This is a genomic window from Gilliamella sp. CG13 (assembly GCF_046635805.1).
In the GTDB taxonomy this organism is placed as follows: domain Bacteria; phylum Pseudomonadota; class Gammaproteobacteria; order Enterobacterales; family Orbaceae; genus Gilliamella; species Gilliamella apicola_I.
In genome coordinates this window covers 1-115,343 of record NZ_JBIDFM010000003.1, presented here as the reverse complement: position 1 = coordinate 115,343, position 115,343 = coordinate 1, and the positions used below count along the sequence as shown (strand labels likewise).

At 35.8% G+C, this 115,343-nt stretch carries 96 protein-coding genes, 6 tRNA genes and 1 other RNA gene (1 of these 103 running past the window's edge); 35 read left to right on the top strand and 68 right to left on the bottom strand.

The features are described 5' to 3' along the window. Positions 1 to 271, bottom strand: partial view of a tRNA pseudouridine(38-40) synthase TruA gene (truA, locus tag ACGH6R_RS06055; RefSeq protein WP_267350512.1) — the 5' portion only. 521 nt of this gene lie to the left of the window's left edge; 271 of the gene's 792 nt are visible here — the first part of the coding sequence; the start codon lies at positions 269 to 271; its stop codon lies off the left edge, out of view. Further along, positions 258 to 1,277: an aspartate-semialdehyde dehydrogenase gene (locus ACGH6R_RS06050; RefSeq protein WP_267350513.1), complete on the bottom strand. Its 1,020-nt coding sequence runs from the start codon at positions 1,275 to 1,277 to the stop codon at positions 258 to 260. Before ACGH6R_RS06050 ends, truA begins: the two co-directional genes overlap by 14 nt. 177 nt (positions 1,278 to 1,454) lie before the next feature. On the opposite strand from ACGH6R_RS06050, the gene ACGH6R_RS06045 reads away from it, so the two are divergent. Further along, a complete protein-coding gene (locus ACGH6R_RS06045; RefSeq protein WP_267379276.1) occupies positions 1,455 to 2,504 on the top strand; it encodes a LacI family DNA-binding transcriptional regulator in 1,050 nt (349 codons plus the stop codon). Positions 2,505 to 2,575: 71 nt separating this feature from the next. Here ACGH6R_RS06045 and truB read toward each other — a convergent pair whose 3' ends face one another. The 11 genes from truB to ACGH6R_RS05990 form a co-directional block, all read right to left on the bottom strand. Further along, entirely contained in the window at positions 2,576 to 3,490 is a 915-nt protein-coding gene (truB, locus tag ACGH6R_RS06040) for a tRNA pseudouridine(55) synthase TruB (RefSeq protein ID WP_267379273.1), read from the bottom strand. Positions 3,491 to 3,557: 67 nt separating this feature from the next. After that, entirely contained in the window at positions 3,558 to 3,935 is a 378-nt protein-coding gene (gene rbfA, locus ACGH6R_RS06035; RefSeq protein ID WP_065559531.1) for a 30S ribosome-binding factor RbfA, read from the bottom strand. A gap of 69 nt (positions 3,936 to 4,004) precedes the next feature. Then, complete coding sequence (infB, locus tag ACGH6R_RS06030; RefSeq protein ID WP_267350519.1) at positions 4,005 to 6,671, bottom strand: translation initiation factor IF-2; 2,667 nt, start codon at positions 6,669 to 6,671, stop codon at positions 4,005 to 4,007. Positions 6,672 to 6,688: 17 nt separating this feature from the next. Beyond that, the gene (gene nusA / locus ACGH6R_RS06025; protein ID WP_065559533.1) at positions 6,689 to 8,164 is read right to left on the bottom strand and encodes a transcription termination factor NusA; all 1,476 of its coding nucleotides are present in this window, start codon (positions 8,162 to 8,164) and stop codon (positions 6,689 to 6,691) included. A gap of 16 nt (positions 8,165 to 8,180) precedes the next feature. After that, positions 8,181 to 8,642, bottom strand: coding sequence for a ribosome maturation factor RimP (rimP, locus tag ACGH6R_RS06020; RefSeq protein ID WP_065559534.1), 462 nt, complete (start codon positions 8,640 to 8,642; stop codon positions 8,181 to 8,183). Between the two features lie 189 nt (positions 8,643 to 8,831). Beyond that, a tRNA-Met gene (locus ACGH6R_RS06015) sits at positions 8,832 to 8,908 on the bottom strand. A 236-nt stretch (positions 8,909 to 9,144) separates the two neighbouring features. Then, on the bottom strand, positions 9,145 to 9,951 hold the full coding sequence (gene trpA / locus ACGH6R_RS06010; protein WP_411599158.1) for a tryptophan synthase subunit alpha: 807 nt from the start codon (positions 9,949 to 9,951) through the stop codon (positions 9,145 to 9,147). Continuing rightward, positions 9,948 to 11,141: a tryptophan synthase subunit beta gene (gene trpB, locus ACGH6R_RS06005; RefSeq protein WP_411599157.1), complete on the bottom strand. Its 1,194-nt coding sequence runs from the start codon at positions 11,139 to 11,141 to the stop codon at positions 9,948 to 9,950. Before trpB ends, trpA begins: the two co-directional genes overlap by 4 nt. A gap of 22 nt (positions 11,142 to 11,163) precedes the next feature. Then, positions 11,164 to 12,546: a bifunctional indole-3-glycerol-phosphate synthase TrpC/phosphoribosylanthranilate isomerase TrpF gene (gene trpCF, locus ACGH6R_RS06000; protein WP_411599156.1), complete on the bottom strand. Its 1,383-nt coding sequence runs from the start codon at positions 12,544 to 12,546 to the stop codon at positions 11,164 to 11,166. A 13-nt stretch (positions 12,547 to 12,559) separates the two neighbouring features. After that, entirely contained in the window at positions 12,560 to 14,191 is a 1,632-nt protein-coding gene (gene trpD / locus ACGH6R_RS05995; RefSeq protein ID WP_411599155.1) for a bifunctional anthranilate synthase glutamate amidotransferase component TrpG/anthranilate phosphoribosyltransferase TrpD, read from the bottom strand. Continuing rightward, positions 14,191 to 15,753, bottom strand: a complete 1,563-nt coding sequence (locus ACGH6R_RS05990) for an anthranilate synthase component 1 (protein ID WP_411589994.1) — start codon at positions 15,751 to 15,753, stop codon at positions 14,191 to 14,193. The genes trpD and ACGH6R_RS05990 overlap by 1 nt, the downstream gene beginning before the upstream one ends. A gap of 361 nt (positions 15,754 to 16,114) precedes the next feature. Between ACGH6R_RS05990 and ACGH6R_RS05985 the strand changes: the two genes are divergently transcribed. Further along, positions 16,115 to 17,035: an SPFH domain-containing protein gene (locus tag ACGH6R_RS05985; RefSeq protein WP_411589995.1), complete on the top strand. Its 921-nt coding sequence runs from the start codon at positions 16,115 to 16,117 to the stop codon at positions 17,033 to 17,035. 94 nt (positions 17,036 to 17,129) lie between these two features. Beyond that, positions 17,130 to 17,591 carry an NfeD family protein gene (locus ACGH6R_RS05980; RefSeq protein WP_411589996.1) on the top strand — a complete coding sequence of 154 codons (462 nt, stop codon included), beginning with the start codon at positions 17,130 to 17,132 and terminating at the stop codon, positions 17,589 to 17,591. 507 nt (positions 17,592 to 18,098) lie between these two features. Here ACGH6R_RS05980 and ACGH6R_RS05975 read toward each other — a convergent pair. The 6 genes from ACGH6R_RS05975 to dapD all read right to left on the bottom strand — a co-directional run bounded on the left by ACGH6R_RS05975 (position 18,099) and on the right by dapD (position 26,926). Further along, on the bottom strand, positions 18,099 to 20,249 hold the full coding sequence (locus ACGH6R_RS05975; protein WP_411589998.1) for a carbon starvation CstA family protein: 2,151 nt from the start codon (positions 20,247 to 20,249) through the stop codon (positions 18,099 to 18,101). Between the two features lie 291 nt (positions 20,250 to 20,540). Next, positions 20,541 to 21,260, bottom strand: a complete 720-nt coding sequence (gene btsR / locus ACGH6R_RS05970) for a two-component system response regulator BtsR (protein WP_267350528.1) — start codon at positions 21,258 to 21,260, stop codon at positions 20,541 to 20,543. Continuing rightward, positions 21,260 to 22,954, bottom strand: coding sequence for a sensor histidine kinase (locus ACGH6R_RS05965; RefSeq protein ID WP_267361046.1), 1,695 nt, complete (start codon positions 22,952 to 22,954; stop codon positions 21,260 to 21,262). The genes btsR and ACGH6R_RS05965 overlap by 1 nt, the downstream gene beginning before the upstream one ends. 54 nt (positions 22,955 to 23,008) lie before the next feature. Beyond that, the gene (gene bglX, locus ACGH6R_RS05960) at positions 23,009 to 25,282 is read right to left on the bottom strand and encodes a beta-glucosidase BglX (protein ID WP_411599244.1); all 2,274 of its coding nucleotides are present in this window, start codon (positions 25,280 to 25,282) and stop codon (positions 23,009 to 23,011) included. Between the two features lie 225 nt (positions 25,283 to 25,507). Next, positions 25,508 to 25,999: a YajQ family cyclic di-GMP-binding protein gene (locus tag ACGH6R_RS05955; RefSeq protein ID WP_267350533.1), complete on the bottom strand. Its 492-nt coding sequence runs from the start codon at positions 25,997 to 25,999 to the stop codon at positions 25,508 to 25,510. A 102-nt stretch (positions 26,000 to 26,101) separates the two neighbouring features. Next, positions 26,102 to 26,926, bottom strand: coding sequence for a 2,3,4,5-tetrahydropyridine-2,6-dicarboxylate N-succinyltransferase (dapD, locus tag ACGH6R_RS05950; protein WP_411597185.1), 825 nt, complete (start codon positions 26,924 to 26,926; stop codon positions 26,102 to 26,104). Between the two features lie 219 nt (positions 26,927 to 27,145). On the opposite strand from dapD, the gene ACGH6R_RS05945 reads away from it, so the two are divergent. Genes ACGH6R_RS05945 through ACGH6R_RS05930 form a run of 4 tightly spaced genes read left to right on the top strand, consistent with a single transcriptional unit; the run spans position 27,146 to position 28,910 of the window. Beyond that, the gene (locus ACGH6R_RS05945) at positions 27,146 to 27,625 is read left to right on the top strand and encodes a prepilin-type N-terminal cleavage/methylation domain-containing protein (protein ID WP_411599154.1); all 480 of its coding nucleotides are present in this window, start codon (positions 27,146 to 27,148) and stop codon (positions 27,623 to 27,625) included. After that, positions 27,619 to 28,179, top strand: a complete 561-nt coding sequence (locus ACGH6R_RS05940) for a prepilin peptidase-dependent protein (protein WP_411599153.1) — start codon at positions 27,619 to 27,621, stop codon at positions 28,177 to 28,179. The genes ACGH6R_RS05945 and ACGH6R_RS05940 overlap by 7 nt, the downstream gene beginning before the upstream one ends. After that, positions 28,166 to 28,597 (top strand): DUF2509 family protein, encoded by a 432-nt coding sequence (locus ACGH6R_RS05935; RefSeq protein WP_267350541.1) that lies wholly within the window; start codon positions 28,166 to 28,168, stop codon positions 28,595 to 28,597. The genes ACGH6R_RS05940 and ACGH6R_RS05935 overlap by 14 nt, the downstream gene beginning before the upstream one ends. Beyond that, complete coding sequence (locus tag ACGH6R_RS05930) at positions 28,584 to 28,910, top strand: prepilin-type N-terminal cleavage/methylation domain-containing protein (RefSeq protein ID WP_411597184.1); 327 nt, start codon at positions 28,584 to 28,586, stop codon at positions 28,908 to 28,910. The genes ACGH6R_RS05935 and ACGH6R_RS05930 overlap by 14 nt, the downstream gene beginning before the upstream one ends. A gap of 3 nt (positions 28,911 to 28,913) precedes the next feature. Here the strand turns inward: ACGH6R_RS05930 and ACGH6R_RS05925 are convergent, their stop codons facing one another. After that, positions 28,914 to 29,669: an alpha/beta fold hydrolase gene (locus tag ACGH6R_RS05925; protein WP_411599152.1), complete on the bottom strand. Its 756-nt coding sequence runs from the start codon at positions 29,667 to 29,669 to the stop codon at positions 28,914 to 28,916. Between the two features lie 130 nt (positions 29,670 to 29,799). Here ACGH6R_RS05925 and ACGH6R_RS05920 point away from each other — a divergent pair, with 130 nt between their 5' ends. The 14 genes from ACGH6R_RS05920 to ACGH6R_RS05855 all read left to right on the top strand — a co-directional run bounded on the left by ACGH6R_RS05920 (position 29,800) and on the right by ACGH6R_RS05855 (position 45,359). Beyond that, complete coding sequence (locus tag ACGH6R_RS05920) at positions 29,800 to 31,743, top strand: exoribonuclease II (RefSeq protein ID WP_411599151.1); 1,944 nt, start codon at positions 29,800 to 29,802, stop codon at positions 31,741 to 31,743. 228 nt (positions 31,744 to 31,971) lie between these two features. Next, positions 31,972 to 32,208, top strand: coding sequence for a YecH family metal-binding protein (locus tag ACGH6R_RS05915; protein WP_065559551.1), 237 nt, complete (start codon positions 31,972 to 31,974; stop codon positions 32,206 to 32,208). A gap of 150 nt (positions 32,209 to 32,358) precedes the next feature. Continuing rightward, a complete protein-coding gene (locus tag ACGH6R_RS05910; RefSeq protein WP_267361060.1) occupies positions 32,359 to 33,024 on the top strand; it encodes a hypothetical protein in 666 nt (221 codons plus the stop codon). An 18-nt stretch (positions 33,025 to 33,042) separates the two neighbouring features. Further along, positions 33,043 to 34,605, top strand: a complete 1,563-nt coding sequence (locus ACGH6R_RS05905; RefSeq protein ID WP_267350551.1) for a glucan biosynthesis protein G — start codon at positions 33,043 to 33,045, stop codon at positions 34,603 to 34,605. Between the two features lie 10 nt (positions 34,606 to 34,615). Then, positions 34,616 to 36,973 (top strand): glucans biosynthesis glucosyltransferase MdoH, encoded by a 2,358-nt coding sequence (mdoH, locus tag ACGH6R_RS05900; RefSeq protein ID WP_411599150.1) that lies wholly within the window; start codon positions 34,616 to 34,618, stop codon positions 36,971 to 36,973. Positions 36,974 to 37,034: 61 nt separating this feature from the next. Then, positions 37,035 to 38,009: an elongation factor P--(R)-beta-lysine ligase gene (gene epmA, locus ACGH6R_RS05895; protein WP_267361064.1), complete on the top strand. Its 975-nt coding sequence runs from the start codon at positions 37,035 to 37,037 to the stop codon at positions 38,007 to 38,009. A gap of 2 nt (positions 38,010 to 38,011) precedes the next feature. Next, entirely contained in the window at positions 38,012 to 39,382 is a 1,371-nt protein-coding gene (gene rmuC, locus ACGH6R_RS05890; protein WP_411599149.1) for a DNA recombination protein RmuC, read from the top strand. Positions 39,383 to 39,508: 126 nt separating this feature from the next. After that, positions 39,509 to 39,754 carry an exodeoxyribonuclease VII small subunit gene (gene xseB / locus ACGH6R_RS05885; protein WP_065559557.1) on the top strand — a complete coding sequence of 82 codons (246 nt, stop codon included), beginning with the start codon at positions 39,509 to 39,511 and terminating at the stop codon, positions 39,752 to 39,754. Beyond that, positions 39,744 to 40,616 (top strand): (2E,6E)-farnesyl diphosphate synthase, encoded by an 873-nt coding sequence (gene ispA / locus ACGH6R_RS05880; protein WP_411590012.1) that lies wholly within the window; start codon positions 39,744 to 39,746, stop codon positions 40,614 to 40,616. Before xseB ends, ispA begins: the two co-directional genes overlap by 11 nt. A 15-nt stretch (positions 40,617 to 40,631) precedes the next feature. Continuing rightward, the gene (dxs, locus tag ACGH6R_RS05875; RefSeq protein ID WP_411590082.1) at positions 40,632 to 42,494 is read left to right on the top strand and encodes a 1-deoxy-D-xylulose-5-phosphate synthase; all 1,863 of its coding nucleotides are present in this window, start codon (positions 40,632 to 40,634) and stop codon (positions 42,492 to 42,494) included. A 7-nt stretch (positions 42,495 to 42,501) separates the two neighbouring features. Further along, the gene (zapA, locus tag ACGH6R_RS05870; protein ID WP_065559560.1) at positions 42,502 to 42,795 is read left to right on the top strand and encodes a cell division protein ZapA; all 294 of its coding nucleotides are present in this window, start codon (positions 42,502 to 42,504) and stop codon (positions 42,793 to 42,795) included. Between the two features lie 56 nt (positions 42,796 to 42,851). After that, positions 42,852 to 43,034: non-coding RNA, 6S RNA (gene ssrS / locus ACGH6R_RS05865), on the top strand. Positions 43,035 to 43,058: 24 nt separating this feature from the next. Beyond that, complete coding sequence (locus ACGH6R_RS05860) at positions 43,059 to 43,604, top strand: 5-formyltetrahydrofolate cyclo-ligase (protein WP_411599148.1); 546 nt, start codon at positions 43,059 to 43,061, stop codon at positions 43,602 to 43,604. 294 nt (positions 43,605 to 43,898) lie between these two features. Then, the gene (locus ACGH6R_RS05855; protein WP_267361072.1) at positions 43,899 to 45,359 is read left to right on the top strand and encodes a catalase; all 1,461 of its coding nucleotides are present in this window, start codon (positions 43,899 to 43,901) and stop codon (positions 45,357 to 45,359) included. A 270-nt stretch (positions 45,360 to 45,629) separates the two neighbouring features. Here the strand turns inward: ACGH6R_RS05855 and rlmB are convergent, their stop codons facing one another. From rlmB to ACGH6R_RS05795, 12 genes are all read right to left on the bottom strand, one after another. After that, positions 45,630 to 46,382, bottom strand: coding sequence for a 23S rRNA (guanosine(2251)-2'-O)-methyltransferase RlmB (rlmB, locus tag ACGH6R_RS05850; protein WP_411599147.1), 753 nt, complete (start codon positions 46,380 to 46,382; stop codon positions 45,630 to 45,632). Next, positions 46,383 to 48,812, bottom strand: coding sequence for a ribonuclease R (rnr, locus tag ACGH6R_RS05845; protein ID WP_411599146.1), 2,430 nt, complete (start codon positions 48,810 to 48,812; stop codon positions 46,383 to 46,385). Positions 48,813 to 49,011: 199 nt separating this feature from the next. Then, positions 49,012 to 50,304, bottom strand: a complete 1,293-nt coding sequence (purD, locus tag ACGH6R_RS05840; protein WP_411599145.1) for a phosphoribosylamine--glycine ligase — start codon at positions 50,302 to 50,304, stop codon at positions 49,012 to 49,014. A gap of 45 nt (positions 50,305 to 50,349) precedes the next feature. Continuing rightward, positions 50,350 to 51,942, bottom strand: a complete 1,593-nt coding sequence (gene purH / locus ACGH6R_RS05835) for a bifunctional phosphoribosylaminoimidazolecarboxamide formyltransferase/IMP cyclohydrolase (protein WP_411599144.1) — start codon at positions 51,940 to 51,942, stop codon at positions 50,350 to 50,352. A 387-nt stretch (positions 51,943 to 52,329) separates the two neighbouring features. Continuing rightward, positions 52,330 to 53,235: a GTPase Era gene (gene era, locus ACGH6R_RS05830; protein WP_411597170.1), complete on the bottom strand. Its 906-nt coding sequence runs from the start codon at positions 53,233 to 53,235 to the stop codon at positions 52,330 to 52,332. Next, on the bottom strand, positions 53,232 to 53,912 hold the full coding sequence (rnc, locus tag ACGH6R_RS05825) for a ribonuclease III (protein WP_267361084.1): 681 nt from the start codon (positions 53,910 to 53,912) through the stop codon (positions 53,232 to 53,234). Before rnc ends, era begins: the two co-directional genes overlap by 4 nt. A gap of 5 nt (positions 53,913 to 53,917) precedes the next feature. Then, positions 53,918 to 54,919 (bottom strand): signal peptidase I, encoded by a 1,002-nt coding sequence (lepB, locus tag ACGH6R_RS05820; protein ID WP_411599143.1) that lies wholly within the window; start codon positions 54,917 to 54,919, stop codon positions 53,918 to 53,920. A 20-nt stretch (positions 54,920 to 54,939) separates the two neighbouring features. After that, a complete protein-coding gene (gene lepA / locus ACGH6R_RS05815) occupies positions 54,940 to 56,736 on the bottom strand; it encodes a translation elongation factor 4 (RefSeq protein WP_065559570.1) in 1,797 nt (598 codons plus the stop codon). A 155-nt stretch (positions 56,737 to 56,891) separates the two neighbouring features. Next, complete coding sequence (locus ACGH6R_RS05810) at positions 56,892 to 57,878, bottom strand: MucB/RseB C-terminal domain-containing protein (RefSeq protein WP_267350579.1); 987 nt, start codon at positions 57,876 to 57,878, stop codon at positions 56,892 to 56,894. Between the two features lie 6 nt (positions 57,879 to 57,884). Next, complete coding sequence (locus ACGH6R_RS05805) at positions 57,885 to 58,445, bottom strand: RseA family anti-sigma factor (RefSeq protein ID WP_267350581.1); 561 nt, start codon at positions 58,443 to 58,445, stop codon at positions 57,885 to 57,887. Between the two features lie 43 nt (positions 58,446 to 58,488). Further along, positions 58,489 to 59,061, bottom strand: a complete 573-nt coding sequence (gene rpoE / locus ACGH6R_RS05800; RefSeq protein WP_267350583.1) for an RNA polymerase sigma factor RpoE — start codon at positions 59,059 to 59,061, stop codon at positions 58,489 to 58,491. A gap of 216 nt (positions 59,062 to 59,277) precedes the next feature. Next, entirely contained in the window at positions 59,278 to 61,749 is a 2,472-nt protein-coding gene (locus tag ACGH6R_RS05795) for a class I adenylate cyclase (RefSeq protein ID WP_411599142.1), read from the bottom strand. 111 nt (positions 61,750 to 61,860) lie between these two features. On the opposite strand from ACGH6R_RS05795, the gene ACGH6R_RS05790 reads away from it, so the two are divergent. From ACGH6R_RS05790 to ACGH6R_RS05780, 3 genes are all read left to right on the top strand, one after another. Then, positions 61,861 to 62,472, top strand: a complete 612-nt coding sequence (locus ACGH6R_RS05790; RefSeq protein ID WP_267379198.1) for an NUDIX hydrolase — start codon at positions 61,861 to 61,863, stop codon at positions 62,470 to 62,472. A gap of 337 nt (positions 62,473 to 62,809) precedes the next feature. Further along, positions 62,810 to 63,610, top strand: coding sequence for a YdgH/BhsA/McbA-like domain containing protein (locus tag ACGH6R_RS05785; protein WP_267350588.1), 801 nt, complete (start codon positions 62,810 to 62,812; stop codon positions 63,608 to 63,610). Positions 63,611 to 63,843: 233 nt separating this feature from the next. Further along, positions 63,844 to 65,337, top strand: a complete 1,494-nt coding sequence (locus ACGH6R_RS05780) for a hypothetical protein (RefSeq protein ID WP_411599141.1) — start codon at positions 63,844 to 63,846, stop codon at positions 65,335 to 65,337. Positions 65,338 to 65,549: 212 nt separating this feature from the next. On the opposite strand, the gene ACGH6R_RS05775 is transcribed toward ACGH6R_RS05780, so the two are convergent. The 7 genes from ACGH6R_RS05775 to ACGH6R_RS05745 form a co-directional block, all read right to left on the bottom strand. After that, a tRNA-Gln gene (locus ACGH6R_RS05775) sits at positions 65,550 to 65,624 on the bottom strand. Positions 65,625 to 65,650: 26 nt separating this feature from the next. Beyond that, positions 65,651 to 65,736 (bottom strand) — tRNA-Leu (locus ACGH6R_RS05770). 75 nt (positions 65,737 to 65,811) lie between these two features. Then, positions 65,812 to 65,886, bottom strand: a tRNA-Gln gene (locus ACGH6R_RS05765). 25 nt (positions 65,887 to 65,911) lie between these two features. Further along, positions 65,912 to 65,996: transfer RNA gene (locus ACGH6R_RS05760), tRNA-Leu, on the bottom strand. Positions 65,997 to 66,033: 37 nt separating this feature from the next. Next, positions 66,034 to 66,110 (bottom strand) — tRNA-Met (locus ACGH6R_RS05755). Positions 66,111 to 66,206: 96 nt separating this feature from the next. Continuing rightward, on the bottom strand, positions 66,207 to 67,325 hold the full coding sequence (locus tag ACGH6R_RS05750; protein WP_411599140.1) for a multifunctional CCA tRNA nucleotidyl transferase/2'3'-cyclic phosphodiesterase/2'nucleotidase/phosphatase: 1,119 nt from the start codon (positions 67,323 to 67,325) through the stop codon (positions 66,207 to 66,209). Next, entirely contained in the window at positions 67,326 to 67,940 is a 615-nt protein-coding gene (locus ACGH6R_RS05745) for a TIGR04211 family SH3 domain-containing protein (RefSeq protein ID WP_267350594.1), read from the bottom strand. 235 nt (positions 67,941 to 68,175) lie between these two features. Here ACGH6R_RS05745 and ACGH6R_RS05740 point away from each other — a divergent pair, with 235 nt between their 5' ends. After that, complete coding sequence (locus ACGH6R_RS05740) at positions 68,176 to 70,293, top strand: alpha-galactosidase (RefSeq protein ID WP_411599139.1); 2,118 nt, start codon at positions 68,176 to 68,178, stop codon at positions 70,291 to 70,293. Between the two features lie 428 nt (positions 70,294 to 70,721). Continuing rightward, positions 70,722 to 71,726 (top strand): substrate-binding domain-containing protein, encoded by a 1,005-nt coding sequence (locus tag ACGH6R_RS05735; protein WP_267379188.1) that lies wholly within the window; start codon positions 70,722 to 70,724, stop codon positions 71,724 to 71,726. A 93-nt stretch (positions 71,727 to 71,819) separates the two neighbouring features. On the opposite strand, the gene ACGH6R_RS05730 is transcribed toward ACGH6R_RS05735, so the two are convergent. The 5 genes from ACGH6R_RS05730 to ACGH6R_RS05710 are packed head-to-tail and all read right to left on the bottom strand — an operon-like array spanning position 71,820 to position 76,130. Then, positions 71,820 to 72,542 (bottom strand): hypothetical protein, encoded by a 723-nt coding sequence (locus tag ACGH6R_RS05730; protein WP_411590036.1) that lies wholly within the window; start codon positions 72,540 to 72,542, stop codon positions 71,820 to 71,822. After that, on the bottom strand, positions 72,542 to 73,693 hold the full coding sequence (locus ACGH6R_RS05725) for a beta-ketoacyl synthase N-terminal-like domain-containing protein (RefSeq protein ID WP_411597160.1): 1,152 nt from the start codon (positions 73,691 to 73,693) through the stop codon (positions 72,542 to 72,544). Before ACGH6R_RS05725 ends, ACGH6R_RS05730 begins: the two co-directional genes overlap by 1 nt. 4 nt (positions 73,694 to 73,697) lie before the next feature. Continuing rightward, positions 73,698 to 73,964: an acyl carrier protein gene (locus ACGH6R_RS05720; RefSeq protein WP_267350604.1), complete on the bottom strand. Its 267-nt coding sequence runs from the start codon at positions 73,962 to 73,964 to the stop codon at positions 73,698 to 73,700. Between the two features lie 35 nt (positions 73,965 to 73,999). Beyond that, on the bottom strand, positions 74,000 to 75,211 hold the full coding sequence (locus ACGH6R_RS05715) for an ABC transporter permease (protein WP_411590039.1): 1,212 nt from the start codon (positions 75,209 to 75,211) through the stop codon (positions 74,000 to 74,002). Next, on the bottom strand, positions 75,192 to 76,130 hold the full coding sequence (locus ACGH6R_RS05710) for an ABC transporter ATP-binding protein (protein ID WP_411599138.1): 939 nt from the start codon (positions 76,128 to 76,130) through the stop codon (positions 75,192 to 75,194). Before ACGH6R_RS05710 ends, ACGH6R_RS05715 begins: the two co-directional genes overlap by 20 nt. Before the next feature lie 118 nt (positions 76,131 to 76,248). Here ACGH6R_RS05710 and ACGH6R_RS05705 point away from each other — a divergent pair, with 118 nt between their 5' ends. From ACGH6R_RS05705 to ACGH6R_RS05690, 4 genes are read left to right on the top strand one after another with little or no spacing between them, the layout of a single operon-like run. Further along, positions 76,249 to 77,169 (top strand): dialkylrecorsinol condensing enzyme, encoded by a 921-nt coding sequence (locus ACGH6R_RS05705; protein WP_411597156.1) that lies wholly within the window; start codon positions 76,249 to 76,251, stop codon positions 77,167 to 77,169. Between the two features lie 17 nt (positions 77,170 to 77,186). Continuing rightward, positions 77,187 to 78,362 carry a beta-ketoacyl-ACP synthase III gene (locus ACGH6R_RS05700; RefSeq protein ID WP_411599137.1) on the top strand — a complete coding sequence of 392 codons (1,176 nt, stop codon included), beginning with the start codon at positions 77,187 to 77,189 and terminating at the stop codon, positions 78,360 to 78,362. A gap of 5 nt (positions 78,363 to 78,367) precedes the next feature. Continuing rightward, positions 78,368 to 78,799: a hypothetical protein gene (locus ACGH6R_RS05695; RefSeq protein ID WP_411597154.1), complete on the top strand. Its 432-nt coding sequence runs from the start codon at positions 78,368 to 78,370 to the stop codon at positions 78,797 to 78,799. A 41-nt stretch (positions 78,800 to 78,840) separates the two neighbouring features. After that, positions 78,841 to 79,866, top strand: a complete 1,026-nt coding sequence (locus ACGH6R_RS05690; RefSeq protein ID WP_411599136.1) for a BtrH N-terminal domain-containing protein — start codon at positions 78,841 to 78,843, stop codon at positions 79,864 to 79,866. A gap of 125 nt (positions 79,867 to 79,991) precedes the next feature. On the opposite strand, the gene ACGH6R_RS05685 is transcribed toward ACGH6R_RS05690, so the two are convergent. Beyond that, the gene (locus ACGH6R_RS05685; RefSeq protein WP_411599135.1) at positions 79,992 to 81,704 is read right to left on the bottom strand and encodes a carbohydrate porin; all 1,713 of its coding nucleotides are present in this window, start codon (positions 81,702 to 81,704) and stop codon (positions 79,992 to 79,994) included. A 428-nt stretch (positions 81,705 to 82,132) separates the two neighbouring features. Here ACGH6R_RS05685 and ACGH6R_RS05680 point away from each other — a divergent pair, with 428 nt between their 5' ends. Beyond that, positions 82,133 to 85,222: a beta-galactosidase gene (locus ACGH6R_RS05680; protein WP_411599134.1), complete on the top strand. Its 3,090-nt coding sequence runs from the start codon at positions 82,133 to 82,135 to the stop codon at positions 85,220 to 85,222. A gap of 136 nt (positions 85,223 to 85,358) precedes the next feature. Here ACGH6R_RS05680 and recB read toward each other — a convergent pair whose 3' ends face one another. The 11 genes from recB to prmB form a co-directional block, all read right to left on the bottom strand. After that, positions 85,359 to 88,820 (bottom strand): exodeoxyribonuclease V subunit beta, encoded by a 3,462-nt coding sequence (recB, locus tag ACGH6R_RS05675; RefSeq protein WP_411599133.1) that lies wholly within the window; start codon positions 88,818 to 88,820, stop codon positions 85,359 to 85,361. Continuing rightward, positions 88,799 to 89,254: a phosphohistidine phosphatase SixA gene (sixA, locus tag ACGH6R_RS05670; RefSeq protein WP_411599132.1), complete on the bottom strand. Its 456-nt coding sequence runs from the start codon at positions 89,252 to 89,254 to the stop codon at positions 88,799 to 88,801. Before sixA ends, recB begins: the two co-directional genes overlap by 22 nt. Before the next feature lie 10 nt (positions 89,255 to 89,264). Beyond that, on the bottom strand, positions 89,265 to 89,561 hold the full coding sequence (locus tag ACGH6R_RS05665; protein WP_267350625.1) for a YfcZ/YiiS family protein: 297 nt from the start codon (positions 89,559 to 89,561) through the stop codon (positions 89,265 to 89,267). 451 nt (positions 89,562 to 90,012) lie between these two features. Next, a complete protein-coding gene (locus ACGH6R_RS05660) occupies positions 90,013 to 91,779 on the bottom strand; it encodes a DEAD/DEAH family ATP-dependent RNA helicase (protein WP_411599131.1) in 1,767 nt (588 codons plus the stop codon). A 376-nt stretch (positions 91,780 to 92,155) separates the two neighbouring features. Continuing rightward, positions 92,156 to 93,007, bottom strand: coding sequence for a lipoprotein NlpI (gene nlpI / locus ACGH6R_RS05655; protein WP_267350629.1), 852 nt, complete (start codon positions 93,005 to 93,007; stop codon positions 92,156 to 92,158). 25 nt (positions 93,008 to 93,032) lie between these two features. Further along, a complete protein-coding gene (gene pnp, locus ACGH6R_RS05650; protein ID WP_411599130.1) occupies positions 93,033 to 95,147 on the bottom strand; it encodes a polyribonucleotide nucleotidyltransferase in 2,115 nt (704 codons plus the stop codon). A 307-nt stretch (positions 95,148 to 95,454) separates the two neighbouring features. Then, positions 95,455 to 95,724: a 30S ribosomal protein S15 gene (rpsO, locus tag ACGH6R_RS05645; RefSeq protein WP_065559597.1), complete on the bottom strand. Its 270-nt coding sequence runs from the start codon at positions 95,722 to 95,724 to the stop codon at positions 95,455 to 95,457. A 140-nt stretch (positions 95,725 to 95,864) separates the two neighbouring features. After that, a complete protein-coding gene (locus ACGH6R_RS05640; protein WP_065559598.1) occupies positions 95,865 to 96,788 on the bottom strand; it encodes a LysR family transcriptional regulator in 924 nt (307 codons plus the stop codon). A gap of 424 nt (positions 96,789 to 97,212) precedes the next feature. Next, positions 97,213 to 97,968 carry a TSUP family transporter gene (locus ACGH6R_RS05635; RefSeq protein WP_411599129.1) on the bottom strand — a complete coding sequence of 252 codons (756 nt, stop codon included), beginning with the start codon at positions 97,966 to 97,968 and terminating at the stop codon, positions 97,213 to 97,215. Positions 97,969 to 97,981: 13 nt separating this feature from the next. Next, the gene (gene aroC / locus ACGH6R_RS05630; RefSeq protein WP_411599128.1) at positions 97,982 to 99,052 is read right to left on the bottom strand and encodes a chorismate synthase; all 1,071 of its coding nucleotides are present in this window, start codon (positions 99,050 to 99,052) and stop codon (positions 97,982 to 97,984) included. A 29-nt stretch (positions 99,053 to 99,081) separates the two neighbouring features. Then, entirely contained in the window at positions 99,082 to 99,975 is an 894-nt protein-coding gene (gene prmB, locus ACGH6R_RS05625; RefSeq protein WP_411599127.1) for a 50S ribosomal protein L3 N(5)-glutamine methyltransferase, read from the bottom strand. A 386-nt stretch (positions 99,976 to 100,361) separates the two neighbouring features. Here prmB and ACGH6R_RS05620 point away from each other — a divergent pair, with 386 nt between their 5' ends. From ACGH6R_RS05620 to ACGH6R_RS05610, 3 genes are read left to right on the top strand one after another with little or no spacing between them, the layout of a single operon-like run. Beyond that, positions 100,362 to 101,246: a tyrosine-type recombinase/integrase gene (locus tag ACGH6R_RS05620; RefSeq protein ID WP_411599126.1), complete on the top strand. Its 885-nt coding sequence runs from the start codon at positions 100,362 to 100,364 to the stop codon at positions 101,244 to 101,246. 10 nt (positions 101,247 to 101,256) lie between these two features. Next, positions 101,257 to 101,622 carry a hypothetical protein gene (locus ACGH6R_RS05615; protein WP_411599125.1) on the top strand — a complete coding sequence of 122 codons (366 nt, stop codon included), beginning with the start codon at positions 101,257 to 101,259 and terminating at the stop codon, positions 101,620 to 101,622. A gap of 1 nt (position 101,623) precedes the next feature. After that, complete coding sequence (locus tag ACGH6R_RS05610; RefSeq protein ID WP_411590064.1) at positions 101,624 to 101,953, top strand: tail fiber assembly protein; 330 nt, start codon at positions 101,624 to 101,626, stop codon at positions 101,951 to 101,953. On the opposite strand, the gene ACGH6R_RS05605 is transcribed toward ACGH6R_RS05610, so the two are convergent. Further along, the gene (locus tag ACGH6R_RS05605) at positions 101,950 to 102,480 is read right to left on the bottom strand and encodes a tail fiber assembly protein (protein ID WP_411599124.1); all 531 of its coding nucleotides are present in this window, start codon (positions 102,478 to 102,480) and stop codon (positions 101,950 to 101,952) included. The two genes, ACGH6R_RS05610 and ACGH6R_RS05605, sit on opposite strands and share 4 nt — an antisense overlap. A gap of 93 nt (positions 102,481 to 102,573) precedes the next feature. Between ACGH6R_RS05605 and ACGH6R_RS05600 the strand changes: the two genes are divergently transcribed. Further along, the gene (locus ACGH6R_RS05600) at positions 102,574 to 102,780 is read left to right on the top strand and encodes a hypothetical protein (protein WP_411599123.1); all 207 of its coding nucleotides are present in this window, start codon (positions 102,574 to 102,576) and stop codon (positions 102,778 to 102,780) included. Here ACGH6R_RS05600 and ACGH6R_RS05595 read toward each other — a convergent pair. The 11 genes from ACGH6R_RS05595 to ACGH6R_RS05545 all read right to left on the bottom strand — a co-directional run bounded on the left by ACGH6R_RS05595 (position 102,777) and on the right by ACGH6R_RS05545 (position 115,110). Further along, on the bottom strand, positions 102,777 to 104,210 hold the full coding sequence (locus ACGH6R_RS05595; protein WP_411599122.1) for a hypothetical protein: 1,434 nt from the start codon (positions 104,208 to 104,210) through the stop codon (positions 102,777 to 102,779). The genes ACGH6R_RS05600 and ACGH6R_RS05595 overlap by 4 nt on opposite strands. A gap of 44 nt (positions 104,211 to 104,254) precedes the next feature. Continuing rightward, positions 104,255 to 107,986, bottom strand: a complete 3,732-nt coding sequence (locus ACGH6R_RS05590) for a phage tail tip protein (RefSeq protein ID WP_411599121.1) — start codon at positions 107,984 to 107,986, stop codon at positions 104,255 to 104,257. Between the two features lie 7 nt (positions 107,987 to 107,993). Next, entirely contained in the window at positions 107,994 to 108,596 is a 603-nt protein-coding gene (locus tag ACGH6R_RS05585) for a tail assembly protein (RefSeq protein ID WP_267350655.1), read from the bottom strand. After that, complete coding sequence (locus tag ACGH6R_RS05580) at positions 108,586 to 109,308, bottom strand: C40 family peptidase (RefSeq protein WP_411599120.1); 723 nt, start codon at positions 109,306 to 109,308, stop codon at positions 108,586 to 108,588. The genes ACGH6R_RS05585 and ACGH6R_RS05580 overlap by 11 nt, the downstream gene beginning before the upstream one ends. Before the next feature lies 1 nt (position 109,309). Beyond that, positions 109,310 to 110,044: a phage minor tail protein L gene (locus ACGH6R_RS05575; RefSeq protein ID WP_267361137.1), complete on the bottom strand. Its 735-nt coding sequence runs from the start codon at positions 110,042 to 110,044 to the stop codon at positions 109,310 to 109,312. A gap of 62 nt (positions 110,045 to 110,106) precedes the next feature. Then, the gene (locus ACGH6R_RS05570) at positions 110,107 to 110,448 is read right to left on the bottom strand and encodes a phage tail protein (RefSeq protein WP_411590070.1); all 342 of its coding nucleotides are present in this window, start codon (positions 110,446 to 110,448) and stop codon (positions 110,107 to 110,109) included. Positions 110,449 to 110,752: 304 nt separating this feature from the next. Next, positions 110,753 to 113,353, bottom strand: a complete 2,601-nt coding sequence (locus ACGH6R_RS05565) for a phage tail tape measure protein (RefSeq protein ID WP_411599119.1) — start codon at positions 113,351 to 113,353, stop codon at positions 110,753 to 110,755. A gap of 35 nt (positions 113,354 to 113,388) precedes the next feature. After that, the gene (locus tag ACGH6R_RS05560; RefSeq protein WP_081299198.1) at positions 113,389 to 113,694 is read right to left on the bottom strand and encodes a DUF1799 domain-containing protein; all 306 of its coding nucleotides are present in this window, start codon (positions 113,692 to 113,694) and stop codon (positions 113,389 to 113,391) included. Beyond that, positions 113,691 to 114,005 carry a phage tail assembly chaperone gene (locus ACGH6R_RS05555; protein ID WP_411599118.1) on the bottom strand — a complete coding sequence of 105 codons (315 nt, stop codon included), beginning with the start codon at positions 114,003 to 114,005 and terminating at the stop codon, positions 113,691 to 113,693. The genes ACGH6R_RS05560 and ACGH6R_RS05555 overlap by 4 nt, the downstream gene beginning before the upstream one ends. Before the next feature lie 16 nt (positions 114,006 to 114,021). After that, positions 114,022 to 114,678, bottom strand: coding sequence for a phage tail protein (locus ACGH6R_RS05550; protein ID WP_267361141.1), 657 nt, complete (start codon positions 114,676 to 114,678; stop codon positions 114,022 to 114,024). A gap of 24 nt (positions 114,679 to 114,702) precedes the next feature. Next, complete coding sequence (locus ACGH6R_RS05545; protein ID WP_411599117.1) at positions 114,703 to 115,110, bottom strand: phage tail terminator-like protein; 408 nt, start codon at positions 115,108 to 115,110, stop codon at positions 114,703 to 114,705. Between the last annotated feature and the right edge of the window lie 233 nt (positions 115,111 to 115,343).

Here is a 115,343-nt window from a genome sequence, read left to right as displayed (position 1 = left end):
CCGCAATATTTGATGGTAAGTGGGAATTGACCCCCATTGTCCAAGCACTGTGAGATCGTTGTGCTTTTGTTTCAAAATGAATAACCTGTCCTGTTGCATGGACCCCCGCATCCGTTCGACCTGCACAAAAAACCGTAATAGGCTCATCGGCGATAACCGATAAAGCAGACTCTAATCTTTCTTGGACTGAATCAACGGATTGTTGGCGTTGCCAACCAAAATATCCACTGCCATCATATTCAATACCCAGTGCAATTTTAGAGGTAGTCATTAATCAGCATCTCAAGCGTCTGGATGAGCATTATTCCACCTAAATAGCGAATATTATCAGCAACCGACCAAAATTGGATTTGTTCATAATGACCAAAACTATGCCTTAAATTGGATAATTTAATCGTCAAATTAGATTCTGATTCGGCATTAACTTCAGTAACAGGAGTTGAAAGCGTATCCCCTTGTAATTCAACACCATATTCGCTAAAACGTGCCATATCTAATTCAATCGGTAAACTGCTAGAAACATTTACCGCTTGAGCAAGTCCATAAAATACCGGAACAATAACAGATTCAATCGATATTGGTAGCTGATAATTATTGATAACTTTACGAATCTGATTTATCAGTGATTTTTCACCGTATGATGAATTATCAGATTCATGTGAAATAGGCAACAGATTGAAAGCAAGCTGTTTGTCGAATAAGTCATTATCAACAGGCATGCCATTTAATAATCGAGCACTTTGACCAGCCAGTTCTTCAACGCCTGGTTTGCCATACATTGAAGAGGGAATGAAACTTGTTACATGCAAATTAGTGAGTAACTCGATATCCGTTAAAGGTGCAACACAGCGAAGTAATTGAGAAACGGGGGCACTGGCTACCGCAATAATGTTTTCGTTACGGTATTCAGCTAAAACATGATTGTTCACTTGTGGCACAATCAGTGGAATATGATCTTGATCAGCAAAGTAGCCACTTGCATCAATCACAATGCATCCTGCTTGTGCTGCTTGTTGAGCATATTTTTCACTGGTTTTCGCACCTGCGACAAAAAAAGCAAAATGGCATTGACTAAAGTCCATTTGAGCACTATCAATAACCGTTAAATTTTTACCTGCAAATCGAATAATCTCGCCAGCACTGTTATCACTGCCGACTAGGTAGAGATTATCAATTTCAATACTATGATTTTTTTGAGTATACTCTTGCAGTAACTCAATGAGCGCAGAACCTACTTGTCCTGTCGCACCAACAATGGCAATATTCCATGCTGACATATATAAACCCAATCAATAAAATTTATCGAAGATTATAACATTATATTTGTGAGGATAGCTGAAAAAAAAGAGCTATTAATTTTGGAAGCGAGATCGACAAATTCATTTTTTATCCGTTACACATTATAAAATTATGATTAAAGTGATGCACCTTGTTACACGTTAAAATCTTATTTTATGAATAAAGTTACTTTAGCTGTGATTGCCCAAAAGGCAAATTTATCAATTGCGTCCGTGTCAAGAGTATTAAACACGCCCAATTTAACTTCTGCATTAACACAATCACGTGTTTATAAAGCAATTGAGGAGTTGGGGATTGATACACCCTTTAATACTAAACCCTATCATGTAGAGTGTGAAACGCAAAAAATTTTAATTATTGATAATCAATTATTCTCGCAAAGCTTAATCAATATTGGTTTAGAAAGTGGTTTAAAAGAAGCGGGATACCAATTTTTTTATTTACGCTTCGCCTATTCCAGCCCAAATGATATTCATCATTTAATTCGATATGCAACCCAAAACATTTTTGATGGTATCGTGATCATTAATGATGCTCCCTATTTAGATATCCTCAAAAACTACAAATCCACCTTACCACCTATTATTTTAGTTAACCATTTTTCGCTTGATTTTAATTGCGTTTATTTCGATCACTTGACCATAGCCTATAATATTACTCAATATTTAGTGCATCAAATACATAAAAAAATCGCAGTTATCATCAATGACAGTCATAAAAAGAGTTCAACTCTTTTTTTACAAGGTTATCAGCAAGCCCTTCTGAGGTCTAACATTAAGTTTGATCCTAATTACCTAATTCATCATTGCTTTAGTTATGAGCAAGGGCGATCGGCTATCAAAAAATTAATAGAAAGTAACAAACCACCCACTGCGATTATTTGCTCGGATAATATTCATTTAAATTATTTGGATGAACAATATTATGATCGAAAAAATTCTCACCCCCCTTTTGCTGCGGTACTGGGAATATTGCATCAAGTGAATCAAAGCAAGGATCAGCTAACGACCCCTATCGCTATTACTTATATTAATCATTCAAAAGATCGTCAATATAATGAATTAGACCAGCTTAGCCGAATTTATAAACCTTTAGCTAAAATGGGAAGAAAATCAGCCCGTTTACTTTGTGACATACTCAAACAAAAAACTGCATCAACATTGCAATACCACCTTGTTGAAACAGAATCCCTATTTATTAACTAGTCTATAATTAAACATCGTCGCTATTATTAATAGTGGCAGAACGTTTATTTCTGTTGGATTCTGTTTTATGACTATGATGATATCAATCGTTTTGGTGAGAGTTTATTTTTTATCTGAATGCCCGCCCCGATAAATGTTTGATCTTGATAAATCCTGACTAACGTTTCTTGAGGTGAAGTTATCTCATCGTTAATGACCGTATCTATTTCTATCGTTCGACCTAATAAAATATGCTTACCTTGTTGTTCAGTGAGTGTGACCTTTGGGTACGCATTCATTGGGCTATCTACTGGCATTAATAAAGCATCTTTATCAGCTAAATTGTGTAGTGCATCTAAAGTTACCATTTGTTGAATAGGATAATTAGAAACTTGCAGACGTCTTAAATAAATGACATGTGCACCACAACCCAGTAATTCTCCTAAATCATCAATAATCGTTCGAATATACGTTCCCTTAGAGCAATGTATTTCTAAAGTTAATTCATGAGTATTGGCATCAAATTGGATAAATTGATTTTCGTAAACAGTAATGGGTCTTGCTTCTCGTTCAATGACAATGCCTTGCCGAGCATATTCATAAAGTGGTTTACCTTGGTGCTTTAATGCCGAAAACATGGTTGGCACTTGTAAAATATCCCCACGAAAATGCGTTAACGCTTCATCAATTTGTGATTGAGTAATATTGACAGGTTTAGAACAGATGATTTGACCGTCTGCATCTGACGTATCTGTTCGTTCACCTAGTTTAGCAATAACTTGATATCGTTTATCAGAATCTAACAAATATTGAGAAAATTTGGTCGCTTCACCAAAACAGATGGGTAACATGCCTGTCGCTAAAGGATCGAGCGCACCTGTATGCCCTGCTTTTTTAGCGTTAAAGAGTCTTTTGACTTTTTGCAAAGCATCATTCGAGGTCATGCCTTGCGGCTTGTCTAATAACAAAACGCCGTGAAGTTCACGGCGAATTTTTTTAATATTCATTGTTAATTTCTTTATCTTAAAAAATAAAACCAACTAGATTTAGTTCAAAATCATGGCCTTTTTTATGTTAATCTTTATGACGTTCGTTATCCTGTTTGATAACATCAGAGACTAAACTAGACATTTGCATACCTTTAACCAATGATTCATCATAAAAGAATTTGATTTCAGGAATAATGCGTAAACGCATTGCTTTGCCTATTAAAGTTCGAATATATCCTTTCGCATCATTGAGTACGGTTAGACCTTGTTCAATAACTTGCGGATCATCATCATTTAAAAAAGTTACAAATACTTTCGCGTAGGAAAGGTCGCGTGAGATATCAACACCCGAAACAGTAACCATGCCTAGACGTGGATCTTTGATTTCGCGTTGTAGTATGATTGCAATCTCTTTTTGCAATTCATGTCCAACACGAGAAGAGCGATTAAATGCTTTTGCCATATCTATTTTCCTTAAAATATGAATAAGCAAGGCATAAACCTTGCTTATAACATGGTAATGTCATCGTTATTAAATTGTACGCTTGATTTCGATAGTTTCAAAGACTTCGATTGAATCCCCAACACGAACATCATTATAGTTACGTACACCAATACCACATTCCATTCCGTTACGAACTTCATTAACGTCATCTTTAAAGCGACGAAGTGATTCAAGTTCGCCTTCATAAATAACCACGTTATCACGTAAAACACGGATTGGATTATGACGTTTAACCACACCTTCAGTAACCATACAACCAGCGATTGCACCAAATTTAGGTGATTTAAACACATCACGGACTTCGGCAAGACCAATAATTTCTTGTTTGTACTCAGGAGCTAGCATACCACTCATGGCTTGTTTCACTTCATCAATCAGATCATAAATAACTGAATAGTAGCGAAGGTCTAAATTTTCTGTTTCAATCACTTTACGAGCTGAAGCATCGGCACGTACGTTAAAGCCTAAAATTATGGCATTCGATGCTGCTGCAAGCGATGCGTCCGTTTCGGTAATTCCACCAACACCCGAACCAATAATTTTAACTTTAACTTCATCGGTTGAGAGTTTAAGTAGTGAGTCAGAAATCGCTTCAACCGAACCTTGAACGTCGGCTTTTAGCACGATATTAAGTTCAGATACATCACCTTCAGTCATGTTAGTAAACATGTTTTCGAGTTTCGCTTTTTGTTGTCGAGCAAGTTTAACGTCACGGAATTTTCCTTGACGATATAATGCCACTTCACGTGCTTTCTTTTCATCACGTACAACTGTTGCTTCATCACCAGCAGAAGGTACGCCCGATAGACCTAAAATCTCAACAGGAATTGATGGACCTGCTTCGGTCACTTCTTTACCTAATTCGTTGCGCATTGCACGAATACGACCATATTCAAACCCACATAGAACGATATCGCCTTTACGTAATGTTCCTGATTGAACAAGTACTGTAGCAACAGAACCACGACCTTTATCAAGGAATGATTCAATAACCACACCACTAGCCATACCGGTTTCGTAAGCTGTGAGTTCAAGTACTTCCGCTTGTAACAAAATGGCTTCAAGCAGTTGATCTATACCTGTTCCTGCTTTAGCTGATACATGAACAAATTGTGTGTCTCCACCCCAATCTTCTGACATGACACCATATTGTGCAAGTTCACCTTTTACACGTTCTGGATCGGCTTCGGGTTTATCGATTTTGTTTACGGCAACAACCATAGGTACATTTGCAGCTTTAGCATGTTGGATTGCTTCGATAGTTTGAGGCATGACGCCATCATCAGCTGCCACGACAAGAACAACAATATCAGTTGCTCTTGCACCACGAGCACGCATTGAAGTAAATGCCGCATGTCCCGGTGTATCTAAGAAAGTGATCTCACCATTTGCTGTTTTAACATGATAAGCACCGATATGCTGAGTAATACCACCTGCTTCGCCTGAGGCAACTTTTGCTTTACGAATATAGTCAAGCAATGAAGTTTTACCATGATCTACATGTCCCATAATGGTCACAACTGGAGCCCGTGACACTTTTTCCGCACCCGTATCACGATCACTCATTAAAGATTCTTCAAGTTCGTTTTCACGACGAAGAACGACTTTGTGTCCCATTTCTTCAGCAACTAGCTGAGCTGTTTCCTGATCGATAACCTGATTAATGGTTGCCATTGCCCCCATTTTCATCATCGTTTTGATAACTTCTGAACCTTTTACTGCCATTTTGTTAGCGAGTTCAGCAACGGTAATCGTTTCACCGATAACTACATCTCGGTTAACCGCTTGTACAGGTTTATTAAAACTTTGTTGTAAGGTACTTTTACCTTTCTTTTTATTATTACCACGAGTAACAGCACGGGCTTCTTCACGTTCTGCTTTACCTTCAGATAATTTGCTGCCTTTTTTCTGTTTGGTCTGTTTTGCATTACGACCTCGACCACGTGCGCTTTCAACTTCACGGTCGGTATCGTCTTCTGCTGCGCGTGCAAATTTAGACGTAGTAACATGATAATCTTCTTCATCACCATTGTTGTCATTGTCATTATCATCAGCATCACTATATTGTTCTGCTAATTTTCGCGCTTCTTCAGCCATGCGTTTAGCTTCGGCTTCTAGTTTGCGACGATTTTCTTCTTCAGCTTTACGTTTAATTTCGTTAGCTTCGGCTTCAAGACGCGCTTTTTCTTCTTGTGCTTTTTTTACCTTAGGTGTCACTGATTGTTCTGCTGCTTTTTCAGCTTCTTTCGCTTTTGCTTCTTGTGCACGTTTTTCAGCTTCGGCCTCTTCACGTTTTTTGGCTTCTTGAGCAGCTAATTGTGCTTGCGCTTCAGCTTCTTTACGTGCTTTTAATTCAGCTTCCTGTTTGGCTTTGCGTTCAGCTTCAAGTCGTGCTTTTTCAAGTTCAGCAGGATCTTGCTTAACAATTGTACGTTTTTTGCGTACTTCTATTTTAATTTCTTTGCTTTTGCCACCGCCACTCGATACATTCAAGGTAGAATGTGTTTTACGTTGTAACGTTAATTTTGTTGGGCCTTGCTGAGGATTTAGATGCGCAAGCAAAGCTTCTTTTTCCTTTTGTGTAACAGTATCTGTTGCAGTTTTTTTAATACCTGCATCAGCAAACTGTTGCAAAAGTGTTTGCACTGGAGTATTTATCTCTTGAGCCAGTGTTTCGATTGATACTTTGGTCATGTATTACTATCCCTCAATTATTCATTTGCAAACCAACAAATATTACGAGCAGCCATAATAAAGTCGCCAGCTTGATTACTTGTTAAACCTTCAATCCCGACTAGATCATCTGTACCTTGTTCAGCTAAGTCTTCCAAGGTGATTACATCATGTTGGGCTAATTGATAGGCTAATTCTTGTGTCATACCTGGCAAATCTAATAAATCTTGCGCAGGTCGTTTATCACCACTATTAGCTAATGCTATTGTAGTTAATGCATCTTTGGCTCTATTTCTTAATGCTTCAACGAGTTCTTCATCAAGTTCTTCAATTTCAAGCAATTCATCAACAGGAACGTAAGCAAGTTCTTCCAGTGAAGTAAATCCTTCTTCTACTAAAAGTTTTGCTAACTCTTCATCAATGTCCAGATGTTTAATCAGATTATTAATTGCTGCAAATGATTCTGCATGATGCTTTTCTTGCAAATCTTCGGTACTCATGACATTTAATGTCCAGCCGGTCAGCTGCGAAGCTAAACGAATATTTTGACCGTTACGACCAATTGCCTGTGGTAAAGTGTCGGCATTGACAGCAACATCCATTGTATGTTTATCTTCATCAACAACAATAGAAACTACATCGGCAGGCGCCATAGCATTAATTACAAATTGTGCCGGATTGTCATCCCATAAAACGATATCAATACGCTCACCACCAAATTCATTGGATACAGCCTGAACACGCGCACCACGCATCCCAACACAAGCACCAACAGGATCGATACGACGATCATTACTGCTTACTGCGATTTTAGCGCGTGAGCCTGGATCACGAGCAACACCTTTAATATCAATCATTTCTTCACCAATTTCTGGTACTTCAATGCGGAATAACTCTTCCATCATTTGTGGATTTGAACGACTGATACAAAGTTGTGCCGGTTTATTATCTTGTTCAACTAAATATAAGATCCCGCGAACCCTATCGCCTATACGAAAGTTTTCACGTGGTAACATATCATGGCGGGACATCATCGCATCAGCATTATTTCCTAAGTCAAGGATAACGCTATCACGATTAGTCTTTTTAACAATACCTGTTACGATATCTCCAATTCGATTTCTAAACATGTCGATAACCATCGCACGTTCAGCTTCACGAACTTTTTGCACAATCACTTGTTTGGCTGTTTGCGTAGTAATACGGTCGAAGGCAACCGATTCTATCTGCTCTTGAACGTAATCACCAATTTTTACTGAAGGATCTTCGTATTGCGCAGCTTCTAAAGTCATTTCTTTCGTCGGTTGAGTAACTTCGTTCACAACAAGCCAACGACGGAATGTGTCATAATCACCCGTTTTGTGATCAATCTTAACGACAACATCAATATCAACTGTATGTTTCTTTTTGGTTGCCGTCGCTAATGCGGTTTCTAACGCCTCAAAAATTTTATCTCGCGTAAGTGCTTTTTCATTTGATACCGCTTCAACAACAGCTAAAATTTCTTTATTCATCCTTTACACCCGTACTCTATTTAAGGTTAAAATTAGGTACAATGTTTGCTTTTTGTATATTACTAAAAGCAAATACCTCATCATTATTATCAACTGTTAATGTAATCATCTCATTATCAATGGATTTAATATGTCCTTTCCATTTACGACGATTAGCAACAGGGATACGTAAACTCATCGTAATTTCTTCACCAATAAAACGTTTATAATGCTCAAGCGTGAATAATGGTCTGTCCATACCTGGCGATGAGACTTCAAGATTGTAGGCATCTTTGATAGGATCTTCGACATCAAGTACCGCACTAATTTGTCGGCTAACATCAGCACAATCATCAACAGAAATACCCTCTTCACTATCAATATAAACTCGTAACACTGGGTAACGGCCACGGATATATTCAATACCGACTAATTCAAAACCAAGCGCATTAACAGGCTCTTGAATGATATCGGTCAATTGTTGCTCTATATTAGCCAAACAAACCTCCACTGCAGAAAATAAAAAAGGGCATGAAGCCCAACATTCCTTAAAAACTTACGCTTAAATCGAAACGTAAAAAAACCTCGACATGCGAGGCTTACATTTAAAACTAACTATAATGAAGCCACTTGTTTCGAACTTTCATGCAATAATAACAGGATAAATGGTTATGGATGAAAAGTTAAGTGGTTGCGGGGGCTGGATTTGAACCAACGACCTTCGGGTTATGAGCCCGACGAGCTACCAAGCTGCTCCACCCCGCGATAGATGGTTGATGAGTATACTATATTTTGAAAAAAATGCAACTGAAAATCACGCTTTTTTAACAGTTTTACTTGAAGTTATTGAAATATTTCAGATAGTCATTTTGTCTTATTTTTTTAATTACTCACATTAAATTACATTATAATATTTTCTAATGAAATCATAAGGATTTCCGCTGATTTTTCAGCGGAAAAACGTGTTTTTGTGATTAATATTAAATAACGATTTTTGGAGGCTATTTTATAGTTGCATTTTTCATTTTATTGACAAAAATGGCTAATTCATGCAACATTTTTTGAGGGGTATCCAAATGTTGCTCAATAATTTTGACTGTCGCAGAACCAGCAATTGCTCCCGCTGCTCCCGATTTAATTGCTTCACTCACTTGGTTAGGATCAGATATACCAAATCCTTGAATAGCAGGAGGTGCATTAAATTCAATGAGTTTTTTCAATAAATGGGTAAGGGGTTTATTGGCACGATTTTCAGTTCCTGTAACACCAGCGCGAGACACCAAATAAGTATACCCTTTACCATATTTAGCAATATTTTTAATCACTTCATCATCGGCATTAGGTGGACAAATAAATATAGGGGCAATACCATTTTTTTCAGCTGAGCCTATAAACTCTTGCGCATACTCAACAGGTAAATCTGCAATCAATACTGAATCTATCCCTGCTTTAGCGCACTTGGCATAGAAGTTATCAATACCATTTTTGAACACTAAGTTAGCATAGATGAGTAATCCAATAGGAATATGAGTATTATCATGTCGAATTTTGGTTAAAATTTCAAAGCATTTATCAACGGTGATACCGCCTTGAAATGCTCGTATATTGGCGTTTTGAATGGTGGGACCATCCGCCATAGGATCTGAAAATGGAATACCAAGTTCCAACGCATCAGCACCCGCATCAATTAATGTTTGAATTATTTGTAATGAGAGCTCTGGATTGGGATCACCAACGGGAACAAAAGGAACAAATGCACCTCGTTTTTCTTGCTTTAACTTATCAAACAGTTTTTGATAACGGCTCATTCGACTTCTCCTTTTGCTTTTAAAATATCATAAACAGTAAAGATATCTTTATCCCCACGACCTGATAAATTGACGATTAATAACTGTTCTTCGTTTGGATTTTCTTTGATCATCTTAATAGCGTACGCTAAGGCATGCGATGACTCTAATGCGGGGATTATGCCTTCACTACGTGATAGAGCTTTAAAGGCCGCTAATGCTTCGTCATCAGTAATCGATACATAATCAGCCCGTCCAATACTGTCTAAATATGCATGTTGAGGTCCTACCGACGGAAAATCCAAACCCGCAGATATCGAATAAGATTCTTCAATTTGTCCTTCATCGGTTTGCATCATTGGCGATTTCATCCCAAAATAAATGCCTAGTTTACCATGTTTTAATGATGCGCCATGCTCGCCACTTTCAATACCATGACCACCCGGTTCAACACCAATTAATCTGACCGATTTATCTTCAATAAAATTGGCAAACATTCCAATAGCGTTTGACCCCCCTCCAACACAAGCAATGACAGCATCAGGCAAGCGACCTTCTTTTTCTAAAATTTGCTGTTTTGCCTCACGGCTGATCATTTGTTGAAACTCTCGGACAATGGTCGGAAACGGATGCGGTCCGGCAGCTGTGCCTAACATATAATGTGCTTTTTCATAACTACCTGACCAGTCTCGTAATGCTTCGTTACAAGCATCTTTCAATGTTGCAGAACCCGTTTCAACAGGAATGACTGTTGCGCCCATTAAACGCATTCTAAAGACATTGGGTGCTTGGCGCTTAACATCTTTTGCCCCCATATAAATGCGGCATTTTAGACCTAATAGTGCGCATGCTAAAGCCGATGCAACGCCATGTTGCCCTGCACCAGTTTCGGCGATTATTTCCGTTTTTCCCATTCTTTTGGCTAGTAAAGCTTGCCCTAATACTTGATTGGTTTTGTGTGCCCCACCATGCACAAGATCTTCTCGTTTTAAATAGAGTTTGGTTTTCGTACCCGCCGTTAAATTTTTACATAATGTGAGTGCTGTAGGTCGACCTGCATAGTTAACTAACAAATCGTTAAACTCTTTTTGGAAGCTGGGATCGTTGATCGCAGAGATAAAAGCATCCTCAAGTTGTTCAAGTACAGGCATCAATATTTGAGGGACATATTGCCCGCCAAATTCTCCAAAATAAGGATTTAATTTAGACATAACCATTCCTTTTTAAAATTAATTAAATTTGTTCAAATACGGCTTTAATTTTCTGTTTATCTTTAATACCAGCAGACATTTCCACACCAGAATTAATATCAACGCCAATAACCTTAGTGGCTAATGCAGATTTGACATTTTGTGGATTTATACCACCCGCTAAAATCACATTATTTAAATCCAGTCCATTTAGTAATGACCAATCAAAATGTTGTCCTGTTCCCCCAGCTCCATGATCAAAGATATAGCGACTGATTAGCGGATGGTGATGTTCTGGGATGACATCGCTAATACTTAGCGCCTTCCAGATTTGACAGGATTGAGGCAGCTGTTGACGTAAGGTTTGTAGATACTCTTCGTTTTCATCGCCATGCAATTGAACGGCATAAAGTGATATTTGTTTTGCAATTTGACTTACTTTTTCGATGTCTTCATTTTTAAAAACACCGACCCAATTAAGTGGAGCCACTGACATAAGCGAACGCGCTTTAATGGGTGAAATATAGCGTGGTGATTGGGGGACAAAAATTAATCCACCATAAACAGCGCCAGCTTGATAAGCCGCAATAGCATCTTCTGTTCGCGTCAAACCACATACTTTATTTTCACCTAGCATAACTTTTCGAATCGCTATCGCTAAGTTAGATTCTGACATTAATGCACTTCCAATTAAAAAACCATTAGCAAATTGACTGAGTTCTTTCACCTGATTATGGGTGTATATACCTGATTCACTGATAATGATGCGATCCGTCGGAATTGTTTTAGACAAATTCTTGACCCGATTTAAATCGACACTTAAATCACGTAAATTACGATTATTTATACCGATGACTTTAGCACCAAGTTCAATGGCTCGTTCGACTTCTTTTTCAGTACTCGCTTCAGTTAGTACACCCATATTAAGTTGATGAGCAATCTGACTTAAATGACGATATTCATCATCGGTAACAACAGATAGCATTAATAAAATAGCATCTGCTTGATAATAACGCGCTAAATAGATTTGGTATTCGTCAATAATAAAATCTTTACATAGAACGGGTTGTGTCACTTCGTTGCGAACAATTGGCAAAAATTCAAAACGACCTTGAAAGTATTTTTCATCAGTCAGTACAGAAATAGCCGAAGCATAATCTTTATAGACTTTAGCAATACTCGCTGGATCAAAATCGTTACGAATTAAGCCTTTTGAAGGCGACGCTTTTTTACACTCTAAAATAAACACCGTTTTAGGCTGATTTAAGGCTTGATAAAAATCACGATCACTTGGTTTAATTTCTGATTGAAATGTGTCTAGTGGTTTTTGTTTTTTTTGTTCGATTAGCCATTGCTTTTTATCATCAATGATCTGTTTTAAAACAGTCGCCATTTCAACATTTTCGGTTAATGTATTTACAACCATGTTACTCTCCATTTTACCTTGCTGCTAATTGTTGTAACAGCGTATAGGCTTTGCCACTATGCATCATATCAATTGCTTGCTGCGCATTTTGTTTTAAATCTGACTGACCAAACAGGCTCATTAACATGGCGACATTAGCAGCAATGGCTGCTTCATGCGCCGGTTTACCATGCCCTTGTAAAATGGCAATTAACATATCACGATTCATTTCTGGTGTACCGCCTTCAATGTCTTTTAAGGTATACTGTTTTAGCCCAAAATCTTGTGGTGTCAAAGTAAAATAGCGAATTTCGCCATTTCGAACTTCAGCCACTTGGGTTTCACCATGAATAGCAACTTCATCCATTCCAGAGCCATGAACGACATAAGCATGAGTATAACCGAGCATTTTTAGCGTTTCAGCAATTGGTTTAATTAAATCGGGATGATAAACTCCTAATAAAATACGTTTAGGTCTGGACGGGTTTATCAACGGCCCAAGCACATTGAAAATTGTCCTTGTTTTTAATTGCTGACGTACGGGCGCAGCATGACGAAAGCCTGAATGATATTGTTGAGCAAATAAAAAACAGACCCCCAATTCATCTAATGCTTTACGAGATGCTTCCGCAGGCATATTTAACTTTATCCCTAAAGCGGATAATACATCGGACGATCCCGATTTGCTTGATACACCACGATTACCATGCTTAGCCACTTTATAGCCTAATGCTGCTGCAACAAAAGCGCTTGCTGTGGAGATATTAATACTATTGGTGCCATCGCCACCGGTTCCCACAATATCGGTAAAGTCATAATCGGGAATATCAAAACTATCCGCATTTTCCAGCAAGGCTTGAGCAGCTCCAGCAATTTCATCAGGTTTTTCACCCCTTACTTTCATGCTAATCACCGCAGTTGCTAAAACGGTTGGTTCAATTTTGCCTTGAATAATAAGATTAAATAGAATTTTACTCTCATTTTGGGTTAATGTTTGTCCTAAATACAATTTATTAATAATAGGTTGAATGTTGTATTCTTGTTTATTAATAATGGCCTCAGGTTTCGATTGTGACTCTGGTTGTGGTGGATTGAGTGCCCACTCAATCGTTTGTTCTAACAACTTTACACCTTGAATCGTTAAAATTGATTCGGGGTGAAATTGAAAGCCATAAACCCGATCATGATCATTGCGCACCGCCATTACAATATTATTACAAAGTGCATTAATGGTGAGTGTATTTGGAATATTTTCGCCTTTTAATGAATGGTATCGAGCAACAGGTAGTGGGTTGGGTAACCCTTTAAACATAGCTTGTTCATCGTGTTCAATAAGTGATGCTTTACCATGTAAGATATCACCTGCTGGTACAATACTTCCTCCATAGGACTCGACAATTGCTTGATGACCAAGACAGATACCAATTATTGGCAATTTTCCTTTCAGACGCTTAAGTAGTTCTGGCATGCATCCTGCTTCGCTTGGCGTACCGGGACCTGGTGATAGCATTAAAATAGGATTTTGCATTTGAGATAATTTTTCAATAATGACGTCGGCTGGAATCGTATTACGATAAACAGTGACACAATGTTTGCTATTACGCAGTTGATCGACTAAGTTATAAGTAAAGGAATCAACATTATCAATAAATAAAATATTAGCCATTAAAATACACCTTCTACATGATGTGCTGCCATAATCGCACGAACAACGGCACGAGCTTTATTACGTGACTCATCAGACTCAAATTGTGGTTCTGAATCTAACACTACCCCCCCACCTGCTTGAACGGTTGCAATTCCTGCTTCCACGTAGGCACTACGAATGACTATGCAAGTATCCAAATCGCCATTGGCGGTAAAATATCCAACCGCTCCACCGTAACTACCTCGTTTAATTTTTTCCGATTCAGCAATTAATTGCATGGCTCGAACTTTCGGCGCTCCCGTTAACGTTCCCATATTCATTGTTGCTTGATAAGCATGTAAGGCATCCAAATCATGTCTTAATTGTCCCACCACTCTTGATACCAAATGCATAACAAAAGAGTAACGATCAACCTTTAATAATTCTTTAGTATAGCGAGTACCGGGGTGACATATACGTGCTAAATCATTACGGGCTAAGTCAACTAACATTAAATGTTCTGCTAACTCTTTCTTATCGGTACGCATCTCAAGCTCTAATCGACTGTCTAAATCATAATCAATTTCACCATTCGCCGTTAATCCTCGAGGGCGAGTACCAGCAATCGGGTAGATTTCAACTTGATTTGTTGCTTTAGTATATTTAAGCGCGCTTTCAGGTGATGCCCCAAACAAGACAAAATTACGATCTTGCATATAAAACATATATGGACTTGGATTATTATTTTTTAGCACTTGATAAGCCGATAATGGGGCTGGACAAGGTAACGTAAAACGTCTGGAAGGCACTGCCTGAAAAATTTCGCCTTGTTGGATAGCATCTTGCATTTTTTTAACAACCGTGTTGAAATCGTCATCACTTTTATTACACGTAACATCAATGCTTGCCAGTGATTGGGTTTGAATTGGTTTCATCGGCTTGCTTAATGTCGCATCTAATTCAGCTAAACGATGAGTTAAGCGAGATATTTCAATCTGATCTGACGTAAAAGCGGTAGCCTTCAAAATTGATACATGATCTTGATGATTAATTTCTAATAGGGTTTCCGCTAAATAGAAACAAAAATCTTGGCAACGTTGTTCTGTTGGTAAAATAGGTAAGTTTTCAAATCCTGCCACCAAATCATAACAAAATAACCCACCAACAAATATGACATCCGAGCTACTATGTTCAGGGATATTTACTATTTTAAGTAAAGTTCTTAACGCATCGAAAATCGATAGCGACTTTAAACGAGAATCCTCATCTTGCATGCTATTAATCGTTGGAAAACTCAAGGTTAATTTTTGGGAATGATCGAATGTTTTAATGACCTTTTCGTCAAAAGCATGGTGCAATAAAGGTAACAACTTTTCACCATTAGTGGTCAAGGCTTCAAAAGTCACTTGCGTGTTTATTGCCGAGATACGTAATGCACTATCAACAATCATGACACTTTTAATACCTTGCTTATTATCAATTTCAGCCGATTCGAGCAATAACGTTGCAGGACGATTTTCACATAATTGGTTAAATACTAACGTCGGATCTTGATGATAACAAATAGTTTTAGTTAGCTGGGTTAAAGTTGGCTTATTCATTGTCGACTCACTATTATCAAATTTTTATTTAATTTTTTTATCATTAATTCAAAACTAAAAAACCCGCTTTAAGCGGGTTTATGAAAAAAACAGATAATCACATCACCCGAAATAGCTAATGTGCCACCGACCAAAGCCTATGAATGAATAAATAACTAGGTATAAGTACTGTAATGTCATCATCATTATCTGTTTAATATATTTTGTACTATTAAACTAGTTCATTAGTGTGTTGTCAACAATTAAATTTAAGTAAAGTATCGATAATCGTTTTAATATAAATAAGTTAATAATAACTAGTCAAATTAGAAATTTATCATTAAAATAGCCCCGAATTCTAATTACTAAGGAAATGTTGTCTATGCCTACTTTTTACATCGTTATTGGCGTTATCGTTATACTTGCTTTAATTACTGTATTAAAAGCCATTACTATTGTTCCGCAAGGTTTTCAATATACTATAGAGCGCTTTGGTAAATATACCCATACTCTTGAACCCGGATTAAATATCATTATTCCATTTATGGATGGTGTGGGACGAAAAATTAATATGATGGAACAAGTGCTTGATATTCCATCACAAGAAGTAATTTCAAAAGATAATGCGAATGTGCAAATTGATGCGGTTTGTTTTATCCAAGTACAAGATGCAGCAAGAGCCGCTTATCAAGTTAATCAATTAGAGCGTGCTGTGATTAACTTAATGATGACCAATATACGTACTGTACTGGGTAGTATGGAACTTGATGAAATGTTATCACAACGTGATCATATTAACTCAAAATTATTGGGTATTGTCGATGATGCAACTAGCCCTTGGGGTATTAAAATTACCCGTATTGAAATTCGTGACGTTCGTCCACCTGCTGAATTAATTGCAGCTATGAATGCTCAAATGAAAGCAGAACGTAATAAGCGTGCTGAAATTCTTGAAGCAGAAGGTATTCGCCAAGCAGCAATTTTACGTTCAGAAGGTGAAAAACAATCTGAAATTTTGAAAGCTGAGGGTGAAAAACAAGCCGCATTCTTACAAGCTGAAGCGCGTGAACGTGCTGCTGAAGCCGAAGCAAAAGCAACTCAAATGGTTTCTGAAGCTATTGCCGCCGGTAATATCAATGCAATTAATTATTTTGTTGCGCAAAAATATACCGAAGCACTTCAAGAAATTGGTTCTGCTAAAAATAGCAAAGTGATAATGATGCCGTTGGATGCTTCAAATCTAATGGGTAGTATTGGCGGTATTGCTGAATTAATCAAAGAATCAAAAACTAATTCAAAATAATTTGTTTAATATTAATGCCTCTAATTTAGCGAATTTACACTATGCTAAAATAGAGGCATTGCTTTAATCTTTATAAAATGAAAGGTAAAAAATAATGGCTGATTTTTTTACAGTTATTTATAACTCTCCTCATTGGATTTTCATTGCCTTAGGCGTTATTTCTCTGATTGCCGAATTATTAGGTATAGGTGGATATGCACTTTGGTGTGGAATTTCTGCCATTTGTGTGGGAATAATAGCTTGGGTAATTCCATTATCTTGGCCAACTTTATGGTTCTTATTTTCAATTTTTACGATCGTTTCTGTTTATCTCTGGTATGTTTGGCTTAAAAGCAAAGGAAAACATCGTTCAAGTAAAAACCAAATTAATCAACCTCAACATGACTTAATTGGTATTAAAACAGTCGTCACTGATGCAATTGTCAATGGTTCTGGTCGAGTTAAAATTAAAGATGGCACATGGTCAGCTAGATGTAATCAAGATTTACCAGTAGGTCAATCCGTTATTGTTACTTCTGTCGATGGAATAATTTTAAGTGTTGAACCTATCATTTAAAATGTTTTCATATCATATTTGAAAAACAAATATCAGAAAAATAACATTGAGAAGATGATTGAAATTTGTAAAGAAAATAAGATTTATATATGGAAAGATGATACCCAAAATGCACCAAAATTTATGCATTCTTTATTGTGTAACAAAGCAGTATCATTGATTCGATACTATTAATCTTAACATTCATTTATCCTATTAGCCAATAATCATTATTGGCTAATTTTTTTAGTTAATAAACCGCAAATATTTGTCATAACAGTGACGATAAATTGTTCACCTTCCTTTGACTTATCGATGCGATATGCTATCACACTGGTAATGACATATAGAGAGTTATGCCGACAACGCTAAATTTTTTAATTTAATGAGTTTTATTTAGAATAGTGTAAGCATTTTTTATAGTCAAAATAGAAAAGCCCAACAATGTCTCATTGTTGGGCTTTAACTAAAATAATTGGAGTTTACTATCGAGAGGCAATATCACTATGACATCTCGCTCCAGACCACTTAATGTGACATAGAAGTTTTAACACCACCTTCTGGTATAGGAACATAAGCGGTTTCTTTATCTGTTCTTTGTTTATTGTTGCGAACTTTAAGCGCGGTTTTAATACCAAAGAAGATAATCGTGTATACCACAAGTAAGAATAAAATACTTAATCCTGCATTAGTATAATTATTGATAATAATATGATGCATATTATCAATTTGTTGAGCAGTTAACTCTTTACTACCTTCAGCAATTTGACGTTTATATTCATTAGCTAAATAGAAGAAGCCTTCTAATTGCGGATTATCACTGAATAATTTTAGACCTAATGCCCATGTTGTACAGATTAACAACCAAATTGCCGGAATGATTGTGACCCAAATGTATTGCGCACGTTTCATTTTAATCAATACGACTGTTGCTAAAATCAGCGCGACAGCAGCTAACATTTGATTAGATATACCGAATAGTGGCCATAAACTCTTCACACCACCTAATGGGTCAACAACGCCTTGATAGAGGAGATATCCCCATAATCCTACACACCCCAGCGTACCAATAAAGCCGGCGATAAGTGAGTCTGTTTTTTTCAAGAACGGTACAAAATTACCTAATAAATCTTGTAACATAAATCGACCTGAACGTGTTCCTGCATCAAGCGCCGTTAAAATAAATAGGGCTTCAAACAAAATACCGAAATGATACCAAAAGCCCATATTCGCTCCTGGTAATATTTGGTTGAATACATAAGCAATCCCTACCGCTAGCGTTGGTGCACCACCTGCACGATTCAAGACGGACGGTTCACCTATGTCTTTGGCGGTTTGTAGGATTTGTTCAGGAGAGATCACAAAGCCCCATGAACTCACTGTCGCAGCTGCATGAACGGTGACATCTTTTAATTGCGCCATTATCATTGGTGCATCATCAGTCCCCAATTTATGCAAATCAGGCATTGTAATCCCTAATCCTGCTGGTGGAGTATTCATCGCAAAATAGAGACCAGGCTCAATAATTGAAGCTGCTACTAACGCCATTATGGCGACAAATGACTCCATTAACATTGCACCATATCCGATAAAGCGTGCGTCTTTTTCGTTAGCTAATAATTTAGGCGTGGTACCAGAAGAAATAAGCGCATGGAATCCAGAAACCGCACCACAAGCTATCGTAATAAATAAGAATGGAAATAATGATCCCTTCCAAACAGGACCAGTCCCATCAACATATTGTGTTACATCTGGCATTTTTAAATCAGGATTTAATATGACTATTCCTATTGCTAAACCAACAATGACGCCAATTTTCAGAAACGTCGCTAAATAATCACGTGGTGCCAATATTAACCATACAGGTAACATCGCAGAGATAAAGGCATAACCGACTAGCACATAAGTGATCGTTGTGTCTTTAAATGTTAACGCTGGTCCCCAGTAAGGATCGTGAGCAATAACGCCCCCAAACCAAATGGATAATATAAGTAAAACAATACCAATGACTGAGATTTCAAGAACTCGACCGGGTCTTAAAAATCGCATATAGATACCCATAAACAGCGCAATGGGTACGGTTGAACACACCGTGAAAACACCCCAAGGACTTTCTGCTAATGCTTTCACAACAATTAACGCTAAAACCGCTAAAATGATAAGCATAATCAAAAAGCAACCAAATAAGGCAATAGCACCAGGAATTGGCCCCATCTCGCTTTTAATCATTTCACCCAGTGAAGAACCATTACGGCGAGATGAAAGGAAAAGCACCATAAAATCTTGTACGGCGCCAGCAAAAACAACACCAGCAAGTAGCCAAAGTGTACCAGGCAAATAACCAACTTGTGCAGCAAGAACGGGACCAACTAGTGGACCTGCACCAGCTATAGCAGCAAAATGGTGACCAAATAAAACATATTTATTGGTTGGAACATAATTTAGTCCGTCGTTATTAATGACAGCAGGCGTTGCTCGAGTAGGATCTAATCGCATAACCTTATTAGCGATATAAAGGCTATAATATCGATAAGCAACTAAATATACAGATACAGCAGCAGCAACAATCCATAATGCACTGATGTGTTCACCTCGCCGTAATGCAACAACTGCTAGACAGCATGCACCAACAAAAGCAAGAATGACCCAAGGAATATGCTTTAATATTTTATTATTCATAATGATTCTCTTTTTGGGTTTTAAGATTATAAAAACGATACTTAACACCATTAAAATGCTATTTGGCTTGGTGTTTGGATAAATAAAAAACAATTTTTTATTATCTTCCACTATTCCTTACCTATTTTATGGTTTTGAGTATACCTTTGTGACTTATATATCAAGCTTATAGTAAATTTTTGTTGATAAGAATGGTATCGCTATTTAAGCCATAGGTTGAATGGCAACAATGAGTGGTTAAAATCAGTCAATGAGCGGTTTAATAAAATTTACATAAATCGATAATTGAAATCATAATCCTAACATTTCTTTGAGTGATTTTAGATATCGACGACTAACAGGGACTGAAATATCGTTATTTAAAATAATACTTACGCCCGTTGATTCATTAAAGCGAATCTCTTTGAGTTTTTTTAAATTAACTAAGTATTGTCTGTGACATCGAATAAGAGGGGTTTTATCTTCTAATGTCTTTAAAGTTAACTCAGTAAAATATTCATCATTATTTTGATTAAATACATAGATACCACTTATTTTTGAAGCGATATAAAATACATCATCTAAATTTAATAAATAGATACGGTTATGACCAACACAAGGGATATAATCTAAATTTTGATTAACTATATCTAAATGCTTTAGATTATTAGGTAATTGATGTTGATGTAAACGGCATAGTGTTTTATTGAGACGGTCTTGTTCTACCGGTTTAAGTAAATAATCAAAGGCTTGTTCTTCAAAAGCTTTAACGGCAAATTCACTGTATGCAGTTAAAAAGACAATGCTAGGCATCGTCTGGGGATCAAGCATCGATAACATTTCAAACCCATTTATTTTGGGCATATGTATATCTAAAAATACTACGTCAGGTTGTAGGCGGTGTATTTTACTGATTGCTTCCATTGCATTATGACACTCAGCAATAATAGCAACATCGGGATCTTTTTCGAGCAAACAACGTAAATTTTCACGTGCAGGGAGTTCATCATCCACAATAATAACATTTAACATTAACTAATTACATCCTCTTGCAATGGTAGTGATAATATCACTTTCGTATATTCGTCAGGTTGACAGAAAATCGCTAAACCATATCTTTCACCATAACGAATATGAATTCTTTTATCGACTAAATTTAGTCCTAATCCTTTCATATCTTTTTTATTTTCTCGATAATTACCCGCATTATCGATGACTTCTAAATACAATGTTAAATCTTTTGTATAAGCATTTATACTCACTTTTCCTTCACCAATCAATTGGGAAGTACCATGTTTTATGGCATTTTCAACGATTGGTTGCAATGAAAATGCAGGAAGACGAGCATTTTCTAAATCTGCTGGGATATGAATATCAAGCGTGAGTTGATCCATAAAACGCATTTTTTCAATTTGTAAATAAGCATTAACATGCTCTATTTCATCTTTGAGCGTAACTATTTCGTCCGTTCTTTTTAGATTTTTTCGAAAAAAAGTTGATAGATTTTGCACCAGCTCAGATGCTTGCACTTTATCACGCCGAATAACCGCGACTAGCGTATTTAAGGCATTAAATAAGAAATGTGGATTAACTTGAGCGTGTAATAACTTAATTTCGGTTTTAGACAATAATTGTTTGTAATGCTCATTTTGACCCGCTAATATTTGTGCCGATAATAAACTGGCTATCCCTTCCCCTAATGTTCGATTGATTGAACTAAATAAAGTATTTTTTGCCTCATATAATTTGATCGTACCAACAACAGTATTATTTTCACCTCGCAGTGGAATTACCAGCGTTGATCCAAGACGGCAATTTTTATTAATTGAACATTGATACGGTAAATGTGCGCCATCCAGATATTGTACTTCATTTTTTTCAATAGCTTCTAAAGTACTATTTGACGTGATCAGTGTACCCGGTAAATGGTGATCATCTCCAATTCCAATAAAAGCCAAGATTTTTTCTCTGTCTGTAATGGAAACCGCACCAATATCCAACTCTTGATAAATAATTTCTGCCACTTTTGTACTATTTTCTTGATTGAAACCATCACGTAACAGCCCCTCAGTGCTCACTGCAATTTGTAATGCTTTTGCCGAAAAAGCCGAGGTATAGCGTTCGAAAATAGCTCGTCGATCCAATAAAATTCGCATAAACATCGCTGAACCAATACTATTGGCGATAATCATGGGCGCTGCAATACTTTTTACCGCATGTAAAACAGTATCAAAAGGACGTGAAATTAATAATACTAAAATCATTTCAAGCGATTCGACCAATAAACCCAGCACACCGACTAATAAAGGATTATAGATAAGATCAACCCGACCTTTTTTCATTAACGCGTAATGCAATAATCCACTGATTAGCCCAATTAATATAGTCGATAACATACAACTTTCAGCCGTTATTCCCCCCAATGTATAGCGGTGAATCCCCCCTGTCACACCGACTAAAAAACCAACCATAGGACCACCAAGAAGACCACCTAAGATCGCCCCGATAGCACGGGTATTTGCAATAGTATCTTCAATGTGAAGTCCAAAATAGCTCCCCATAATACAAAACAGTGAGAAGATAAAATAGCAAACTAATTTATGCGGTAAATGCACTGTGACTTGCATGAGCGGAATAACAATTGGGGTTTTACTTAGTAAATAGGCAATAACTAAATAAACACACATCTGTTGTAAAAGTTGTAGAATTAGATCGAATTCAAGCATAATTTAAATCTATTAAGCCTATCCCACTAACGAAGGTTAATGGGATAAAAAAGTTTAGTTATTCAATAAAGTAAAAGTTTGTTTGTTTTGTGTAGTTGAATCCGAGCCAATAAACACATTAAATTTACCTGGCTCTGCCACATATTGCATTTTGTCATTCCAAAATTTTAACATTTCAGGCTTAATAATAAAGTGCACTTCTCCTTTTTCATGTGCTTTCAATGTAATGCTCTCAAAGCCTTTTAGTTCTTTAACGGGTCTACTTACCGAAGCAGTCACATCTTGTAAGTAAAGTTGAACGGTTTGAGTACCTTCCCTGTTTCCTGTATTTTCAACTATTGCTGTCACAATAATTTGACCATTTTGTTGCATTTCTGTCGCTGAAAGAGAAAAAGTGATGTTGAAATCAGTATAACTTAGTCCATAGCCAAATGGGAACAGAGGTTCATTAGGACTGTCCAAATAAGATGTCGTGTATTTCCCCATATTCTCCGTTCCGTGTGGGCGACCTGTGTTTAAATGGCTGTAATAGACAGGTATCTGTCCAACATTACGTGGAAATGACATAGGTAATTTTCCAGACGGATTATAATCGCCAAACAATACATCAGCAATGGCATTACCGCCTTCTGTACCTAAAAACCATGTTTCAAGCATAGCATCGGCTTGTTGAAATTCATCGACTAATGTTAACGGGCGACCATTCATTAAAGCAATAACAAGGGGTTTACCGGTTGCTTTAAGTGCTCGAAGTAATCTTTTTTGACTTTCAGGAAGGGAAATATCTGTTCGACTTGACGACTCATGTGCCATTCCTTGCGCTTCACCAATGAAAGCGACAACAACATCTGCATTTTTCGCTAATTCGACCGCTTCACTAATCATCTTTTCAACAGGTCTGTCATCAAATTTTGCCGTAACTTCGTAAAGATTTAAGAATTTAAATAGTGCGGGATCATCCGAAAGATTAGCACCCAATGCATAACTGACATTTTTGGGGTTGTTTATTGCGTGATTAATGCCTTCCAAGGGAGTCACGGCTAAATTAGCTCGACCTGCACCCGACCAACTCCCTAATATATCGCGTTTGGAGTCTGCTAGTGGACCAATAACCGCAATTTTTTGATCTTTAGATAAAGGTAAAACCTTATTATCATTTTTTAATAACACAATACTGCGTCGTGCCACTTCTCTGGCTTCTTTTCGATGTAATCGATTATCAGCAAACATCGTTTCAATGTCTAAGTTTGGATCTAAATTACGATGAGGGTGACGAAACAATCCCATATCATATTTAAGCGACAACACGTGTCGACATGCATTGTTAATATCATCTTCACTCAATGCCCCTTCTTTGACCAGTTGGGGGATAAATTGAAGGAAATATTCATCATTCATACTAACATCAATACCGGCTTTAATTGCAATGCGAACAGCATCTTTGGCATCACTGGCAACACCATGATTAATTAGTTCCCGAATTGCACCATGATCGCTAATGACTACGCCATTAAAATGCCATTGATGACGTAGCACATCGGTCAAAAGCCAATGATTTGCGGTAGCCGGAACACCATTTACCGTAACCAACGATACCATAATAGCTTGACTTCCTGCATCTATTGCCGCTTTGTAGGGAACCAGATATTCTTGAAACATTTTTCGTTCACTCATATCGGTACTATTGTATTCTCGCCCACCTTCAACCGCACCATAAAGCGCAAAGTGTTTAACGGTTGTCACCAACGAATTTTTTTCCGCCAAAGACGGCTTTTGCATTTGTTCAACAAAAATCCGCCCAGCTTCTGAAGTAAGATAAGGATCTTCACCAAAACCTTCAGAAACTCTACCCCATCGTGGGTCTCGGGTAATATCAACCATGGGAGCCCAAGTAATATTAAGTCCATCAGAAGTAGCTTCATCAGCGGAAACTTGTGCGACAAGAGCCATTGCTTGGCGATCCCAAGTAGAGGCAATACCTAAATTGATTGGAAACACAGTGCGATGACCATGCACAATGTCAAATCCTAATAACAACGGGATCTTGTTAGGTGATTTTAAAGCACGATCTTGCATTCGTGACAAGTCAGGCTCGACAACAGTATTAAATATCCCCCCAATTTCGCCAGCTTCAATTTGATCTAAGACTTTATCGAGTGTGAGTTCTCCGCCCACACTGATTAAACGCAATTGTCCAACCTTCTGTTCAATGGTCATTTTTGATAATAGCGCATCAATAAAGGCTTTTTTATCCTCGCTATTTTCATTTTGCGCAAGAATAGAAGAAGAGAAGAGACACATGAATAACAATAAGATTAATTTTTTCATCATTAGGTTCGCTGTCACTGTCGTTGTGAGGATTAAAATAAGAATAGAATAGCTGAATCGCTAAAAAAAATCTCAATCTTTACTAAATTTGTGAAAATCAACTTTATGATAGTATGGTGAAATTTTTTAGTAATAATAAGAAAAAATAAGGATTATGCTAAAATGAAGACCGGATATTCAATAAGCAAACTTGCCGACAACATTATCGGCAAATTTAAGCGTTGTTTAGTCTCGAAAATTGGTAAATTGAAAAGGTTGTCCTAATTCACCATTCTTGACTAAAGCCATTGTCGCTTGTAAATCATCACGAGACTTACCAGTTACACGAACTTGATCACCTTGAACTTGAGCTTGAACTTTAATTTTACTATCTTTAATTAATTTCACTATTTTTTTAGCTAACTCTTTATCAATACCTTGCTTCAGTTTGACGGTGATACTGTAAAGTTTACCGCTATGCTCCAATTCTTCAGGAATGTCTAAAGCACCGCCATCAATACCACGTTTAGCCAATTTATCTCGTAAGATATCAAGAAGTTGCTGAACTTGAAACTCAGATTGACTGGTGGCTTTAATAGTCTCGTTTTTTTCGTTCAATTCAAACGAAGCTTCAACATTTTTAAAATCCCAGCGCGTGGTCAATTCACGTGACGCGTTCTCGACGCCATTTTTCACTTCTGGCATTTGGATTTCTGATACGATATCGAAAGAAGGCATAAACTCTCCTCTTCAAAAGATTAAAAATATAAATAGAATTCTAAGAAAAATACAAAGATATATGCCACTTAGTTAGTGGCATTTTTAAGTGCGATTAAAAAATTAATCGATAGTGCGAAGTAACTCATTGATACCCACTTTTCCTAAAGTTTTGGCATCCACTTTCTTAACAATAACGGCACAATAAAGGCTATATTTACCATCTTTAGTTGGTAAGTTACCGGAAACAACAACAGAACCTGCAGGCACACGACCATAATGAACTTCACCGGTTGCACGATCATAAATTTTGGTACTTTGCCCAATAAATACGCCCATTGAAATAACCGAACCTTCTTCAACTACCACGCCTTCTACAATCTCACTACGGGCACCGATAAAGCAGTTATCTTCAATAATCGTTGGATTAGCTTGTAATGGCTCTAAGACTCCACCAATACCTACACCACCAGACAAATGAACATTTTTACCAATTTGGGCACATGAACCAACTGTAACCCATGTATCAACCATTGTTCCTTCATCAACATAAGCACCAATATTAACATAAGATGGCATTAATACGGTGTTACGAGCGACATAAGCCCCTTTACGCGCAATGGCAGACGGAACAACACGAAAACCCTCTTGCGCAAATCTAGCTTCATCATAGTCAGCAAATTTTAACGGCACTTTATCGTAATAATTAGTTGGACCAGCATTGATCAACTGATTTTCGTTAATACGAAACGAGAGCAATACAGCTTTTTTCAACCATTGATGGGTGACCCACTCACCATTAATTTTTTCAGCGACACGCATTTTTCCGCTATCTAATAGATGAATACATTGATTAATTGCATCACGTGTAACAGCATCTACATTTGATGGTGTGATTTCCGCACGACGTTCAAATGCGGCGTCAATAATAGTTTGTAATTGTTGCATCTCTTGTTTCCTTTAACTTTTAAGTCCGTTGGCAAATTTAATCAGGATTGACAGTATAATATAATATCCGGCACTTTTTAAGCGGTTTGTCATATCATCTTAATACTGTTTAATAAAAAGGACATTAATTTGTGAAATGTGTTCCAATTTTGACAATAAAAAATCGTTATTTGAATGTCATTATTTACTATCATCATATTGCTAATTTAACCAATATGTATGATGCAAAATTCAGGATTTTCTTTATTAGAGTTGCTCGTTGTTGTGGGCATTTGTGCCATATTTGCTTCCATTGGTGTAACACAATGGAAAACGTTACAATTTAAAGAAGAATTACTTACCACCACTAAACAATTAACGCATTTTTTTAACGAAGTGCAAATTAACGCATACACTTATAATCATACTTATCATTTCTATCTTTTTTCCTCGCCTTGGTGTTTAGTTGCCAGTAAAGGCGATAAACCCAATTCCTGTATGGAGGGTGAATTACGATATATTAAACCCAACAATTCGGTGGAAATAAGCGGTTTGACCAATAAAAAAATCATTTCCTTTTGGGGACGAAGAAACATGGCACAAACAGCTTCTTTAAAACTTCATAATCAGATAGGCGAAACAAAAATTTTTATCTCATTTCGAGGAAGGGTTCGCTTTTGTTATGAGCAAGGTTATCTATCCGGTATGCCTCCATGTTAAAACAATCAGGATTTTCGCTATTTGAAGTATTAATCTGTTTAATGATAGCAAGTTTAATTTTGATTGGCACAAGTCAATGTTATCAACAACTCCAAATGCGGCTAAGTGATGATTATTTAAAATCACATTTACAACAAACAGTTCATCAAGCACTGGCTGGCTTATCTAAAGATATTAAGCGTGCTGGGTTTACGCATCATATTTCTACAGAAATAAAATTTAAACCCATTGAAATTAATGATCGACAAGATTGTATTGTTATTCGTTATGACAGTAGATTAGGTGATAATGGGAGTCGCAAATCTTTATATTCTACTTATTTTGATGTCTTTACTTTTCGCTATCACCAAAATAATCTTGAATACAAACACGCAGCCACAAAATGTGATGGTTTGAATTGGCAACGCCTGTTTGATCCAAATGATGTGAACGTCACTCAATTTAGTATCAAGCAACGCAGTCAGACAATTGAAATAAAGTTAACTGCTGAATTAAAAAAACATGCTCATATTCAGTATCACCTTACCAAGATAATCAAAAATGAAAACAGGTAATCGTTTTGTTAACCAATCGGGGTTTAGCGCTATTGTTATGGTGATTATTTTAATGATAATAGGCTTATCTTTATTGTTCGGATTTCATATTTTAGTTGCATCATGGCAAAAAATTGCCATGACAGAAAGACGATACTATCAACAATTTAATACCGCCAGTTCATCATTAAGTTGGGCAATAACGCAACGTTGGCAGCGCCCTAAACCCCATTGGCAATGCCAACATGAGCTAAATTTACAATTAAAAGTTTGTATTAAACAATCGAACTTGAGTCACGATAATGCCATTTTAGTACGAGGAGAAGCTAATGGGTTTTTTCTTTATACTTTAGCGCATTTAGACAATGGCAAACTCATCGTTCATAAAGGACAGTGGCTTGATTATTGCCCAGAGAAAAGAAGTCATGATTGTGAATAAACATGCTGGCGGTTTTAGTTTGATTGAAGTATTGATCGCCTCACTACTATTTTCAATCATTCTTCTTAGTTTTATGCAGTTGGAAAAAGCCTTATTTCATCAGCGCCATTACATTACCAACAAACTACATGCTGATCAGGTTATCTTCCAATTACTCGATAGCTATCCTGATATTGCCCAACATATTATTCCAACACATTGGACATACCTCGTACAAAATAAAACCTATAATAATCAATGTACACTGGTAATCATAACCGTTACTATACCTAATTATGATAAAAGTGAGCAACAACGATTATTTTGCCAATAACAATTAAATCTTATTTTCGATAAACTCATGCAATGCCATTAACACTTGAGCCGTTTTTTCAGCATGAACATTGTGACCGGCTCCTTCAATAGTTACAATTTTAGCCTGTGGAAATTGCGAAAACAGTGTATCCAAATATTGATCAGCTATGTATGTTGAATTCCCACCACGAATAAATAAAATGGGTTTCATACTGGGCGAGCCTGCTTGCCAATCACTTAAATCAGAATAATTTTTAACAATAATGTTAGCATTAAATAGCCAGTGATCGTTTTTAAATGATTTTAATAAAAAATAGATAGTCGCTGTATTCACACCTTGTTGCTCCATAATATGCATAATCTGTTTTTTATCAGTAATATGCTGTGAACAACACTTTTCTAATGATTGAATAACATCAAAATTAGGTGACTGTAAATATTTTACGGGTGCAATATCCATGACGACAACTTTCTGTATAATTTCAGGCACAATTCGAATTAATTGCATTGCTACTTTTCCACCCATTGAATGGCCGACAATTATAAGATTTTTCAATTGTAATTCATGACAAAGCTCAGCAACATCATTAGCCATAGCGTCATAATTCATTTCATCTGACCACGGCGAAAGTCCGTGATTACGCAGATCGACCTGAATAGTTTGATAATGCGGAGCAAAATCTTTTGCTAACATATTCAAATTATCCAAGCTACCAAACATACCATGCAAAAATAAAATAGGCTGTCCTTCGCCCTGAATTTTATAGTTTAGTTTCATATTTCCACTCTAATATTTATGTTTAAAATTTATTCCAATAGTTGATAATAATTTAGTGATTAATTCTGTAACAATATAAGCTATAAATGTGTTAGAATTCAGCACTTATTTTCATTATATATTAAGTCATATGTTTCAAAATAACCCATTACTCGCACAATTAAAGCAAGAGCTTCATCAACAAACGCCACGCATTGAAGGCACAGTCCGAGCCCATGAGAAAGGATTCGGTTTTTTAGACGTTGATAACAAAACCAGTTATTTTATACCAATGGCTAAAATGAAAACCGTTTGTCATGGCGACAAAGTTTCTGGAATCGTTGTCAAAAGCAATGATAAAGAATCTTTTGAACCTGAAGTATTACTTGAAAGCGCATTAGAATCATTTATTGGAAGAATAGGTTTCCAAGACCGTTCAATGGTTATCTATCCAGAAAACATGCCTAGTAGTTTTTCGATCCCCTGCAAAGTAAATAGTCAACTTCCACAAAAATTGAAAGAAAATGACTGGGTCGTTGCAACACTAATTTCACATCCTTTGAACGCAGACAAAAAAAAATTTGTTGCAACCATTACCGATTTCATCGTTGAAGATGATTCAAAATACAAATTATGGCTTAAAACACTAGCACGTTATAATTTAGAAACAACAGTACCGCAAGCTGATACTTTATCGATTATTGAAAAAGAGCTTGAAAATCGTCAAGATTTAACTGACATCTGTTTTTTTACCATAGATAGTGAAAACACTCAAGATATGGATGATGCGATTTCGGTTAATATGGATGAACAAGGTAATTTTAATCTTCATGTCGCCATTGCCGATCCCACAGCATTTGTCTTGAAAGATAGTGATATTGATAATATTGCAAAAATGAGGAATTTTACGACCTACCTTCCCGATTTCAATATCCCAATGTTACCTAAAGAGTTAGCCGATGATTTATGTTCTTTGCAAGCGAATGTAAAACGCCCGGCAATGGTCTGCAAGCTAAAACTTGATTCATCAGGGAATATCTTATTTGATAGCATCAGTTTTACCTCTGCTTGGATAGAATCGAAAGCCAAACTTGCTTATCACAATGTTTCTGACTTCTTGGAAAACAATGAGCAATTATCTTCAAGTCATTCATCTTTACCCGAACAACTTAATATTTTAGCCAATTTAGCTAAGGTCAGAATAAATTGGCGACAAGAAAATGCACTTGTTTTTAAGGATGTAACCGACTACCGTTTCGTACTTGATGAAAATCGCCAAGTTGAAGCTATTATAAAAGAACCGCGTCGCATAGCTAATCAAATTGTTGAAGAAGTCATGGTGATTGCAAACCAAGCATTAACCACGATGTTAAATGAAAAAATTGGTTTTGGTATTTATAATATTCACACCGGTTTTGATACCAAATATCTGGATCAAATATTAAAAATTCTAGCCGACAACGGGATAACTGAGTTTGATAAAACGTCACTAACTTCGTTTGCAGGTTATATAAAACTTCGTCGCATCATTGATAATGATCCGTTTTTAGCCATGCGATTACGAAAATTCCAAAGTCCGGCTGATTTTTCAATTGAACCTCAACCTCATTTTGGATTGGGATTTGACGCTTATGCAACTTGGACATCACCAATTCGTAAATATGGCGATATGGTTAATCATCGTTTATTGAAAGCTTATATGCGCCAGAAAGCGTTAACACCACCGGATACAAATCAACTCAAAACCATGAATGAACGGCGAAAAATGTTAAGATTGGCAGAACGAGATATGGCCGAAAATCTATTTGCTCAATACTTATCAGATAAAATTGGTCAAACATACACAGCTGAAATTGTGGATATCAATCGTGGCGGTGCCAGAGTTCGTCTTACCGATATTGGTGCTTATGCTTTTTTACCTTTATCCATGCTACATTCTGTAAGGGAAGAAATCGTTTCATTACCCGATGAAGGCGTGATTAAAATAAACGATAACATCGGTTATAAACTCACAGATATTATCCCTGTTTCTATATTTCAAGTAAAAAATGAAAATCAATCAATTATCGTTAAATTAACAAATATTAATGAATAATTAAAAATATGATGCCTTGCAGATTAATGATAATTAATCTTTACCTAATGCTGTAATTATTTAGCATCAAGGCATCATATATTGACAATATCTTAACGATTAAATCCTTTTGTTTCGTGATAAGATCTGATATCTTTCCCAACCTTGTTAAAACATTGCTTTTATAAGATAAATGGGTTATAAAAGTGTCGTTGTTATAGCATTAATCGGTAACATCAAGAGGGATTTATGGTATCAATTCATGGTCATGAAGTTTTACAAATGATGGAAGGGAATAGCTACACAGAATTATCTCTACTGGCAGCTATTGAACAACGATTTGGAAAACATGCTAAATTTCATACTTGCTCTAAAACAGATATGAATGCATCTGAACTGATTGCTTTTTTGAAAGCGAAAGCAAAATTTTCACCTGTAACAAATACACAATTTACAGTTAATATTCAGAAGATCTGTCACCACTAATGATAAAGTTGTAAGTTCTATCACATTTTTTACAAAAAAATACGTTGTTATAAAGTGTTATTATAAAAAAAAGTATATAATTTTTTTAATAATAGCTATATAGCATCCTATTGAATTATAACTCAAGAATAAGTTCATGGAATTTTATATATGAAAATAAGTAATATTTTAACATGTGCCATTGTTGCTATTCTTGTTTCAAGTTGCGCACTTCGATCTGATTTGTCACAGAAAAAAGCTGAAGGGAATACTGAAACAGATCAATTATTGGCTTTACAAAATAAAACTGAATATAACAATCCCTATGTTGTTAATGCAAAAAATCAACTAGCTCAATTAATTGGCAACAAAAATTTTAATAACTATGTTATTAAGCGAGGATTGCTAACGTGTAAAAATGATAATAATTCAGCCTTTTGTGTTTTAAATTTTTATTTGACTGAATATTATAAGCTGAAATCTGATCTGCAACTCAAAAAAATAACTGAAGAAAACGAAGCTGAGCGTCAAATTGAACTGAATAAAATCAAGGCATCTCGCAGCAATATCAAAAATTATTGTGATCTTTCTGCTGATTTTGTCTCGGCAATTTATACAAAAGATACAACCAAGATTGCCAACTACTATCAACCCTTATTTAAAATGTCTGAGCAAGATATGTCAGCACTCTATTCTAAAATCAATAAAGATAATTATGCTCACTTTTTGATTGACCAAAACCCAAGTATTATTTTAGAAATGAAAAACGATTATGTTGAAAAGTGTTTAGGCAATCCAAAAGATAATATTATTAATTATTTCAATATATTTAGATAAACCCAATGTGAGTATTTTATGCACAATTTATTGCCAAACAGCCAATTTTATAAAACAGTCACATGCAAAATATTTTGCGTGTGTGCTGTTTCGTTAATTAGCTTTTCTTCTTGGGCATTTTCGTATGAGGATGTGATAAACAAAGCTAAAGACTTGTCAAAAAAAGCTTATCAGCAACCATCCAAAAATATCCCGAGTGAACTTGCATCATTACAATTTGCAGATTATCAGAAAATTCAATTTAATCATCAAAAAGCTTATTGGAATGATGAAGATACTCGTTTTAAACTTGAGTTTTATCATGAAGGCATGTATTTCGATACCCCCGTTAAGATTAATGAGGTCGTCAATAATCACGCTCAAGAAATAAAATATGATCCTAGTTATTTTGATCTTAGTCAGATTCACTTAGATAAATTAGATACTAAAAATTTAGGCTTTGCGGGATTTAAAGTACATTATCCTATCAATTCGCCAACCAAAACCGATGATGAAGTTTTTACTGCACTCGGTGGTAGTTACTTTCGGGCAATAGGTAAAAACCAAATCTATGGTCTTTCAGCGAGAGGGCTTGCTATCGATACAGGTGAAATATCGGGAGAAGAGTTTCCACGTTTTAAAGAATTTTGGATAGAAAGACCCGAACCGAATCAGAAACATTTAGTGATTTATGCGCTTCTTGATTCATCTAGTGTAACAGGTGCATACAAAATAACGTTAATCCCAAGTGTTGATACCACTGTCACGGTTGAAGCTAAAGTTTTCTTCCGTACATCAGTAAAAAAACTTGGTGTTGCACCCTTAACCAGTATGTTTTTATACGGGCCAAATCAACCTTCGCCAATTTTGAATTATCGCCCTGCTATGCATGATTCCAATGGGTTATCCATTTTAACCAACAATAATGAATGGATTTGGCGTCCGTTAAACAATCCTAAGCGTCTGTCGTTTTCATCTTATAGCTTGGAAAACCCTAAACAATTTGGCTTGATTCAACGTGATAATGGTTTTCAAGATTACCAAGACCTTGACGACCATTATGAGCAAAGACCAAGTGTTTGGACAGAAATTCTTGGCGATTGGCAAAAAGGTCGTGTGGAACTCGTTGAAATACCGACCGCCGATGAAACTAACGATAATATCGTAACGTTCTGGGTTCCGAAAAAACAGTACAATGCTGGTGATGTTCTTGATATTAGCTATCGATTACACTATACGTTAAATGATCAGCAACGTTATCCAAGTAATGTTGCCAGAGCAGTTAGTACGCGTTTATCGCTAGGCGATATCAAACAGGCAAATCTAATTCGTAAACTTGATGGTTCTAATGCTTACGTCATTGATTTTGCAGGACCTCAATTATCCAATAAAATACCTGTTAAGGTGATTTCAAGTATCACCAATGGATCGATTGTTAGCACAGACTCACAATATAATTCAGTCACTAAAGGATGGCGTGTCATTGTAAGGTTTAATGTTGAAGATAACAAAAAAGCCACTGATATTCGTATTCAATTAGCTTCTGAGAAAACTAACGAAATTTTATCCGAAACATGGAGTGGTCAATACCCTGCACAATAGTGATAATCCTATGAAAAATGATTACTTTTCACATCTTTCTGACGCCGATAACTGGTGTCAGAAATCAAATCAACAGGAAATGCCTTCTGATGATGTGGCATTTTTGAAGTATCGCTTGCATCAAATTAGTGATACTCGTGATTTTAATGATGACAGAAAGCAACAACCTACCTATCCAGACATTGAGCGTGTAGCAATCCAACCTCAAATTTGGAATAAACCTTTCAAAGCAAAATCCAAGCCAAATAGAAGTTTTATTGCCACAATTCGGCGTTTGATCATGTTTTTGTTGATTGCCATTCAAACTTATTTAGGCACAAATTATTTATCTTCTTTGCTACCCTATCAAAGTTGGGACAAAATTAATTTTATGGCTAATTGGCAGCTAAATCCTGAACTGGCAATATATAACGTAATTCCCTATATTATTCAAGGAATTATAATAGTCCTGTTTGCTATCTTGTTTTGTTGGATCTCAATTGGTTTTTGGACAAGTATTATGGGATTAATTTTAGCGGTCATAGGTAAAGATCGATTCACCATACCGATTCCAACTGATCCTGTATCCCATATTGACAATACGCATCGCACTGCTTTAGTTATGCCAATTTGTAATGAAGATGTGGCACGTGTGTTTGCCGGATTAGAAGCAACTTACCAATCACTCGTCGAAACCGGTCATGCCGCATGTTGTGATTTTTACATTTTAAGTGATACCAATGATCCCGATCTTTATGTTAATGAACTGAAAGCTTGGGCTGATTTCAACGCTAAAAAAGCCGATAACGGATGTCAAATTTTTTACCGTCACCGCAAACGCCGCGTAAAACGTAAAAGTGGTAACATCGATGATTTTTGTCGTCGTTGGGGTCATTTATATGAATATATGATGATTCTTGATGCAGACAGTATTATGACTGGCGACTGTATTTTAAAAATGATTGCCATGATGGAAATGACACCTAATGCAGGTATTTTGCAATCCCCTCCGAAGTCAGTCAGAATGAAAACACTCTATGGGCGTATTCAACAATTCGCTAATCAAATATATAGTGATATATTTTGTTCAGGTACTCACTTTTGGCAATTGGGTGAAGCACAATATTGGGGACATAATGCGATGATTCGTTTAAAACCTTTTATTGAACACTGTATTTTGTCGCCTTTACAAAAACGTAAAGGGCCTCTTCATATATTGTCACATGATCTTGTGGAAGCGACATTAATGCGACGGGCTGGTTATGGAGTTTGGATTGCTTATAATCTTAATGGTAGCTATGAAGAGCTTCCTGGCAACATGATTGAAGATCTTAAACGAGATAATCGCTGGTGTATGGGAAATCTAATCAATTTAAGATTAATCTTTAAAAGTGGAATTACCTTCACCCACCGCATTATGTTTTTGACCAGTGGTATGGCTTATATATCGTCACTTTTATGGTTGGTCTTTTTAATCTTTTCTACATTATTATTATTGGTATTTAACATTTCAGAACCACAATATTTTTACCAATCCAATCAATTTTATCCTACTTGGCCTAAATGGGATGAACAGTTAGCAATAAGACTATTATCGACAACGTTAATATTATTATTTGCGCCAAAATTTTTTAGCTACGGTATTATCATTGCCAAAACCAGAGCAAAAGACGTAGGTGGAATTTTTAAATTAACCTTATCTATCCTTATTGAAATGATATGGTCGATGATTTTAGCCCCTATCCGCATGATATTTCATAGTAAATTTGTGGTAAAAGCATGGTTGGGTAGTAAAATCCAGTGGAAATCCCCTTCACGAAATGATGACGCGTTAACATGGGGCGAGTCATTCTATTTTTGCTGGCCACTGTCAATATTAGGCATTATTTGGTTAGCGATAATAATTTGGCTCAACCCGCAATTTACCTATTGGTACATTGCAATCCTGATACCGTTAACTATTTCTCCATTGGTTATTCGTGTTTCGGGACTTTCTAGTGTGGGAATCAAAGCTCAAAAAGCAGGTTTATTTTTAACCCCTGAAGAAACGCATCCAACTCGTGCCGTCACATTGACAGACGATTATTTACAACAAACCGAGGCTGTTTTTGTGCAACATGGCTTTATTATGGCACTTGTAGATCCGGTTTATAATGCGCTGGCATGTGCATTATCTACTTCACGTCATTTAGCGAATGAAAAAAATCAATTAGTACGTGACGAATTAGTTCATCACTATTTACACACAGATCTTGAAAAAATTACTAAAGAGCAACAATTAGCAATTTTAGAAGATCCTTTCATCCTTTCTCAATTGCATCGCCATATTTGGCTGCAACAAGAAAAATACGACAATTTGTTCCAATTATGGCAAAATGAGCGTCAATAGTAATTTATAGGGCTTTAGCCCTATTTCTTTTTATGAATTATCAACCCTCATGGATTTTTTTATGACTTGGCAACCTTCTGCATCTATCACTAACCTTCTTAAGCGCGCAAAAATCGTTTCTCAAGTAAGACAATTCTTTGCTGACCGATGTATTTTAGAAGTTGAAACTCCAACTTTAAGCCAATATGCTGTCACGGATGTGCATTTAAGTTCCTTTGATACCACTTTTTATAAACCAGGCGAATTTGAACTATCTCAAGGACAAAAAATGACGCTCATTACCAGTCCTGAATACCATATGAAACGCTTACTGGCTGCGGGCAGTGGTCCTATTTATCAAATCTGTAAATCCTTTCGTAATCATGAAGAAGTGAGTCGAATTCACAATCCCGAGTTTACTATGCTTGAATGGTATCGAATTCAATTTGATATGATGCAAATGATCAACGAAGTCGACGATCTATTACAATACGTCTTAGATTGTGAGCCTGCTGAAAGGATTTCATACCAAAAAGCTTTTCAACGTCATTTAAATATCGACCCGCTCGAAGCAGATCACCAAACATTAATTACTGCCGCAAATCAACTCAACATGGGTATAAAAACTGAAGATTATGATCGAGATTCATTATTACAGTGCTTGTTTACCTTAGGCGTTGAACCGCATATCGGGAAAGATAGACCCATAGCTGTCTTTAATTTTCCTGCTTCTCAAGCAGCATTAGCCACTATCAGTTCCGAAGATCATCGTGTTGCAAGTCGTTTTGAGTTCTATTATAAAGGTGTAGAACTTGCCAATGGATTTAAAGAACTGACAAATGCGCAAGAACAAAAGCTACGATTTGAACAAAATAATCTGGATCGCACCAAATTAAACTTACCACAACAAAATATTGATGTTGAATTATTAGCAGCAATGGAAGCAGGATTGCCTGATTGTGCAGGCGTTGCGGTAGGATTAGATCGCCTAATCATGCTAGCGCTTGAGTCACAAAGCTTAGCGGATGTGGTATCATTTACTTTTGAAAGGGCTTAATTATGCTTGCTGCGTTGGGATTAATTGATTGGATTGCAATTATTTTTTGTTGTGTATCCTTAATTTTATTGATAATCGTTTTTAAGTACCAATTTACCAGCCATAATCTCAAACAATTATTTGATATTCAATTGTCACAGAAAAAAGAGGAATTGCAGACTCTTGTCAAACAAGTCATGCAGTTAGAAAATGAACTTAATGCGTATCGACAACAACACGTTGCTCAAAATATGAAAATTAGCGAACTGAAAACTCGCTTAGAAGAAACGCTTAATTCTGCGCATGAACGTCAAACTATTCTTGAACAAAGCGAGCAACGTCTTACAACCCAATTTGAAAACTTAGCTAACCGCATATTTGAACACAGTGGTAAAAAAATTGAACAACAAAATAAACAAAGTTTAGATTTTTTATTGTCACCACTTAAAGAGCAGTTAGAAGGCTTTAAAAAACAAGTTCAAGATAGTTTTGGTCAAGAAGCGAAAGAGCGTCATACACTGACACACGAAATTCGTAATTTGCAGCAACTCAATGAGCTTATGACTAAAGAAGCGATTAATCTTACCAATGCCTTAAAAGGAAATAATAAAACTCAAGGAAATTGGGGTGAATTTATCCTCAGTCAAATTTTGGATAATTCTGGATTACGTTTAGGTTATGAATATGAAACACAAGTAAATCTAACCAATGACGATAATCGACGATTACAGCCTGATGTTATTGTACATTTACCTCAAGGTGGTGATGTTGTGATTGATTCAAAAGTCACCCTTGTTGCTTATGAGCGCTATTTTAATGGCGAAGATGACGTCATCAAAGCTAAAGCCATGTCAGACCACTTGATAGCAGTCCGTAATCATCTTAAACAACTTAGCCAAAAAGACTATCATAAACTTATCGGCATTAATTCGTTAGATTATATTCTGATGTTTATTCCCGTCGAACCCGCTTTTTTATGTGCCATAGATCAGGATCCCTCATTAATCAATGAGGCACTAAAAAATAATATTATGATAGTCAGTCCAACCACGCTTTTAGTGGCACTGCGAACTATTCATAATCTATGGCGATTTGAATATCAAAATCGTAATGCCGAATTAATTGCCGATAGAGCAAGTAAACTTTATGATAAAGTCCGTGGTTTTGTTGAGGATATGGAAAATTTGGGTAACTGTTTAGATAAAGCACAACAAACATTTCAAAATTCAATGAATAAATTGGCTAAAGGACGAGGTAACGTCATTGGTCAAATTGAAAAATTTCGGGAATTAGGTGTTGAAGTTAAAAAACCGATCGATCCTGATCTTGCTTTAGTGTCACTAGATGAATTGGAGCAGAAGCAAGAGACTATTTCAAATAATCACGGTAACTAGGTATTGTATTGATAACGAAGAACGTCAGGCATTGAAGATCGCTAAATGCGAGAATATACAGATAAAGTGTCATTCACCATTCTTAAAATAACGTGTATACTCACTGAGTAAAAAGAGGATTACCTTATGCCCAAAAAAACGACTAAAGAACCGAGTTTTGAAGAAACACTGAAACAGCTTGAAACTATCGTCACACATTTAGAAAATGGTGACCTCCCCCTAGATGAAGCATTGAATGAATTTGAAAAAGGGGTCAAGCTTGCCAGAGCGGGTCAAAAACAGTTAAAACAAGCAGAGCAACGGATACAAATTTTATTATCTGAAAATAGTGATGCTGAATTGTCAGATTTTTTAGTGGATGATGATGAATAACTTAAAAACGTTGCAAGATCGTATTGATGCTTTTTTAACATCGTATTTATCCGAAAAATCGGCATCGACTTTGCAACAAGCTATGAGTTACAGTTTACTTGCTGGTGGTAAGCGAATACGCCCTATTTTAGTCTATTTAACAGGTCAAATGTTTGGTTGTCCACTTGCTAATTTGGACGAACCGGCAGCCGCAATTGAATCGATCCATACCTATTCGCTTATTCATGATGACCTACCTGCTATGGATAATGATGATTTACGGCGAGGTAAACCTACTTGCCATATTCAATTTAATGAAGCACAGGCTATTTTAGCCGGAGACGCATTACAATCATTAGCATTTACATTATTAGCTGAAAGCCAATTCATCGATGATCAAGCCAAAATTAGAATGATAACCGAGCTGGCACAAGCAAGTGGTTTAGATGGGATGTGTTTAGGACAATCACTTGATTTACAAGCTGAACACCAATCGATATCACTTGAGCATCTACAAAAAATTCACTGCTACAAAACTGGCGCTTTGATAAAAGCAGCGATACGCTTAGGCGCCTATGCGAGCGGTAATCAAGCTATCCCTTATTATGCTAATTTAGATCATTATGCAAAGGCAATTGGACTTGCTTTTCAAATTCAAGATGACATTTTAGATATTATTGGCGAACAAGCCATTATGGGAAAACGACAAGGTTCAGATATTGCACATGAAAAAAGCACTTATCCGGCCTTAATGGGATTAAAAAATGCGCAACAGTTGACACAACAACTTTATCAACAAGCTATCGATAGTGTGAAGCAAATACCTTATAATAGTAAGCCATTACAAGACCTTGCTAGTTATATTATTAATCGTAATAGTTAACACACTCACTCAATAATAAAGATGAATTTAGATAATTATCCGCTATTAAAACAAATTAACTCTCCAACCGATCTTAGGCGCTATCCGCTTTCGCAATTATCTGCGATTTGTCGTGAGCTTAGGCAATTTTTGTTAACTAGTGTAAGTCAATCCAGTGGACATTTAGCTTCCGGTCTTGGCGTAGTTGAATTAACGGTCGCCCTCCATTACGTTTATCATACGCCATTCGATAAAATTATTTGGGATGTTGGACATCAAGCCTATCCACATAAAATTTTAACGGGTCGCCGTGATCAGATGCTGACTATTCGCCAAAAAGACGGCATACATTCTTTTCCACATCGAGAAGAAAGCGAATATGACGTATTAACTACAGGACATTCTTCAACTTCAATCAGTGCAGCATTGGGTATTGCCATTAGTGAACAAAAAAAACAATCAGGTCAAAAAGTTGCAGCCATTATCGGAGACGGTGCATTAACAGCAGGCATGGCATTTGAAGCAATGAATCATGCAGGTCATATCAAACCCGATATGTTAGTGATTATAAATGATAATGATATGTCCATTTCTGAAAATACCGGAGCATTAAATCAACATTTAACGCAAATTCTATCCAGTAAGGCCTATACTTCTTTTCGAGAAAGTGGCAAACGTGTTCTTTCCAATATTCCGCCATTAAAAGAGTTAGTTAAAAAAACAGAAGAACATTTAAAAGGTTTAATCACTCCTGCCATTTTATTTGAAGAACTGGGTTTTAATTACATTGGCCCCATTGACGGACATGATATTGAAAATTTAGTCTCCACATTACAAAGAGTGCGACAATTAAAAGGCCCTCAGTTATTGCATGTCATTACACAAAAAGGGAAAGGCTATGAGCCTGCTGAAAAGAACCCGACACTCTGGCATGGTGTACCAAAGTTTGATCCTATTGATGGAACTTTCCCGTTAGATAAAAAAATTGCACCCACCTATTCGCAAGTTTTTGGTGAATGGCTGTGTGAAATGGCAGAAAAGGACGAGCGATTGATCGCTATTACCCCCGCAATGAGTGAAGGTTCTGGTATGACTGAATTTGCTAAACGTTATCCCAACCAGTTTTATGATGTGGCTATTGCTGAGCAACATGCGGTAACGTTAGCGGCAGGTTTTGCTATTAGTGACTTTAAACCGATTGTGGCAATCTATTCTACTTTTTTACAACGTGCTTATGATCAAGTTATTCATGATATTGCAATACAAAATCTGCCTGTTTTGTTTGCAATAGATCGCGCGGGGATCGTGGGTGCAGATGGAGAAACCCATCAAGGGGCATTTGATTTAAGTTTTTTAAGATGTATACCAAATCTAGTTATCATGACACCAAGTGATGAAAATGAATGTCGTCAAATGCTATATACTGGCTATCTTCATCAAGGGCCTGCAGCGGTACGTTATCCTCGAGGAGAAGGAACAGGAACACCGCTAGCACCTTTAAATGCCATTCCATTAGGTCAATCTAAGGTATGCCGAGAAGGCGAAAAAATAGCTTTACTCAATTTTGGCACATTACTCCCTGAAGTTTTACAAGCTGCCGAGCAAATTAATGCTACAGTTATTGATATGCGCTTTGTAAAACCATTAGATGAGAAAGTACTTTTGCAGATTAGCCAAACCCATAATATACTAGTCACAATAGAAGAAAATAGTATTAAAGGCGGAGCAGGAAGTAGCATCAATGAATTCCTGTTATCGAAAAAAATAAAATGTGATATTTTAAACATTGGATTACCTGACAGGTTTATTCCACAAGGATCACAAAGTGAAATTAGGGCTGAAATGGGATTAAACTCAGAACATATTATCGATAAAATCAATAAATTTATAAATCAATAGGTAAAATATGGAAACTCAAGCTGTCACTATTCAAATTTTTGGACGAACGTTAAAATTTAATTGTCCAGTTGATGAAGTGGACGCCCTCAATAATGCTGCGAGAGATCTCGATCTACGCTTGACAAATTTACGTGAAAAATCACCACAAGTTGGAAGTGATCAACTAATTATGACGGCTGCACTGAATATCTCTTACGAACTGACTAAAGAAAAAGAAAAGAGTGATCAGTTTAGTGGTCGCTTAAAATTATTACAACAGTTACTTGATTCGGCTTTAAACTCTAACAATGAATCACTCTAATTGTAAATTTAATAAAAATACTATTGTATGATTTTTCAAATTTTGTATTATGTTACCCATCTCTGGGATGTTCGCGATTAAGGGTTAGTCCCCTGAGCCGATATTCTTTACTTTAGAATGATGTGACTTTTAATTGGTGTGTATGCCTTAATGTTAAGGAAACCTAAAAATTAAAACACGTTGTTCACCTTGAACCTTGGGTTCAAGGGTTACGACCCTAACGACATCTTGGAGTTTTCCTTTTCTTCATAAGTGATAACTTAATGAACATCCGACAGATTATTCGCCAAAAAAGGCGTCAATTATCGCCTCATGAACGTCAAATTGCCCAGCAACAAGTTTACCAAAAAATTGCTGATTATACTGCCGTTGGACAAGCCAAGAATATCGCAATATTTCTCTCTTTTGATGGCGAAATTGAAACTAAACCTATTATTGAATATTTATGGCAGCAAAATAAAGCTGTCTATTTACCGATAATTCATCCTTTTGTGTCCACTCACTTACTTTTTATTCAATACACGCCTAACAGTCAATTAATCAAAAATAAGTATGGTATTTTAGAACCCGCTTTAAATGTATTAAATGTCATTCCCCATCAAAAATTAGATATTGTTTTCACTCCTTTAGTTGCATTCGATGATCGAGGTTATCGTTTAGGAATGGGCGGCGGATTTTATGATCGTTTGCTAGCTAATTATAAAGCAGACCAAATTTTACCTATAGGTTTAGGTTTTGCCTGCCAAAAAGTTCAGCAACTAAGCAACCAACCTTGGGATATCCAATTACCTCAAATCATTTATGCCTGAATCACCTTTACAATTATATTAAAAAAAGTGATTGAAATTTGTATCATTTAAAATTGAATAGTTGTATACTTATTTACGCTTCATTTCTTAACTTTGTTTTTTTAAACAATGGCTATTCAAAAGTAATAATTTGTAAATTACAATCTTTCTTTTTACAGTATGTTATTCATCCTTTTAGTTCTTTTTTTGTTTTGTATTATTGTTTCATACTCAAGTCTTAGGGAATAAATATTCTAACTCATGGTGGAATTTTATTTCTTAAGACTTTTTTTTATAATAAAAAGGAGTGTAGCAATGTCAGAAAAAAAAGCCTTAACCACCAACAATGGAGCTCCAATAGCCGATAATCAAAATTCCCGTACTGCTGGCCCTCGAGGCCCTGTATTAATTGATGATTATCAGCTTATTGAGAAACTTGCACAATTTAATCGTGAGAACATTCCTGAAAGACGTGTACATGCTAAGGGTTCGGGTGCACATGGTACATTTACCGTGACTAATGATATCACTCAATATACTTATGCCAGTATTTTTGCCAAAGTAGGCAAACAAACTCCTGTGTTTGCCCGATTTTCAACTGTTGGCGGTGAACGAGGTTCATCCGATACAGCCCGTGATCCTAGAGGATTTTCTGTAAAATTTTATACCGATCAGGGAAACTGGGATATTGTAGGTAACAATACACCGGTATTTTTTATACGTGATGCCCTCAAATTCCCAGATTTTATTCACACCCAAAAACGTGATCCTAAAACCAACTTAAAAGATCCGCAAATGATGTGGGATTTTTGGTCTTTGTCACCGGAGTCACTTCATCAAGTTACCATTTTGTTCTCTGACCGTGGTATTCCTGACGGCTTTAGACATATGCATGGTTTTGGTAGTCATACTTACAGTATTATTAATAAAGATAATGTTCGGACTTGGGTTAAATGGCATTTTAGAACGGAACAAGGTATTAAAAATATCCATCCTAAAAAAGCAGCCGAATTAGATGGTAGCAATCCCGACTCAGCACAAGAAGACTTATTTAATGCAATTGAACGCGGCGACTATCCTAAATGGCGCCTTTACATGCAGGTAATGACTGAAGAACAAGCCAATCATCATCCTGAAAACCCTTTTGATGTGACAAAAGTGTGGTCACAAAAACAATATCCATTAATTGAAGTGGGCGTAATGGAACTTAATCGTAATCCAGAAAACTATTTTGCTGAAGTTGAACAAGCCGCATTTGAACCAAGTAATGTCGTGCCTGGAACGGGGTTATCGCCAGATAAGATGTTACAAGGGCGAATTTTTGCTTATGCCGATGCACATCGTTATCGTATAGGCACAAACTACCAACAATTACCGATCAATGCGCCGAAATGTCCGGTACACAATTATCAACGTGATGGAGCTATGCGCTTTTATACACCAGATAATGCGCCTAATTATGAGCCAAATAGTGTTGATAGCGCACCTAAACAACAACCACAATATGCTGAGCCACCGATGCATGTGCCTGCTGGTACAATGGATAGACATGATCATCGTGTTGACGATGATTACTATTCACAGCCACGAGCATTATTCAATTTAATGCGTCCCGATCAAAAACAGCTCCTAATTGATAATATTGTCGGTTCAATGAAAAACGTTGATCGTGATATCCAAATTAGACAGCTTAAACACTTTTATAAAGTCCACCCTGATTATGGTTCTGGTGTTGCCAATGGGTTAGGAATTGAAATCGATCTTATCAAAAGTTAGTTCACCATATAACCACAGTGCCGACTTTGCTTAATCGGCACTGTATGGTTAATAAATTTAGCACTAAGTTAAATAAACAGGCTATTTATTTGTATTTACTCTTATTTTGGCTGGCGAACAGGACTTAACCCTATTGTTGAAAATTTATAGATAAATATAAAACTGTTTTGCTGGTTATTTGGAAGAATTTCTTGAGAAAACAATCAAATATTGTTTTATTTTCAGCTTGGTTAGTGGTTTAACTAAACCAAGCTTATTGTCCTTTTTTAACTACTTATTTTTTTGTCTGACTATCTCAAATAAGCAAACGCCCGTTGCTACCGAGACATTCAGCGATGACACAATTCCCGCCATTGGAATACTGACCAATTCATCACAATGTTCTTTGGTTAAACGTCGCATGCCTTCCCCTTCTGCGCCCATAACCAGAGCCAGTGGAATACTTGTTGATGATTTGTAAAAGTCGGTTTGATAAAGTGTACGTTCTGCTTCTCCAGCCGTGCCCACAATCCACACTTGATACTCATCTTGTAACATTCGCATGGTACGAGCTAAATTGGTTACCCGAACAACAGGGATACTTTCAGCGGCTCCACAAGCCACTTTTTGTGCCGTCGAATTAAGCGGAGCCGAACGATCTTTCGGGACAATAATAAAATTAACCCCTGCGGCGTCTGCTGTTCTGATGCAGGCACCAAGATTATGTGGATCTGTTACGCCATCTAAAATCAGAATAACGGGATTGGGTTGCTGTTCAACTAGTAATGGAATGTCATTTTCTTGATAGGTACGACAGGGTTTTACTATTGCTAAAATACCTTGATGTACACCATTTTTAGATTTGTCATCTAACCACTGGCGATGGGTTATTTTCACGATTAAACCAAGTTGTTCTATTTCATGCACAAGACTATTAAGACGTTTATCTTCCCGCCCTTTGGCGATGTAAACCTCAATAATTCTTTCAGGGGCACGTGTTAAAAGTGCTTCTATAGCATGGATACCGTAAACTGTTTCACTCATCTATTTTTTACTCTTTACTTTCTTACTTTTAGCCGTTTTACTTGTTGATGTCGATGCGATTTGAACCGCATTTTTATCTACCTTTTTGCGCTTTCCTTTATTTTTATTTGTCGCTTTCACCTTTTTTCTAACGCTGCCACTCACTACTTGTTTTTTGCTTTTACGCTTTTTAGCCGGTGCAATATCGTTATTATTTTTATCATTTAGCTGTTTAGCCTTAGTTTTTGCGGTTTTACCATGACGCTTAGGCTTATTATTACTACTGACCAAGGCAAAATCAATTTTTCTTTCTTCAGGATTAACATTTTCTACTTTAACGCTAACTTTATCACCTAAACGGTAACTGTAATGGGTATTTTCACCAATTAAACGATTTCGAGATGCGTCATATATATAATAATCATTTTCAAGCGATGAAACATGTACCAAACCGTCTATAAACAGATCATCTAATCTGACAAAAAACCCGAAGTTCACAACACTTGATATGGTACCATTAAAGACTTCACCCACATGATCTTGCATATAATCGCACTTGAGCCAATCAACCACATCACGCACTGCCTCATCGGCTCGACGTTCAGTCAGTGAACAATGTTCGCCAAAATAGAGCATTTCGTTAATGGAATAACGATGCCCGCCTGTCTTACTGGTTTTATGCTGTTCATTGGCTAATATCCACTTAATAGTTCGATGTAACAGTAAATCAGGGTAACGTCGAATTGGCGAGGTAAAATGACCATACTCTTCAAGTGCAAGCCCAAAATGACCCCGATTTTCTGGATCATAAATCGCTTGTTTCATCGAACGTAAAATAACTGTCTGTAACATATCACTATCAATACGATCTTCAATCGCTAGCATCAATTCGGCAATATCTTTTGATTTTGGATTACCACCGCCACCTAACGATAATCCTAGTTCTTGTAAGATGCTACGTAAGTTATTCATTCGCTCTTCATCAGGACGATCATGAACACGAAACAAAGCAGGTACGTCCGCTTCAATCACCAGTTTTGCTGCTGCAACATTAGCTAAAATCATACACTCTTCAATAATTTTATGTGCATCATTACGTTGTGCTAACTCAATACTTTCGATCCGTTTATCGGCATTGAAAATGAATTTCGGTTCTTCCGATTCAAAACCAATCGCTCCACGAGCAATTCGTGACTTATCTAATATTTTGTATAAGCCATATAGGTTTTCTAAATGTGGCACTAAATCATGGTAATGTTGACGTAGTTCTTTATCACCGTCTAAAATTTTTGCAACTTTCGTGTAAGTCAATCTGGCATGTGAATTCATCACAGCGTCGTAAAATTGATAACCGGTCAAACGGCCTTTGTTTGATACGGTCATTTCACAAACTAAACATAGTCTATCTACCTGTGGATTAAGCGAACAAAGTCCATTTGATAAAGCTTCAGGCAACATCGGCACGACACGAGAAGGAAAATACACCGATGTACCGCGTAAGCAGGCTTCTTTATCAAGTGCTTTATCGGGTCTGACGTAATAACTGACATCGGCTATTGCCACCCATAATCGGTAACCTCCACCACGATTTTTTTGGCAATACACGGCATCATCAAAATCACGTGCATCTTCACCATCAATGGTAACTAAAGGTAGATCCCGTAAATCTTTACGCCCTTTTTTGGCTTTTTCGGGCACTTCATCACCAAATTTACTCACCTCTTTTTCAACGGCTTTAGGAAATTCATATGGGATTTCATGATTACGAAGAGCAATATCTATGGCTAAGTTAGTCCCCATGATTTCACCAAGGACTTCTTTAATGACACCGACCGCTTTTTGACGACGTTCTGGGCGTTGTTGTAACTCAACAACGACGACCGTTCCCATGCGTACTGTGCGTTTCGGTTTACCAGTGATTAAAATATCAAAATTTAAGCGACTATCATCAGGCACCACAAATCCAACGCCTTGTTCAATAAAGTAACGACCAACAATTAAATTACTGCGAGGCTCTAAAATACGCACAACACGTGCTTCTGTTTTTCCACGATATTGATTACTCAGTGGTTGGGCTAAAATTACATCACCTTGTAAGACTTTTTTCATCTGTTCTGGCGATAAAAAGTAATCTTCAGGTTTTCCTTCAACACGTAAAAAGCCAAAACCATCACGATGTGCAATCACCTTCCCCTTAACCATATCTAACTTTTCAGGCAATGCATAACATTTACGGCGTGTAAACACGACTTGACCATCGCGTTCCATTGCACGTAAGCGGCGATGTAGTGCTTCTTTTTGTTCTTCATTTTTAATGGAAACGGCTTGGGCAATTTTTTCTAAATTAGCAGGCTTCGCCTCTTTGGTTAGGTAATCTAATATTAATTCGCGACTGGCTATCGGTGAATCATATTTCTGCGCTTCTCGTTCATAGAATGGATCGTTTATCATAAGGAATATCCAGAGATCATATTTAATCGGTAGCATAACATAGAGTTATGTAACTTAAAATAAACATTCCTTTTTACTACTAATCTTTATCGATATAATTTACATAGCTAAACAAAACTAAATTATTAACATCAAAACCGAATCTAATTCGCCATTTCTAAGCCTATAAATGATATAAATTCAATTATGTTTTATTCATCTATTTAGTGTTTTTTTCACGCTCAATGGCGCGATAACCGATATCATGACGATAAAAACAGCCGTGCCAATGGATTTTATCAACTTGTTGATAAGCACGTTGCTGAGCGTCCAATACCGTATCTCCTAAAGCAGTGACACAAAGTACACGACCACCGTTAGTTAACACATGCCCTTTTTCAAAACTCGTACCTGCATGGAACACTTTACAATCAGCTGTCGATTCAGTAGGTAAACCAATGATTGTATCTTGGGTATTATATTCACCTGGATAACCACCAGCCGCCATAACGACACCTAATGCAGGTCTTCTATCCCACTTGGATTTAACCGTACTTAATTGACCATTTACCGCCGCCAAACATAACTCAATCAAGTCTGATTGCATACGCATCATAATGGGTTGGGTTTCGGGATCGCCAAAGCGACAATTAAATTCAATTACTTTAGGATTACCCTGTTTATCAATCATTAAACCTGCATACAAAAAACCAACATAAACATTGCCTTCTTGAGCCATGCCATTTACGGTTGGATAGATAATTTGTTCCATAACTTTGGTAAACACCTCATCTGTCACAACAGGTGCTGGAGAGTAAGCGCCCATTCCCCCCGTATTTAAACCCGTATCACCGTCACCGACTCGCTTGTGATCTTGACTTGTTGCCATTGGCTCGACATGCTTGCCATCAACCATGACAATAAAACTAGCTTCTTCGCCCGTTAAAAATTCTTCGATAACCACTCGATGACCCGCATCACCAAATGCATTACCCGCTAGCATATCGCGTACAGCATTTTCAGCTTCTTCAAGGGTCATGGCGACAATAACCCCTTTACCGGCCGCTAGCCCGTCGGCTTTAATCACAATGGGGGCGCATTTTTCACGTATATAGGCAATGGCAGGATCAATTTCAGTAAAAGTTTGATATTCAGCAGTGGGGATTTGGTGACGCGCTAAAAAATCTTTAGTAAAAGCTTTAGAACCTTCTAGCTGAGCTGCCGATTTAGTTGGCCCAAAAATATTTAATCCGGCTTTTTGAAAACTATCAACAACACCAAGCACTAATGGGACTTCAGGCCCCACTATGGTTAAATCAATTTGCTGTTGCTGGGCAAAATTAAGTAATCCACTAATATCATTTGCTTTGATATTAATATTTTCTAAATTAGGCTCAAGTGCTGTACCTGCATTACCCGGTGCGACAAAAACTTTTGTAACCAAGGGGGACTGTGCCGCTTTCCATGCTAAAGCATGCTCACGACCACCATTACCAATAACCAATACTTTCATACCCATTCCTTTAATTTGTTCTTAACTGACATTTATATTATACGATCAATGTCTAAAATGACGCATATTAGTAAAAATCATTGCAATATTATGTTCATTAGCAGCTTGAATAACCTCATCATCACGGATAGATCCACCTGGCTGAATCACGCAAGTTACCCCTACTTTAGCCGCAGCATCAATACCGTCTCTGAATGGAAAAAATGCATCAGATGCGACCACACAACCCGCTACTTCTAAATTTTCATCTTGCGCTTTTATACCGGCTATTTTAGCCGAATACACACGACTCATTTGTCCTGCTCCAATTCCAATGGTCATGTTGTCTTTGGCATAAACAATGGCATTGGATTTAACAAACTTAGCCACTTTCCAGCAAAACAGTGCATCAGATAGTTCTTTTTGAGTTGGTTGCCGTTTGGTCACCACTGTCAATTGATTTTCGGTGACCATACCTAAGTCATGTTCTTGAACTAACAGTCCACCATTTACTCGTTTAAAATCTAAACGACTATTCGATGATTGCGACCATTGACCACATGCTAATACACGTACATTTTTTTTTGTCTGCATTATGGCAAGTGCATCTTCATTAATTGACGGTGCTATAATCACTTCTACAAATTGGTTTTCTATAACTCTGGTTGCCGTTTTTGCATCTAAAGAACGATTAAAAGCAATAATCCCACCAAAAGCAGACGTTGGATCGGTTTTAAACGCATTTAAGTAAGCATTCAAAAGGGTGTCACTCACAGCCACTCCGCAAGGATTAGCGTGTTTGACAATCACACACGCTGGCTCATCAAAGGATTTAACGCATTCAAGTGCTGCATCCGCATCCGCAATATTGTTATAAGAAAGTGCCTTACCTTGTAATTGTTTAGCTGTCGCAATCGATGCATCGTTTATATCTTCATCAATATAAAAAGCCGCTTTTTGATGTGCATTTTCACCATAACGCATATCCTGCTTTTTGATAAATTGAAGATTCAATGTTCGTGGAAATTGTCCAGACATTTTATCGATTTCACCATAATAAGGCGGCACTAACTGTCCAAAATAGTTGGCAATCATGCCATCATATTTTGCTGTGTGTTCAAAAGCTTTAATCGCCAAATTGAAACGATATGAGTAGCTCAGGGAATTGTGTTGCTGATCCATCAATTCAATAATGGCCGCATAATCATTGTAATCAACAACAATAGCGACATCTTGATGATTTTTAGCCGCGGCACGTACCATGGTGGGGCCACCAATATCAATATTTTCAACGGCATCTTCTAAACGGCAATCTGATTTAGCGACGGTGTCAGCAAAGGGATACAAGTTAACCACGACCATATCAATCGGTGCAATTTGATGTTGATGCATCACATCATCATCTAAACCTCGCCGCCCTAAAATTCCACCATGAATTTTAGGATGAAGCGTTTTGACTCTTCCCTCCATCATCTCAGGAAATCCGGTATAGTCTGAAACCTCAATGACGGGAATATTGTGTTTCATAAGCAATTTAGCGGTACCGCCCGTAGAAAGAAGTTCAACGTTTCGTTGATGAAGAGCTTGGGCAAATTCGATAATACCGGTTTTGTCAGATACGCTAAGTAAAGCGCGATGAATAGGTCGAAACTGCTGCATGATGGGGCTCCGAAGTTAATACTTTAAATCCAAATCAATTGAATCGGTATTATATAGAAAAGCATCATCGATGTTTAGTGATTAGTTTATATTCTGATAAATTTAATTATATCCTGCAAAGCGAATCTAACATTTTAAGCCTAGCATATGGAGCATTTGAAAATTTCACTTTGAAAAATAGAACAAGCTTTTTTAGTTATAAAAGTGATCTGATTTTTTGTAAAATAAAAAGTATTGTTTGATTGGTAGTAACCGATAAATTGATAGGTAGACGGTTTTAATGTATGACTATCGCAATAAAATTTATTTGGTTAAAAAATGAGTTATTAATGAAGCGGCATAACCTAAACTAAATTGATAACTCATCAAATAACTAAGCAATGAGGTTTAATCGTCACTATAGCCAAGACTGCGTAATGCACGCTCGTCATCAGCCCAACCTGCTTTGACTTTAACCCATAACTCTAAATGAACTTTAGTATCAAAAAAAGATTGCATATCTTTACGAGCTTCAATCCCAATTTTTTTGATCTTTTCACCTTTATTGCCAATGACCATTTTCTTTTGACCATCACGTTCGACTAATATCAACCCATTGATTCGATACATGCCTGTACGTTCATCAACTTTAAATTGTTCGATTTCAACGGTTACCGAATAAGGCAATTCATCCCCTAAAAAACGCATTAATTTTTCACGAATGATTTCAGATGCCATAAACCGTTGCGATCGGTCAGTAATGTAATCTTCTGGAAAATGGTGTTCACCAACCGGTAAATGTTTTTTCACAATATCTTTGATGATATCAATGCCTTCACCCTTTTCAGCGCTAATTGGTACGACATCAAGAAAATTGATTTTTTGGCTGATTTCTTGAATATGAGGTAACAATTGGGTTTTATCGGTAACATTATCAATTTTATTGATCACTAATAAGACTGGAGACTTACAATCTTTCAATTTGTTAGCAACCATTTCGTCATCATCGGTCCAGTGTGTCCCCTCAACGACAAAAATCACCAACTCTACATCACCAATAGAGCTACTTGCCGCTCGATTCATAAGGCGGTTAATCGCTCTTTTTTCTTCAATGTGAAGACCGGGTGTATCAATATAAATTATTTGGTCATTACCTTGAGTATCAATGCCCACTATACGATGACGTGTTGTTTGAGCTTTACGCGAGGTAATAGAAACTTTTTGACCTAATAATTGATTTAATAAAGTTGATTTGCCGACGTTTGGTCGACCTACGATGGCAACGAATCCACAATGTTGTGTTGTTTCTGTCATTTTATACCTAATTGATTGAGTGCTTGTTGAGCAGCAGCTTGTTCGGCTTTACGGCGACTAAGTCCTCGCCCTAAATATTGATGATCATCATTTTCAAGTTTGCATTGAATCAAAAATTCTTGCTCGTGTTTATCACCTGTGACTTCGAGGATCAAATAACAGGGACGTTCTTGATGTATCCCTTGCAAGTATTCTTGAAGTCTTGTTTTCGCATCTTTTTGTTTCACACCCGGTTTAATTTCTGCTAACCGGCTCTGATACCAAGACAATATTAACCGCCTGACATTTTCAATATTACTATCTAAATAGATCGCACCAATAATGGCTTCAACTGCATCAGCGATAATTGATTCCCGACGAAAACCACCGCTTTTTAATTCACCTTGTCCTAAAGTCAGATAATTTCCTAAATTAAATGCTTTGCCTATTTCAGCCAATGTTGTGCCACAAACTAAGCTTGCTCGCATCTGACTTAAATCACCTTCATCTTGCTGTTTAAATCGATGAAAAAGATCGTCTGCAATGGCAAAGCTTAAAATAGAATCGCCTAGAAACTCTAGGCGTTCGTTATGTCGTTTATTCGCACTTCGATGAGTTAAGGCTAATTCAAGTAACGAAAGGTTTTGAAACTGATAGCCAATCGACTGTTGCAATGATTTTAAATTTTTAATACTCATGGCGACTAGTGTATGCCTCCAATACGGCTAAAGCGAATACCCGTAGGCCATTCATCGGGTTGTTTTTCAAAGCTAATCCATATTGCTGTCGCTTTACCAACGAAGTTTGATTCAGGCACAAATCCAAAATAACGGCTGTCGCCACTGTTATCACGATTATCACCCATCATAAAGTAATTGCCTTCTGGTACAACCCAAGTCGCAAGCGGTTGTCCATTTTGATGGAAAAAGTATTGAGGTTTTTCAATTATATTTTCCGTTGTTAAAATATCGTGTGGTTCATCACCTAGTGTTTCTTGCTGTATGTTTATATTTAATGATTCGACAGAGTTTGAATCAGCAATACCTTTTTCTTTATACTGTTCTAAAGTATAAAAATTAGGCCCTGATTTGAATTGCTGATAAACTTGTTTCCAATTACTTAATTTTGGTTCACTGTAATGTAAATCCAGTGGTTGCGTTTTTTGCCCTACACAGTTGATATCACTACTTTGGCAAGCAGGATAAATAAAGAGTTTTTTGTCTTGAACTGAGTAAACAATTTTATCACCAGGCAATCCAACTACACGCTTAATTAAATCAATTTTTGAACCATCTGGGTGTTTAAAAACGGCAACATCTCCGCGTTTAGGGTGCCCTGTCGATATAATGACCGTATTAGTAATGGGATCACGCAATCCATAAGAATATTTCTGAACAGCAATAAAATCACCAATCAAAAGTGTCTGCATCATCGAACCAGACGGAATCTGAAACGGTTCATATAGAAACGAGCGAATGAAAAAGACAACAAAAAGAACGGGGAAAAATGAGGCTAAATTTTCTACCCAGCCTTTTGGTTTACCGACTTGAGCCAGCACTTTTCCATCGATTTCACCATTGCATTGTTTACGGACTTCCTCAACTTTACGCTGTCTTGCAGGCTTCCAGCGGTATTTTTCTAAAAACCAAAAGATACCCGTTATCAATGTTGCTATTGTTAATATGATGGCGAATGTATTAGCCATTTTTTTTCCTCTTTTACTGGTTAATCTTTACCGACATGTAAAATAGCTAAAAACGCTTCTTGTGGTAATTCAACATTACCCACTTGTTTCATGCGTTTTTTACCCTCTTTTTGTTTTTGTAAAAGTTTTTTCTTACGACTAACATCACCACCATAACATTTTGCTAATACATTTTTACGTAATTGCTTAACGGTCGAACGCGCAATGATATGATTTCCGATTGCTGCTTGAATAGCAATATCAAATTGTTGACGTGGAATTAAATCTTTCATTTTTTCAACTAATTCGCGACCACGGTAAGGTGCATTGTCCTTATGAGTGATTAACGCTAACGCATCAACACGTTCTCCGTTAATGAGTACATCTAACCTGACCATATCGGCAACTTGGAAACGTTTGAAACTATAATCCAATGAAGCATAACCACGAGAAGTTGACTTTAATTTATCAAAGAAATCTAAGACCACTTCAGTCATAGGGATTTCATAGGTTAGCGCCACCTGATTTCCATGATAAACCATATGCGTTTGTACTCCACGCTTTTCAACACAAAGTGTAATAACATTGCCAAGATAAGTCTGTGGTACCAAAATGTTACACTCGGCAATAGGCTCACGCAATTCTTGAATATTGTTAACAGCAGGTAGTTTAGCAGGGCTGTCAACATAGATTATCTCGTTTGACGTTGTCAGCACTTCGTAAACTACTGTTGGCGCTGTCGTAATCAAATCTAAGTTGTATTCACGCTCTAACCGCTCTTGAATGATTTCCATGTGTAATAATCCAAGGAAACCACAACGGAAACCAAACCCTAATGCACCTGAGTTTTCTGGTTCATAAAATAGCGATGCATCATTTAGGCTTAATTTTCCAAGTGCATCACGAAAGGCTTCATAATCATCCGAACTAGTCGGGAATAACCCAGCATAAACCTGGGGTTTTACTTTTTTGAACCCCGGTAATGGGTTTTCTGCTGGCGTTTTAGCAGAAGTTAATGTATCACCAACAGGAGCCCCTAAAATATCTTTAATTGCACAGACAACCCAACCTACTTCACCACATTGTAAACAGGTTTTGTCGACTTGTTTTGGGGTAAATATTCCAAGGCGATCAACATTGTAAGTCATTCCTGTGCTCATCACTTTGATTTTATCCCCTTTCTTTAGTTCACCATTTTTAATGCGAATTAAAGACACAACACCAAGATAATTATCAAACCATGAATCAATTATCAATGCCTGCAAAGGTGCATTTGAATCGCCTTCAGGTGGCGGAATATCATTAACCAATTGTTCGAGTACATCAATAACCCCCACACCTGTTTTTGCTGAACAGCGAACAGCATTAGAGGCATCAATACCAACAATATCTTCGATTTCTTCTGCCACACGTTCCGGCTCAGCAGCGGGCAAATCAATTTTATTTAGCACTGGGACAACTTCAAGATTCATATCTAAAGCGGTATAACAGTTTGCCAGAGTTTGTGCTTCAACGCCTTGACCTGCATCAACCACTAACAACGCCCCTTCACAAGCCGCTAACGATCGCGATACTTCGTAAGAGAAGTCAACATGACCGGGGGTGTCAATAAAATTAAGCTGATATGTCTCACCATTTTTTGCATGATAATCGAGCGTAACACTTTGTGCTTTAATTGTTATACCACGTTCACGTTCAAGATCCATTGAATCTAAAACTTGTGCTGCCATTTCACGATCAGAAAGGCCTCCACAAATTTGTATGATGCGGTCTGAAAGTGTAGATTTACCATGGTCAATATGAGCAATAATTGAAAAATTGCGGATATTTTTATTCATATCAATAAATTATATTTTGTATTTTAGTTGTAAACTATTAACTATTTAAATACCGAATAGTGATAAACAGTATCTCATAATAATTATAAAGCTAGAAAGAGTAGCATTTTACACATTTATCACTGCTAAGCATAGCGTTATCGAGAAGTTAGCCACTATTTCTCAATAATATTTTGTGCAATACGTTCTATAGTCGTTCGCGGTAGATTACCAATAATGATAATATTCTTTTTAGCAATATTGGTTGAAAAAATGGTTCGTCCACCTTGTTGGATAAACTGATTAGCCTGATTTGCTTTTTCGGAAGAAACATTGACTGTAAATGAAAAAACGCCATCTGAAAAAAGCTTTGTGGCTATATCTGAATTATAAAAATTGACATTATATGCTGCCACTTCTTTAAATCCTTTGGGTAGCCATGCTAATCGCCATGAATCGAGTACGTTTTCTTGTTTTTCAATAGATAATAAAATAGGGTAGCTTCGAGTTTCGATGTATTCCTTTACTGCTTTTTTATCAAAATTTTCGTCGAGATCGACGACTTTAAGTTGGCTGATAATTTCGCTATGTTGATCTAATAAATCTATACGAATCGGTAGGTAAATTTCATCATCAACCCAAATAACATAGCTATAACGATCTTTATCTTTTGCGACCATTTTAACCAATTGTACGCTACGATTTGCTGTCCGTGTTTTTCCTAATAAAGTAAAGTCATATACATCGGTAAGTTCATTAAAATCGTTATATATAATATCTGGGAAAGCCTCAACAATTCGTGAACTGCTTATCGAAAAAGACTCGCTATCCGGTTGGAAGTAGCTAATGACGTTTTCATGTAAAATAATTTCTCTCGCAGCACCTTCAAGATAAAGTAACAACGCTTTGACATCTTTTTTATTTTCCGCACCTAAATGCGTGTATTCATATGTGGTAACGTATTGATTTTTATCTTGTGATAAGAAGTGAATTTGATAATCTTGAGTTTGCACTGCCTTGCTCATTTTATTCAGCAGAGCGACAGGATCATTATTTTCACTAGCTTGAATTGACAGGGACATTAGCAGAAAAAACAGACTAGCAAATATATAGCTACTCTGTTTTATCATTGTTTGGAAATTTGAATAAAATTTTAATTTCATTTCGGATTACTGAGCATTTAACCTTTTTTGCAGTTCATAATCTTGTACAAGTAATCTGATTTTATCATATTGTCTTTTTTCTAGAAGTTGCTGATCATTCTGTTGCTGTAGTCCTCCAACAGGCGCAACATTGACACCAACAGGGATGGTATTTAAAGTTGGGATATTACTATCACTATCAGATTGACGTTGTTGATATTGTACACCCGCAATAATCGCTAAAGTAACGCAAGCAGCAAGACCAACTTGACTGACTTTTGCCATGACGTCTTTGAGACGAATCCAAATAAGATTTTGTTTATTTGGTCGCGATATTTCATCCTGATTAGGTTGATTGGTTAATTTGTTATAGATATCTTCTTTAGCAATGGCGTTTGCCACTTGTTTAGAAATATCCAAAGTTAATGCGCTACTATGCAAGTCACCACGCATTGCTTCTCTGGCAATATGATAGCGATGCCAACATGATTGAAGGCTTTCATCATTTGATATTTCATCAATGAAATGATCACTTGTAAACTCGCCATCCATAAGCAATGAAAGTTGCTCTTTCTGTTCAATTCGCATAGTAGATACCTTAAATTTATGACTACTCATTATCATTTTGTATTCAACCAATTAATGGTTTTAATTTTTCATCAATCGCATCTCTTGCTCTAAAAATGCGTGATCTCACTGTTCCAACCGGCGTATCCATTATTTCTGCAATCTCCTCATAACTTAAACCATCAATTTCACGTAATGTAATTGCTATTCTTAAATCATCAGGAAGCGCATCAATTGCTTCAAATACGGCTTTTTTAACTTCATCAGAAAGCGCTAAATTCTCAGGATTATCAAGATCCCTGAGCGAATCAGCTCCTTCATAACTTTCCGCCTCGCTTGCATCAATATCCGATGAAGGTGGTCTTCGACCTTGAGACGTTAAATAATTCTTTGCTGTGTTAACCGCTATGCGGTATAACCATGTGTAAAAAACACTTTCCCCTTTAAATAAGCTTAGCGAACGATAAGCTTTGATAAAGGTTTCTTGTACAACATCTGGCACTTCAGAAGCGAGTACATAACGAGAAACCAAGTGAGACAATTTATTTTGATAACGAACCACAAGTAAATTGAACGCATTTTTATCTCCGTTTAATACACGGTCAACTAAAACTTGGTCTGTTACTTGCTCCCCCATTAAAGGCCATTCCTCATTATGTTAATAACTGTTGCTCGGCCAAAACGCTGCACTCACACAGTTAGATTCTTAAATTAAAAAAAAGTTCCATTATTTTAATAGAAATTTTATTTTGGGATCTATTAATAATTAAATTAAAGTTTTTTAGAATTAAAACCAGTTGATTTATTTAACTATTTTTCATAACACTATTGTGTAATGACATTTTAAATAATGCTAATTTAATAAAAAGATCTCACGCTTACCAGCATCATTATAGGTGATTTGGTAGAATTGAGGTAGATTAAAATTGACTGAACTACTCGTTTTAAAGGTAAAACGATCATCGGATAGCACATAAAAATCATTTATATCTTTAACCATACTCTCCTTTGTGCCGTTGCAATTACGGTAAATTTCTATTTGGTTATTTTCATTCAAAATGTAAAGATCGAATCCTGAATCGGTATCTTCAAAAAAGAATTGAATGATTCCCTCATAGGCAACACTGTCAATTTCTTTTGGTAACTCATTTGTTTGATCCAAAATATTTAACGGGCGACCTTGTACTTTATTGTTCGATACTGCCCCATAAAAATCGATTGCATTATCAAACTGATGAAAAGAGACCCCTAACCTTTCAAAAAAGAGATACCATGAAGAACCACCTATCCGTAATGGTTTAACTTGTGTCGAATTATTTTGTGTCGTGGTTAATCGTAATTCTATACATTCATCCATTAATGTTTTCATTTGTTGCTTAATTTCATTACCTAAATATTTACTGTAGCAAAAAATTTCCATAGGATTAGGTAAATCCGCATCTTTGTGCATGCGATTTAATAACGTTTTAATCGCTTCCAGTACGCACAACGCTCCGCTAAAATGTAGTACACGTATTTCATTCCATGAATTGCGATAAAGCAAATCAACCGATCCCACTAAACTTAACTCTTTTTTTCCGTAATTTAACACATTGTTGCTAAACTCAAATTCAAAATCTAGATTAGTACTAGGATCATCTTCAAGATTTAACATGATTGCTAAATGACGAATTTCACAAGGCCCATATAACTGTTCTTCCGTCGCCTTTGGAATTTCTATAGGAAAATATTCTTTTAAGTTCTCAATCAATTTATTGATTTTCGAGTTATCTCTTTTTTCACCGTCATGACAGTAAAATTGAGTTTTATCTGAGATTAAGCCATTAAAATAACACCAACCGACTAGTTTAACCAGATATTTACTATATTCTAAATATTGATGACCTGAAATTGAGTTTAATACCGGTTTTTGATTATACACATACCAACCGGCACGATTAATTCTATCTTCTTTTACGTGGATAAACGTTAATGTTTGTTCTTGCAAATTATTAGCAATATTTAACTTTAACGTCGTTATTTTTCCGGGTAATACTTCAAAAGAAGCGTAAAGCTTACGAGTTAATATTGCCATATCTTGTGGACTAATGAGAGAATCCAAATTATTACGGCGCCCAAAATTAAGTAAATTTCGGTATCCTGTCATCATGGTTTGCAGTAATATTTCATGCATTTCTCGAACTTGCTCTATCTTCCAAGTATGACTCGCATCCAATTTAGCTAAACGCTCTGACGTCCAGCCCCACTCTTTTACCAGATCATTCAAAACGTCCCGACGCCAGGAAACAGCTTTTTTTGTTTGAGAAAGTTTTTCGTTTACTTTTAGATAAAAACAGATTCTGATCAGATCCAGCCTTTCAAAATCTTTAATCTCGATTAAATATTGAGTGATCCTATCTAAAAGCATATAGTAAGAATCTAAATTTATTCCCTTTTGAGTTAGCGATTTTTGGATACATTCTCGCATTTCATAAGCTATGGGTCTATTTTGCGGATATATCCAAGAATAAGCTTCTAGTAGTAACGTTTTGAGCACCGCTTTAAAAGGAGAATCGATACTTTTGTAGAGTTGCCATAAACTGGCTCCAAAATACTCTTCAGCAGAAAGACCTGTTAAAGGTCCAAAATCGATCCACTCTTCCCGCTTAATTAGCTTTGAATCAACCAAAGCATTCACACACTGTTCATAAGTCGAATAGCTAACGTTATTCACGGTGAAGTTATAGGGCACCACAAACCATAACAGATATTTTCCTGCTAATAGTGTGGCTGTTCGATAAAATTCCTCAAGTAATAAAATGTGTTGCGCAGAACCACAATTTTCCCCCATTAAACATTCATGATGTTTATTGATGAAGCGATCGACATCAACGACAAATAAGGTTAATTTTATATTTTGTTCTTTAGCCCAATTTTCGACTAAACGACATTTTTCAATTAAGGCTTGCTTTCTTTTTTCGGATAAATTATTTTCAATACAAAGCCAAATATCTAAATCGGATTCGACTGATTGTCCAATCGAACATGTACTACCCATGGAGTAGAGTGCCGATATTTCGGGATTGTTCACATTTGGAATAGCCTCAAATTCAAAACAGTTCTTGAGTTGCAAACAAATCTCATCGGTTGTCTGGTAATAAGCGATTCCTGATGGAGTATCTTCAGCAAGATAGCCAGGCAATTTAGGGTGATGAAAATGAAAAATGGCGGGTAGCAAAGAAAATACACGTTGAAACTCAATTGACATCCCAGTCAAAGCACGTTCATGTTTTAGATGGACAAGATCTTTAAGTTCTTTTTTTATGTTATTAATATAATATAGCATAACTTTATCTGGATGAAACACGTGTACTACTAACGGACTGCCTCAATCTAACATTTTATGAGTAGAAGGTAAATAGAATAAAAAATATAAAAATTTGTTAAGTGAACTATTATGATAACAATAGAAAAAATTACGAATCAATTTAAAACAAATAGTAACGCGAGCTCGATTGATAACAAAGCTGCAGTACTTTTACCCATTATTAACGATGGCAAACAACCTCAATTGTTATTTCAGGTCAGATCGAACAAACTTAAATGGCAACCAGGCGATATCTGTTTTCCTGGCGGTCGGGTAGAATTGACTGACTTAGATCCAGAATATACCGCAAAAAGAGAAACATTTGAAGAATTAGGTATCCCAATGAGTCAAATGACTATTTTAGGAAAAATGCCTAAATTTATCGCCGCATTGGGGCTAGTCATTTATCCGTTTGTTGCAAAAATAGATTCCCTTGATAATTTACAGCTTAATCGGGATGAGGTCGAACAAATATTTACCGTACCGATTGATTGGTTTATTGAAAATCCCCCGCAACAAGCTGTAATGCTAATCGGGCATAAACCATCAGATAACTTTCCTTTTCATCTATTACCAAATATCCGCTCTGACTGGCAAAAAAGATCGGAGCATAATATCTTGTATTATTCATATAATAATCGTATTATTTGGGGATTAACTGCCCAAATTTTATCTAATTTTATCAATACAATTAGTCGTTAGTTAAAATGGATAACTCGAAACCAATTTAATTATTCATTTATTTAAAGCTTTTTTTGTAGCAATTTGTAGTAATTTTAGCAATTAATGCTAAACAATATGTCCATGTAACAAAAAATCCTTGAGAATCACTCAGTAAATATTTTAAATAGATAGCGTTGTTTAATTTATCTCTCGTTAACAACTTTACGTCTGAACACTTTTGAAAGTTAAAAAAAGACAACATCTGAGAGCTAATTAAGATTTCTACACTCTCTATTAAAGATTTCATCTCTACCCATTGAATAATTGTTAAACATTGATTATTAATTTCAATCATTTAAAAAATAAGGGTATTATCATGAAACGTTTCAATAAATCATCGATCGCATTAGCTGTAGTATTATCGTTACCGTTCGTTAGTGTTTATGCTGCCTTACCTTTAACCGATGAAGAAAGTAGTAATTTAATTCCAATGAAAGAGATTTCGGTAACAGGTAATTATTTGCAAGCGCAAAATGCGGAAGATGATATTTCAAAAGCAGCCGATGAAGCTGGAGCTAAGTATTATCATATTAAAGCACTTGAAGCGGCAGAAACATCAAGCTCAGCTGATTCTGCTATTGTCTATGCTGATATTTATCAATCTAATGCACCGATTGCATTAAATAAAGAAGAAACAACTTATAATGGTATAGTTGCTTATGAACGTAACAAAGCACTTTATTATTTACCATTTGAAGTTGTCAAATTTAAAGGAAGTTTTAACAACACATCTGAAATCACCACTGAAGCAAGTAAAATCGCAGCAGATAAAGATGCTTATGCATTTTATATCAGCTCTATCGAGCCTTCTAATCTAAAAAATCAATCTCAAGATGTTGAAGTGGCTTTATATAAAAAAGATGCGCCAGTAAGAGATTATATCGTTACCAAAGCAATTGAAGGTGAAGATGCTTATGAAATCAGTAGTGATGCATTTAAAACGATGAAACCTTATACCACAATTGTTTTCCATGGCGTCTTTAACAACACTACTGAAATAAGTGCTGCTGCACAGAAACATGCAATTGCAAATGGCGCTCAATTTTATTACGTAAAAGAGGTATCAACCAACCCAGCCAATACAGCACAAACAGTTTATGTTAATTTATATAAATAAAATATCTTAATTGCATTTTCCACGTGTTAGAGAACTCAATCACTTTAACCCGTGGAAAACATAAAATCTTACAATACTTAAATAGTGAATAATGCTGTTTAAATAGCCAACCTTTATCTGTTTAATAATTTATTTGTTAAAAAAATATATCAAAATTCATTACAAAACATAATTTTAAGAAACACCTGATTTTTCTCATTTTCAATCACTGCATTAAAACGGTTGGGAAACGTATGTTATTAAAAAATGTTAGGATTAAACGATATATCAATGTAACGAAAAAAATATTAAAACACAGTTCTTTTGTCCTCATTTTTGTTAGTTCAACAACTGATGCACTCAGTGCTAAAACAGCGCAAGTTATTCAAGGCACTGCGCCTTATTTTACTCAAGCTGACAAAGTAGGGGTTGAAGGTGCTCGTGATTACGATAAAGCAAATTTTATTTATTTTGGTGTTAAATTCAAAGGTGCAACGTATTCGGGAATGAATGATCTAAACATGGCGATAAAACAATCTGGATTTTCCGCCGTCGATCCAAACACAACCACACCCAATCAACTGTTAGCGCTGTTAAAATCCAGTTATGGATTAGAAGGGACTATACTTCCATTTAACCCTTTGTTAGTTGCCGATGATAGGAATAATGTTGCTGATGATGAAGGTGATATTCCAATTAAAATAAATCCTCCTGATGCAGGATTAAAAATCGATTGGTTTTATCGCTCTATCAATCAATCTTTTTTGTTGCTGGAATCAGATAGAAATAGAACTTTTTGTGAATTGGCTCGATTAGGTTGGAATCCCTATATTCGAATATCAGGTCCTGTTGTTTTAGTGACCGAATTTGGAGAACCAAACTTCAGAGTTTATGCATCGCCTAAACGGGACTTTTTTATTTATAATGCAATTAGACCCACCGTATGCGCAGCCAAACCTTCTATTGCTTACTCATTTGTTTTTGAAGGTCGGGATTATACAGGAGACTGGGCTAAACTAACTTGGGGTGAAAATAATGAATACACGTATGACTCTGGTCTGGTTAATAAGGTGCGTTCAAAAGGTTTTCCAACCACAGGGTTTGACCATGCTCAATTCACCATGTCTTTTGCAGGTGTTCCATTTGATTTATCCACCATTTCAACATCGACAAATTCAAATGGTGTAAATCTGACAACTAATCTTCTTAAAAACAATGATATTGATGACTACTTAGTTAATACTTCTCTGCAATTTCATTTATCCGGAAAAGCGATCGACAAGCCTACTTTTTCAATCAAGTCCAATGGGAACGAAATATACACTTTTACAATTAATAAATGGTTTGCTGCGTCTGATTTAAATGCAACCACTTATGACCAAAGTGCACAAGCTTGCCAAGGCAATTATGTTGTTCCAACGATTGAAGACTTTACCAATAGTGATCAAACAATTATCACTTCTGGAGCATGTAAATCAGATAACAACTCTAACAATTGTCTGGCAATTAAGAGTAATCATTATTATCGAAAAGTTGGAAAGAGTCTTTTTGCTGAATGGGGCGATATCACCAATGAACAAAACCAGTATTACCATGCTTATCCGGGTAATAACTTTCCTAAAAATATTTTATATTGGACATCGGAAGAAAGAGATACTAATCATCAATATGCAGTGGGGCCATCTATTGGTGCGATTGAATGGTTAGCGAAAGATGAACCGATCAATTTTGTTTGTGTGCTTAAATGATAACGCGTCTGTTCGAGGATTTTGCTGTAATCATACGCTTATTTGAACTGATGATTTAAAAAATAATAGTGATAAATTGATTTTTTTAAAATATAAAATATTGAAGTTTACTGAAGCGATGCCAATTTGAACAAAATTTATTGAAATTTAAATTTAGATCTTATTGGAAAATAGAAGCGATTGATTCTTTGTAATAAGAAAAGAAGAATAAATGGCTGGGGTACCAGGATTCGAACCTGGGCATGGCGGGATCAAAACCCGCTGCCTTACCGCTTGGCTATACCCCAATATTATTCAGGAAAAAGATATCTAGTGGTACGGGTAGTGAGATTTGAACTCGCACACCTTTTCGGAACTAGAACCTGAATCTAGCGCGTCTACCAATTCCGCCATACCCGTATTGGAATACTCAAGAAAGTAACAAACAGAGATAAAACAGATTAACTAATAGATATCAAAATATGCAGATTGGAATGGCTGGGGTACCAGGATTCGAACCTGGGCGTGGCGGGATCAAAACCCGCTGCCTTACCGCTTGGCTATACCCCAATAAAGGATAACATTAAGATTAAAATGGTGCGGGTGAAGGGACTTGAACCCCCACGCCTCGCGGCGCCAGAACCTAAATCTGGTGCGTCTACCAATTTCGCCACACCCGCATGATATACTTCCGGTAAAAGTATAACTTAATCTTAATGGTGGCTACGACGGGATTCGAACCTGTGACCCCATCATTATGAGTGATGTGCTCTAACCAGCTGAGCTACGTAGCCATTTCATTCGCAACGTCATAACCAACACTGCGAGGCGCATTATGCTTGTGTTGAGGCAAATCGTCAACCCTTTTTTTTAGATATTTTAAAAAAAAGTTATGATTGATTAAGTTGCAAGCGAATCCAGTTTAATATCACTTCAATTCGCCTTTTTTGCAACTCAAGATTAATGGATTGTCCAGTAAACCCTTGAGCAATAATTTCTTGCACATTCACACTATAGGCTAAATTATAAGCATGTTCAAGATATTGAGCTTGCGGATAAGTTGCGCTTTCATTGAAAGCTTCACTGGCAATAATCAATTGCTTTAAATGATGAGGATGACGCCAAACATCAATACCATTTAATAATTCTAAAATTTGTGAAGCGCTTTGCACTGTTATATGACTAACAACCTTTCTGTATTGTTGAACTATTTTGGCAATTTTAGAAAATGAAGTTGGTGCTTTTATCTGTTTACATAAACGTTCAACGGAATCTTTACTGATTAAATCACCACATAAAACGCCAAAACGCACAGTTAACTCATGGGTAAGATTTACTGATTTTTTTAAAGCATAGATTATATTGGTCGTTAACACTAATTCAGGAAATAAAATTTGAAGTGCTCCGCATTGCTCAAGGACTTGGAAATAAATTTGTGGATTTTCGCTGGCTAATGCTTTTTCCGTTTCTTTCCACACTCTTTCAGGAGTGAGATAGCTTATTTCGCCTATGGATATCATCTCTTTCATAAGATCCATTGTTTCTTGAGCGATTGTAAATCCTAAATGATGATACCGAGCAGCAAAACGGGCTACGCGTAAAACACGTAAGGGATCTTCGCGAAAAGCACTTGAAACATGACGCAACAATCTTTGATTAATATCATCTACGCCATGGTAAGGATCGACAATATTTCCCTGCTCATCCATGGCAATAGCATTGATGGTGAGATCCCGACGAATTAAATCTTGTTCTAAGGTAATTTCTTTACTGAAATCACAAATAAAGCCACAATACCCTTTTCCTGATTTACGTTCAGTACGCGCTAAAGCATATTCTTCTTTCGTTTTTGGATGTAAAAATACCGGAAAGTCTCGACCGACTTGCTCAAAACCTAACGAAATAAGTTCTTCGGGGGTTGCGCCAACGACAACCCAATCTCGATCGAAAACTGGCAGACCTAATAATCTATCCCGAACTGCTCCACCAACAAGATAGACTTCACTCATCTAACGCATCCAACGGTCTTTTTTACTTCGGCGAGGCATAATAATAGGTAAAATAAGACCTAAGATAAGTCCACCACCTGCAACAAGACCACCATAAGTAAACCAAGTCACAATTAAGTCACGTCGCTTATCATCTACTTGATTTAACATTGAGTCTAACATTGCTGCTTGTTCTTTTACTTGTTTTTCCAATTCGATATTTTTATTTTTCAAGTTCTGAACTAATTCTTCTGAGGTTCGTAATTGTTGCACATAGTCGGTCACTAATTTCTGTTGATATTTATCCGCATTATCAACTTTATCTTTGTATTCGGCTATTTTAGCTTCCAAATAAGGAATACGCTCTTTAAGGCTTGGTGTATCGCTTAATTTATTGGTTTCGATCCATGCCACATTGCCACTTTTCAGCAGCAGCTTAGTGTATTTACCATCCGCACTTCTTTCAAGCGCATTGACTTTTGAACCACTTTTGATCGTATTTGTGAAAGCATGTTGTTGGCTAGGACCACGACGTAAGTAAACATCAACCTCATCAATAACATATTTATCAACAGCATTTGCACTAAAAGCAACTGCAATAAGAGAAATTAAGGTAAAAATATTTTGTTTCTTCATAAAATTTCAACTAATCATCCATAAATAATTACATAATAACATAAAAATTGGATATTTCGCATAATCATTTTACATTTTATGTTTCTTAATTATCCAATACTTAATTCGCCTCATCAACTGAAAACGATTACATTTTTTATGCGATCTTAATCACAGATTAAAAAATTTCTTATTTAAATAAAAGAGAATAATCGCTAATTTATATTTAGCAAAGCAATTAACAATGGGAGATATTATGAACTGCCGTCTTAACAATAAAAATTTAGATATTCTTATTCGAACAAAACCCTATGCAGAATTATGTTATTTTGGTAAACGATTACATAATGATCACATTGAAAATTATGATTTATTTATTCCGGCAGTGCCAAATTCACGCATTGATGTTCACGTCCCTTTTACTCTCTGTCCAGAAGAAGGATTAGGTAATTTTAGTACGCCAGGATTAGAAGGACACAGGAATGGAAAAGATTGGTCTCCCGTATTTGTTACTAAAGATGTAAAAAATTCAGACAATCAAATAACAATTATCAGTGAAGACAGTATTGCAAAATTACGTTTAACCAGTCAGTTTATTTTGGATGATTGTGGGGTATTACAATGTCAAAATAGCCTGACCAATTTAGGTGAAGAACCTTATTCAGTCAATCGATTATCAATAACGCTTCCTATTCCTGAACGTGCACAAGAATTAATGGCTTTTAGTGGACGCTGGATTAAAGAATTTTTTCCTCACAGAATAAAAATTGAACATTGTAGCTATTTACAAGAAAATCGCCGAGGAAGAACTTCACATGAATATTTTCCTGGTATGATTGTTGGTACCACAGGGTTTAAAGAACAAACAGGCGAAGTGTGGGGAATTCATTTAGGTTGGAGTGGAAATCATCGTATTCAAGTTGCGGTTAAAAGTAATGGTAAACGCTTTATTCAAGCCGAAGCATTATATTGCGCGGGTGAAATATCACTCGCCCAAGGTGAAACCCTTACAACACCCTGGTTATATGCCACTTACAGTGATGAAGGTTTAAATAAAATGAGTCACCACTTTCATCAATTTCTGCGTAACAATATTATCACCTTTCCACAAAACAAAGCACGTCCTGTTCATCTTAATACTTGGGAAGGTATCTTTTTTGACCATAATCCAGATTACATTATGAAAATGGCAAGTAAAGCGGCACAAATGGGCGTTGAGCGCTTTATTATCGACGACGGTTGGTTTGGCAAGCGTGATGACGATTACCAAGGTTTAGGTGATTGGTACCTTGATGAACGAAAATACCCCAATGGACTTGAACCGGTTATCGAGCACGTGAAAAATTTGGGCATGGAATTTGGTATTTGGGTTGAGCCTGAAATGATCAACAAAAACTCGGATTTATATCGAGCACACCCTGATTGGCTACTTGAGTTATCGGGTTATCAACAACCTGAAGGACGTCATCAATATTTATTAGATTTGCAAAATCCTGCTGTTTTTGATTATTTACTTGAAAGATTAATATGGTTACTGGGTAGTTATGATATTGATTATATCAAATGGGATATGAATCGAGAAATTGTTCAAGCGGGTCACAATGGCAATCCAGCTATTGTTGGACAAACAAAAGCATTGTATCGTTTACTCGATATTTTACGAGAAAAATTTCCGAACGTAGAAATCGAATCATGTTCATCAGGGGGGGGACGGATAGATTATGAAATATTAAAACGAACACAACGATTCTGGACTTCAGATTCTAACGATGCATTAGACAGACAAATCATTCAACGCGGAATGAGTTATTTCTTCCCACCAGAAGTCATGGGCGCACATATTGGTGGCGCTTTGTGTCATACAACTTATCGTGAACTGAACATGAATCTTAGGGGATTAACTGCTTTATTTGGTCATATGGGCGTTGAACTTGACCCCGTAAAAGAATCAGAAGTTGAACAGCATGCATTTGCACATTATATTGGACTACATAAACAATTACGAAATTTATTGCATAGTGGTAACAATTATCGATTGGATGTTGATGACAGCAATGCAATGCAAAGTTATGGAGTAGTAAGCCAAGATAAAAAAGATGCTGCGTTTATCATTGCCCAATTAACCTTACCAACTTATGCTTTAAGTGGTAACTTACGCTTGACTGGTCTACTGCCCGAAAAACAATATTTGATTGAAATACTTGATCTACCTGATAATATTGATCCGAAAATAAATGGACATGTAATGAAAGCTCTACCTTATTGGATGGTCAACAAAACGATATTATCAGGCGACTGGTTAATGCAAATTGGACTACCTTTACCCGTTTTAGATCCTGCAACAGCAATATTAATTAGAGTGGTAGCTCAATAAAAACTTTTGACTTACAAAGCACACAATAAATTTACAAAAAATTAATATTTTTTTGAAAATAACAAGGGGGAAAAAGGCCATAATGCAATTTTCCCTTTGTATTAAATTAAGTTTGTATGATCAGAATTTAATCGAATTATTGGCAAATAGTTTTTTTTCCTTTATTATAATTAGTTAGGAATAATAAATAGTTATAGTCAATTATTAAGAGAAACAAACTGGATCAACTAAAAGAAGTTTTAAGATGTAAGTAAAGTAAAAGATATTTTAGTACAGATTACTTCCCGCTTTACAAATACTTTTCATTTTTATTTCGTTGGTAGTCTACATAGCTCTATATTGGCAATCTTAAATTATAAAAATTTACATGAAATAAATTTAGTTTGAGTAATTATTTTAGCGATAGTAATTTAATAAAAGGTTTTTTTATGGCGACAATAAAAGATGTTGCATATTTAGCTGAAGTTTCAGTTGCAACAGTATCCCGAGTTATAAATAATGCAAATAATGTAAGTAAAAATACACGTGAAGTCGTAAAAAAAGCCATGGAGACATTAAACTATTATCCAGATGCTAACGCTCGCGCATTATCTCAACAACACTCTAATACAATTGGCATTGTGGTCGCCGATGTGTCCGACCCTTTTTTTGGGGCGATGGTTAGCACGGTTGAAAAAGTAGCTTATCGAACTGGTCATTTTTTGCTAATTGGCAATGGATACCATAAAGAAAAACAAGAATACAATGCCATTACTCAGCTTATTGAGCACCGCTGTAAATCATTAGTTGTTCATGCCAAAATACTTTCCGATGAAACACTCATAAAATTGATGCAACAAGTGCCAGGCATGGTTATCATCAATCGTATAGTGAAAGGGTTTGAAGCACGTTGTATTGCACTTGATGACCGTTATGGCTCGTATATCGCGGTCAAACATTTAATTCAAAATGGACATACGAAAATAGGTTATTTATGTTCGAATCACGAAATTTCAGACGCTTCAGATCGACTAAATGGTTATAAAGATGCGTTGAGTGAATTTAATATCGAGATAGAACAGAATCTAATTACCTACTCTTCGCCTGATGAAATAGGTGGAGAAGAAGCCATGAAATCCTTATTAGAAAGGAATCGAAACATCACCGCTATAGCCTGTTATAATGATTCTATGGCTGCGGGTGCCATGTCAGTCCTGTATGATAATGATTTAAAAATCCCAGCTGATATTTCTGTTATTGGGTTTGATGATTTATTAATGGCTAATTATTTACATCCTAAACTGACAACGGTTCGGTATCCTTTACAAGCAATGGCAGAACAAGCAGCTGAGCTTGCCTTATCCCTCGCTAAAGGAGAGGCTCCCTCAAATAACTTAATTAATATTTTTACCCCAACATTAACTAAACGTTATTCTGTCAATTCTATAGGCTAAGGTAGAAATAAACATTCAATAAAGCGTTTCAATATTAGCGGCTTAACAATAAAGAAAAATGTTAAGCCACGATTAAATAATCGTATTGAACAATCAATGTTTATGTAAAGGTAATTTTTTTATTAATAATAATTTATTTAATATCAGATCAACCGAAATTACATCGCAATTTAGTTGGCTATTTAAATCAAACGTTTTTAAAACATAATCATAAAAATAATTCGCATGGGTCATTATTGGTTGATTGCTGACATCACCCTGGCAAGGTTTGTTGGCAATGGTTAAACTGGCTAAAGCTGAAGTATCAGGATGCCGAGTCAACAATAACCAAAAACTGCCTTCTTTAGAATATTCATCATAACGACGTGATTCATAACACCACCCCACCAATGCCTGATCAACCACACCTTGTTGTAAATCCGTTATGGCTGGGAGTAAAATCTGTGACCAATTACAAATATCTGTCGAAATAAAAATATTGGGTCCATTCACTTTCAATGCATCAGCAACATAAAAAGAAATCGCATTATTTATGCTATTAATAAAATTAAATGGTCGTGGTGTTTTACGTTGAAAAATATCCATCTCCAGTTCATACATATTACTGGGTGAACTAAAAATTGAGGTCACATACACGCCACAATGAGCATTAATCTTTTCTATGGAAAGCGCACCTAACAATGATAACAACGCTAAACGACTTGTACGTCGACTATTAATATTAAATTGCTGTTTAAGCAAATTTTTTAACTTACTTTCTTCACTATGGCTCTCTGCGATAAACTGTGATGTACTGAGTAAAAAAACACTTTGCATTATTCTGTTATCTCCAACAATAACACAGCGTTATTACCGCCAAATCCAATACAATTTAATAAATAATAACCTTGAGGATAAGGTTTTGAAATGTCTGTAAAACCATTTGTATAAATAGGTTCAGATTGCGCCATGTGATAATTTGGATAACTAGGCGTCTGTTTTGATTCGAATATCAACAATAATATTATCATCTCAAGTACACCAGATGCCCCTAATGTATGACCAAGATAAGGTTTAAAAAATATCAACGGTTTTCGCTCTGTAAAAGCATTTGTTAAGCTATCAATTTCAACTTTATCATTCATTGGACTACCTGTCGCATGAGTTTTAATGGCAACAATATCGGTTTCAGTCATATCGAATTGCGTTAACGTGTCTTTAATGAGTGCGCTAACATTTTTAGGATCCGTTGTGGTAATATTAGAGGTATCACATATCGTTTTACCGCCTTTTAAGATAAATTGATTATTGTTTGCTAATCGTGGTTGATTGCTTAATGCAATACAACCAATCCCCTCCCCTAAAATAAGTCCTTGGCTAACACTTAAAAATGGTGGTTGATAATTATTTGTTAGTAATCCTAAAGCATTAAATCCTTCTAAAGTGATAGAATTAAATGATTCAAATCCCACAATGATTGCCCGTTCAATTATGCCTTGGGAAATGTAATTTTTTGCATAAAGTAATGCATTAGAACTTGAAGTACAAGACGTCGCAACATTGATCACATCAAGATTTTTCCATTTTAATTTAAGTTGTTCTGCTATTTCATTTAAAGAAAAAGGTTGGTGATAACATGCTTCTGTTAATTCTAATAATTCCTTATTAAAAAAAGTAATTTCATGCGAAGACATTGCAAAAGAAGTGGAAGCTAAAAAAATTGGGATTTGTTCCAATTCTGATTCTTGCCACTGACACGCCTGTAAAGTTTGCAGAATTTGAAATACTATACGATCAACGATCTCAGTTAAACTTAGCCGTTTTTTATCAAAGGCTGGAAAATAATTAACAGATAGTGATTCACTTGCTGTATTTAAAGGAATCAATTTAGGTTTTCTTGGATGAAAAAGAATATTACTAATAATCTCATGGCAATTATCACCTTGTGCACACACCGCTGAAAAACCATTAATGTAAACATTGTCCATAATATTATTTTTTTATTTGCTCAAGTACATATTTATTGAGTTTCGAAACCGTGACCATATGTATTCTTACTTCTCGGTCACCTTGTAAACGAACGCCAAATTGCTCTTTTAACGCTACGCAAATTTGTAATGCATCTAAAGAATCTAAATTTAATCGACTGGTAGGCCCAAACAGCGGCTCATTATCTGTTAACTCCTCGGCAGTTAAGATATCTTCTTTTTCAGATTCGGTAATAATTAACTGTTTTAATTTAAAAATTAAATTATCCAAATTTAACCTCTTGTTTTTATTATTTAATTAAAAATTTATAAATGCTTATTATTTAATTGCCGATAGTAAATAATTCCTGCTAGCAATAAAAAAATTAGCGCAAAACCTATTAACGACAACCATTGTGGTAATATTTGTACAAAATCATACTGATCAAGCAAAAGATTATGAAAGCCTTTCAAAGCCCAAGACATAGGCGAAATTAAACAAATTATTTGCATGGTTTCGGGCATCATATAACTCGGTACCATAATACCGCCTAAGGCTGCCATAATAATATTTCCTCCACCACCTAATACCACAGCATGTTCTGCCGATTTTGCAAGAACGCTAACTAACAGTGCATATCCCAAAGCAGATAAACTAATTGCTATCGATAACAATGCATAGTTCCAATAAGCGCCTTCTAAAACAAATCCTGTAATATTGATTAAAGGTAAAATATAAATACCTAACAAAATCATGCCAATAAACTGTAATTGATTAATCAAAAAATAAGGTAACAATTTTGCGATAAGTAAAGAAAATGCCGATGATTTTGCTAGTCGTAATCGAATAATAGTGTTCGTTTGTTTTTCACAAGTCATGACATTTGATAAAGGAATCATGATAAAAAACATACCAAAAATTAACCAAGCAGGAACACTTTGTTGTACCGAACTCGGTTTAACCACTTTAGTGCCTTCTACATTGATAAACTCTTCAGTGATTATTTTTCCTGACAAATAGTTATCTAGTTGTTGTTGCCGTTTTAATTCGATTGCATTTTCATCCATTATAGAAGAATCATTGTTTGGCGTTGAAAAAATATCTTTAAGCCGTAGCTGTAAATAACTTTTCTGGATAATTGTTTGTAAATTCATCAATCTTAGTTGATCGATCCCCGCTAAGGTTAATAATGCTAAAGGCGATTCATTACTCAAATTTCCGGTATTTTGATTGGGATTAATTAATAAAAAATCATAATTTCCCTCAATTAATTTAGCTTTTGCATTATCCTTATCAGCTATATCAAAAAAATCAACATTCATATTTTCTTGATTGCCCAAAATCGCTATTAACTGCGAGTTCAATAAATTGGATGATTCACCAACTAAGGCTATTTTAGTATTTTGATTGAAATCATCACGTTGGCTTAATGCCACAGACATAATGAACATAAACAACATAGGCATAATAAAAAGAACAGCTATACCATGTAAATCACGACTCAACAGACGAAATTCTTTAGCGATTGCAGCTAGCATTGCTTTGCCCTCCATGCCTCAATACTGACTTATTCAAGAAGTCCAAATAAAATGACTCTAAAGAACCATGACCATACTGAATATTTTGTATTTGGTATTGTTGAAATTCTTGTAATATTGTTGTGATCTGCTCAGGCGATGAATCAATGACAACTGTTTGCATTGGGGTATGTCGAATTAAAGTGGCATTAAATTGGTCAAGCACATGTGAAGGCACACTTTGCGCTAACGTGATAATACATTGTTGTTGAGCATGTTGTGTCAATATCTGATCAATGGAATGGCAATACAAAATTTTACCGCTCTCCATAATGGCAATTTTTTGACATAAACTTTCTATTTCGTGTAGATAATGAGAAGTGTAAATGACAGTTACCCCTTCTTTAGTTAATTGCTTCACACTGTCTAATATAAATTGGCGGGATGCAGGATCAACCCCGACCGTAATTTCATCCATAAAAATTAGCGTTGGCGAGTTAATTAGCCCTATAGCAAAATTTAATCGACGTTTTAATCCACCCGACAAATTCGCTGACAACTTATTTTTATAGTCTAAAATATCGACTTTTTTCATCAATGAAATTAGAAAATTAGGATCTTTAATTTTATACAACGAAGCAAAAAATTGTAAATTCTCGAAAACCGTCAATTGAGGATAAAAAGCATATTCTTGTGGAATTAAAGAAATACGTTGCAACTGTTGACGTGACAACTGAGAGAAGATCTGATTATTAAGATAAATTTGCCCGGATTGTAATGAAAGTAAACCCGACATTAATGATATCAATGTTGTTTTGCCGGCGCCATTAGGCCCTAATAATCCAAAGCATGTGCCGGATTCAATTTCTAAATTAATATCACACACCGCATAATTATTAGCATTTTTATAGCGATGAGTTACATTTTGGAGCTTTAACATAAAATTCTTTAAAATAATTTTAATTTTTATAAACAGAATGTTAACATATTATGCTATTATAACAAAATGCATGTTAGGTAAACAATTAACGCTAAAATCTAATAAATCAATTATAACAATGAGTAACAAAAAAAACGTTCTATTAGTGTACTATTCACAAACGGGTCAATTAACACAACTTACTAGACATTTCGTATCACCTTTAGCTAATCATGAAGATATTAATTTAGAAACGCTTGCTATTGAACCTCAACAAGCCTATTCTTTTCCATGGTCTTTTAACCACTTTTTTAATATTTTTCCAGAAACGGTTCATTTAATGCCTTCACCCATTGTTGCCCCACAATTTAAACAGCAAAAATATGATTTAATCATTCTAGCTTATACTGTGTGGTTTTTATCCCCTTCTCAGCCTATCACCGCATTTTTACAAGATAAAAACACGCAACAACTCTTAGCCGATACCCCTGTTGTCACGTTAATTGGATGTCGCAACATGTGGTTAATGGCACAAGAAACCGTGAAGAAATACTTAAAAGAAGCAAATGCTAATTTAGTTGACAATGTTGTTCGCATAGATAGCTGTGGCGGGCCTGCAAGTTTTATTGCTACACCGCTTTGGATGTTTACGGGGAAAAAACAGCCCGTACGTTGGCTACCGAAAGCGGGCATATCTGATGAGGACATTAATGATTGTGCTAAATATGGTGAAAAAATTAAAACCGTATTGCTAACACAACCCAAAATCACTGAGCCAATGTTAAAAAACATGGGGGCAGTCAAAGTCAATGAACGTTTGATTCTTAGTGAAAAATTTGGTTATCGCAGCTTCTATTTATGGGGCAAACTGATCATTAAAGCAGGTAAAATCGCTCGACCACTTCGTCAAGGTTTACTTCATTTTTATATTATTTTCTTGGTAGTAATCATTTTAACCGTTGTGCCAATTAGTGCACTGATCAAAACATTACTATCCCCATGGTTAAAAAACAAAATCAGTAAACAAAAACATTTATTTAGTTGGCCTTCAGGCGAATAAAATATAAGAGTAAGACAATGAAAACACATAATGTTTATATTAATAAAATTGCCGCATTTTTACCGAATAATCCTGTTGATAATTCATCAATGGAAAATGTCCTTGGACAAGTTGGTCACAAACCGTCCAGAGCAAGAGCAATTATTTTAAAAAGTAATGGGATAAAAACGCGATACTATGCGATTGACCCGCATACTCGTCAAGCAACACATAGCAATGCCAATTTAGCAGCACAAGCCATAAAGTTATTGTTCAAAGATAACCATCAATTTGGTATAAATGAAATGACTTTTTTAGCCTGTGGTACTTCTTATCCAGATCAGATTATGCCTGGTCATGGAGTCATGGTTCATGGCGAACTCAATGAAACTCATCCTTGCGAAGTTCACAGCAGCTCAGGTGTTTGTGTTGCAGGTATGTCAGCACTGAAACACACGTTTAATGCTGTAAAAGTTGGTGATCATTGTACCGCCGTTAGTTGTGCATCTGAAACTGCATCTGCTGTAATGAGAAGTGAGAACTTTGAAGCAGAAATAGAACAAAAAGTGAAAGCGTTGTCTACACAACCTGAACTGGCCTTTGAAAAAGATTTTTTACGTTGGATGCTATCTGATGGAGCTGGGGCTATGCTATTGAGTAGTAAGCCAAATAGTCATCAATTATCATTAAAAATTCACTGGATTGATATTTTATCCTACGCAAATGAGATGCCAGCATGCATGTATGCAGGCGGTGACTACGATCAGGATCAGTTCATAGGTTGGAAGCAATTTACTCAACTTGATCAACAAAATCAAAGTTTGTTAAGTGTTAAACAGAATGTAAAAATGCTAAATGAAAATATTGTTAAGTATACCGTTGAAAAGATGCTTGCTAACTCAATTAAAAAACATGATTTGAAAAAAAATGATATCGATTATTTTTTACCTCATTACTCTTCTCATTATTTTCGTGAAAAACTCTATCAAGGATTGATAAATATTGATTTTGAAATTCCTTATGAAAAATGGTTTACCAATCTTACTTCAAAAGGTAACACAGGTTCAGCTTCTATCTATATTATACTTGAGGAATTTTTGCGGACGCATTCACTCAAGCATGGGCAAAAAATATTATGCTATATCCCAGAAAGTGGGCGATTCTCATCTTGTTTTATGTTACTTGAAGTCATTGATGCTAACCAAGAGAATTAGAATTTATGGATATTAACCAAATTCCACAAGATAAGAGTAAAACTTATGGCGGTCATGCCAAAGTGGTTTATGCTGTTAAAAATGGAAGTTATACAAAAGCAACTACTAGCGGTTGGGAAGATGAAGAGTTTGTAACATTACAAGCTGTAGATGCATTAGCAGAACAAACTCAGTTGGCTTTTCATGCAGTGAAGAATGAACAACGCTCATCACTCTTTTACTATATGTTTTTATATCGTCATGATATCACTAGCCTTGCTCAAACAAGTGGTTTTTTTCGTTGGCAAATCAAACGGCACTTCAAACCTCAGGTTTTCAAGAAATTATCAGATAAAAAATTAAATCGTTATGCACAAGTCTTTAATTTATCCATTGAACAGCTAAAACAACTTCCGGCTGAAGACAATCAAACGCAAAACAATTATCCATTTAAATAAACTTATTAGACTTTGTATAATCATAATAATCAGGCAACATAATGACAATTCATCATTTTCAACATCAGCACACCGCACACTGTGAAAGCGGTGTTATGTCGACGCTACTCAAGCACCACGGTTTTGATTACAGTGAACCCATGCTCTTTGGTTTATCTTCTGCACTTACATTTGCCTATTTACCGATTATAAAACTTTCGGGTATGCCACTCATCGCTTATCGTATGCCACCAAAAACAATTATTCGTAATTCTTGTAAACGATTAGGCATTAAACTGAACATGCAAAAATTTGTCTCCGCAACACAAGGCATGCAAAAATTGGATCAAGCATTAGACAACAATCAATTAGTTGGACTACAAACTTCTGTTTTTTGGTTACCTTACATTCCCGATGCTTTGCGCTTTCATTTCAATGCGCATAATATTCTTGTCTATGGGAAAGAAGCAGAACAATATTTGATTAGTGATCCGGTTATGGAATTACCAGTTCAATGCTCAGCATCAGACTTGGAACGGGCTCGTTTTGCTAAAGGTGCATTGGCAGGAAAAGGATTAATGTATACATTAGAAGATACCCAAAAACAGGATCACCATGTAAATCTATCTCAAGTGATTCGCAGTGCAATCCTTAAAAATGCGCGCCAAATGCAAGCCCCTTTACCTTTTATTGGTATTAAAGGTATTCATCTTTTAGCTAATCGAATCCAAAAACTAAAAAATTCGATGAAAAGTGATCAATATAAAAAACTTTATCTAGGTCATATTGTTAGAATGCAGGAGGAAATCGGAACAGGTGGAGCTGGTTTTCGTTATATGTATGCTTCATTTCTTCAAGAGGCAGCAGATCATTTCTCATCAAATCATAAACCATTATTGATTGAGGCTGCCGTTAATATGACTAATATTGGCGATGCGTGGCGTAAATTTGCTAGCCGTACGGTAAAATTATGCCGAAATTTGAACGAAACTGGATTTAATGAGGTATCTGAGTTATTACACCAAGTTGCCGATAGTGAAAAAAAATGTTGGCGATCACTCAGTCAAAGTATCAAAAAAATAGCTTGAGCTGCTAATAATGATAGGTTATTTTGGTGTCCAGAAACAAATGATAAGGGCTTTTAAAAAAATTTAAACGTCGAAAAAATAGAGACCTATTATCACGAATTTAGGTCTCTATTTCATCACTTAAATTAAAACCACACTTCAGTTTGCACCCCAAAACTAATTTGATGTTTTTTACCATTAAATTCAAATTTACTAATATCATTATTTAATGACTCAATATACGATAGATAGAAACGAATATCGGGACGAGAGGATAAAATACTTTCACCTACTTTAAATGAATGATACAGGGTTGTTTTGTAGCCTTCTTCTTTATAAGTTCGACCATTAACTTTATTTTTTTGTTTAAAGTAACCAATTTCAATACCACTTTGATTGTATTGATCCCAAATATAAGCAGGTCTTACTGCTGATTTAAAACTGGTAAAATCTGTATGAGGTAAGTTTAAATCATAAGAATAAACATCTTTACCTGTTGTTAAAGCTAATGCATGCGCCACGATAATATTATCAGAAAAATATGCTTCACCTTCAGAAACTAATCGATAAGCCTTACCTCCAGTGTGTTTACCTATATAATCATTATCAGCATTAGCGGCAAATTCTGGATTATTGGTATTGATATTGCCCAAATGTGAAGCGACTGAATTGGTTGCAGTCTGTAGCGTTAGCTGATTAAAACCACCAAAAAAGTTATTTTGACGTAGAACAACACTACCTAACCAAGCATTTTTAACAGTGATATTATCTTGTAGTTTCGATTTGTTCGGCGCTGAGTATCGGGCATTAACAGCAAACAATGCATCTTGCCATAATGGGATATCTCGGTAACGCAATTCAATTTCATTGATATCAACTTCTTCACGCCTTACTTTAGCTATATCTGTTCCCGCTGTTTTTTTATTGACCTTAACATTCACATCAGCACGTAACAATGCTAAATCTAGCTTTCCTACGCCAATTTCCAAATTTTCAATACCGACACCCCCACCAGCTGGCGATTTTTGGGTTTTCCAATCAAGCATTTGAATTTCATTATACGGTAAAGAGTGCTTACCTACCCACAAAGTCGCTTCAGGAAAAAGAGGAACAAATCCTTTGGTGGCTAAGTATATATCAGAAAATTGCATGATATTGTCGTCTTGCGTATTAAACAATCCAGCCGCTTTATCGGTTGCCACATTACCATCAATCATAACAATTGCATCCACTCGACGACCATCTTGATCATACACTTTTTGTCTGAAGACAAGATCGTACCACCCCCCATATTCGTTCCCAAATCGTCCTAGAGCGCCTTCGGCATAATTTTTGGGTTTACCATTCATCGAAGTTGACCAACCACCACGAAAATACCCATTAAAGGAAAATCCAATTTCTTCTTTAATATAATCTTTGAATTCTGTTAACGTAAACGATTTTTTAGTGGCAATATTACTATTCTGTTCTTCATTAGTTTGGCTATCAGTGACTAACACAATTGCGTTATTGTTAGTAGGATGCGTAACACTAACAGGTTGTAGATTAACTGATTTTTGTTGTTTAAGTGCGGCGGTTTGTATTTTTATCTCTTTTTGTTGATTGCTTATCACTAACTGTTGCTTTTCTAAATTAAGACTTAACTCAGCAATTTGCTTATTCGATTCAATCAGCTGTTTTTTCAAATCAATAGATTCATTACTCAGCGCAATTAATTTTTGCTCTAATAAATTAATTCTTGCCTCTAACTCATCTTGAGTAGCAGCTATCGCATTAGGCAAATAAAATAAACCGAGCATGGTAATTAAAACAATTCGCTTAGGCTTTACTTTTATTAATGATTTTGTTAGATATTTCATTTTTCTCTACTCATAATTTAATTGTTCATTCAGTAGTCTTATAAATTTAAGACAAAAAAAAACCTAAAGAATAGGTAACAACAACTATTCTTTAGGTTTTGCCCGCTTAATATCGGTAGCAATCCAAAAGCTAATAATTAGCGTTTTCAATATAACAAATAAAAAAATGGTTTCAAAAATAAAATCCTGATGTTGTGACTTAAGTCACAGTAATTAAAAGTTATTTAAAGATAAAAAATGTAACCGTAAACAAAAAAAAATAAACAGAATTAAGAAACTTACAATTTTATACATGATTCCGATTAGACAAATGTTATATTGTTCACTGTTGTATGTCCTAATTTAGTTATAATAATTCGCATTCAAAAATTGGTTAGATTAACGTAAATCATTTAGTACTAAATTGTTAAGATTAAAATGGTGAAAAAATGAATCTCTCTTTAGATACAATCATAAGTAGAAATGATTGGAATAATTTATCAGTTCTTAGTATTAATAGGCTTCCGACACATTCTAAATTCCACAGTTGGCGTGATAAATTACAAGCTAAAAATAATATTGATTCAGAATCAATATTATCTTTAAATGGGGATTGGTTTTTTAGCTATTTTGATAACCCCAAACACGTTCCAGAATCATGGTTAGAAAGAGAGATAGACACCAATACCATTCCCGTTCCATCTAATTGGCAATTACACGGTTACGATGCACCAATTTACACCAATATACGTTATCCATTTCCTTATAATCCCCCTTTTGTTCCTGACGATAATCCAACAGGTTGTTATTCTCGTTATATCAATATTACGCAAGCATGGTTAGATAAAGGGGAAACTAGAATCATTTTTGACGGTGTTAGTTCTGCTTTTCATCTTTGGTGTAATGGTCAATGGGTGGGTTATTCACAAGACAGTCGAATCGCTGCGGAATTTGACTTAACCCCTTACTTAAAAGTTGGGCAAAACAGAATAGCAGTCTTAGTTTTAAAATGGTGTGATGGAAGTTATCTTGAAGATCAAGATATGTGGCGATTAAGCGGTATTTTTCGAAATGTTTCGCTACTTAATAAACCTAAATCACACCTAAAAAATATCCAAATTAAGACAGAACTTGATGCCTGTTATCGGAATGCTACGTTATCGATACAAGTTGACGTAAAACACAATGACAATATGGATCAATTAAATATTGGCATTGAATTATGGAAAAATAGCGATTTGATTTCCGGACAATTTCAACTGATTGGTACCGAACCCATTGATGAAAAAGGGGTCTATCATGATCGCCTGTTTTGTCATATTCCAGTTATTTCACCTGAATTATGGAGTGCTGAAACACCTAATCTTTATCGTGTCGTAATCAGTTTATATCATAAAAAATCTGGGCTTATTGAATCCGAAGCTTATAATATTGGTTTCCGAGTGGTTGAGATCAAACATGGTCAGCTTTGTATTAATGGTCAACCTTTACTTATTAAAGGAACCAATCGCCATGAGTTTTATCCGGATCAAGGCTATGCTCTCACTGAAGAAGCCATGCTTCATGATATAAAACTGATTAAACAACACAACTTCAATGCAGTACGTTGCAGTCATTATCCCAATGATCCTCGTTGGTACGAACTTTGTGATCAGTATGGACTTTATTTAGTCGATGAGGCGAATATAGAATCTCACGGCATGTTCCCTATGTCCCGTTTATCAGATGACCCCTATTGGCTCGCAGCATACAGTGAACGGGTTACACGCATGGTGCAACGAGATCGCAATCACCCATCTATTATTATCTGGTCACTTGGGAATGAATCCGGGCACGGTTCATCACATGATGCACTGTATGCTTGGATCAAAAGTAATGATCCAACTCGCCCCGTTCAATATGAAGGAGGAGGCGCAAATACGGCTGCCACCGATATTATTTGCCCTATGTACGCTCGAGTCGATCAGGATCAGCTTCATCCAAAGGTACCTAAATGGGCTATAAAAAAATGGATATCCCTGCCCGATGAAAACCGCCCACTTATTTTATGTGAATATGCACATGCTATGGGAAATAGTCTTGGTGCTTTTTATAAATATTGGCAAGCATTTAGGCAATATCCAAGATTACAAGGTGGTTTTATTTGGGAATGGGCAGACCATGGTCTTCGTTGCCAAACATCATCAGGAGAAAGTTATTGGGCTTATGGCGGTGATTTTGGCGAGGCTTACCACGATAGGCAATTTTGCTTGGACGGCTTAGTTTTTCCCGATCGAAAACCGCATCCAAGCTTAATCGAAGCCAAAAAAGTTCAGCAACCTTTTCAATTCAAACTCATTAGTCAAAAACCTTTAGTTGTCGAAATAACCAACGAATATTTGTTTCGACGTACTGATAATGAACTATTACAATGGGAGATCTTAATCGATGGTAATAAACAACGAAGTGGTCAAATTACCCTTGATATGCAACCAGATAGTACAATCAGAATAAAATTACTTGATAGCTTACCTAACTATATCAATTGTGAAGATGTTCATCTTTCTGTCATTATAATCCAAAAAGAAGAAACTCCATGGTCACCAATTGGTCATCTTGTCGCTTGGGAACAATGGCAACTTGAGAATGTCTTTATTCCGCCTCTTATGCTTAACAAGCTTAAAACCCCCATGACATTAAAGGAAAATAAAAATAATTATTTAATTTCTCATCAAAATCAAAATTGGTTATTTGATAAAACTACTGGTTTTCTAAATCAATGGACTAAAGAGGATAAACCATTATTGGCTTCGCCGTTTTGTGATCAATTTATTCGAGCGCCAATTGATAACGATATTGGAATTAGTGGTGACTATGATAGCAATAACAATCCATTTGCCTGGGTTGAACAGTGGAAAGCAGCAGGTTATTTTGATTTAACCCATAAATGTCTTGGAATACAAGCTTCACAATCATCCAGCACTATCATTATCGAAGCGTTGCATGGTTATTTTTATGAAGGTCAAAGAGTGATTCAAAGCAAATGGATTTATCAATTTGATCAGCAAGGCTATTTAACGCTAACGGTTGATGTTGATATTGCCAACAATATGCCTGCGCCTGCGCGTATTGGTTTAACATATCAACTTAACGAAATCCCAGAAAAAGTTAAATGGCTAGGTTTAGGACCACACGAAAACTATCCAGACCGTAAACACTCTGCCATTTTTTGTAAATGGTCATTACCTTTTTCTGAACTCTATACACCTTATATCTATCCTTGTGAAAATGGTTTACGCTGTGATGTAAAGAAATTAATACTGAATGAAATGACGATCACCGGTCAGCAATTTCAATTTAACATCAACCAATATGGTACTCAACAGTTAATGGCGGTCACACATCGTCACCTTTTAGTGGCGGAACCTTGTGCTTATGTGAGTATTGATGCTTTCCATATGGGGATTGGTGGTGATGATTCATGGACACCAAATGTCCATTCTGAATTTTTATTAACTAAAAAACATTATCGTTATCAATTAACCTTCGAGGTTAACTAAAAGTTACGATGATAAAAAAAGAACAACGATAAGGCATAATAAATTTATGCTTTATCGTAATTTGCTCAACATGCAATTAAAGTTATCGATTCAAATATCAAAAATTCAGTTTGAGGTACAACAACTAGCAATGTATTTAACTAACACCATCAAATAGCTTATCTAACTCTTCAATAAAAGCTTGTTTAGGAAGATGATAAAAAATACCATGGTCAGGCATACCTCGTAGAAAAAGATAATAAACTCCCCCAAAATGGGTTTGATATTGATAATTGGGTAAGCGGCTTTTCAAAAAACGATGTAACGCTAGACTATAAAGTTGATATTGCAATTCATAACGATGCTCACACATCACCTGTTCTAATGCTTTTTGTCCATAATCTTCAGCTGAATAACCTAACCAATTTGATTTATAATCAATAATATAATATTTCCCTTGATATTCAAAAACCAAATCGATAAATCCTTTCAGCATGCCTTGTACTGTTTCAAAATCAAGTGTTGGACATTGATAAGATAAGTTGTCATAGGTTTTACAAATGCTATCAAGTTGTTCACAACTTACTGCTTCACGAATCGGAAAATAAAATTGTAATTCATTGATACATCGCCCTGTTAATACATCTGATAACACCAAACCTTGTTGATTAAGCGTTGTGGACAACACTTGTTGTAACCATTCCAATAAAATAGCTTGCCAAGTTTGATCTAAATTGAGTTTTGTTATTGTTTCACTACACAAGGTTTCGATATTCTTCTCAGAAACATTTTCCATTATCTTATGCAGCAAAGTCCCCACATACGCCCCTTTGGGAAAATGGTGAATATCATAGGTTAATTCGGTCTGCAAAGTGGCTTGGGATTCTGGCGTCTGTTCATCCCAATCGCTGATAATTTCTGGATTGATTGTTAAAACAGCGTGATGTTTTTGCAGTTCCGTATAACTGGTTACGCGCCACTGATGACAAAGTTTCCGTTTAAATACATTAGCCGTTAAAGATTGATTTAGCTGACAATGAGCAGTGTACTTATCATTTTCAAGGGGTAATTCCACATTAATGAGATCCGCCATTGCTGCTATATTGTTTAACTCACCTTTTAACAGATAATGAATAGCTGATTGGTCTTTCTTCATAGAAGCAAGACCAATACTACAATGATAAACGGATCGTGTCATAGCAACATACAATAAACGTAAGTCTTCCGCCATGCGTTCATCTTCAATCTGTTGTTTTATTTCATCTGTTAACATCCATGCATAAGTTTGTTGAAAATCGTTATTTTTATCATGATAAAATTGTGTATCAGACACACGATATTGGCAAATAAAAGGTAACCAAACGATTGGAAACTCTAAACCTTTTGATTTATGAATGGTGATAATCTTGACTAGATTTTCATCACTTTCAAGACGCTGCTCATGATTTTCGATATTAAAATCAGGATTAACAATCTGTTTGGTTAACCAACGTATTAAAGCATGTGGACTATCTAAATCATCTGCCGCTTCTTGTAATAACTCACTTAAATGCATAAAGTTAGTTAAAATACGCTCTCCGTCTTGTCGAGCAAGAATATTTTCCGCTAGCTGACGTTTTTTCATCATTCGACGTAACATCACCAATACGCCATAATATTGCCATATAACCTGATACTGCTTAAATTCTTCTACTAAGCTTTCCCATTTATCTTGATCATCAGTGATTTGTTCAAGTTCAGACATCGTCTGTCCTAATAACGCCGTCATCATAGCCAAACGTAAAGCGGCTTCATTTTCTGGCATCAATACCGCTTGCAGAAGGCAAAGCACATCCTTAGCCTCATCTGACTCAAACACGCTATTACGATTGGATAAATAGACACTTTTAATGCCACAAACGGCTAATTTTTGCTGAATAATTTCTGCTTCTCTACCCGTTCGTACTAAAATGGCTATATCTGACGTCGTTATTGGGCGACAACCCTTGCTATCATTAATTAATATTGAAGAGTCCGATAACCATTTGACTATTTGCTTGGCACAGCAATTTGCCATCTGCTCTTGATAATCAGCTTTGGTTGTTACTTCTTCTGGCAATAAATAAGCGGTTAAAGCATTGCTTTCTTGATCATTAATTAGCAATGATTTTTGCTTATTTTTTTCAGCGCAATTCATTGGTAAAAAGGGAATATCATTAAAAACAAACGGATTTTCATGATGGGCGAATAATTGATTTACCGCATTTACCATAGCTGATGAGGAACGGTGATTCACATCCATGGTAAAATAGTTATCACCGGTTGAACGTTTCGCCTTAAGATAAGTAAAAATATCGGCGCCACGAAAACTATAAATAGCTTGTTTCGGATCGCCGATAAATAATAGTCCGATATCAGATCGTTTGCTATCATAAATACGATCAAAAATTTGGTATTGAGTTGGGTCGGTGTCTTGAAATTCATCAATTAACGCAACCCGATATTTCGTTGAAATACTTTGTGCTAATCGTTTTCCTGTTCGTGTCACTAACGCCCGATTAAGCTGCCAAAGCAAGTCATTAAAACTTATCTCAGTGCGTTTAATTTTTTCATCATAAATGCCTTTTTGGATTATGGTTACAATATCCATTAAAATATGGCTTCGCAAATCCAGTTTACACTTATAGAGTGTATCAATTTCAGTAAAAACAAAATGACTTGGAACGATTTTTCCTTCTTTTGTTTTGCTCGCCAGAACTGATTGACAAAATTTTTCAAGCTCATTAGGTAATGCAAACGTAAGCGTTGTACTGTTAGCCCATTGTGAAACTTTTGAAAGCCAATTAGGCAGATATCGGCTACTATAAGATTGTTTACTGACACCCGATTGATTAATAATATCCGATAATTGATCAACATGCTTTAACCATGATTTTTTTACCGTTTCAATCATGTTAAAATTTTGCTGATAAAACTCAGCTATTGCTTCGGTAATATTGGGGTTTAATTCAGTTTTCTCATTAAAGGTATTGGATAAATAAGGGGTAATATCGGCTAATAATTCCGCCGGCTCTTTCCAACAGTCTCGAACTAAATAAGCATACGATTTTTCAAGAGGTGTAAAATAGTATCGCCAGAAATCTTGCACGACTTGCAATTGCAATTGATACTCGTCAGTAATTAATTTTTGTTCGAACAACACGCCAGACTCAAACGCATGACTAGTTAGTATTCTTTGACAGAAACTATGAATCGTGTAAATTGCTGCATCATCCATTGATTGTTGGGCTTCAGTGAGACGTTGAATGGCTTGTTGACGATCAATAATCAATGCTATTAATTGCTGATAAATAGGATCATCATGTTCACCGTTTAATAATGCCAATCTTAATTCTTGTATGTTTTGTCGTATACGTGAACGTAACTCTTGAGTGGCCGCTTTGGTAAACGTCACCACTAAAATTTGGCTAACATCAAGCGGTGTAGAATAGCTATTTTCACCAATGCCAAGCAGTAACCTTAAATATATAAAGGCAAGCGAATAGGTTTTACCCGTACCTGCCGATGCTTCAATCAGTGTTCGGCCTGTTAACGGTAAATCAAAAAGATTGAGTTTTTTTATTCCGCCTGATGAAACCATTCAAGCTTACCAGTAGTTGATGTTAACTCAATGCATGCAATTGATGCAGTCGGAAACATGGGCGGAGAGATATCAGGACAAAGTTCATTAACCAAATATCCAACTAAAGGAAGATGCGAAACAATAATCACTTGCTCAATACCTTGAGAAGGAAATGTCGATAACAAATTCGCAATATATTCAGGATTACCGCCAGGTACTAACAGTTTATCTGTTTCTACCGTTGAAACAGAAACTTGTGATGATAACTCTGCTAATGTTTGCTGAGCACGTAAATAAGGGCTAACTAAACCAAGATCAAATTGGAAACGTTGCTGTTTAAGCCACAGCCCGGCATGGTTTGCCTGACGAATTCCATAAGGAGTAAGGGAACGGCTTGAATCAGATGAAGCAGAATAACCTGCTTCACCATGCCGCATTATACAAACTTTCATTTATATCCAATTAGCGTAATTTTAATTGAAAAATCAAGCATTCAGCGCCACAACAAAAGGTAAATTTTGCCGTTAATTTAAAACCACCGTCAACCTTATCAACACTGCTATTAATTTCGCAAGGCTCAGTTGCCACATCTTTTGCTGCTTGAGTTAAAGATGCTAATTTAGCTTGTGCTTCTGACTCTGTCGCAAAGACATGCTCATACTCAGCCGTGCAATCCTCATTATCTATGATTGTGCCAACATCTACGCAACAACACGCCGGAGTATCATTTGCTTTACATTTATTTAAAGAATCTGTCATGCCATACCTCTGTTTTACCGATTAAATTGACAGTAGTATACTCTCAATCATATCTAAGGGCAAAATTCTCATCAGGATTTATTTAGAATAGCTTTACTTTGATAACATTCTTTGAAAGATAAAACGACATTGTTATTGACTAAACGGAATCAAGAATCCGAGTTGTAATTTGAGTTTTTTGAAATTGAGAAAATTAAAATAAATCTTGTCTATATGTCAGTAACCTTCACCAGCAAATCAACGATTCAATTTGTAGTTAACTCAATGCCCTTTTTCAGTTCTGTTAAGGTATTCTTTTGTTATGAATCCAAATCCGTTTAACCAGAAAGGCGTTCAATTTAGGTTATTGGGATTGAATTTAATTGAGATAGTTAATGTTTTGGTAATCTTAAAAAGATTTAGATCATAAAAAAAGCAAAAAAACCTCTACCAAATGGTAGAGGTTATATGATTAAAATTTAGGTGCAGATGAACGACCTCGTTTTTTTGCAAAACTTTTATCGTTCGATTCTGTTCGGTTACTTTTACGTCCCCGTTTAGCATCTGACTGAGCACCACTGACCAAGCTCATTTTCATTGGTTGATTCAGTACCCGTACTTTTTCTAAATGTTTAAGGATATCTTTTGGCATTCCTTTTGGTAACTCAACCGTTGAATGGGTTTCATAAAGTTTGATGTTACCAATATAACGACTACTAATATCCGCTTCATTAGCAATAGCACCAACAATATGCCGAACTTCAATACCGTTCTCTTTACCAATTTCAATACGATACATATCCATGTCACCCACATCACGACGTTCCCGACGTTTTGGTGATTCTCGATTATCACCTCGTAGTCGACGCTCGCCACCACGATTATCTCGATCACGATTTTCACGAGATGGTTTAAATACCGGATCAGGTGGTAAAATTAATGGACGCTCACCTTGGGCAAGCTTCAATAATGCAGTTGCAATAGTTTCAAGATCCGCACCACTTTCAGTTTGGATTTGACTTAATATTGCTTGATATTGTTCTAAATCGTTACTTTCAAGCTGTTGTTGAACTTGCTGATTGAACTTAACTAAACGACGTTTTTCTAATAATTCTTTAGAAGGTAAGCCCACTTCTGGGATTGGTTTTTTAATTGTTTGTTCAATATTTTTTAGTAAACGACGTTCACGGCTATCAACAAATAAAATTGCACGACCTGCACGGCCTGCACGACCTGTTCGCCCAATACGGTGAACATAAGATTCTGAGTCTAAGGTAATATCATAGTTGATAACTAAACTAATACGTTCAACATCTAATCCGCGCGCTGCCACATCCGTTGCAATTAAAATATCTAATCGGCCATTACGTAATCGATCAAGTGTTTGTTCTCTTAATTGCTGAGTCATATCTCCATTTAATGCAGCACAACTGTACCCGTGTTTTTCAAGCACTTCGGCGACATCAAGCGTTGCTGTTTTTGTTCGTACAAATATAATTGCAGCATCAAAATCTTCTGCTTCAAGAAAACGTATTATTGCCTCATTTTTACGCATTCCACGCACTAACCAATAACTTTGATCGATATCAGGCGCTGCTTGATTAGTCCCTTTTATCTGTACTTCTTTTGGATTATGCATAAATCGTTTAGTGATACGGCGAATTGGCGCAGGCATTGTTGCTGAAAATAGCGCTGTTTGATGATCTTCGGGAATGGCAGCCATAATATTTTCAACATCATCAATAAAGCCCATTCTTAGCATTTCATCGGCTTCATCAAGAACTAAACCTTTAAGATTTGAAAGATCTAATGTTTTACGATTTAAATGATCTAATAAACGTCCAGGCGTGCCAACTACAATTTGCGGTCCTTGTTTTAACGCTCGCAATTGCACATCATAACGCTGACCACCATATAGGGCTAATACATTCACCCCTTTTATATATTTTGAATATTCTGAACAGGCATCAGCAACTTGTATTGCAAGTTCACGTGTTGGTGCTAATACTAATAGTTGTGGCGCTTTTAAGCTTGCATCAATGTTCATTAAAAATGGAATGGAAAAAGCCGCTGTTTTTCCACTTCCGGTTTGCGCCATACCAAGCACATCTTTTCCATCTAATAATAGTGGAATACATTCAGCTTGAATGGGTGATGGTTTGCTAAAACCAAGATCATTTAATGCGTTAAGGATGTCCTCGGATAAACCAAGGTCAATAAAAGAAACTTCATTTGTCATGTAAACTCGCTTATAAATTTATCATATATATAAACTTTCTATTTTAATTGCTAAACAATTAAGCTTAATGAAATAAAGTAATTAATCTCAATATGGTTAAATGTTTAATTGCATTTCCTTGAAAAGAAAGCTATATATAAATTTATGCCAGCTCACTAAATTGAAAATTTACGATTCACATCAAAAATTAATTACCGATACTATAATTGATTATTGTTGTGAATGTTATATGGACAAATATCACATTTGCGCAATACTCTGATCCGATTAAGGATATAACTAATTAACGACTCATCAATAACTTGAACAAGTATTAATAGTCAATCAGAACTAAACTATAACAATATTTTCACTTTTAAAACTGGCATGACCCATGTTACTTTTCCTCAAGTAACTTCATTTCATAGAGTGCCTGTTGATGTTCAACAAAGTTATAAATATTATTAGCTAAAGCATATTTAAATAACATTTTGGCACGCTCATTATCACCTTTATTCTGATAATATTTACCCAAATAAAAGTAGGTTTCACAAAGACGCTCAGCTAATTGCCGATTATTTTCAACGCCTTCTTGAAGATTTTGCATCAATTTAGATTCATTAATTTTACCTAAATAAAATGCAACAATATGGCTACTATAAATCGATTTATCATTTAACCGATTATAACGGTCTTGTAGCATATTTAATGCTGTTTTCTTATCAATCTCATTTTCAATTAGATAAAGCCATAATAATCTAATTGGCTCATTCACATCATATTGATAAAACTGAAGTGCATCTCGGTTAGCAGATTGATAATGACCTGTACGATACAACGTGATTGCTCGATTCAGATATGCATAAGCATAAGCTGGATCGATTTCTAAAGTTGTATTAAAAGACATTAAGGCAACATCAAAGTCACCTTCTCTTAAAGCATAAGTCCCTAAAAAGTTATAAATATCTGGAATGTCAGCGCTATAACCTAATAAGGTAGAAAAATCAATTTGCGCAAATGCTTTAAAACCTAATGAATCATAAACAATTCCCCTTTCAAAAATAAGCTGCATTCGGGTTACAGTATCAATATTTTTTTGGGATAATTGTTGGCTAATCTGAGCAATTTTCAATTCATCATTATACGAAACTTGCTCAGGAACAGCCAAAAGGAGCGGTGAACTTGAACAACCTGACAATAGAATAACAGCTATAAGTAAGCAGACAATCCTCAGGTTGAAAAGTTTCATTTTAAAACCCCTAATGATTAATTTTTTATTCAGTAATTGGTGAATGTTCCGTTGTTGGTTCAATTGCATCTTTCATACTTAAACGAATTCGACCTTGACGATCAATTTCAAGGACTTTCACATTGACTTCTTGTCCTACTTTTAAGTAATCAGCTACTTTTTCGACACGGTGATCAGCGATTTGAGAAACATGAACCAATCCTTCTTTACCACCAATAATAGAAACAAACGCACCAAAATCAACAATTCGAGTGACTTTACCGGTATAAATTTTACCAATTTCAACATCAGCAACTAAATTATTGATACGCTCCATAGCATCTTTAGCTTTGTTCGCATCTGATGCTGCAATTTTAACTGTGCCATCGTCAGAGATTTCAATGGTTGTGCCTGTTTCTTCAGTTAATGCACGAATCGTTGCGCCACCTTTACCGATAATATCACGGATTTTATCCGGATTAACGTTCATTGTATAAATACGTGGGGCAAACTCAGATATTTCTTGACGCGGTTTATTAATCGCTTGATCCATTACCGTTAAAATATGCAATCTGGCACCTTTCGCTTGATTAAGGGCAACTTGCATGATTTCTTTGGTGATACCTTCAATTTTGATATCCATTTGTAATGCACTCACACCTTCACGAGTTCCAGCTACTTTAAAGTCCATATCGCCAAGATGATCTTCATCACCTAAAATATCTGATAATACGACAAATTTATCGCCTTCTTTAACTAATCCCATTGCAATACCTGCAACTGATGATTTGATTGGCACACCGGCAACCATTAAGGCAAGTGAAGCACCACAAACAGAAGCCATAGAAGATGAACCATTTGATTCGGTAATTTCAGACACGACACGAACGGTATAAGGGAACTCTTCTTGGCTAGGCATGACCGCAGCTACACCACGTTTAGCTAAACGCCCATGACCAATTTCACGACGTTTAGGTGATCCAACCATACCTGTTTCACCGACAGAATATGGCGGAAAGTTATAATGCAATAAGAAACGTTCGGTGTATTCGCCAGTTAATTCATCAATAATCTGCGCATCACGTTCAGTACCTAATGTTGCCGTTACTAATGCTTGAGTTTCACCACGCGTGAATAAGGCGCTACCATGTGCTCTTGGCAATAAATTAGTACGGATATCCAGTGCCCGAACCATATCTTTCTCACGACCATCAATACGCGGTTCACCAGCGATAACGCGCTGACGAACAATTTGACTTTCTAAATCAATAATAATGTTCATCACTTCGTTTTCATCAAGTTCTTCATCTTGCGCTTTTAAAGTGGTTAGCACATCTTCTTTGATCAGATCAATTTGCGCATAACGAGCTTGTTTTTCTGTGATACGGTAAGCTTCACCAAGACGATCTTTGGCTAATTCAGACACAGCATTATATAATGCTTCATTTTTAACTGGTGGAACCCAATCCCATTTTTCACGATTCGCTTTCGCCACAAATTCATTAATGTTATCAATGACCACTTGTTGTTGCTCATGACCTAATACGACTGCAGCTAACATTTGTTCTTCACTTAATAAATCAGCTTCAGACTCAACCATTAATACCGCACTTTTCGTACCAGCAACCACTAAATCTAAACGGCTATTTTGTAGTTCTTTTACTGATGGGTTCAATACAAATTCATCGTTAATTAAACCAACTCGAGCAGCACCAATTGGACCATGAAAAGGCACACCTGATAAGCAAAGTGCAGCGGAAGCACCTATCATTGCAACTAAATCTGGACTAACATCCGGATTGACTGACACGACTGTTGCAATGATTTGAATTTCATTAACAAATCCTTCTGGAAATAATGGACGTAATGGACGGTCAATTAAACGTGCAATTAACGTTTCGCCTTCGCTTGGACGACCTTCACGTTTAAAAAATCCACCCGGAATACGACCGGCAGCATAAGTACGTTCTTGATAATTAACTGTTAATGGGAAAAAGTCTTGTCCTTCTTTGACTTTTTTATTAGCAACTACCGTAACAAATACAGCGGTATCGTCCATATTAACCATGACCGCAGCTGATGCTTGACGTGCTAAAATACCTGTTTCTAAAGTAACAGTGTGGCGTCCATATTGAAATTTTTGATATGTTGGATTAAACAAAATAATATCCTCTTGTTAATAATGCTGTTGAAATGAAAAGCTCGACAGGCAGTAGTTTTAAGTACAACTTATTGATTTTTTATTTCAACAATGTAGGGTCATCAACAAAAGATTATTTCACTGTCACGACTAATGACAGATCTATAAATTATAGAGCTCTCATTAGTCGCGCGAAACATGAGATACAATCTTTTAATGTGTTGATTTACAAAAACGAATTAATTTTACTTTCGAGCTGAGCATTATAGCAAAGCTCAAATTTTTAACAACGAAAAAGAGGCCTAAGCCTCTTTCAAGTAGATTTTGATTAGCGACGTAAGCCTAATTTTTGAATCAATTGGTTGTAACGTTCGATATCTTTACGGCGTAAATAGTCTAATAATTTACGACGGCTAGAGACCATGCGTAATAAACCACGACGGCTGTGGTGATCTTTTTTATGCTCAGAAAAATGACCTTGTAAATCATTAATACGCGCAGTTAAAAGAGCAACTTGAACTTCAGTTGAACCTGTATCGTTAGTTCCACGACCATATTCAGCTACGATTTTCGCTTTAGCTTCTACAGTTAGAGACATAATAAACCTCATAAAATTAGTATAAAACATGGCATGTCCGATCTCTAATTCAGACAACCTCGGTATTCATATAAATATGAATTGGGCGCAATTATACTGAATTTTATTAAAATAGCAATTTGATTTACGTAACTATAAGTTTACTTAAGTTCAAAGCCATACTCTTCTTGAATCAATTTTTTCAATGCTTCAATATAATTTTGTGCAGACAGGCTTAATTGGGCTTTTTGCGAAGTAATCCAACCTATCAAAATTTTTTCATTAACTTCAAGTGGTATGGATAAAATATCAGACCCATTTAAATCCGTACTTAATACGCCAGTACTAATCGTATAACCATTTAACCCATGCAACAAATTAAACAAGGTGGCTCTATCACTCACATGAATACTTTTTTTATGGTAAACAGTACTTAAAATCTCTTCAGAAAAATAAAATGAATTATATTCTCCCTGTTCGAAAGACAAATAAGGGTAATTTTCAAGATCACTTAACGTTAACGATTTCATTGATGATAAAGGATGATTGGTGCTGATAAATACGTGTGGGTGGGCTTCAAATAGCGGATGAAATGTCAATCGATGTTCTTTCAGTAAGCGTAGAATCACTTTTTGATTAAAATCTGTTAAATATAAAATCCCAACTTCACTTCGTAAATTAGCCACATCGGTAATGATATCGTAAGTTCTGGTTTCTCGGAGAGTAAACTCATATTCATCAGTATGATTTTTTTTGATGAGATTCACAAATGCATTGACAGCAAATGCATAGTGTTGAGTGGAAATGCTACAAAGTTGTTTTGAAGGGACTTTTTTTGAATAATGTTGTTCTAATAATTCAGCTTGATCTAAAACTTGTTTCGCATAGCCTAAAAATTCAACGCCATCAGTGGATAATGAAACTCCTTTAGACGTTCGTACAAAAATTTCAATACCAAATTCTGCTTCTAATTCTTTAACTGCTGTGGATAAGCTTGGTTGGGTAATATAGAGATTTTTTGCAGCTTCATTAATTGAACCTGAACGAGCAATTTCTAAAATATAGCGTAATTGTTGTAGTTTCATAGCGTCACTTATTTAGTCGTATAAGCCCATTACGGGATAATGTCTTATTAACTATATACCAAAAATTAGCAGATGTGCACTAACTGATTGTTTAAAATTAAATCTGACATACAGGCACAATACTATTTAATTTATTTGTTTACCAAATGAAATGTAATTGGGATAGTTAAATGAATGAGGAGTTGAAAATCTAGACTAACAGGTTTTATAAGTGATGGGTGAAAGGAGTAAATGAAAGGATTAATTTTGCAACGTAATTGCGTGTGTTAATGAATAGAGCCAATTGATTCTACCGATTTAAAATTGTCTAGCTGACCAGTTATAGCCTCTTTTTGATTCCATAAAGATGTATATGAATCATGATAATTACCTATTAATCGACCTTGAACAAAGTTGACTTATCCTTGTTCCTATCTATTTGCCATTAAATAAAAAAATTTTCGTAGATTAGTTTGATGCTCATAATGGTCGAAACGGTGATTAACATAGGTCTGATTAATTTGCGCCCTTTAGTGATTACCATTTTAGCGCCTACCCTTGCTCCAATAAATTGACCTAATAACATAATCAGACCAATTGACCAAACAACTTCGCCACCTAAAATAAAAAAGATTAGACCAGCTAAATTTGAGGTGAAGTTTAAAACTTTAGTATTTGCCGTTGCTTTTGTGAGATTAAAACCTGCAAGGGTGATATAAGCCACAGCGTAAAATGAACCCGCACCGGGGCCAAAAAATCCGTCATAAAAACCGATTCCCAAAGCAGGTATAAGTGCAAATTGAATAATAGAGAAACGACTTTTACGATCATCTTCGCCAACTTTTGGCGTAAGTAAAAAATAAATGCCTACGCTAATAGTTAGTATGGGTAGTAAAAGTTTTAAAAATTCAGCTTGAACATGGATGACTGAAATCGTACCTATAGCAGAACCAATAAAGGCAAATGCAATCGCCCACTTTTGCTGTTTTAAATCAACCATGCGTTGACGAATAAAATAGAGACTAGCTGAAAAAGATCCACCACAACTTTGTAACTTATTTGTTGCTAACGCACTAGCGGGTGGCAATCCAACAGCTAATAAAGCTGGCACAGTTAATAGGCCTCCACCACCAGCAATTGAATCAATAAAGCCAGCTACAACGGCGATAGCAAATAATAATACGAGTATTTCATCACTCATAAATGATTGCTCATCATAATTTCACATCGCTGCATTGAGCTCGATAACGAAGATAATGATCCATCAGCACTATAGCCACCATTGCCTCAGCTATCGGAACCGCACGAATCCCCACACATGGGTCATGTCGCCCATGCGTAGAGACGTCAACCGATTCACCAAATACATTTATCGAACGACCTGATATTTCAATACTTGGCGTGGGTTTAAGGGCAATATTGGCGATTATCGTTTGTCCGGAACTTATCCCGCCTAAGATACCACCAGCATGGTTAGATAAAAAACCATTTGGTGTAATTTCGTCTCGATTTTCGCTTCCTCGTTTAGTGACAACCGCAAATCCGTCGCCAATCTCAACCCCTTTTACCGCATTGATGCTCATTAAAGCATGAGCAAGTTCAGCATCTAATTTATCAAAAACAGGTTCCCCCAATCCTACAGGAACATTTTCAGCCACAATACACACTTTAGCACCAATCGAATCTCCCTCTTTTCGTAACGATCTGAGTAGCTGATCGAGCGACGCAAGTTTTGATTCATCTGCACAAAAAAATGGATTTTGTTCAACTTGCTGCCAATCTTTTAATTCGCACTCAATATCCCCCATTTGTGCTAAATAACCACGAATTTGAATACCCATTTTTTCGTGTAGATATTTTTTAGCTATTGCTCCTGCCGCTACGCGCATCGCTGTTTCACGAGCAGAAGAACGCCCTCCCCCTCGATAATCTCTTATCCCATATTTATTGTGATAAGTGTAATCTGCATGGCTAGGTCGAAAAATATCTTTTATTTGGCTATAGTCTTGTGAACGTTGATCGGTATTTTCAATCATTAATCCAATACTGGTTCCGGTTGTTACCCCTTCAAATACTCCAGATAATATTTTAACTTGATCAGGTTCTCGGCGTTGGGTAGTATAACGAGAGGCGCCTGGGCGACGGCGATCTAAATCTATTTGTAAGTCTGATTCAGTTAATGCTAATCCCGGTGGTACACCGTCAACAATACATCCTAATGCAACACCATGCGATTCACCAAACGTTGTGACTTTAAATAATTTTCCGATTGAGTTTCCAGACATAATAACCTTATCCCGATTAATGCATAAATTTATTTAAAATAGTGATGATATTTCACCAAATCTTGCTGTGTGATTGAAAATACCCCGAATCCACCACGCTCAAAGTCAATCCAATTGAAAGGAACATCTGGATACTGTTCTTGCAAACTAACCCAACTATTTCCTACTTCACAAACAAGGACACCGTCGGGAGTTAAGTAATTAATCGCATCATGCAAAATTCGTTTTACTAAATCCAATCCATCAAAGCCGGCTTCCAGCGCCAGTTTTGGTTCGTATAAATATTCTTCTGGCAAATCATTCATATCTTCTTCATCGACATAAGGCGGATTGGAGACAATAAGATCATATTGTTTAACCGGCAAATCATTAAAGAGATCCGATAAAATAGGAGTAACTTGAAAGTTCATTTCATGCAAGTCGATATTAGTTTGAGCAACATCGATTGCCTCAAGCGAAATATCGGTAATATCAACATGCGCTTTAGGAAAAGCATAAGCACAAGCAATACCAATACAACCACTACCGGTACAAAGATCTAAAATATGTCCAGGCGGTGTGGTAAGTAGCGTTTTGAAATGATCATCAATTAATTCACCAATCGGTGAACGAGGTATTAAAACTCGTTCATCAACATAAAAACTATGTCCACAAAACCACGCTTGATTTGTTAAATAAGGAGTTGGAACCCGATCGTCAATTCGCTTTTGAATAATATCAAACAGAAACTGTCTTTCTTCTTCCGTCAGATTGGCCGCGTAAAATTCGGGAGGAATAGATAATGATAATCCTAAACTGGCTAAGATAAGTTGTTTTGATTCATCGATAGGATTATCCGTTCCATGTCCTAAATAAATATCTGATTGACTGAGTTGTGAAGTTGTCCAGCGAATAAAGTCCTGAACAGTACTTAAGTTTTCCATAATGGCTCCAAAAGATCGAGGAGAGGAAGATATCATTCGTCAATGAAGGTCATCTTATTCTCAAAAATATCGCAAATCGAGTGTTTAAACAAACCGTTAAAATTGTATCACTCATTTATTTCAACAATTTAATTATTCGCAATATAGGGTGAAGAAAGTAAGTTAAATAAATTAAATAGATTCATTATGATAATCTATCATTAAAGAATTAATTTTAATTCATTTATGAATTTTTTAACTACGCGAAATATTATCAAAGTATTTTATTATATTCAATTATTCATTCACAATCATAATAGTGAGTCATAGAGAGTGTTTTTTTAATAATGACTTGATAAATATGAATTTAACAGATATAAAAAACATTTTTGCATAATGAGGCAATCATGTTTTTTCTTTCTAAATTATTTAAACCCCAAAATACTCATCCAAAATCCGTTAACAATTGGCTTGATGAATATATTAAAATTCTTGCCGAACGTAATTTAAAACCCAAAACAATCGAAATAAAAACGTATTTGCTAAAAGTTATCCGTCAGCAAATAGGCGCTAAACCGATCTCCCAAATAACACCACCCGATATTGCAAAAATTATCAAAATCTATACAGATCAAGATAAAGCTCCGTCCGCTAAGTGCATGTACCACTTACTTAAAGATATCTTCCGAGAAGCATACGCACAGGGCTGGAATGACAGGAACCCCGCCGAACCAATAAAATGTCCTAAAGTTACTGTGAAACGTTCACGAATGACATTTGTTGAGTTTAAGAAAATTTTAAATGAGGCGGAAAAAACAGGAAATAAAATAATGCATGATGCTATGACGCTTGCGCTAGTTACAGGGCAACGCCGTTCTGATATAGTAGAAATGAAAAAATCAAATATTAAACGAAATTATTTATTAATAGATCAATATAAAACAGGTGCAAAAATCGCACTACCGATAAAATTGGAATGTAAAAAAATAAGCACTAGTTTACGAGACATTATTGAATCAACTGATAATGACTATTTAATATGTCTCAACAATGAAAAAATAAAATTAGACGATATAACGCGTCAGTTTTCACGGTTACGTGATAGAGTTTATAGCCGAAATTACTGGAACGGAACACCTACCACATTTCACGAAATCAGATCACTATCAGAACGTTTATATAGAGAACAACGCATTGACACCATGACATTATTGGGTCACAAATCTCAGCAAATGACTGATAAATATAATGATAGTCGAGGTCGTGAGTATAAAAAACTGAGAATAAATTAAACCTATTTATATGGTAGATAATCTAATTGATTTTGCTATAAAACCAAAAGTTGCAGGTATTGAACCAATTTATATCGTTGAATCCTATGTGAACGGCGATAGCTGGTATAACAAATATTCAAATGGATTTATTGAACAATCTGGCGTTATTATTGCACGAACTCCAAATGCAAATGCTGTTTGTGGTAATTTGATTAATTTATTAACACCCATGAAAACAGGCAATTATGGTGTAAGCGTTGATAAGGTGAATAATGGACTGTGGGGTGATATTGAATATGCCTATGCAGAACTATACTTAACCTCGTTTTGGTTAGCATCGTATTCACATACGACGGGTGAAGCATGGATAAGATGGACTGTAAGAGGTTATTAATATGACATATACAAGTCAAGAATACGCCGAAATGGCAATAAAAGCGAACAAAGAAGGTAAAGTATTAAATACCATAAATGGCAAGTTAATGCTCGTTGATCCTGAACCGATTCAGATATCCGATGAGCAAATTATACTGCAAAATCAATCAAGAAAAACAGCATTAATTAATGAAGTTAACGAAAAAATAGCTTTTTTACAGGATGTCATAGATTTAGATATGCAGGAATCAAACGAAGATGAACAACTAAAACAGTGGAAAAAATATAGAATTATGCTTACTCGTATTGATACATCAGATATTAATGTCGTATTCCCCCAAAAGCCCTAAACGGGCTTGATTGGCAATTCAATATCTGGTTTATTTGCATCAATCGATTTTAATTGAATGCGATAAAGTTTCCATTTTTTTAATAGTTTTTCATCACCATCTGTTGCTATTTCTAGCTCTATTTTATCATTTAGAATATCTATCTCATTGTTAGCCTCAGATAACAAATCTGCAATATTTAATTGATGTTGTTTAATGATAAAAGTACTTTTTTGCTCTTCATCAAGCTCCCATTTTTCACCGTTCCATTTACAGCATTCGAATGGCTCCAGTAATGTAAAGCCATCTTTAATTTTACCAAGATAATCAACTTTAACTGCTTCTTTTGTTTCTATGTTGTAAGCTGTTTTTTCTCGATTATCTTCAACAAGAATCCATTTTCCATCTTGTTCGCACGGACAATAACCATCTTTAAATATAGGGGCAATTCGTAGTGCATTATCAGGTGGTAATGTGTCATCGTTCGCTTCTAATTGATGTGTAAATGGTTTTGAATCGTTTGAATTATCGTAATAATAATTAATCATAAATTTTCCTATTTTTGTTTACCTACTCGACAAGTAGGTAGCTGGGAGGATGACGCTATTCGCAACATCACAGGTGGATTTGGAGCGGATGGTATGAATGGTGTCGATACTGGTGTTGTTTGGGGTGGACATGGTCCATTTTATGAAAATGGAACTAATCACTCAATAGCAAAATATGCTACCGCAAGCCTTGGTATTGTTAGATCAATGGGGTTTGATTTATCAAGAGTAGTGCCAACATCATATGAAAACCGATCGATCAATATAGGGCTCACTCCAACTATTTATTTAGGAGTTTAAACGCCAAGATAAATTACAGGGGTCCCTCCGATATTGATCGGTCTATTCTCATTCGCGGTAGGTACTACTCGTGATGAGTCAAATGTGATTGGTCGCTCTGGGAAATCAGAATCTACAAAATTACAAACAACCGATACATGCCTGTTATTTAATCCTGACCCACCATTTGCAGCTCTTAAACTAAAAACACCGTACGGGACAGTGCCGCTCCACTGCATCACATGTATTAATTCACCCCATATATTGCGAATAGCATCATCCTCCCAACTACCTACTTGTCGAGTAGTTCCATTTACTGCACGCATAAAACATCCACGTCCATCTGGCGCAAATGCGGTTGGCACGTTAATATATTGAAGACCGTTAATAGTTTTAATCGTAATGCGATGATCGTTTTTATAGTTAACTGATAAACTATTTAAAGCCTGTCCCTGCGGCGAACTGAGCAGATAATTATCACCATTTCTGAAATACCAACCGAACGGCAATTCATCACGCCGAAATGGCATTAAATCCCATTTTCCCACCCAGTCAGAACACACTAAATGGTTACCTACCATATAAATAGGTAAGCCGTTCACATCTTTTTTAACAGCAGGAATAGCACCAATATCATCAGCCGTTGGTTTATTATTAGGCGAATAAACACGAACATCATTTTCTTTTAGCGTTTTAACATTTAATGAACCATTAATTGACTGATCATTTGCACCGGATTTTTTAAGAAAAACGGTAGTATCAATTGAAGATGCGGCATTTTTAGCGTCTTCTGCTGATTTTTTAGCATTTTGTTCAGCTGTTTTAGCATTGTTCTCAGACAAGCTGGCAGCATTTGCGCTATTACTAGATTTTTGAGCTGAATCACGTGACGCTGTGGCTGATGAACTAGCACTATCTGCGCTACTTTTTGCTGATGCTGCACTATTGTTCGATGATGAGCTTGCGTTTTTAGCTATATCGGCATTTTTTGATGTCTGTTCAGCGTAGACCTTACTCTGTTCCAGTAATTTGGTGAGTTCATTTGCAATTGAATACTGTGATTTTATTGTGACTTGCCTACCATCAGGAGCGGTTAGGGTAACCGCATCCTCACCCGTTAATATCATTTGCCATGCATCGAGTTGTGTTTGATAATAGTTTAACATTTCAGATATTCGCAATGCTAATGCCTCAATAGAAACATTAGGCGATGTTGGAATTTGGTATTTAATACCACTCCTTGTTTTTCCATTGTATTTATTTGCTAGCGTTAATTGTGTATCAGATTGAACTGAAGCTATTTCGCAAATTTCTATAAAACCTTCAGTATGTAACAGCAACATTTGACCAGCACAAATACCAATTAATGAATTGGTCCATTTTGTACCAACTCCCGTTACTATTTTACTTCCATTTGTTACTGCTATCGTACCTGTATTATACCACGACATAAGTTCCCTCGAATTTAATTGAATGCTTTGAGATTTATTTACTACTAATTGATTATGAAACCATCTGAGTTTTTCATTAAAAATACTAGCGTATTGAAACTAAATAAATATATTGGTCGACCTTCACCCGGTTTATTAATTGTGATCGAAATATCGACTTTTTCACCATAAGTAAATGGCGGAATATATAGACATAAATTTCGAAGCCTATTTTTAGTGTAAATTTTTTTTAAATCCATTGGATATTGATTATTGAATAAAATTGTAGGATTACCTCGAAAATTTTCCGCAATTTCCCATCTATTACCTATGATATTTTTAGACCAAAATTGAGATTTAACAATGATTTCATTAGCAAAACAAAGTTTTTGCCATTGTCCATTTGCAATAACACTCATTATATGTACATTTTGATTCGGATTTAATTCTTGCAATGTGACATCTTTCACAAATGAAACGGCCGAAAGCACATTCCCCTTGATTTGATTAACATTTAGAGTACCTTTAATTTCACAATTCTCATTGATAACGACATTATTCAACTCTCCTGATGTGGCACGCAATCTCCCTGAAATGTCAGCATTAATGGCTTTCAATGTTCCTGTATGCTTGGATAATTGCCAACCAGATACACCCTCTCTAAAATTATTTGATTCAATAACATTGCCAATTTTTGTGTTCGTTATTGAAGCATCACCAATAACTGCATCATTGATGACAACTTGATTACCCTGTGTCGTAAAGACTGTTTGAGGATTTCCATTGGCTGAGTTCATGATTGAAAAACGATCTTGAAGAAAAATGACATTACTTTGCATTCCTTGTTCAGTATTTTCAACACCCATTGTCATACCTGCAACATACTGTTGACCTTTGTCATCTACTTCAACTTTCATTGTACGATGAGCTGAAACTTTACCATTTAAATTATTTACCGTTTCACTGACATCTGAAATGGTGGTAGAAACATCTCCAACTTTTGTGTTAATTGCCTGTATTGATTTGGCAGTAGCGGCATTTTGTTCAGCTGTTGTCTGTTTTAATTCTGATAAATTGCTATTTATATTACCGTATTTAGCGTTCAACTCTTTTAAAGCAATGGCTGTTGCTGCTTTCTCAGTTAATAACGCTGAATGGGTTTCATGAATTTCAGCGAATAAGTTGCCGTTTTCAACTCTGCGCTGTTTTGTCTCAGCGTCTATAGCCAGTGCATTTTCAATAATGGATTTTGCATTCGCTATTGAATTAATAGCAGCATTATCTGCAGAGTCGACAAGAGATTGCCAAGCGTCTGTTTCTTTTATTTCTTCAAAAATATGGTCTGTCAAATCGTTAGTATTGGTACTTGAAACACCTCTAACCCAATCTGTCCAATCACTGATGTTACCAATTTTATCGACAAGGCGAGCACGGTAGAAAAACTGTTGACCTATAGCTAACCCGGTCTGAGAATAATTGCAAGTTGGGTAACTAACATTGCTTAATAGCAGGGCATTTTCTTCATTTTCAGTCGTACTATATTGAATTTCTGTGTAACTACTATCACCGCTTCCAATTGGAAACGACCAATTAAGGTCAATACCAAATACCACACTTTCGCTAGCAGTAAAGTCTACTGGTCTGTCAGGTTTACCAACTTTTCCCTTGATTGCTTTGGCTTGTGAATAAGCCCAGGGTGAAGATGCATCTATCGCATTTACTGCACGTACTCGAACTTCATAAACACCAGCGTAAACACCTTCGACGGTAAAATTCGTTCCATTAGTTCGCCCAATATTAATCCAAGACGAATTATCTTTTCTCCATTGAGCAATATAGTTTGTCGCACCTTCTACCACATCCCAAGAAGCTTGTAATGATGCCACTGACAGGCCTTGAGATATATAACTACTTTCTGATAAAACAATATTTTTGGGGGATGAAACTGAACTTGGTGGAGTAACAGTTATTGGTTTTGACTCTAATCGTATACCTTGATCTATATATTTGAATTTATTTGGATCATGATGAATAGCCGTAATTGTAAAGTGACCTTCATTAGACGATGATATTGAGGTTACTCTATAATACTGAATAGCGATATTATCACTATCAATACACCATACTGCACCAGCAACTGGTGTCAGTTTATAATTAGCCGTAACAGTGAGTGTTTTTTTATCTGTACTAATCGCTCTAATTGTTCGGCTTTGCGCAGAACCATCTGGTAAATTAAGGACTAACCGATCGCCCACATCATATTCAACGGCTCTATCTAATGTGATTTTTCGTCCTTCAACAGCGTGAATACGCCCGCCATTTTCTTTGCCAGAACGAGAAGGGTCAGCAATCCCAATAATTCGTGCAGGTAAAGGAATATAGCCATCGAGTCCTACCGAAAATGTGATCACTTCATCTTTTGCATTAGAAAGTAAAGCCCAACGTCCACGTCGTTGCGCTTCAGCTTGCGAAGTACAACCTATCGCTGTTAATTTCATGACATTGACATCATAACGACGCATCAAATCATGATCCCACACAGCCTCAACATCATCACAATAATGATTGTTAGGATCAGAATATGCAACTAAACAGGATGTATAACGATTTTTATATGAACCACCAGAATAGGTAAAATCACCGATAACATTAGAAGGATGATAGATAAAATCTGGTTCATCTTGTGGCATATCTGCGGTTAAACAGATCTGATCATTACCCCAAAATATAATACCCCGAAATGAAGCCACTAAATCTTTTAGAACGTTATAAGCCTCTTCTTGACTTTGTATATATTCGTTACAAGCAAAGCGAGGTTCCATGCCACCTCGACCATCAGGTACCATTTGATCACAATACTGACCTAATTGATAAATTGACCATTTATCGAGCATTGTTGAATCAATTCTGACCCCCATACCTGCTATCTCATCACGCATCAAATAATAAGAAAGCCAAGCAGGATTATTGGTATATGCCATTTTAAATCCGCCAGTCCAAGTGCCTGAATAGGTCCTGTTTACCGGATCATAATTGTCTGGTACTTGGACAATTTTTCCTTTCAGTTTACAACTAATTTTAGGAATAGAACCATTAAATTGGCTAGCATCTAACTCGATATAAAGTAGAGCGGTATTAGGATACCGTAATTTACTGTCAATAATTTCCGCATATGAAAAAACACTAAACGCATTAATCAATTTATTCGATTTCGAATCAGGTGTTAGTCGTCTAACACGTATACTCCACCCTTCTAATGCATTTGGTAAATTGATGCGATGATCTCGCTGATATTCTGAGGTAGTTTTTCCATTAAATTCACCATGAATAACCGTTTCAAACGCACTGCCATCTGTTGATAAGTCAATAGTATACTTGGTAACAGTTCCTACCGTATCACCATTTTCTTTATAATGTAAATGACTTGGTAAACTTAATTTGATTCTTATGGCATCTAATTCTAGATTACTAAATGATCGTATCCAAGGATTGTCAGATTTTACTGTAAAAGCGGCTTTTAACTCATTACTTATTTCAGGTATTCCTTGAATATAATCTTGCGTTTGAGCACCATTACGGAATTCCCATGCAACACCATTAAAATTACGTGTACCATCGAGATTGGCTAGTGGAGTATTATCAATGAATATATTTTGTTCTGTTAGATCGCCTTGAATTTCCCCTTCACTTAATGCTAAAAGCACTTTGAGCTTTGCTGTTGAAAGCAAATTATCGGGTTGTTCATAAGGTCTATGTTGCTTTTTTTTACCGCCCTTTTGACCTTCTATTAATTGCATAATCCACCTATTGTTGATCTTCTGAATAAATACCCGCGTTAATCACTGCGCCACCAATTTCACGGTTACCTAATAAAACAGGAACAGGATAGCCTACCGCATTGGTATTAACGGGCGCTCCAAAACCATAGTTAGGTTTATTTTCAGTATTTGATGCCCCGCCTGCGTTAAATTTAGGCTGAGGGGTAAGTAATTGCACAATGCCACCTAATGCCATGCTCAAACCAATACTAGCTAAAACTGAAGATGCAGTAATTTCAGCACCCAATAGCGTTAAAGAGGCACCACCAGTAAAGAAAGCACCAATTAAAGCAACGGCTCCGATCACAACTTGTAATAAACCACCACTTTTTGCGCCTTGAGCTATCGGCATAATCACATAATTTTTGCCATTAACATTAATATCAAACTCATCAATTCCAATATTTTTTCCATCCACAAAAAAGGCAAACTTAATGCCTTTTAAATGAGCCGTACTCATATATTTTTCAAACCCTTTTATTGTCACACAAAGTGCGCGTAGCAATTCCCGGATATTGTTTACGTCATACGTATGCTTTTTTCCAAATTGCCTTGCCATTGCACCTTTCAATGTTAACTTACTGAGCATTCAATAACTCCTTATGCCGCACAATGCGAACAGTTCTATCTCTAAAATATTTACCGTAAGGTGTACGTGTAGATAATTGACCGTACAGGTGGTGTAAAATAAGATTATCACCCACATAAATAGCAGCATGATTTGTGACTTGCGAACCAATGCGCATCATAATCATATCTCCGACTTTCATATCATTCAGACCGACTTCAACAAATCCTTCTGCTTGCCAATTATCATCATAAAGATGCTCTTTGCCACTATCCCACCATTCTCGAGGCACTGAATAATTGTTTAATTTAATCCCATATTCACGATCATAATAATCCATTATTAATGACCAACAATCAGCGTGACCAAGCAACCATTGCCGTCCGGTATAATCTCGATTTATTCGTGGCGATATTGTGCAAAAATCACCATCAGGGGCAGACATTATTCCCCATTCAATACCTGTATAATCACATTGAATACGGTCAAACTCTGACGGAACCAGTGACGTAACATCAGGATGAGAATGAATAATCATGATAATTTCACCTTGTTTTTCTGCAGCTAACTGTTCTTCTGGTGATATTAAAAAATGCGCTTTTGGATTATCTGAAATGTTTTTACAAGGTAGATAGATCTGTTTTTTTCCCGTATCAATAATGAATCCACAAGCTTCATTTGGGTATTCGCTATCCACATGCTTTTTGATTGAATCTAGTAATTTTTGTCGCATATTACTTACCTTGAAGATTAGCCGCAGGAAAACCGCCAAACGGAAGAGGTTTATTACCATGTCGGGCTTTACAATCTTTTAATAGTCCTCCACATTCATCTTTTGCCGGATCATCGACGGCAATTCCGTCTTTGGTGAAAAACTTATTTCCAGCATAATCACAGCCTGTACCTGAGCGGTACCATCCACGCATACACCAAGTACATATTGTTGTGATTTGCCTGGTAGGCAATTGTAAATTTTGAATATCAAATGGCGAACAAAGTTCAAATTCAACAATAGCTTTCGTTTCTTCGCGTTTATTATTAATAAAAAATAATTGAACTCTTTCTTGAGTTGGATCGGCTGTGGCATTACCTGCTAACCAGTTGTCTGAATCAAGGTATTTTGCCATTGTGGTATGAATTTTTACTCTCGCTTGAACTAAATCATCATAATCTATACACAATCTAGTCACTCTTCCGTCAATATTACCGATTGACAATTTAGGGGTAGGTTGTGCACCCGTACTACTTAATTCAAGATCACTTAATTCATACGGATAAGGTAAATATTCTTTACCTTGCCATTTTATAGAAGGTAAATTTCCAACAGCAAAGGAAGCCCACCCTTCAGCAGAGATATTATGAGAATGAAATCGTAAAACCTCATCAAGCCCAAATTTTGTACAATCAACTTCAATAAGTTGTATCAGCTCATTGCCTTCAATGGCTTGTAAATCTTGTGTTATTGACATGTTCTCTCCATCAATCCCCAAAACTTAATTAAGAAAATTTTTTGAGGTCTACATTTGAATAATTAAGGTGCATAAGATTGGACAAAAGTAAAACTTAGCTTTACCACATTCGAAGAGATAAATTCAGATTTGATTGATTCGTTTTGAACACGATATAATCTTTCTTCTCCCCAAGGGTTAACCCACTGAAAGGAATGAATAATATGGCTGTTAAGAAACTGACGGATTTCAGCCAATTCGTTACAATGACCCGTATAGGACAAATCCCATGTTTCACCTGATTTATTGATTCCTGAACTCCAAATTTGCGAATATCCATCATTAAATTTTACTTCTGTGATACTCATTTTTTCCCCTCCATTGGGGGAATGCATTGTTTTCCATTTAAATTTATCTACTTTCATATACTCCTCAAACAAAATTTGGTTTTGAATATGTCTAGGTAATTTAGTTGAATTAAAAACATCAAAACGGATATTTATTTATGTGATCAATTTTAACTTTGAACTTCATGTTTTCTTTGCAATAAAAAATTAAGTTAATTGTGTTGAACTGAATCCATTTACGCGCTATAGACGACTAAAATACGATGATATTCCAAGAAATAGGGATGATTAAAAATGAGTTGTTATTGTGTTTTGATATTCAATAAGTGTTAAAATTATGCCATTTAGAGATTTTTAAAAGAATCTATAATGGTTAATATCGTTACTTCATTGCATACATGACGTTGTATAACTCTCCTCCCGGTGAAACTGATTTTTTAAACATCTCATTCATTTGCCGTCTAATAACCGCATCTACTTGAGATTGAACTTGTTTTGGATCGGTATTATTGCCATGAGTAGAAGTACTATTTTCTGAAGACATATTTAATACAATATTGGGATTAACAGTGATTGCATTTGAAGAAGGAGTTGTGCGTTGGGCTAATGCTATCGGAGCCGAAATAGAGGTATGAACATAACCACCGCTATCATATCCTTTATGAGAATCATTCATCAGACTATAAAGATAGTCTACACCTAATCGTTTAGTTGCCTCTTTTGTAAAAACAAACTCGCCTTTATGAACAATTCCTGCTGGTTGGTACTTGTTACCTCGTCCGGTAAAACCGCCCGGTTCCAATGCATATCCCACACTTCCACCCGAAGCATATCCAAGAATTTCACCCCCTGTATAAGCTTGTTGAAGCCCTCCGGTTGCTTTTCCTCCACCACCAAAACTCGTTAAAGCAGATTGAATAATCTGTGCTAAAATCAATTTATTAATAATTTCAATTAGATTAACTAAGATAGTTTTTGCAAACTCTTGAAAGTTTGCTTTGCCTGTTGTGACAAGCGTTGTCATCATTTGAGACATAGATCCAATTGAATTTTGCGCAAAATCTTTAGCAACACTAAAAACATCTTGAGATGTTTCAGCAAATTCTTTCAAACCGGTTGTTAAACCAGCTATCCAATCTCCTTTTTGTAAATCTTCTTGCACAAAACTTTCTTCTAAAAGTTGAGCTGCCTCAAGGTAATTTTGGGTTATAGTGATGATGTTTTCTTGACTTAGATTATTACTCGGATCTAAATCTTGTTTCTTATTTCTTTCTAAATTAATTCGACTTTGATACCTTGATGATTGAGATGATGTCATTCCAAAGGTCGCTTTTTTATCTGCAATCTCATTTTGTAATTGAGTAGAATTGTGAGTAATATTTTGTAAAATCTGTTGGGCTTTGATTCGACCATTGATTTCTTCAGAAATTGCCGCATTTTTTTCATATTGAGAAAGTAACGACGCTTTATTGGCTAGTAAATAACGTTCTTCTGCGGTTAGTCTACTTTTATTGTTTTCTTGTTCCAAGATGTTAATCTGAGCTTGCAAATCAAAGTATTTTTTACGTTCTGCCGTTATCGCACCGATCGTTGCATTCTGTTCTTTTAATGATTCTAATTGAATTTGAAGATTTTTCTCATCACGTTGACTAGTTTTTAATAATGACGGCGCACTATTTTTTGAAGAAAATAAAGTATTTATTTTATTTCTATTGCCTTTATCGCCTTGAGGGTTGCCATTTAAATCATTTGATGACTTCAGTATTTTTGTTGAATTAGTGACTTTGGTAATAATTTCTTTAAATTTTATTATAAAATTATCTAAATTATCATTTCCTTTTCCAGCTATTGATGAAATGTCTCCAAAATAAGCCCCAAGATCATTTAATTTTGCTTCAAACTCGAATGAATTTGATGCATTTTTAATTTCCAACAATTTATTTAAAAAAAGTTTAGCTTCTTCATTAGTTATATTCCATGTTTTAGCAAGTTGCTCAGTGCTTGATTTTACTAAACTAAAGATTTGTTCATGCACATTTGTCATTGCCTCTTTATATTGTTCTTTACTCTCCCAAACATTATCAATTTTTTCAGGTATTTCAATACCATTAGGATGCTGTCGAATATAGTCCAAATGATAAGTTATGAGATTAAAATTAATCTTTGATTCTTTTAAAATTTTTTCAAAAACACCTTTTGAAGACGCAATTGATTTTTCTGAAAGTCTTTTTGAAGTCTGAATAAATGCAGTCGCAAATTTGGGATTTATATTTGCTAGTTCCTTTAATTCATCAGTAAATGAAACTGTTCCATCTTTATTTAGTTTAACAATACTATACAGTTTTTCTTGAGACTCATTTAAACTATCAGTGGCAGATACAGCATTATCAAAATAGTCAAACAAATCCTTACCAACAACGGCACCCACTTTAACTATCGTACCAATAGCTTTCCCAACAGGACCGAACAATTCACCAATTTCTATTCCATGTTCAGCCAGTGTCATTAATGGATTTTTCTTTACATTAGCTTGTGCTGACATCTCTTTCATTTGATTTGAAATCTGATTTAATGCCGCACTCATTTTTTCACTTGTATTAGCAAATGTTTCTTGCGATTCAATTATTCCAATTAATTGATACTTAGAGCTTTCAATTATTGAATTAAAAACTTGAAAAGCATGAGCATCAATAAATCCATTTCCATTATTGTCAGATAATTGTTGTTGCACATAAAGCAGATTATCCAATGCTTTGTTGACCGGATGAATGATTCCTAATAACTTATTATAGACACCAATTTGGTTATATAAAGATTCCAATTGACGTTTACTAATATTGTTATGCATTAGTTTAGATGTATTTAGTGTTCTCAAACTTTTATCAGTGGTTTTAAGCTTTACATCTAACTCGTTAATTCTTTTAATCTCTTTATCAAGATTACCTGTTTCAACTTTTAATGATAATGTAGTTGTTTTTGACATAGATTACCCATATTAAATAAACCGACTTTCGTCGGTTATTTTGATTTGTGTATGATTGTTAAGGCCTGACTTTCCATTAACCGAATATCATTAAAAATTTTTTGGTTTCCTTTAATATCAAGCATTTGCATTACCCAAGGCAAGCAATTATAGTCAAGACCTAAAATACCACTCATGCTTGTTCTCCACTGCGTTGACATGGCTTGGAATAACTGGAAAGCATCCCAGTTATCTGACCATATTTCTATATACTCATCTTCATAATCGACTTCCGATAGCCCAAAAGAATCAAGTTCAGCTTTTGAAGGCGTTGATGAATAAAGTGCAGTGGCAAGCTCTATGAGTTTTTTTCTCGTTGTCCCAACATCTCTTTATAATAAGTATTAGTTATTGCTTGCCAAGCAGCAGGATAGTTATTTAATAAGATATTTAAATTTTCTTGATTAAACTCTTCATCCAAATTCCAACCAGATACAATTTTTATCATAAATTCAATGATAGGTTTATCCTTAAGATCGGTCTCAAACATGGTCAGTTTATCAACTGAATAATGTTTGAAATCAAAGCTAATTTGACCATCGTCCAATCCAGGACGCGGAATGGAAACTTCACATCTAAATGTCGGATCTGCAATAAGTTTAAATTTTGCCATGATTAAAATGTCCTAATTAATCTTTATAGAAAGTAATTGCTGGTGACTCAACTGTCGCACTTACTTTTACAGTTTCAATATCATTAATGGCTGTTGTTGGCGTCGGATCAAAAGCAATACGGACAGAGTCATAACGTGTTTCTTTAGCTTTAGGAACATACATTTTCATTGCAACAACATTATTGGTTAAATCCAACTGCTGTAACAATGTGTAGATAGGTAATGAGCTGTCATGAGCAATGGTAAAACTTTTACTTTTCGCTGATTTGATAGTCGGTAATTGACGTTCTGCATCATCATCAAGGAACTGAATTTGAATAAATTGCTGTTCACCACCTTCAGTAGCAACCTCTTTAATTTGAGGTAGTTGTTCCCATTCTGTGATTTTGGTGATAGTTCCTTGTCCTTCTCCTGCCGGGAATACCGTTGTATTACTAGTATTAATATTGCCCAAAGTCACTTCATTGTTATTTACGTGAGAAATTTTTGCGACAATATTATTCAATTTAGTCCATGATGAAGTGAGCATGACTTCGTCCCCGACCACTAGTCCATGCCCTGAATTTAACGTTACCACTGCTTCTTTAGCATTAGAAATTGAATTAAAGTTAGTTACTTCGTTGTGTGATTTTTGCACATACACACGTGAACCATTAGGTAAAGCAAAACCCATAATATATATCTCCTTAAATTTTATTTAAAATATAGAATCAGCACGATAGTTAAAGCTGATCGGTAGTGTATAACAAGCATTATCCATTTTTGCTGGATAAACACTTGGTATAGAATTTACATAAAGTGAAAAGTTATGACTTGTTAACTCTAAATTGAGTGGAAAATGCTGAATAATTTCATCAGATATTTGTTGAGAACTTAACTTACCGCTATTGATAGGTGCGACAACAGAAATTTGATAAACACCTCGATAAACCTTCAATTTTCCTTCTGAATCAACGCTTGTTGTTACTTCTGGTAAAATATAAGTTCTGAGATAAATATCGGAATGAGAAAGAATTTCACTATTTTCATCGAAAACAGGTAAGTTTAGTTTTTTTGCAATAATATCAAGGTGAGATTCAAGCAATGCTGAGATTGTTGAAATCAAATTATCATCTCCTTAGCGACATTTTAAAAATAGATCTTGTTAATTATTGTTTGCTTATAAATTTCATAAAAACTTCAGAAATTAAGGAAGAGTTTTTTAAATTTATTCAATAAATTCGATTAGAAAAGGCTATCTACACCTAATAAAACAATTATCTATTACACATAAACAGTGTGTTATTTTGAGGTGCAATGACCTGACAGTAGTATTGTTGCCATCCTTCGATTAGGGCT

Bases quoted from the DNA above. Each gene is read 5' to 3' on its own strand.
- ACGH6R_RS05580 (WP_411599120.1), bottom strand. From the start codon at position 109,308: ATGCGACAAAAATTACTAGATTCAATCAAAAAGCATGTGGATAGCGAA.
- ACGH6R_RS05585 (WP_267350655.1), bottom strand. From the start codon at position 108,596: ATGCTCAGTAAGTTAACATTGAAAGGTGCAATGGCAAGGCAATTTGGA.
- dapD (WP_411597185.1), bottom strand. From the start codon at position 26,926: ATGCAACAATTACAAACTATTATTGACGCCGCATTTGAACGTCGTGCG.
- ACGH6R_RS05685 (WP_411599135.1), bottom strand. From the start codon at position 81,704: ATGAAATATCTAACAAAATCATTAATAAAAGTAAAGCCTAAGCGAATT.
- rmuC (WP_411599149.1), top strand. From the start codon at position 38,012: ATGCTTGCTGCGTTGGGATTAATTGATTGGATTGCAATTATTTTTTGT.
- ACGH6R_RS05810 (WP_267350579.1), bottom strand. From the start codon at position 57,878: ATGAAATTAAAATTTTATTCAAATTTCCAAACAATGATAAAACAGAGT.
- ACGH6R_RS05735 (WP_267379188.1), top strand. From the start codon at position 70,722: ATGGCGACAATAAAAGATGTTGCATATTTAGCTGAAGTTTCAGTTGCA.
- ACGH6R_RS05855 (WP_267361072.1), top strand. From the start codon at position 43,899: ATGTCAGAAAAAAAAGCCTTAACCACCAACAATGGAGCTCCAATAGCC.
- zapA (WP_065559560.1), top strand. From the start codon at position 42,502: ATGGAAACTCAAGCTGTCACTATTCAAATTTTTGGACGAACGTTAAAA.
- recB (WP_411599133.1), bottom strand. From the start codon at position 88,820: ATGGTTTCATCAGGCGGAATAAAAAAACTCAATCTTTTTGATTTACCG.
- ACGH6R_RS05660 (WP_411599131.1), bottom strand. From the start codon at position 91,779: ATGACAAATGAAGTTTCTTTTATTGACCTTGGTTTATCCGAGGACATC.
- ACGH6R_RS05945 (WP_411599154.1), top strand. From the start codon at position 27,146: ATGATGCAAAATTCAGGATTTTCTTTATTAGAGTTGCTCGTTGTTGTG.
- trpB (WP_411599157.1), bottom strand. From the start codon at position 11,141: ATGTCTAAATTAAATCCTTATTTTGGAGAATTTGGCGGGCAATATGTC.
- ACGH6R_RS05915 (WP_065559551.1), top strand. From the start codon at position 31,972: ATGGTATCAATTCATGGTCATGAAGTTTTACAAATGATGGAAGGGAAT.
- trpD (WP_411599155.1), bottom strand. From the start codon at position 14,191: ATGGCTAATATTTTATTTATTGATAATGTTGATTCCTTTACTTATAAC.
- rnc (WP_267361084.1), bottom strand. From the start codon at position 53,912: ATGAGTATTAAAAATTTAAAATCATTGCAACAGTCGATTGGCTATCAG.
- ACGH6R_RS05780 (WP_411599141.1), top strand. From the start codon at position 63,844: ATGTTATTAAAAAATGTTAGGATTAAACGATATATCAATGTAACGAAA.
- ACGH6R_RS05635 (WP_411599129.1), bottom strand. From the start codon at position 97,968: ATGAGTGATGAAATACTCGTATTATTATTTGCTATCGCCGTTGTAGCT.
- ACGH6R_RS05730 (WP_411590036.1), bottom strand. From the start codon at position 72,542: ATGCAAAGTGTTTTTTTACTCAGTACATCACAGTTTATCGCAGAGAGC.
- ACGH6R_RS06045 (WP_267379276.1), top strand. From the start codon at position 1,455: ATGAATAAAGTTACTTTAGCTGTGATTGCCCAAAAGGCAAATTTATCA.
- ACGH6R_RS05925 (WP_411599152.1), bottom strand. From the start codon at position 29,669: ATGAAACTAAACTATAAAATTCAGGGCGAAGGACAGCCTATTTTATTT.
- xseB (WP_065559557.1), top strand. From the start codon at position 39,509: ATGCCCAAAAAAACGACTAAAGAACCGAGTTTTGAAGAAACACTGAAA.
- rbfA (WP_065559531.1), bottom strand. From the start codon at position 3,935: ATGGCAAAAGCATTTAATCGCTCTTCTCGTGTTGGACATGAATTGCAA.
- ACGH6R_RS05935 (WP_267350541.1), top strand. From the start codon at position 28,166: ATGAAAACAGGTAATCGTTTTGTTAACCAATCGGGGTTTAGCGCTATT.
- ACGH6R_RS05980 (WP_411589996.1), top strand. From the start codon at position 17,130: ATGGCTGATTTTTTTACAGTTATTTATAACTCTCCTCATTGGATTTTC.
- ACGH6R_RS05605 (WP_411599124.1), bottom strand. From the start codon at position 102,480: ATGATTAATTATTATTACGATAATTCAAACGATTCAAAACCATTTACA.
- ACGH6R_RS05615 (WP_411599125.1), top strand. From the start codon at position 101,257: ATGGTAGATAATCTAATTGATTTTGCTATAAAACCAAAAGTTGCAGGT.
- prmB (WP_411599127.1), bottom strand. From the start codon at position 99,975: ATGGAAAACTTAAGTACTGTTCAGGACTTTATTCGCTGGACAACTTCA.
- ACGH6R_RS05550 (WP_267361141.1), bottom strand. From the start codon at position 114,678: ATGGGTTTTGCTTTACCTAATGGTTCACGTGTGTATGTGCAAAAATCA.
- ACGH6R_RS05955 (WP_267350533.1), bottom strand. From the start codon at position 25,999: ATGCCTTCTTTCGATATCGTATCAGAAATCCAAATGCCAGAAGTGAAA.
- ACGH6R_RS05690 (WP_411599136.1), top strand. From the start codon at position 78,841: ATGACAATTCATCATTTTCAACATCAGCACACCGCACACTGTGAAAGC.
- ACGH6R_RS05710 (WP_411599138.1), bottom strand. From the start codon at position 76,130: ATGTTAAAGCTCCAAAATGTAACTCATCGCTATAAAAATGCTAATAAT.
- ACGH6R_RS05575 (WP_267361137.1), bottom strand. From the start codon at position 110,044: ATGTCAATAACACAAGATTTACAAGCCATTGAAGGCAATGAGCTGATA.
- ACGH6R_RS06050 (WP_267350513.1), bottom strand. From the start codon at position 1,277: ATGTCAGCATGGAATATTGCCATTGTTGGTGCGACAGGACAAGTAGGT.
- sixA (WP_411599132.1), bottom strand. From the start codon at position 89,254: ATGAAAGTTTGTATAATGCGGCATGGTGAAGCAGGTTATTCTGCTTCA.
- ACGH6R_RS05595 (WP_411599122.1), bottom strand. From the start codon at position 104,210: ATGTCGTGGTATAATACAGGTACGATAGCAGTAACAAATGGAAGTAAA.
- ACGH6R_RS05745 (WP_267350594.1), bottom strand. From the start codon at position 67,940: ATGAAGAAACAAAATATTTTTACCTTAATTTCTCTTATTGCAGTTGCT.
- ACGH6R_RS05750 (WP_411599140.1), bottom strand. From the start codon at position 67,325: ATGAGTGAAGTCTATCTTGTTGGTGGAGCAGTTCGGGATAGATTATTA.
- trpA (WP_411599158.1), bottom strand. From the start codon at position 9,951: ATGAGCCGTTATCAAAAACTGTTTGATAAGTTAAAGCAAGAAAAACGA.
- rpsO (WP_065559597.1), bottom strand. From the start codon at position 95,724: ATGTCTCTAACTGTAGAAGCTAAAGCGAAAATCGTAGCTGAATATGGT.
- epmA (WP_267361064.1), top strand. From the start codon at position 37,035: ATGACTTGGCAACCTTCTGCATCTATCACTAACCTTCTTAAGCGCGCA.
- lepA (WP_065559570.1), bottom strand. From the start codon at position 56,736: ATGAATAAAAATATCCGCAATTTTTCAATTATTGCTCATATTGACCAT.
- mdoH (WP_411599150.1), top strand. From the start codon at position 34,616: ATGAAAAATGATTACTTTTCACATCTTTCTGACGCCGATAACTGGTGT.
- purH (WP_411599144.1), bottom strand. From the start codon at position 51,942: ATGCAGCAGTTTCGACCTATTCATCGCGCTTTACTTAGCGTATCTGAC.
- ACGH6R_RS05785 (WP_267350588.1), top strand. From the start codon at position 62,810: ATGAAACGTTTCAATAAATCATCGATCGCATTAGCTGTAGTATTATCG.
- bglX (WP_411599244.1), bottom strand. From the start codon at position 25,282: ATGAAAAAATTAATCTTATTGTTATTCATGTGTCTCTTCTCTTCTTCT.
- trpCF (WP_411599156.1), bottom strand. From the start codon at position 12,546: ATGGTTGTAAATACATTAACCGAAAATGTTGAAATGGCGACTGTTTTA.
- ACGH6R_RS05910 (WP_267361060.1), top strand. From the start codon at position 32,359: ATGAAAATAAGTAATATTTTAACATGTGCCATTGTTGCTATTCTTGTT.
- purD (WP_411599145.1), bottom strand. From the start codon at position 50,304: ATGAAAGTATTGGTTATTGGTAATGGTGGTCGTGAGCATGCTTTAGCA.
- ACGH6R_RS05905 (WP_267350551.1), top strand. From the start codon at position 33,043: ATGCACAATTTATTGCCAAACAGCCAATTTTATAAAACAGTCACATGC.
- ACGH6R_RS05610 (WP_411590064.1), top strand. From the start codon at position 101,624: ATGACATATACAAGTCAAGAATACGCCGAAATGGCAATAAAAGCGAAC.
- ACGH6R_RS05985 (WP_411589995.1), top strand. From the start codon at position 16,115: ATGCCTACTTTTTACATCGTTATTGGCGTTATCGTTATACTTGCTTTA.
- infB (WP_267350519.1), bottom strand. From the start codon at position 6,671: ATGACCAAAGTATCAATCGAAACACTGGCTCAAGAGATAAATACTCCA.
- ACGH6R_RS05705 (WP_411597156.1), top strand. From the start codon at position 76,249: ATGAGTAACAAAAAAAACGTTCTATTAGTGTACTATTCACAAACGGGT.
- ACGH6R_RS05990 (WP_411589994.1), bottom strand. From the start codon at position 15,753: ATGAATAAGCCAACTTTAACCCAGCTAACTAAAACTATTTGTTATCAT.
- ACGH6R_RS05680 (WP_411599134.1), top strand. From the start codon at position 82,133: ATGAATCTCTCTTTAGATACAATCATAAGTAGAAATGATTGGAATAAT.
- ACGH6R_RS05715 (WP_411590039.1), bottom strand. From the start codon at position 75,211: ATGCTAGCTGCAATCGCTAAAGAATTTCGTCTGTTGAGTCGTGATTTA.
- lepB (WP_411599143.1), bottom strand. From the start codon at position 54,919: ATGGCTAATACATTCGCCATCATATTAACAATAGCAACATTGATAACG.
- ACGH6R_RS05920 (WP_411599151.1), top strand. From the start codon at position 29,800: ATGTTTCAAAATAACCCATTACTCGCACAATTAAAGCAAGAGCTTCAT.
- ACGH6R_RS05700 (WP_411599137.1), top strand. From the start codon at position 77,187: ATGAAAACACATAATGTTTATATTAATAAAATTGCCGCATTTTTACCG.
- rpoE (WP_267350583.1), bottom strand. From the start codon at position 59,061: ATGGGGGAGCAAGTAACAGACCAAGTTTTAGTTGACCGTGTATTAAAC.
- ACGH6R_RS05740 (WP_411599139.1), top strand. From the start codon at position 68,176: ATGAACTGCCGTCTTAACAATAAAAATTTAGATATTCTTATTCGAACA.
- ACGH6R_RS05975 (WP_411589998.1), bottom strand. From the start codon at position 20,249: ATGAATAATAAAATATTAAAGCATATTCCTTGGGTCATTCTTGCTTTT.
- ACGH6R_RS05665 (WP_267350625.1), bottom strand. From the start codon at position 89,561: ATGACAGATTCTTTAAATAAATGTAAAGCAAATGATACTCCGGCGTGT.
- ACGH6R_RS05620 (WP_411599126.1), top strand. From the start codon at position 100,362: ATGTTTTTTCTTTCTAAATTATTTAAACCCCAAAATACTCATCCAAAA.
- btsR (WP_267350528.1), bottom strand. From the start codon at position 21,260: ATGTTAAATGTTATTATTGTGGATGATGAACTCCCTGCACGTGAAAAT.
- nlpI (WP_267350629.1), bottom strand. From the start codon at position 93,007: ATGAAACTTTTCAACCTGAGGATTGTCTGCTTACTTATAGCTGTTATT.
- rnr (WP_411599146.1), bottom strand. From the start codon at position 48,812: ATGATAAACGATCCATTCTATGAACGAGAAGCGCAGAAATATGATTCA.
- truB (WP_267379273.1), bottom strand. From the start codon at position 3,490: ATGAATATTAAAAAAATTCGCCGTGAACTTCACGGCGTTTTGTTATTA.
- era (WP_411597170.1), bottom strand. From the start codon at position 53,235: ATGACAGAAACAACACAACATTGTGGATTCGTTGCCATCGTAGGTCGA.
- ACGH6R_RS05600 (WP_411599123.1), top strand. From the start codon at position 102,574: ATGAATGGTGTCGATACTGGTGTTGTTTGGGGTGGACATGGTCCATTT.
- ACGH6R_RS05640 (WP_065559598.1), bottom strand. From the start codon at position 96,788: ATGAAACTACAACAATTACGCTATATTTTAGAAATTGCTCGTTCAGGT.
- ACGH6R_RS05725 (WP_411597160.1), bottom strand. From the start codon at position 73,693: ATGGACAATGTTTACATTAATGGTTTTTCAGCGGTGTGTGCACAAGGT.
- ACGH6R_RS05570 (WP_411590070.1), bottom strand. From the start codon at position 110,448: ATGAAAGTAGATAAATTTAAATGGAAAACAATGCATTCCCCCAATGGA.
- ACGH6R_RS05590 (WP_411599121.1), bottom strand. From the start codon at position 107,986: ATGCAATTAATAGAAGGTCAAAAGGGCGGTAAAAAAAAGCAACATAGA.
- nusA (WP_065559533.1), bottom strand. From the start codon at position 8,164: ATGAATAAAGAAATTTTAGCTGTTGTTGAAGCGGTATCAAATGAAAAA.
- rlmB (WP_411599147.1), bottom strand. From the start codon at position 46,382: ATGAGTGAAACAGTTTACGGTATCCATGCTATAGAAGCACTTTTAACA.
- ACGH6R_RS05565 (WP_411599119.1), bottom strand. From the start codon at position 113,353: ATGTCAAAAACAACTACATTATCATTAAAAGTTGAAACAGGTAATCTT.
- ACGH6R_RS05860 (WP_411599148.1), top strand. From the start codon at position 43,059: ATGAACATCCGACAGATTATTCGCCAAAAAAGGCGTCAATTATCGCCT.
- ACGH6R_RS05965 (WP_267361046.1), bottom strand. From the start codon at position 22,954: ATGCTTGAATTCGATCTAATTCTACAACTTTTACAACAGATGTGTGTT.
- ACGH6R_RS05695 (WP_411597154.1), top strand. From the start codon at position 78,368: ATGGATATTAACCAAATTCCACAAGATAAGAGTAAAACTTATGGCGGT.
- ACGH6R_RS05940 (WP_411599153.1), top strand. From the start codon at position 27,619: ATGTTAAAACAATCAGGATTTTCGCTATTTGAAGTATTAATCTGTTTA.
- ispA (WP_411590012.1), top strand. From the start codon at position 39,744: ATGATGAATAACTTAAAAACGTTGCAAGATCGTATTGATGCTTTTTTA.
- aroC (WP_411599128.1), bottom strand. From the start codon at position 99,052: ATGTCTGGAAACTCAATCGGAAAATTATTTAAAGTCACAACGTTTGGT.
- ACGH6R_RS05805 (WP_267350581.1), bottom strand. From the start codon at position 58,445: ATGCGAATTGAACAGAAAGAGCAACTTTCATTGCTTATGGATGGCGAG.
- ACGH6R_RS05795 (WP_411599142.1), bottom strand. From the start codon at position 61,749: ATGCTATATTATATTAATAACATAAAAAAAGAACTTAAAGATCTTGTC.
- ACGH6R_RS05555 (WP_411599118.1), bottom strand. From the start codon at position 114,005: ATGGCAAAATTTAAACTTATTGCAGATCCGACATTTAGATGTGAAGTT.
- ACGH6R_RS05790 (WP_267379198.1), top strand. From the start codon at position 61,861: ATGATAACAATAGAAAAAATTACGAATCAATTTAAAACAAATAGTAAC.
- ACGH6R_RS05930 (WP_411597184.1), top strand. From the start codon at position 28,584: ATGATTGTGAATAAACATGCTGGCGGTTTTAGTTTGATTGAAGTATTG.